General features: G+C 66.2%; 94 protein-coding genes and 1 tRNA gene. 42 read left to right on the forward strand and 53 right to left on the reverse strand.

The window, feature by feature from the left end; genetic code table 11:
* From A8V01_RS11475 to A8V01_RS11560, 19 genes are all read right to left on the reverse strand, one after another.
* Positions 1–632, reverse strand: a 632-nt coding sequence (locus A8V01_RS11475; RefSeq protein ID WP_146037239.1) for an outer membrane protein, incomplete at its 3' end; no start/stop codon positions are given.
* Between the two features lie 190 nt (positions 633–822).
* On the reverse strand, positions 823–1281 hold the full coding sequence (locus tag A8V01_RS11480; protein WP_103095994.1) for a DUF2793 domain-containing protein: 459 nt from the start codon (positions 1279–1281) through the stop codon (positions 823–825).
* 23 nt (positions 1282–1304) lie between these two features.
* Complete coding sequence (locus A8V01_RS11485) at positions 1305–3497, reverse strand: phage tail protein (RefSeq protein ID WP_103095995.1); 2193 nt, start codon at positions 3495–3497, stop codon at positions 1305–1307.
* Between the two features lies 1 nt (position 3498).
* Complete coding sequence (locus tag A8V01_RS11490; protein ID WP_245892441.1) at positions 3499–3912, reverse strand: hypothetical protein; 414 nt, start codon at positions 3910–3912, stop codon at positions 3499–3501.
* 8 nt (positions 3913–3920) lie between these two features.
* Positions 3921–4742, reverse strand: a complete 822-nt coding sequence (locus A8V01_RS11495) for a DUF2163 domain-containing protein (protein WP_103095997.1) — start codon at positions 4740–4742, stop codon at positions 3921–3923.
* Positions 4739–7099, reverse strand: coding sequence for a DUF2460 domain-containing protein (locus A8V01_RS11500; RefSeq protein ID WP_103095998.1), 2361 nt, complete (start codon positions 7097–7099; stop codon positions 4739–4741). Before A8V01_RS11500 ends, A8V01_RS11495 begins: the two co-directional genes overlap by 4 nt.
* A gap of 12 nt (positions 7100–7111) precedes the next feature.
* Positions 7112–7693, reverse strand: a complete 582-nt coding sequence (locus A8V01_RS11505; protein ID WP_103095999.1) for a tail tape measure protein — start codon at positions 7691–7693, stop codon at positions 7112–7114.
* The gene (locus A8V01_RS11510; RefSeq protein WP_103096000.1) at positions 7686–7886 is read right to left on the reverse strand and encodes a phage tail assembly chaperone; all 201 of its coding nucleotides are present in this window, start codon (positions 7884–7886) and stop codon (positions 7686–7688) included. The genes A8V01_RS11505 and A8V01_RS11510 overlap by 8 nt, the downstream gene beginning before the upstream one ends.
* Complete coding sequence (locus A8V01_RS11515; protein ID WP_103096001.1) at positions 7883–8221, reverse strand: GTA-gp10 family protein; 339 nt, start codon at positions 8219–8221, stop codon at positions 7883–7885. Before A8V01_RS11515 ends, A8V01_RS11510 begins: the two co-directional genes overlap by 4 nt.
* On the reverse strand, positions 8218–8625 hold the full coding sequence (locus A8V01_RS11520; protein WP_103096002.1) for a phage major tail protein, TP901-1 family: 408 nt from the start codon (positions 8623–8625) through the stop codon (positions 8218–8220). The genes A8V01_RS11515 and A8V01_RS11520 overlap by 4 nt, the downstream gene beginning before the upstream one ends.
* Positions 8626–8667: 42 nt before the next feature.
* Positions 8668–9057 carry a DUF3168 domain-containing protein gene (locus tag A8V01_RS11525; protein WP_103096003.1) on the reverse strand — a complete coding sequence of 130 codons (390 nt, stop codon included), beginning with the start codon at positions 9055–9057 and terminating at the stop codon, positions 8668–8670.
* 3 nt (positions 9058–9060) lie between these two features.
* Entirely contained in the window at positions 9061–9222 is a 162-nt protein-coding gene (locus A8V01_RS28575; RefSeq protein ID WP_170065901.1) for a hypothetical protein, read from the reverse strand.
* A complete protein-coding gene (locus tag A8V01_RS11530; protein ID WP_103096004.1) occupies positions 9219–9767 on the reverse strand; it encodes a head-tail connector protein in 549 nt (182 codons plus the stop codon). Before A8V01_RS11530 ends, A8V01_RS28575 begins: the two co-directional genes overlap by 4 nt.
* A 121-nt stretch (positions 9768–9888) precedes the next feature.
* The gene (locus A8V01_RS11535) at positions 9889–11028 is read right to left on the reverse strand and encodes a phage major capsid protein (protein ID WP_103096005.1); all 1140 of its coding nucleotides are present in this window, start codon (positions 11026–11028) and stop codon (positions 9889–9891) included.
* 52 nt (positions 11029–11080) lie between these two features.
* Entirely contained in the window at positions 11081–11503 is a 423-nt protein-coding gene (locus A8V01_RS11540) for an HK97 family phage prohead protease (protein WP_103096006.1), read from the reverse strand.
* Complete coding sequence (locus tag A8V01_RS11545; protein WP_103096007.1) at positions 11500–11808, reverse strand: DUF6127 family protein; 309 nt, start codon at positions 11806–11808, stop codon at positions 11500–11502. The genes A8V01_RS11540 and A8V01_RS11545 overlap by 4 nt, the downstream gene beginning before the upstream one ends.
* Entirely contained in the window at positions 11805–12968 is a 1164-nt protein-coding gene (locus tag A8V01_RS11550; RefSeq protein ID WP_103096008.1) for a phage portal protein, read from the reverse strand. Before A8V01_RS11550 ends, A8V01_RS11545 begins: the two co-directional genes overlap by 4 nt.
* A 55-nt stretch (positions 12969–13023) precedes the next feature.
* On the reverse strand, positions 13024–14343 hold the full coding sequence (locus A8V01_RS11555; protein ID WP_103096009.1) for a DNA-packaging protein: 1320 nt from the start codon (positions 14341–14343) through the stop codon (positions 13024–13026).
* Positions 14336–14845: a hypothetical protein gene (locus tag A8V01_RS11560; RefSeq protein WP_103096010.1), complete on the reverse strand. Its 510-nt coding sequence runs from the start codon at positions 14843–14845 to the stop codon at positions 14336–14338. Before A8V01_RS11560 ends, A8V01_RS11555 begins: the two co-directional genes overlap by 8 nt.
* A gap of 185 nt (positions 14846–15030) precedes the next feature.
* Between A8V01_RS11560 and A8V01_RS11565 the strand changes: the two genes are divergently transcribed.
* The 3 genes from A8V01_RS11565 to A8V01_RS11575 all read left to right on the forward strand — a co-directional run bounded on the left by A8V01_RS11565 (position 15031) and on the right by A8V01_RS11575 (position 17598).
* Entirely contained in the window at positions 15031–15669 is a 639-nt protein-coding gene (locus A8V01_RS11565) for a YqaA family protein (protein ID WP_103096011.1), read from the forward strand.
* 67 nt (positions 15670–15736) lie between these two features.
* Positions 15737–16696, forward strand: coding sequence for a TauD/TfdA dioxygenase family protein (locus tag A8V01_RS11570; protein WP_103096012.1), 960 nt, complete (start codon positions 15737–15739; stop codon positions 16694–16696).
* A gap of 35 nt (positions 16697–16731) precedes the next feature.
* The gene (locus A8V01_RS11575) at positions 16732–17598 is read left to right on the forward strand and encodes an alpha/beta fold hydrolase (protein WP_103096013.1); all 867 of its coding nucleotides are present in this window, start codon (positions 16732–16734) and stop codon (positions 17596–17598) included.
* A 72-nt stretch (positions 17599–17670) separates the two neighbouring features.
* Here A8V01_RS11575 and A8V01_RS11580 read toward each other — a convergent pair whose 3' ends face one another.
* Complete coding sequence (locus tag A8V01_RS11580; RefSeq protein WP_245892443.1) at positions 17671–18273, reverse strand: TlpA family protein disulfide reductase; 603 nt, start codon at positions 18271–18273, stop codon at positions 17671–17673.
* A gap of 19 nt (positions 18274–18292) precedes the next feature.
* Between A8V01_RS11580 and argH the strand changes: the two genes are divergently transcribed.
* The 4 genes from argH to A8V01_RS11600 are packed head-to-tail and all read left to right on the forward strand — an operon-like array spanning position 18293 to position 22029.
* Positions 18293–19666: an argininosuccinate lyase gene (argH, locus tag A8V01_RS11585; protein ID WP_103096015.1), complete on the forward strand. Its 1374-nt coding sequence runs from the start codon at positions 18293–18295 to the stop codon at positions 19664–19666.
* Positions 19667–19673: 7 nt separating this feature from the next.
* Positions 19674–19970 carry a hypothetical protein gene (locus A8V01_RS11590; RefSeq protein ID WP_103096016.1) on the forward strand — a complete coding sequence of 99 codons (297 nt, stop codon included), beginning with the start codon at positions 19674–19676 and terminating at the stop codon, positions 19968–19970.
* Positions 19971–19978: 8 nt separating this feature from the next.
* Positions 19979–21238 carry a diaminopimelate decarboxylase gene (gene lysA, locus A8V01_RS11595; protein ID WP_103096017.1) on the forward strand — a complete coding sequence of 420 codons (1260 nt, stop codon included), beginning with the start codon at positions 19979–19981 and terminating at the stop codon, positions 21236–21238.
* Between the two features lie 5 nt (positions 21239–21243).
* Entirely contained in the window at positions 21244–22029 is a 786-nt protein-coding gene (locus A8V01_RS11600) for a precorrin-2 dehydrogenase/sirohydrochlorin ferrochelatase family protein (protein WP_103096018.1), read from the forward strand.
* On the opposite strand, the gene ruvX is transcribed toward A8V01_RS11600, so the two are convergent.
* From ruvX to pyrE, 6 genes are read right to left on the reverse strand one after another with little or no spacing between them, the layout of a single operon-like run.
* Positions 22026–22517 carry a Holliday junction resolvase RuvX gene (gene ruvX, locus A8V01_RS11605; protein ID WP_425437314.1) on the reverse strand — a complete coding sequence of 164 codons (492 nt, stop codon included), beginning with the start codon at positions 22515–22517 and terminating at the stop codon, positions 22026–22028. The two genes, A8V01_RS11600 and ruvX, sit on opposite strands and share 4 nt — an antisense overlap.
* Positions 22493–23614, reverse strand: coding sequence for a DUF3089 domain-containing protein (locus A8V01_RS11610; protein ID WP_103096019.1), 1122 nt, complete (start codon positions 23612–23614; stop codon positions 22493–22495). Before A8V01_RS11610 ends, ruvX begins: the two co-directional genes overlap by 25 nt.
* 6 nt (positions 23615–23620) lie before the next feature.
* Positions 23621–24541, reverse strand: coding sequence for a signal peptidase I (gene lepB / locus A8V01_RS11615; RefSeq protein ID WP_103096020.1), 921 nt, complete (start codon positions 24539–24541; stop codon positions 23621–23623).
* 20 nt (positions 24542–24561) lie between these two features.
* Entirely contained in the window at positions 24562–24966 is a 405-nt protein-coding gene (gene acpS / locus A8V01_RS11620; protein ID WP_103096021.1) for a holo-ACP synthase, read from the reverse strand.
* A 25-nt stretch (positions 24967–24991) separates the two neighbouring features.
* On the reverse strand, positions 24992–25732 hold the full coding sequence (locus A8V01_RS11625) for a pyridoxine 5'-phosphate synthase (protein WP_103096022.1): 741 nt from the start codon (positions 25730–25732) through the stop codon (positions 24992–24994).
* Positions 25733–25781: 49 nt separating this feature from the next.
* Positions 25782–26363 carry an orotate phosphoribosyltransferase gene (gene pyrE, locus A8V01_RS11630; RefSeq protein WP_103096023.1) on the reverse strand — a complete coding sequence of 194 codons (582 nt, stop codon included), beginning with the start codon at positions 26361–26363 and terminating at the stop codon, positions 25782–25784.
* A 210-nt stretch (positions 26364–26573) separates the two neighbouring features.
* Here pyrE and coxB point away from each other — a divergent pair, with 210 nt between their 5' ends.
* The 15 genes from coxB to A8V01_RS11700 all read left to right on the forward strand — a co-directional run bounded on the left by coxB (position 26574) and on the right by A8V01_RS11700 (position 38237).
* Complete coding sequence (gene coxB / locus A8V01_RS11635; protein ID WP_103096080.1) at positions 26574–27611, forward strand: cytochrome c oxidase subunit II; 1038 nt, start codon at positions 26574–26576, stop codon at positions 27609–27611.
* Between the two features lie 29 nt (positions 27612–27640).
* Entirely contained in the window at positions 27641–29329 is a 1689-nt protein-coding gene (gene ctaD / locus A8V01_RS11640) for a cytochrome c oxidase subunit I (RefSeq protein WP_103096024.1), read from the forward strand.
* 112 nt (positions 29330–29441) lie between these two features.
* On the forward strand, positions 29442–30380 hold the full coding sequence (locus A8V01_RS11645) for a heme o synthase (RefSeq protein ID WP_103096025.1): 939 nt from the start codon (positions 29442–29444) through the stop codon (positions 30378–30380).
* Between the two features lie 10 nt (positions 30381–30390).
* Complete coding sequence (locus A8V01_RS28580; protein ID WP_170065902.1) at positions 30391–30531, forward strand: hypothetical protein; 141 nt, start codon at positions 30391–30393, stop codon at positions 30529–30531.
* Positions 30531–31109 (forward strand): cytochrome c oxidase assembly protein, encoded by a 579-nt coding sequence (locus A8V01_RS11650; protein ID WP_103096026.1) that lies wholly within the window; start codon positions 30531–30533, stop codon positions 31107–31109. The genes A8V01_RS28580 and A8V01_RS11650 overlap by 1 nt, the downstream gene beginning before the upstream one ends.
* Before the next feature lie 84 nt (positions 31110–31193).
* On the forward strand, positions 31194–32015 hold the full coding sequence (locus A8V01_RS11655) for a cytochrome c oxidase subunit 3 (RefSeq protein ID WP_103096081.1): 822 nt from the start codon (positions 31194–31196) through the stop codon (positions 32013–32015).
* Positions 32016–32103: 88 nt separating this feature from the next.
* Entirely contained in the window at positions 32104–32658 is a 555-nt protein-coding gene (locus A8V01_RS11660) for an SURF1 family cytochrome oxidase biogenesis protein (protein ID WP_103096027.1), read from the forward strand.
* Positions 32659–32907: 249 nt separating this feature from the next.
* Positions 32908–34311 carry a threonine synthase gene (gene thrC / locus A8V01_RS11665; RefSeq protein ID WP_103096028.1) on the forward strand — a complete coding sequence of 468 codons (1404 nt, stop codon included), beginning with the start codon at positions 32908–32910 and terminating at the stop codon, positions 34309–34311.
* On the forward strand, positions 34311–35198 hold the full coding sequence (locus A8V01_RS11670) for a class I SAM-dependent methyltransferase (RefSeq protein ID WP_103096029.1): 888 nt from the start codon (positions 34311–34313) through the stop codon (positions 35196–35198). The genes thrC and A8V01_RS11670 overlap by 1 nt, the downstream gene beginning before the upstream one ends.
* A gap of 72 nt (positions 35199–35270) precedes the next feature.
* Positions 35271–35642: a dihydroneopterin aldolase gene (locus tag A8V01_RS11675; RefSeq protein ID WP_103096030.1), complete on the forward strand. Its 372-nt coding sequence runs from the start codon at positions 35271–35273 to the stop codon at positions 35640–35642.
* Positions 35639–35983, forward strand: a complete 345-nt coding sequence (locus tag A8V01_RS11680) for a Rossmann fold domain-containing protein (protein ID WP_103096031.1) — start codon at positions 35639–35641, stop codon at positions 35981–35983. The genes A8V01_RS11675 and A8V01_RS11680 overlap by 4 nt, the downstream gene beginning before the upstream one ends.
* Positions 35983–37002: a GTP 3',8-cyclase MoaA gene (gene moaA, locus A8V01_RS11685; protein ID WP_103096032.1), complete on the forward strand. Its 1020-nt coding sequence runs from the start codon at positions 35983–35985 to the stop codon at positions 37000–37002. Before A8V01_RS11680 ends, moaA begins: the two co-directional genes overlap by 1 nt.
* Position 37003: 1 nt before the next feature.
* Positions 37004–37264, forward strand: a complete 261-nt coding sequence (locus tag A8V01_RS11690; protein WP_103096033.1) for a MoaD/ThiS family protein — start codon at positions 37004–37006, stop codon at positions 37262–37264.
* A 1-nt stretch (position 37265) separates the two neighbouring features.
* Entirely contained in the window at positions 37266–37721 is a 456-nt protein-coding gene (locus tag A8V01_RS11695) for a molybdenum cofactor biosynthesis protein MoaE (protein ID WP_103096034.1), read from the forward strand.
* Between the two features lie 96 nt (positions 37722–37817).
* Positions 37818–38237 carry a hypothetical protein gene (locus A8V01_RS11700; RefSeq protein WP_103096035.1) on the forward strand — a complete coding sequence of 140 codons (420 nt, stop codon included), beginning with the start codon at positions 37818–37820 and terminating at the stop codon, positions 38235–38237.
* A 95-nt stretch (positions 38238–38332) separates the two neighbouring features.
* On the opposite strand, the gene A8V01_RS11705 is transcribed toward A8V01_RS11700, so the two are convergent.
* The 4 genes from A8V01_RS11705 to A8V01_RS11720 all read right to left on the reverse strand — a co-directional run bounded on the left by A8V01_RS11705 (position 38333) and on the right by A8V01_RS11720 (position 40997).
* Positions 38333–38992 (reverse strand): HPP family protein, encoded by a 660-nt coding sequence (locus A8V01_RS11705; protein ID WP_103096036.1) that lies wholly within the window; start codon positions 38990–38992, stop codon positions 38333–38335.
* Positions 38993–39160: 168 nt separating this feature from the next.
* On the reverse strand, positions 39161–39493 hold the full coding sequence (locus A8V01_RS11710) for a hypothetical protein (RefSeq protein WP_103096037.1): 333 nt from the start codon (positions 39491–39493) through the stop codon (positions 39161–39163).
* Between the two features lie 130 nt (positions 39494–39623).
* Positions 39624–40202 carry a nitroreductase family protein gene (locus tag A8V01_RS11715; RefSeq protein WP_103096038.1) on the reverse strand — a complete coding sequence of 193 codons (579 nt, stop codon included), beginning with the start codon at positions 40200–40202 and terminating at the stop codon, positions 39624–39626.
* Between the two features lie 96 nt (positions 40203–40298).
* Positions 40299–40997, reverse strand: a complete 699-nt coding sequence (locus A8V01_RS11720) for a pirin family protein (RefSeq protein ID WP_103096039.1) — start codon at positions 40995–40997, stop codon at positions 40299–40301.
* 115 nt (positions 40998–41112) lie between these two features.
* Between A8V01_RS11720 and A8V01_RS11725 the strand changes: the two genes are divergently transcribed.
* Both A8V01_RS11725 and ygfZ read left to right on the forward strand, forming a co-directional pair.
* Positions 41113–42027 carry a LysR family transcriptional regulator gene (locus tag A8V01_RS11725; protein WP_103096040.1) on the forward strand — a complete coding sequence of 305 codons (915 nt, stop codon included), beginning with the start codon at positions 41113–41115 and terminating at the stop codon, positions 42025–42027.
* A 40-nt stretch (positions 42028–42067) separates the two neighbouring features.
* The gene (ygfZ, locus tag A8V01_RS11730) at positions 42068–42817 is read left to right on the forward strand and encodes a CAF17-like 4Fe-4S cluster assembly/insertion protein YgfZ (RefSeq protein ID WP_103096041.1); all 750 of its coding nucleotides are present in this window, start codon (positions 42068–42070) and stop codon (positions 42815–42817) included.
* A gap of 22 nt (positions 42818–42839) precedes the next feature.
* Here ygfZ and A8V01_RS11735 read toward each other — a convergent pair whose 3' ends face one another.
* The 4 genes from A8V01_RS11735 to rplU form a co-directional block, all read right to left on the reverse strand.
* Entirely contained in the window at positions 42840–43403 is a 564-nt protein-coding gene (locus tag A8V01_RS11735) for a GNAT family N-acetyltransferase (protein WP_103096042.1), read from the reverse strand.
* A 200-nt stretch (positions 43404–43603) separates the two neighbouring features.
* Positions 43604–44164: a GNAT family N-acetyltransferase gene (locus tag A8V01_RS11740; protein ID WP_103096082.1), complete on the reverse strand. Its 561-nt coding sequence runs from the start codon at positions 44162–44164 to the stop codon at positions 43604–43606.
* A gap of 282 nt (positions 44165–44446) precedes the next feature.
* Positions 44447–44716 carry a 50S ribosomal protein L27 gene (rpmA, locus tag A8V01_RS11745; protein WP_103096043.1) on the reverse strand — a complete coding sequence of 90 codons (270 nt, stop codon included), beginning with the start codon at positions 44714–44716 and terminating at the stop codon, positions 44447–44449.
* 24 nt (positions 44717–44740) lie between these two features.
* Entirely contained in the window at positions 44741–45037 is a 297-nt protein-coding gene (rplU, locus tag A8V01_RS11750; protein ID WP_103096044.1) for a 50S ribosomal protein L21, read from the reverse strand.
* 265 nt (positions 45038–45302) lie between these two features.
* Here rplU and A8V01_RS11755 point away from each other — a divergent pair, with 265 nt between their 5' ends.
* On the forward strand, positions 45303–45830 hold the full coding sequence (locus tag A8V01_RS11755; RefSeq protein WP_103096045.1) for a hypothetical protein: 528 nt from the start codon (positions 45303–45305) through the stop codon (positions 45828–45830).
* 134 nt (positions 45831–45964) lie between these two features.
* Complete coding sequence (locus A8V01_RS11760; RefSeq protein WP_103096046.1) at positions 45965–47290, forward strand: dihydroorotase; 1326 nt, start codon at positions 45965–45967, stop codon at positions 47288–47290.
* Between the two features lie 24 nt (positions 47291–47314).
* On the opposite strand, the gene rarD is transcribed toward A8V01_RS11760, so the two are convergent.
* Complete coding sequence (gene rarD, locus A8V01_RS11765) at positions 47315–48226, reverse strand: EamA family transporter RarD (RefSeq protein WP_103096047.1); 912 nt, start codon at positions 48224–48226, stop codon at positions 47315–47317.
* Positions 48227–48456: 230 nt separating this feature from the next.
* Between rarD and A8V01_RS11770 the strand changes: the two genes are divergently transcribed.
* Positions 48457–48897: a glycine zipper 2TM domain-containing protein gene (locus A8V01_RS11770; protein ID WP_103096048.1), complete on the forward strand. Its 441-nt coding sequence runs from the start codon at positions 48457–48459 to the stop codon at positions 48895–48897.
* 238 nt (positions 48898–49135) lie between these two features.
* On the forward strand, positions 49136–49849 hold the full coding sequence (locus tag A8V01_RS11775) for a hypothetical protein (RefSeq protein WP_103096083.1): 714 nt from the start codon (positions 49136–49138) through the stop codon (positions 49847–49849).
* A 10-nt stretch (positions 49850–49859) separates the two neighbouring features.
* On the opposite strand, the gene A8V01_RS11780 is transcribed toward A8V01_RS11775, so the two are convergent.
* Positions 49860–51290 (reverse strand): succinylglutamate-semialdehyde dehydrogenase, encoded by a 1431-nt coding sequence (locus tag A8V01_RS11780; protein WP_103096049.1) that lies wholly within the window; start codon positions 51288–51290, stop codon positions 49860–49862.
* A 119-nt stretch (positions 51291–51409) separates the two neighbouring features.
* Complete coding sequence (locus tag A8V01_RS11785) at positions 51410–52834, reverse strand: protein adenylyltransferase SelO family protein (protein ID WP_103096050.1); 1425 nt, start codon at positions 52832–52834, stop codon at positions 51410–51412.
* A gap of 76 nt (positions 52835–52910) precedes the next feature.
* Between A8V01_RS11785 and A8V01_RS11790 the strand changes: the two genes are divergently transcribed.
* The 5 genes from A8V01_RS11790 (at position 52911) to A8V01_RS11810 (ending at position 58653) form a co-directional block, all read left to right on the forward strand.
* A complete protein-coding gene (locus tag A8V01_RS11790) occupies positions 52911–53780 on the forward strand; it encodes an alpha/beta fold hydrolase (RefSeq protein WP_103096051.1) in 870 nt (289 codons plus the stop codon).
* Positions 53781–53794: 14 nt separating this feature from the next.
* A complete protein-coding gene (locus A8V01_RS11795) occupies positions 53795–54922 on the forward strand; it encodes a glycosyltransferase family 4 protein (RefSeq protein ID WP_103096052.1) in 1128 nt (375 codons plus the stop codon).
* A 144-nt stretch (positions 54923–55066) separates the two neighbouring features.
* Positions 55067–55855 (forward strand): tetratricopeptide repeat protein, encoded by a 789-nt coding sequence (locus tag A8V01_RS11800; RefSeq protein ID WP_103096053.1) that lies wholly within the window; start codon positions 55067–55069, stop codon positions 55853–55855.
* 25 nt (positions 55856–55880) lie between these two features.
* Positions 55881–57242, forward strand: coding sequence for an outer membrane protein assembly factor BamB family protein (locus A8V01_RS11805; RefSeq protein ID WP_103096054.1), 1362 nt, complete (start codon positions 55881–55883; stop codon positions 57240–57242).
* Between the two features lie 67 nt (positions 57243–57309).
* Complete coding sequence (locus tag A8V01_RS11810) at positions 57310–58653, forward strand: methyltransferase family protein (protein WP_103096055.1); 1344 nt, start codon at positions 57310–57312, stop codon at positions 58651–58653.
* On the opposite strand, the gene A8V01_RS11815 is transcribed toward A8V01_RS11810, so the two are convergent.
* The 3 genes from A8V01_RS11815 to A8V01_RS11825 form a co-directional block, all read right to left on the reverse strand.
* The gene (locus A8V01_RS11815; RefSeq protein WP_103096056.1) at positions 58654–58953 is read right to left on the reverse strand and encodes a putative quinol monooxygenase; all 300 of its coding nucleotides are present in this window, start codon (positions 58951–58953) and stop codon (positions 58654–58656) included.
* Between the two features lies 1 nt (position 58954).
* Complete coding sequence (locus A8V01_RS11820) at positions 58955–60340, reverse strand: glutamate--cysteine ligase (RefSeq protein WP_103096057.1); 1386 nt, start codon at positions 60338–60340, stop codon at positions 58955–58957.
* Positions 60341–60409: 69 nt separating this feature from the next.
* A complete protein-coding gene (locus A8V01_RS11825; protein WP_103096058.1) occupies positions 60410–61156 on the reverse strand; it encodes a 16S rRNA (uracil(1498)-N(3))-methyltransferase in 747 nt (248 codons plus the stop codon).
* 129 nt (positions 61157–61285) lie between these two features.
* Here A8V01_RS11825 and ubiA point away from each other — a divergent pair, with 129 nt between their 5' ends.
* Positions 61286–62200 carry a 4-hydroxybenzoate octaprenyltransferase gene (ubiA, locus tag A8V01_RS11830; protein WP_103096059.1) on the forward strand — a complete coding sequence of 305 codons (915 nt, stop codon included), beginning with the start codon at positions 61286–61288 and terminating at the stop codon, positions 62198–62200.
* 4 nt (positions 62201–62204) lie between these two features.
* Here the strand turns inward: ubiA and A8V01_RS11835 are convergent, their stop codons facing one another.
* Complete coding sequence (locus tag A8V01_RS11835; RefSeq protein WP_103096060.1) at positions 62205–62576, reverse strand: VOC family protein; 372 nt, start codon at positions 62574–62576, stop codon at positions 62205–62207.
* 96 nt (positions 62577–62672) lie between these two features.
* On the opposite strand from A8V01_RS11835, the gene soxR reads away from it, so the two are divergent.
* Complete coding sequence (gene soxR / locus A8V01_RS11840; protein ID WP_170065903.1) at positions 62673–63113, forward strand: redox-sensitive transcriptional activator SoxR; 441 nt, start codon at positions 62673–62675, stop codon at positions 63111–63113.
* A gap of 13 nt (positions 63114–63126) precedes the next feature.
* On the opposite strand, the gene smc is transcribed toward soxR, so the two are convergent.
* The 4 genes from smc to A8V01_RS11860 form a co-directional block, all read right to left on the reverse strand.
* Entirely contained in the window at positions 63127–66567 is a 3441-nt protein-coding gene (smc, locus tag A8V01_RS11845) for a chromosome segregation protein SMC (protein WP_103096061.1), read from the reverse strand.
* A 27-nt stretch (positions 66568–66594) separates the two neighbouring features.
* On the reverse strand, positions 66595–67356 hold the full coding sequence (locus A8V01_RS11850) for a thioredoxin domain-containing protein (protein WP_103096062.1): 762 nt from the start codon (positions 67354–67356) through the stop codon (positions 66595–66597).
* 110 nt (positions 67357–67466) lie between these two features.
* Positions 67467–68204 carry a thioredoxin domain-containing protein gene (locus A8V01_RS11855; protein WP_103096063.1) on the reverse strand — a complete coding sequence of 246 codons (738 nt, stop codon included), beginning with the start codon at positions 68202–68204 and terminating at the stop codon, positions 67467–67469.
* Positions 68204–68797, reverse strand: a complete 594-nt coding sequence (locus tag A8V01_RS11860; RefSeq protein ID WP_103096064.1) for a DUF721 domain-containing protein — start codon at positions 68795–68797, stop codon at positions 68204–68206. The genes A8V01_RS11855 and A8V01_RS11860 overlap by 1 nt, the downstream gene beginning before the upstream one ends.
* A gap of 29 nt (positions 68798–68826) precedes the next feature.
* Here A8V01_RS11860 and A8V01_RS11865 point away from each other — a divergent pair, with 29 nt between their 5' ends.
* From A8V01_RS11865 to nudC, 3 genes are read left to right on the forward strand one after another with little or no spacing between them, the layout of a single operon-like run.
* Positions 68827–69894: an A/G-specific adenine glycosylase gene (locus tag A8V01_RS11865; RefSeq protein ID WP_103096065.1), complete on the forward strand. Its 1068-nt coding sequence runs from the start codon at positions 68827–68829 to the stop codon at positions 69892–69894.
* A complete protein-coding gene (locus A8V01_RS11870; protein WP_103096066.1) occupies positions 69891–71192 on the forward strand; it encodes a serine hydrolase domain-containing protein in 1302 nt (433 codons plus the stop codon). Before A8V01_RS11865 ends, A8V01_RS11870 begins: the two co-directional genes overlap by 4 nt.
* A gap of 1 nt (position 71193) precedes the next feature.
* Complete coding sequence (nudC, locus tag A8V01_RS11875; protein WP_103096067.1) at positions 71194–72105, forward strand: NAD(+) diphosphatase; 912 nt, start codon at positions 71194–71196, stop codon at positions 72103–72105.
* A gap of 2 nt (positions 72106–72107) precedes the next feature.
* On the opposite strand, the gene A8V01_RS11880 is transcribed toward nudC, so the two are convergent.
* Genes A8V01_RS11880 through mgtE form a run of 3 tightly spaced genes read right to left on the reverse strand, consistent with a single transcriptional unit; the run spans position 72108 to position 74201 of the window.
* The gene (locus A8V01_RS11880; RefSeq protein ID WP_103096068.1) at positions 72108–72344 is read right to left on the reverse strand and encodes a hypothetical protein; all 237 of its coding nucleotides are present in this window, start codon (positions 72342–72344) and stop codon (positions 72108–72110) included.
* Positions 72344–72739 (reverse strand): DUF1489 family protein, encoded by a 396-nt coding sequence (locus tag A8V01_RS11885; RefSeq protein ID WP_103096069.1) that lies wholly within the window; start codon positions 72737–72739, stop codon positions 72344–72346. Before A8V01_RS11885 ends, A8V01_RS11880 begins: the two co-directional genes overlap by 1 nt.
* A gap of 28 nt (positions 72740–72767) precedes the next feature.
* Complete coding sequence (gene mgtE / locus A8V01_RS11890; RefSeq protein ID WP_103096070.1) at positions 72768–74201, reverse strand: magnesium transporter; 1434 nt, start codon at positions 74199–74201, stop codon at positions 72768–72770.
* Between the two features lie 174 nt (positions 74202–74375).
* Here mgtE and A8V01_RS11895 point away from each other — a divergent pair, with 174 nt between their 5' ends.
* The 3 genes from A8V01_RS11895 to A8V01_RS11905 all read left to right on the forward strand — a co-directional run bounded on the left by A8V01_RS11895 (position 74376) and on the right by A8V01_RS11905 (position 76739).
* Positions 74376–74846 (forward strand): peptidylprolyl isomerase, encoded by a 471-nt coding sequence (locus tag A8V01_RS11895; protein WP_103096071.1) that lies wholly within the window; start codon positions 74376–74378, stop codon positions 74844–74846.
* A gap of 243 nt (positions 74847–75089) precedes the next feature.
* Complete coding sequence (locus A8V01_RS11900; RefSeq protein WP_170065904.1) at positions 75090–76148, forward strand: L,D-transpeptidase family protein; 1059 nt, start codon at positions 75090–75092, stop codon at positions 76146–76148.
* 111 nt (positions 76149–76259) lie between these two features.
* Positions 76260–76739: a hypothetical protein gene (locus A8V01_RS11905; RefSeq protein WP_103096073.1), complete on the forward strand. Its 480-nt coding sequence runs from the start codon at positions 76260–76262 to the stop codon at positions 76737–76739.
* A 53-nt stretch (positions 76740–76792) separates the two neighbouring features.
* On the opposite strand, the gene A8V01_RS11910 is transcribed toward A8V01_RS11905, so the two are convergent.
* From A8V01_RS11910 to A8V01_RS11920, 3 genes are read right to left on the reverse strand one after another with little or no spacing between them, the layout of a single operon-like run.
* Complete coding sequence (locus tag A8V01_RS11910) at positions 76793–76996, reverse strand: hypothetical protein (RefSeq protein ID WP_103096074.1); 204 nt, start codon at positions 76994–76996, stop codon at positions 76793–76795.
* Complete coding sequence (locus A8V01_RS11915; RefSeq protein WP_103096075.1) at positions 76996–77172, reverse strand: DUF4169 family protein; 177 nt, start codon at positions 77170–77172, stop codon at positions 76996–76998. Before A8V01_RS11915 ends, A8V01_RS11910 begins: the two co-directional genes overlap by 1 nt.
* 11 nt (positions 77173–77183) lie before the next feature.
* A complete protein-coding gene (locus A8V01_RS11920) occupies positions 77184–78671 on the reverse strand; it encodes a helicase HerA domain-containing protein (protein WP_103096076.1) in 1488 nt (495 codons plus the stop codon).
* A 282-nt stretch (positions 78672–78953) separates the two neighbouring features.
* Between A8V01_RS11920 and A8V01_RS11925 the strand changes: the two genes are divergently transcribed.
* A tRNA-Leu gene (locus A8V01_RS11925) sits at positions 78954–79040 on the forward strand.
* A gap of 116 nt (positions 79041–79156) precedes the next feature.
* Here A8V01_RS11925 and A8V01_RS11930 read toward each other — a convergent pair.
* Together A8V01_RS11930 and A8V01_RS11935 are read right to left on the reverse strand one after the other, a co-directional pair.
* The gene (locus A8V01_RS11930) at positions 79157–80545 is read right to left on the reverse strand and encodes a sensor histidine kinase (RefSeq protein ID WP_170065905.1); all 1389 of its coding nucleotides are present in this window, start codon (positions 80543–80545) and stop codon (positions 79157–79159) included.
* 22 nt (positions 80546–80567) lie between these two features.
* Complete coding sequence (locus A8V01_RS11935; RefSeq protein ID WP_103096078.1) at positions 80568–81257, reverse strand: response regulator transcription factor; 690 nt, start codon at positions 81255–81257, stop codon at positions 80568–80570.
* Positions 81258–81365: the final 108 nt, after the last annotated feature.

Here is an 81365-nt window from a genome sequence, read left to right on the forward strand (position 1 = left end):
GGCGGCGGCGGCGGGGGCGGCGGCGGCGGGGGCGGCGGCGGAGCAGCCGGTTCGCCGAAGTTGTACGCCAGGGTGCCGAGCAGCGAGTGCGAACGCCAGCGGGTGCTGATGTTTTCGCCAGCCGGGCCGACGAGGTCGACGTTCGACACGTTCATGAAGCGATACTTCAGACCCACATCCCAGTGCGAGCTGATCGGAGCACGGATGCCCGCGATTGCCTGCCATGCGAAGCCGGTGTCCGAATCGTCGATCACGTCGGCGTGGACGCGAGCCACACCGGCACCACCGCCGACGAAGCCCTGAAGGCCGTCGTCCGGACCGAAGTCCAGAAGGCCGTTGACCATGAACGACAGGTTGCTGGCGTCAGCGCCGCCCGAGTTCTTGATCGAAGCCTGGCGGTAGCTGGCTTCGGTTTCGAGACGGAACGGGCCGAAGTCGTAACCGAGCGTCGCACCACCGTCGAAGCCCTTGTTGAAGTCGAAAGTGGTAGTTTCGCCGTCAACGACGGTGTCAGCGTCTTCGACGATCATGCCGCCGAAGTCGAGTTCAAGATACCACGACTTGTCGCGCGCCAGCGCGGGAGTGGCGAAGGCGGTCGAAGCCAGCGCCAGTCCAAGGACGAGTTTCCTCATACGTTTCCCCTACTAAGAGATTTGGAGCCACCGAGTGCGAGAGTGTCTAACCCCTTGGCTTTACGTGTGCAAGCGCACATTAAACGCGGCTGTTGCAAATATGTCGCGTTTGCGGGGGCTTGGGAGGCTGTTGCGCCATCGTTATCCAGATTTTGCCACACCCCTGAAGCCCCTGTTTCCATTGCACCCGTTATGCCAAGGGCAGAATACCCAAGGCTTGGAGAGCCGAGACCAGATCTTTGATCGCGGTCCGAGCCTCCCCATCAACAATCGTCCCTCCAAGTAGTTCCCCGGGGAGCGAAGCTTTTCTCCAGAAACCGAAAAATAGCATTTCCGATCCGCTTGAAGCGTCGAACACACGCATGCCGTCGCGGGGAGGAATGAAGATCCAGCCGCCAGCGCGGTATAGGGCGACGGCGCCATCGCGCCCGGCCCATGCGCCGGTGGCTTCCGGCGCGACTAGCCAAGCGTCGTTTTCTGCGTAGTTCTGCGGTGGTGCTATCGCTTCGCCGATGATCATGCAGTGCATCAATGCATCAGTCAGCAACACACCTTCGTTGACGAAAATCTCCTTCTGGGCTTGTCCGGCGTGAAGCAGAGGCAGGGCGAAACGGGGGCTGGTGTCAGCAAACGTCACGGGATCGGGCATGTCGAAAGCTCCATCGATTTCATTCAGGGAAGAACGGCAAGCAGCAGGGGAGCAGAAAGCGCGTGTGTGCCGAGCTGGCGCACCTGGAACCTTGCACCGGCATGGTGGGCGAGGGGCGCAAGCGCGGCAGCATCAATACCCAGTTGCGGTGTGTCGGTAGTCCAGGTCCCCAGCGGGGCGTCAATTTCACCAAGCGTGACGATGTAGCGTTCGGCCTGCTCCACCAGGGGTACGTCTATGCCGTCCTGCCAGGACCATCCACCGCGCGCCCTGCGCGTCCATGAAAGTATCCATGAGCCATCGGCGGCGAGGGTGCGGCGGGCATGGACTGGTGCCAAAGGGCGCAACGCGATTCCGCCAAGATGGACCGGCGAAAGCGCTGCCTCCGAATCGCCTCGCCCGAACGCCAGTACGCGCCGGTCGGAGCCGGATCCGAGCAAGCCCGTGTCGAGCGCTACAAGACTCGTCCCCAGCAGCACGAAAGCTTCGGCATTCGCATGGCCGGCGACGGCGCCTTCAGTGCCGCCGCGCCCGCGCAGGAGGCCGTCAAGACGCCACCGCCCCTGTCCGAGCGGGGTTGCGTGCAGGAATTGAACCAGTTCCTCTCCGACAAGGGCGAGGTTCATACCTGCGGCAAGGCGGCGCATATCGATACTGGGCAGTTGCATGGTCGGATCGACAAGCTGGACTTCCAGCTGAGAGCCGCGGTCGAGCAGCAGCGGGTTTGCGGGCGGTAGTATCGACAGCGCGGATCCCATCACTGCGCGCGCACGTCCGCTGGGGCCGAGCGGGGAGAGCGCGCCGTCTCCCCGGTCAGCGTAAAGCGCTGCACCGCCCCAGCCGGCGCTTGCCGATGAGACCGCCGCGACGGCGCGGGCCGCATCGGGAGAACCGTCCGCAGCATCGAACGGCAGTTCGAATGCAGTCAGCGCGGTCTGTCCGGGGGGGAGATCGGCGGGGAGATTGACCCGCCCAGGGGACGAGCCAAGCGCTGGCGGGGTGGTAGCCCCCACGGGAAGCGCCCGTTCAAGCGCGAGTTCGATACCGCCCTCACGCCATTCCCATTCACGGATACGCCACTGACCGTCGATGCCGGGGAGCGTGACGAGCGCTCCGGGGGCGATATGCGGGTGGAGTTCGCTGGTACGCCATGAAATCCGGTCGCGCGTCCAATCGATCCGGCGTGATGTGCGTTCGATCATGCTGCGCGCGGCGGAGGCGGTAAGCGCGGCTGGCAGATCAATGGCAGCGGGCTCTCCCGCGAGGCTGCGACCGGTGGCGCGCTGAAGGCTGGCCTGGTAGTCGCGCTCGACATCGTAGTAGCGCAGTATCGAGGGCGAATTGTCGAGCGGGGCCGCGCGGTGGCGGGTGAAGCCGGTCAAGGAGCCGAAGTCGTCGTCCGCCGTCGCCACGGCCGGCTCGGAAAGCGAAATCGCGGCAGTCTGGCGACGGTCGCGGGCAATGACGAGATCCTCTCCGGCGGCATCCACTTCCAGTGGCATGATCTGGGCGAAGGTTTGCAGGTCGGCGGCGGGTGCGCCTTCGCTGCTGTATCCGACGACCTCGGGAAGCTTTACAGCGCCATCCACGTCTTCGAGCGTCGCGCCGATGACGTCGTGCAGCGCGAAATCGTCGTCCGCGATGACTTCGAAAGTGAGTGAAGGGATGCGGTTGTAGAAGCCTGAAAGATCCAAGTCTTCGAAAACCACATAGGCGACGCCGCGATAGGCGGGGCAGCGTTCGACGCCCTCTGCCGAGGCAAGAAGCGGGTCAGCCGCCTGATCCCCTTCGCCGGTATGAATGCGCAACGTTCCGGCGGCCTTCAGGACACCGTCTGCGCCGCGCAGAAGTTGCCCGTCCGCCCAGATCCGGCCAAGCGCGCGGATCGGCCTGCTGGAAAGGGCAACCGCGAAGTTGGCCGAATAGCTGTAAGTGGTGACAGAAGGGCCGCCCTTGCCGCTTCCCTGCACTTCGCTGCGTTCTACAAGGTCGGAGGCCCAGATGACCGAGCCCGCCGTGCGCATCCGACCGAAATGGCGGGGTAGCAATTGTCCGTAGCTCGAGGTCGTAACCGCCAGTTCCTTGAGGCGTGGCCCTTCGCGGCTGGACGAGCCGAACAGGGCCGTGTCGAACTGGCTGCCGATCATCGAGCCTATCGTCCCGCCAAGCGGACCGCCGAGCATCGTGCCGATGCTTCCGAAAACAAGCGTCGCCATATCAGTTCCCTGGGTTGGAGATGATCCGCCAATGGCGCAGGCGCGGCCATTCGGGCGGCAAGGTCCCGCGAACTACGCGGCGCAGCCCGGCGTGGGCGTGGACGACTGAGGCCGGGCAGACGACGAGAGCCAGATGCAACTGGCATGGCGATGGGCGAACCATCAGCAGGTCGCCCGGGGCCAGGGCATCGTCTACGACTTCCATCCCCAGCCGCGCGGGATCGAGCCAGTCATCAGGCACAGCACGGTTGCGCAGTGGATAGCCGTTTGCGAGGTGTACTGCTCGCCCAGCACGCACAAAAGCCGCCTCGATCACACCCACGCAATCCAGCGCGATGCCCGGCTCGCGGCCGTGGAGGCGGAACGGGGTGCCGAGAAGGCCAAGCGCGGCGGCTGCGAGGTCTGCGCCTGTCATCGGCGCGGTCATTGTGAAGGCCCCGGATAGCGGGTGAGCATGTCGTTGCCCGGAAGGAAAGGCTCGCCACGGAAATTGACGGCGTTGCCGAACCTCTGGGCGCACGTGTCCAGCGTATGGTCGCACCCCTGACGCAGCAGGGCGCGGGTGCCGGGTTCAAGTGCTTCGGAGAGCGGGACGTCGAGGATAAGGCCGGTATTCGTGCCACCCATGACCCCCATCGCAATGCCCGCCTGCGGCCCGTCGAGCCAGCGCAGCGAGCCGCCTGCATGCTCTGTCGCATCGGGCGTGCCGTCGAAAAGTGCGGTATTGGCGAGAGTGTCAATGCTGCGAAGGCGCACTTCGCTGGAGAACTTCTGAGGGTTGAGATTACAGCCCGGAGCGCAGAAATCAGCGCGGCAGGCAGGGCTGGTGCGTGGGGTGGCATCGCGCCACAGTTCTGCCTTTCGCGAGACGAGTTCGGCGGAAAATGCGCCATCGTCCTCACTGACGGTGCCGATGATGCCTGCGTAGAGCATTTCGCGCTCCAGCGTTTCCCAGTCGATAAGGCCGATGCGAACTTGCGCGCCGTCGAATCGGCCAGTCGCAAGGTCGACGCTGCTGATCGCCTCATGAGTCAGCGAGCCGCGCACTTCGGCGCTGTCGGGCTCGAACCCCGCGCTCTTGCGGATGGCGCTGGGCACCATACCCGGTGATGCGCGGTGAAGCACGCCGTCGAACCACAAGTCGCGATCATGCGAGGTGAAACCCAGCGTCACCCCGTCCGTGCGCAGGATGCGCCAGAAGGTGGCGACGGCTTCCAGATCCTGTGCGAACCAGGTGCGGGTCATGATGCCTCCCGGATTTCGACGACGGGCACGCTGGGGGCCTCGCCCGCAGCAAAGGCGGCGCCGGATACCTGCAGGCTGTCTTCGGCGAAGCGGACGGGCACGTCGAACAGGAAGCCCGCGCACACTCGCGCGCCTGCGGCTGGTGCCTCGTCAAAGGCGATCACGCCGCCGGGCGCCAGCGCCCAGTTGCCGACTTGCAGGGCGCCATCGATGGATACCAGGATCGTTGCGAAGTCGGGCCGTGTTATGCGGCGGACCTGTGCGGAATCGCCATCTCCATAGCGTTTCAGCAGCGGGAAGTCGGCTTTCAACCCGTCACCAACGGCGATCTCCTGGTCGAAAGGGGCCGGCGCACCGATCATGCCGTTCGAGCTGAAATCGCTTGGGTCGCGCAGGCGAAATCCGCGTGCCGGGCCGCGACGGGCGCGGAAGAAGGCGATGAGGGTGCCCAGTTCCGCCTCCGACCGCACGCCGGGGCCGACATCGAAGCGCAGGCGCGCGTCGGACCATAGCGAATTGCGTCGTTCGAAACCGGATGCGGTGACCGATACGCTGGTTGAGAATTCGGGCACCACGGTCGCGTCGCGGCCAAGGGCGAGCGGATAGAGCACGTCGTCGAAGGCCTGCATGGGGTCGGTTCCTGGCGTGGGTGATGATGACGATGAGGGTGAAGGGGGCAGGCGGACGTATCCGTCGCGCACGACCTGCGGCAGCGCCCAGACGACGACTTCGTGTGGTGAGCGGGCCATGGCCTCGTCGATCCCGGCGTCGATGTGGCGCCATTGGTCGCGCTGGTCCGCCCGCAGCACGAAGCCGGCAAGGTAGTCCTGCTCGTGCGGGGGGTAGCCAAGGCGCGCGTCGACTTCGGCGTGAGCCTTCCGGCGGTTGCCGTCCGCCCCGGCGGTGAGCCAGTCGTAGTCTTCCACCTGCAGCCGGTCGAACGCCGGGGCGGCCCATCCCAGTGGCAGGTTGGCGCGCTTGAGTTCGGGCATGTCCGGCGCCAGCAGCGTCGGCGTGAAGACCAGGGCCAGCGCCTCTACCGGCGCGGGAGAGACTGCGGCGCGGACGGCGGCCACAAGGTCGGCGGTCGATTGCGCCAGCAACGCGCCCGCGTGATCGAGCAGGTCGGTCTGTTCAGCGGTCAACGGCGCGCGCATGTCCCGGATGGCGGTGGGCGCGCCGCCAAATGCGGCGCGTGATGCCGCATCGTAAAGGCAGATGCGTCCATCACCGAAAGTCCACCACCACGGTTCGCCGACCTGGAAGCGGACGGGCGCACCGGTATCGGCCAGCATGGTGGCAAAGGCGCAGGCGACGGCCTGCAGCCACTCCATCGCCTGCGGATGCGTGGGCGAGAGCAGCGTCGAAGGCGGATCCCAGCCGGTCAGCGCCGGATTGCCGTCGAAGTCGCGCTGCTTCCATGCTTCGGGACAATGCTGGTCGAGCAGTTCGTAGGACAGCGAGGCCATGGGGCTGAGGCCCGCCGCGATGCATTCGGAGAAGAACGCGCGGTGCCAGCTGCGGGTGGGGCCGTTGAGCGGATCGCCCGGCTGCCCGGCCAGAAATGCCTCTCCGACCCGCCCCAGTCGGAAGTAGTGGCTCATGCCCAGATAGTGGACCACCGAGCCCCGATAGCCGAGGCGTCGTGCGCAGCGGATCAGGCGGGCGGGGGTCTGCACGCCCTGATCGTCGTAGCCGGTGGCGATGGCAAGGCCGTTGGCCGGCATCGCGACATCGCCGATCCGCACCATCGCACCCGCGCCGTCAGTGACGATCCCGCTCATCTCGAACCAGCCTTCGGCCTCATGCGGAAGGGGCTCTACGCTGGCTTCGTCGTAACCGGGTGGGGCGAACGTGATGAACATGCGCTCGATGGCGCGGGGATCTACGCGGTCGGCGTCGGCGGGGAGCGAGAAGCCGCCGTCGAGCGCCGAGAAGTCCAGCGTGATCACGGCATCCTCCGCGGTACCCTGCGCATAGTTCCAGAGGCGCACGTACCAGGTACGCGGCGCGCCGGCATCATCCTGCCCTTCGATCGTCAGCGTCGGGCCGTTAATCGCATCAAGCGGGATCAGGCCGCCGGAACGCCACCGGAAACGCAGCGAGGTATGCGCGTAGTCCCGATTGGTGTCATAGGCGAGCAGCGGGTGGTCGAGCGTATCTACACTGTCCCAGATCAGGCCGCCAAGGTCGGCCCGGCGTAGGAAGGATGCTTCGACGCGCAGCGCATCGGGGGCGGTCGAAACCACCGTCGCCACCATCGGGCGAGGGAAGTTCACGGTCCAGAAGCGAGGATCGAAGCGTGTGATCCAGTCGCTTGCCTGACCGGTGCGCTTGCCGGCTAACCAGAAAGCCATGGCCGGTTCTCCTCAGTTCGAAAGGGCGCGGCGCACCGCGCTGGCGACCTGCCGGCTGGATCGCTGGAGCGACTGGGGCGCGGAAGAACCACGCGGGGCGTTGAGGTTGATCGCCACGCGCACGTCGCGGCCGCTTGCACCGCCTGCCGGGCTTCCGGTTTCTATTCGCCCGGCAGAGGTGGGCACGAACAGTTCCGGCCCGCGTTCTCCTACGATGTAGCCGCGGCCCGGCGAGACATTGCCCCCGGTCGCGCGTCCCGGCAGGCCGAGCGCGCCGGTCAGCAGACCCGCGATGTCCATCCCGCCTGAGGTTGCGCTGCCCGTTCCGCCGCCGATGAGCGCCGAGGCAAGCGTCTGCGCCGCTTGTCCGGCAATGGCGTCCAGGGCGGAGGCGGCGGTGCGCTTCAGGTCGTCGAAGCCCAGGCTGCCCTTGCGGATCGCGCCGGAAAGGCCCCGTTCCAGCGCGTCGCCCGCGCGGGTGAAGCCGGAGACGAGGTCTCCATCAACGGCGCCGCGCATCCGGGCAATGTCGCGGGTAAAGCCGTCGGTGCCGGCGCGGACTTCGATGAGAAGGCTGTCGATTTCATCATCCATGATCGTCTTCCCTCAGCTTGGCCATCAGGCTGGTCAGAGCGTCCCGGTCGAAGCCGGATGTGGCGCCGGGTGAAAGCAGGCCGAGCGCGGCGGCCAGTTCGGCCGGGGTAGCGGCCCAGAAATCGTGCGGCCGCCACCCCAGGGTACGCGCCGCCAGTCCGCACAGGGCGAGCGAGGCGGCGGCGAAAGTCATGCGGCGCCTTTCAGGATCTGGCCGAGCAGCACGCGCAGCGGGGCGGCGCAGGCGGCAAGCCCCTGCGCCACGATCGCCGCGCCCACTGTCTCGCGATCGGGGCGGTCGGCTTCGGGCAGGCAATGCCAGAACAGCGTGGCGATTTCGGCAAGACGCAGGTTTCCCGAACCGGCGCGCTCCACCAGCGCGAACAAGGGGCCAAGTTCCTCTTCGGCCGCGACCAGCGCGGTGAAGCTGGGGCGCATGATGTATGCGGCGGCGCCGATGACGATCGGCAGGGCGGTTTCGCCCCGAAGGGTATTGGGCCGCCTGGCTTGTGCGTGCTGAACGGTCATGCCGGGACGACCACACCCGAGCTTTCCAGCTGCAGCGTGTAGTTACGCTCGCCGTTGAAATCGCCCGCGTAATCCAGCCGTTGGACAAGGAATTGGCCGCGCAGCCGTTCGCCGTCTTCGAAGCTGAGCTCGTAGTCGTCGAGCGTGCCGGCCATGGCGTTGGCGCGCACTTTCGCTTCGGCACTGCTGCCCAGGAAAATGCCGGCCGCACTGACCGAGACCGATCGCACGCCGGCGCCAGAAAGAAGTTCGCGCCAGCCGCCGCTGTCCTTGGAGGTGACGACGACTGCGTCCCCGGTAACTGACATCTGCGTGGTGCGCAGGCCAGCTACGGTCTGGTAGGCGGCCGGGGTGCTGCCGTCGGAAATCTTGAGAAGGAAGGCGCTGCCTTTCTGGGCGGGCATGGTGAAACTCCTTGGTCGGGATCGGAGACAGAGGGCGGACGCCTAGTTGGTGAGCAGGCGGAACCGGTATTCGAGCAGGATCGCGCGGCGGCTTTCAGCGCGCTGTTCGGCGCGGGCGCGCAGGAACTGGATCGTGGCGATCTGGAAGCCGGGTTGCGTGCGGGGCAGGGTGTCCACCCGCGCTTCGAGGGCGGAGACAAGCCCGGCCGCGACATCGGGCGCATCGCCCCGGCAGTGCAGTTCCAGCGCGACGCGCACTTCGCGGCCGGGGGTGGTCTTGCAACTCCAGTCGGCACTGGCGCTGGAGGCGATCGCCAGCCAGGGCAGGCTGGTGCGCGACGGGGCTTCCTCGACCACCGCGTTGAGATGTGCGGCCAGTGTCGTATCGGCACCCAACCAGGCGATGAGGGCGGCGCGAAGGGCGATTTCCATGGCTTATCCTTTCGCGAAGAGCGGCCAGATCAGGCCCGCATGGCGCCAGCGACGGTCATCCTGCCGGGCAGCACGGCGGCGGCTGGCGGCCCAGGCGGTGGCAAGCGTGGCCGCACGGGTGGCGAGCCTGCCGACGAGGGCATCGAAGTCGGTCTCGGCCTTCATGCCAGCCGCATCCGGCGCCATGGACGCCACAGCGCGGCGACAGAGGCGGGCGGCAGCGGTGCTGCGGCATCGTCGTCACGGCCGCGGTGCTGGTGTGCGGCAAGGCGGATCAGTCCGTGGCGGAAGCCGTCAGGCAGGGCTTCCCATTTGGATGCAAGTCCCGCGATGAAGCGCACCGAGAGGAAGCTTTCCGTACCGAGCAGTGATGCGCGTACACGGCCGGTGCCATCGGCATCGAGGTCTGCTTCCCAGCTGGAGCAGGGCAGCGCAACGCAGGCCCCGTCCGCGTTGATGGCGTGGAGAGTGGTGATGGCCAACACCGGGCGCGTCGCCAGCTTCTGCCAGCCGGAGCAGGCGGGAAGCAGTTCGTCGCACACCGCCTCGATGGGCAGGATGCCGGTAAAGGCCTCGCAGGTTTCCAGTGCGGCGGTGAGCAGCGCGGTCAGCGGTGCATCATCGGCGCCGGTGGTGATGCCCAGCCACTGTTTCAACTCGGCAAGCGCCGGGGTCGGCAGGGCGGCCGGCGTGAGGATGGCCCGCTTCATGGGTGTCTCCGAATGGGGGGAAGGGCGTCATCCCTGTGGCCGTTGCCACGGGGATGACGAAGAAGTTGCCCGCGCCGCCGCGAGGGGGGAATAGCGGCGCGGGCGCTCGACCCGTGGGGCGTCAGGCCGAGATCTTGAGCAGCTTGATCGCGTCCGAATCGAGCACCTGGCCGCCGATACGCTTGGTCGCGTAGAAGTGGACGAAGGGCTTGTTGGTGAACGGATCGCGCAGGATCGAGGTGGCGGTGCGTTCCGCGATCAGGTAGCCGGCGCGGAAGTTGCCGAAGGCGATCGGCAGCGTGCCGGCGGCGATATCGGGCATGTCCTCAGCCTCGACCACCGGATAGCCGAGCAGGCGGTTGGGCTGCCCTTCCATCAGGCCCGGCTGCCAGAGGAACGAGCCGTCCGCGGCCTTGAGCTTGCGCACCTGCGCCAGCGTCTTCGAATTCATCACCCAGCTTGCGCCCTGGCGATGGCCCGCCTTGAGCGAGTGGACAAGGTCGATCAGCCTGAGTTCCGGCGCGGTATCGAATGCGGCCGCATTGCCCGAGACGATGTGCTGCAGGGTGCCGAACGGACGGGCGCCGTCAGCGGCGGTGCTGGTGGTCCCGGTCAGAAAGCCGCGCGGCTGGTTGGTGCCGGTGCCGGTGACGAAGGCGGCGCCTTCTGCACGGGCGAATTCCATCGCGATCTCGTCCGCCAACCAGGACTGGATGTCGAAGGCTGCATCGTCCAGCATGGCCTGACTTGCCGCCGGGTTGGCATAGAGTTCACCCGAGGGCGGGGCGATTTCTGCGAAGACCGGAGTGGCAGTTTCGGGACGCGTGGCGGTTTCGCTTACCCAGCCCGACGCGGTGCCGCCGGTGGTGATGAGCTTGCGATAGCCCGCCGTGCTGGTCTGCACGACCTGCGCGATCGAGCGGATCGGGCTGATGGCCTTCAGCCGGGCAGAGATCAGCGCGTCGATCTCACGCGGGACGGTATAGCCGCCGTCGGTCGCCACCGCGCCCGAGAGCGACTTCAGTTCCGTCTCGCGGCCGGAGCGCAGGTAGCCCTGCACGAAGCTTTTCACCTCGATGCTCGGCGCCGTGCCCGCGCCTTCGATCAGCGGCCGGGAGGCCGCGCGCGAGACGCGGTCGAGGCGGGCCTTCACGTCATCGACGTCGCTGCGCAGCGCGGTGACGGCGGCATCGGTGGCATCCTGACGCGCGACCAGGTCGAACGAGGCGTCGATTGCCTCGACAGGAGCAGTGGATTCCATGGGTATGCACCTTTCTGTGGTGGGAAACGGGGGGAGATGGATGCCGGATGGCTCAGGCGATCAGATGGACGCGGGCGCCGTGCTGCATCGGGTGCGTGACCAGGCTGACCTCGAACAGATCGACGTCGAGCAGCTCGCGCCCCGCGTCGGAGCGGCGGCTGGAACGGGCGCGGTAACCAAACGAGAGGCCGGTGACCGATCCGCGCCGAAGGGCAAGCCCGGCCGCGCCGTCCGGGTTGTCGATCACGGCGACGACGCGCAGGCCGCGCTCGTCCTCGGCCACGGTCTCGACCCAGCCGATGCGCAAATCCGCGCGGTGCTGCCACAGCAGCGGCAGGGGATCGCTGCGCTCTGCAAGGGTGCGGGTGAAGGCTCCGGCGCGGATGGTGTCGCGCCCGGCATCGGGCTTGTCGAACAGGGCGGCGTAGCCCGCGAACCTGACCGGTGCGGGGCCGAGAGGGGCAGGAGCGCTCATCGCAGCAACTCCGTGGCGCCGCAGCGGACCGTCAGGCCCAGCAGCAGCAGGGCGAGGGCACCGCGCATGATCCAGCCGACGACAGTGCGCCGCGCGCTCGATTTCGCATCGCGCCAGGCCTGCAGCAGTTCTCGCAGTTCACCCACATCCTGCGGGGCGGTGGCATCGTCCAGGCCGATGCGGGACAGCATACGCCGCGCGCCCACTTCGCTCGCTTCCTCGACCATGGCGCGCAGGGTGACGATGTCGCTCCCCTGTGACGCCGCCTGCGCGAGCAAGCCGGCCAGCATGTCGTTTGAGTTCATGATTTGTTCCCTTCATCAAGGCCCAGAAGCGCGCGCTTTTCGGCCGCATCGAGGAAGTCTGCGGAACTGACCTGCGCCCAGAGCCGTTCGCGGTCCTCTGCCAGCGCGGGTACGCGGTCGAGATCGATGGCCAGCGTCGCCTCGGGGAACCACGGGGCAAGGCCCTCTCCCAGCGCAGCGAAGATCTTGGCAGCCAGCGGCAGCAGCGTCAGCCGCCAGAGCGCGCGGTTGGCTTCGCGATAGTTGTTGTAGGTCGCATCGCCGGGCAGGCCGAGCAGCATTGGCGGGACGCCGAAAGCCAGCGCGATATCGCGCGCGGCGGCGGCCTTCAGGGTGGCGAAGTCCATGTCCGCAGGGGTCATCGCCATTGCCTGCCAGCTGAGCCCGCCTTCCAGCAGCATCGGCCGGCCGGCATTCGCCATCCCCGTATAGGCGGCGGTGAGTTCGGCCTTGAGCCGGTCGAACTGGTCGCCCGTCAGCGAGGAGCCGTCCGGGCCTTCGTAGACCAGCGCCCCGGAAGGCCGCGCGGCGTTTTCCAGCAGCTGCCGGTTCCACGCCGAAGCGGCATTGTGCGTGGCGATCGCCTCGTCGGCGGCGCACAGGCATCCGGCGCCGTAGTGATCGTCCGCCGGATGGAAGTGGCGGATGTGGATGACGTTGGGCGATGCGTCCTCATCCAGCAGCGCGATCGACAGGCGCCGTCCGGCCACGTCATAGGCATAGGCAGATGGCCAGCCGTCCTCACCCGCGATGATGGAGACGCGCTCGGGCCGCAGCGCGAACAGCTCCACCGGACGGCCGCGCGCATCCTTCATGACTTGCACATAGGCATTGCCGTGAAGCAGCAGCTGCGATGCCAGCGTTTCCAGCAGCGACTGCCCGGCGCTGGTGTCAGTGACGAGCGCGCTTAGCGCGGCGTCGGTTGGCCTGAGCGGCGCTCCGCCGATACCTTCGGCCACCAGCCGGACGGCGCGCTGGGCAACCGGGTTTTCCAGATAGGCGCGGCGGGCCGCCTGGGTATATTCAAAGGGGCTGCGGCCCCCAAAGTTGCCGGCGTCGCCGCACTGGCTGAAGAACCATGGCGATGCTGCGCCGCGTGCCAGCGGAACGCGGGGACTCTCGCCCTTGAAGGCGGCGACGAGCGATTCGAGGAAGGACACTTCGGGTTCCTTTCAAGAGGGGAAACTGGGGAACAGGGAAGCCTTGGGGCGCTCTTCAGGCGACGCGAACCTTCGGCTCCGAACCCTTGGCAAGCATCAGCTCGCTCAAGGCCCATACCAGAGCATCGGCGCGATCGGGGGAGCGGCCCGGTCCCTGATATCCGCCGCCCGCCAGTAGTCCGCACAACTGGTCTTCCAGTGCCGCGAACGTTCCGGCGTGGCGGACCCGGCCGGCTTCGTAGAGCGCTGCGACGGGCTCGGCCCGCGCGGCCTTGCCGCGGCTGGCATGGACCAGCCGTAGCGGCAGCGATACTTGCGCTGCTCGCAGGACCGATCCGACCATTGCGCCGCCCTGGTTCGCCTCTGCCACGACGCGGTCGGCATTCCAGGCTTCGGCAGTGGCGGCGACCGCGCGTGCCCAGCGCTCCGGCCCGGCCTTCTCGACCGAGGCGTCGGCAAGGACATGGGCGGTTCCGTCTGCCGCCAGCGCGGCAACGACGATGCCGCAGGCATCTCCATCGGCCGAGGCGGGAGGATCGACGGCGACAACCACGCGGGTCGGTTCCGGCGCGGCATCCTCGCGGCAGGATTCCAGCAGGGTGCGGGTCCACAGAGCGCCTTCGATGTCGACGATGAGGTCTCCGTCCAGTTCCTGACGGCCAAGCAGGCTGCCGCCGTAAGTCTCGCGCATGGTTTCGAGGAAGCGCGGGGGCAGGTTGGCGGCATTGTCGTAAGTGCTGCCCTGGGTGACGACGACGCCCGCTGCATGGCCATCGGCGATAAGGCGCATCACCAGCGGCATGGCGCGTGGAGTGGTGGTGGCGACTACACGCGGGTCGGTGCCAAGGCGCAGGCCCATCATCAGGTTGTCCCATGCCATTACGGCGCGGCCCGAGGCGTTGTCCCACTTGGCCACTTCATCGCACCAGGCGTGGCTGTGCTGAGGGCCGCGCAGCGATTCGGCCTCGGCGGCGGAATAGAGCGTCGCCTGTGCCCCGTTGGGCCATGTCAGGCGGCGCAGCGAAGGTTCGAAGACCGGCCGCCGCCAGGGCGCACCGATGCTGAGCAGGCCGCTTTCGCCCTCAACCATGACGGCGCGCGCTTCGGAAAGGTTGGCGGCGACAAGGGCGATGCGGGCGGTGGGTTCGGCTTCGGCCACGGCGGCGGTCCATTCCGCGCCGCAGCGGGTCTTGCCGAAGCCGCGCCCGGCCATGACCAGCCACACGCGCCAGTCTCCGGCGGGCGGCAGCTGTTCGGGCCGCGCCCAGAGCCGCCAGTGCCAAGCCCATTCGCGGCGCTCTTCTGGATCGAGGATGGCCAGATGGCTTTCTATCTCGGCAGCGGTTGCGTCGCGCAGCCAGTCGTAGTCAGCCATCCGCCTGGCTCCCTGCTTCGCTTGCACGGCGGGCGATCACCTGGCGGCGCAGCTGTTCCAGCTTGGCGTCGATCGCGGCGCGCACGACAGAAAGGTCTTCGTTGTCGCGCATGGCTCTTTCGCGTGCCACGGTTTCCCGGTGCAGGCCCAGCAGGCGCAGGGCGTTGGCGTTGTCGAACTTGACCGCGCCGTCCTTCGGCTCGCCGAAACGCAGGCGGTGAAGCACTTCGAGTTCAAGGTTCTGGTAGCCTTCGAGCAGCGCGGTCTGCCACTTGCGGGCGAAGTCGGGCTCAACCCGGCGGGCCTTGTAGGCGCGGCTGGGATGGGCGCGGGCAATGGCGGCAGCGGCGGTGACATTCGATGTCTCGGCCAGCGCTTCAAGGAAGTATCGGCGCCAGTGACTGTGGAGGTCACCCTCTTCCTCTTCCATCAAGGCGGCGCTGATCCTGGTTCGCGGACGGCGCGGCTCGGCGCCGGGCGAAGCCTGTTTAGGCTCGACCATCGGGGGTTCCTGTCACTGGAGGGGCGGGCGAATCGGCGGCGCGGTCACTAACCGGCGCCGTTCCCTGTATGTACCTATTCGACACGCTGGTGTCAAGATAAAATAACCAAATCGGTTCTTAGCTTCATGCTTGCCGCAGTGCAGCGCGGCCAGTAATCAGGGCGCGATCGAAGAAGGGAACGGGAATGCTGCGCAGCCTTTACGAATGGACCATGGCAAAGGCGGCGCACCGCCATGCAGGCTGGTGGCTGGCCGCATTCGCCTTCATGGAGGCAAGCTTCTTTCCCGTTCCGCCGCATCCGCTGCTGGGCCTGATGTGTCTGGCCGAACCGAAGAAGGCGATTCGCTACGCCGCGATCGCCACGCTGGCGTCGGTTGCGGGCGGCCTGCTGGGCTATGCCATCGGCCACTTCGCCTATGCCGCTTTCGGGGAAGCGCTGCTGCGGGCGCTGCACTTGTCGGAAAGCTTCCCGAAAGCCGCCTGCTACCTGCGCGATTACGGCGCAGAGATCATCATCGTGAAGGGCGCCACGCCGATCCCGTTCAAGCTGCTGACGATTACTGCGGGGTTCATCGGCATGAACCTGCTGGTTTTCGTGGGCGCCTCGATCATCTCGCGCTCCATCAGCTTCATGATCGTGGGTGTGTTGTTCCGCCTGTTCGGCGCGCCGATCAAGGCGGTGATCGACAAGCATCTGGGCAAAGTGACGGTGGCGTTCGTCGTCGCCATCCTTGCCGGTTTCCTGGCCGTCAGCATGCTCGGCGGCGGGTCGAAGCAGACCAGCGAGAAGTGCGCATCGGCTGTGGCGGCAAAAACCGTCTGAGCGCTTGGCCCCGGCGGGGCACGCGGCTTAGCCTCTTTCCCGATAACAGATCGGGAGACTTGAGGCCGTGCCGTCATTCACCACCAGCCCTCTGCAAGAGGGCCTGCCGTTCGGCATCCGCATCGGCGGGCTGACCCTGGATGCGCTGCAGGACAAGGCCCTGCGCGACGAGATCGACGCCCTGTTCGTGCAGCACGGCATGATCGTGTTCGAGGATGTCGAGCAGACCGATGCCATGCAACTGGCTATCTCCAGCTGCTTCGGCCCGCTGAAGGAGCACCCGGTCAAGGGCGTCAGCCGCGTCGATTCCAATCGGCTTCCCGGCGTCATCGAGATCCGCAGCCGCCGCGGCATGGGTGTGGTTGAAGTGGACGGGCGCACGGTATCCCACTGGCTGCCCTGGCACTTCGACCATTGCTACAACGATGAACTGAACCGCGCCGGGGTGCTGCGTTCAGTGGAGCGGGTGGAAGAGGGCGGCATTACCGGCTTTCTGGACGGCGTGGCGCTTTACGCCGCCTTCCCCGAAGCGCTGCGCCGGCGGATCGAGGATGCCGAAATCGCCTATCGACTGGAAACCCAGTACGATGACCTGAGGTTCGGCCGCCCCCGGCACTACCGCATGGTAGAGGCCAAGCCGATGCCGGCAGGTTTCGCGGATCAGGTCGCCGCCATGCCGCGCGCCATCCACCCCGCCGTCTGGACCCGGCCGACGGGCGAGAAGGTGCTCCACGTATCGGCCTACATGGCGCAAGGCATCGTCGGGGACGAGACGCCTCACGGCGACACGCTGCTGGAAGAGGTCTGTCAGGAGATCAACCGGCTGGGTGCAAGCTGTTCCTATCAGCACAAGTGGCGGCCCAGCGACATGGCCATCTGGGACAACCTGCGCATGCTCCACTGCGTTTCGGGCAATAGCCCCGAGGAAGAGCGCCTGATGTATCGCACCACCATCGCCGGGGACTACGGCCTTGGCCGCTGGGAAACCGAGCCGACGGCGGCAGTCGGTGCGGACGCGATGGCGTAAGCGGCGCCCTCGGGCGCATTCCAACGGGAGGGACTATGGCAAGGATCGACGTGAACGGGCTGATGCTCGACTACGAGCTGATCGGCGATGAAGGTGCGCCGCCGCTGGTGCTGACGCCGGGCGGCCGCTACGCGCGGGACACTGCCGGGGTGCCCGAACTGGGCGCGAAGCTGACCCAGGGCGGCTACCGCGTGCTGCTGTGGGATCGGCCCGGTTGCGGGGCCTCTGACATCGCCTTCACGGCTCCCAGCGAATCGGTGATGAATGCCGAGGCGCTGGTCGGGCTGGTCGATGCGCTGGGGCTGCGGGACGTGACGCTGGCGGGCGGCTCGGCCGGATCGCGCATCACCCTGATGGCGGCGGCGCGCATGGCGGCCAACGTGCGCCGAATCGCGATCTGGTGGATCAGTGGCGGCCCGGTGGGGCTGGCGGGCCTTGCCTGGTACTACTGCGGAGACCAGATCGCGGCCGCCAGCAAGGGCGGCATGGAAGCGGTTGCGGAATTGCCCAGCTGGGCGGATCAGATGGCCCGTAATCCAGGTCTGCGCGATATCCTGCTGGCACAGGACCCGGAAACCTACATCGCCACGATGCAGTGCTGGGGCAAGGCTTTCGCCTATTCCGATGCCTCGCCGGTGCCGGGTATGGCCGAGGCCGATTTTGCCCGGCTGACGATGCCTGTGCTTACCTTCCGTTCGGGGAAGAGCGACATGGCGCACACCCGCGAGACGTCGGAATGGGTCCACCGCCTGCTGCCCAATTCGACCATGGTGGAGCCGCCATGGGACGATCAGGAATGGAACTACGTGTCCACGTTCCCGGAAGATGTCGCCGCCCGCCGGGGCCGGTTCGAACGCTGGCCGCTGCTGGCCCCGATGCTGCTCGACTGGTTCGACGGCTGACGGCGGTGCAGCTTGCAGACCCGGTCGGCCGTCAACCGATCCATCGGGCGCTGCCCCGCCTTGCGCGCGGGGTTACTTGGCCTCGGCGATCAGCTTGAGGGCGGCGGGGCTGGTCCAGTCGTTGCCGCCGGTGTAGCGCCACACTTCCTTGCCCCGGCTGTCGAACAGCACCGTCACGGGCAGGTTGCCGCCGTACTGGAAGCCGAGGTCGCCCTGTTCGTCGACCCAGGGCTGGATCTGCTCCAGTTCGCGGCGGCGCAGGATTTCGACGACCTTGTCGGTCTGGCCCATGTCTTGCGAGATCGGCAGCACGGTGACGCCCAGTTCCGCCTCGCGGTCAATCAGCGTGTTGAGCGTGGGCATCTCGGCGATGCACGGCGCGCACCAGGTAGCCCACAGGTTGACCAGAAGCGGCTTGCCCTTGAAAGACGAAAGATCAAGGCTTTCGCCGGTATTGTCGACCAGGCTGACGGTGGGCATCGGTTCGCCCTTGTGCGAACGGTCAAGCTTGCCGCCGGGTTCCGGGGCCTGCGCGGGGCCGGCCTGTTTCGCTTCTTCGGAAGGCGCCGGTTGCGCGTCCTTGTTCCCTTTACTATCGCAGCCCGCGATCATCAGGGCCGAGGCCCCGGCCAGCGAACACAGGACGAGCGACTTGAGCGAACGGGAAGACAGCAAGACGGCAGGCTCCAACCAGATGTGGGGCGGACGTTTCGCCGAAGGGCCGTCCGCGATCATGCGCGAGATAAACGCCTCGATTCCCTTCGACAAGGCTCTGTGGCGTCAGGATATCGCGGCCAGCAAGGCCCACGTCGCCATGCTGGGCGCCTGCGGCATCGTTTCCGACGCTGACGCGGTGACCATCCGCGACGGTCTGGACGCGGTTGCGGCGGAGTACGAAGTCAGCGGTGTGCCCGAGGACTGGGACCTTGAAGACATCCACATGACCACCGAGTCGCGCCTGGCGCAGCTTATCGGTCCGGCCGCCGGGCGGCTGCACACGGCACGTTCGCGCAACGATCAGGTCGCCACCGATTTCCGCCTCTGGGTGCGCGATGCGATGGATCAGGCCGATGCGGGCCTGCAGGCGCTGCAGGTCGCGCTCGTCACCCGCGCCGGGGAACATGCCGGTTCGATCATGCCCGGCTTCACCCATCTGCAAACCGCGCAGCCGGTGACGCTGGGTCACCACCTGATGGCCTATTACGAAATGATCGGCCGCGACCGTTCGCGCTTCGCCGATGCCCGCAAGCGCATGAACCGCAGCCCGCTGGGCTCCGCCGCGCTGGCCGGGACCGGCTTCCCGATCGATCGGCTGATGACCGCACAGGCGCTGGGCTTCGACGGGCCGACTGACAACAGCCTCGATTCGGTGTCGGATCGCGACTTTGCGCTCGATTACCTGATGGCCGCGAGCCAGTGCGCGCTGCACCTTTCGCGTCTGGCCGAAGAGTTCATCATCTGGGCCAGCCAGCCGTTCGGTTTCGTGGCGCTGCCTGATGCGCTGTCCACCGGCAGCTCGATCATGCCGCAGAAGAAGAACCCGGACGCTGCCGAACTGGTGCGCGGCCACTCGGGCCGCATCTCGGGCTGCCTGATGAGCCTGATGATGACGATGAAGGGCCTGCCGCTCGCTTATTCGAAGGATATGCAGGACGACAAGCCGCCGGTGTTCGAGGCGGCCGGCCTTCTGGCGCTGTCGATCGCGGCGATGGCCGGGATGGTTGCCGACACGCGCTTCAAGACCGATCGGATGCTGGCCGCGGCCGAACTGGGCTTCGCCACCGCGACCGACCTTGCCGATTGGCTGGTGCGTCAGGCCGACATTCCCTTCCGCGAGGCGCACCACATCACCGGCGCCGCCGTGAAGCTGGCCGAACAGCGCGGGTTGCCGCTTGACCAGCTGCCGCTGGAAGACCTGAAAGCCATCGACAGCCGCATCGACGAGCGCGTATTCAAGGCGCTCTCGGTCGAGGCTTCGGTTGCCGCGCGCAATTCGCACGGTGGCACTGCCCCCGATCAGGTGCGCCTGCGCGTGGCCGATGCCCGCGTCTCGCTGGGTCTGGAGTAATAGGTTGATGAAGAAGGCTGCTGTCGTTCTGGTGCTTCTCAGCCTTGCCGCGTGCGGGCAGCAGTCGGCGCTCGGCCTGAAACCGGGGCAGACGCTGCCGCCCGCGCCTTATGGCCGGGCGGACAAACCGGCGGCGTCGGAGCTTCTCACCACGCCGACCATCGCCATTCCGGAGCGTAGCGTAGAGCTGCGGACCCGTTCGGAGGAACGTCAGGACGATCCGTTCGACCTGCCGCCGCCCGAAGCGCCCCAGCCCGACCCCGCCTCCAGCCCCACTACGGCCGCGTCCGGCCAGTCCGAGTAAGAAGTCACATGGATCATTTCGCAGTCGTCGCCGGCGAACTCCACGCCGAGCAAGTGCCCCTGTCCGCCATCGCGCAGGAGGTCGGCACCCCGGTATACGTCTATTCGCGCGCTACCCTTTCGCGCCATGCGCAGGTCTTCCGAGACGCGCTTTCGGCGCTGCCCAGCGTGCACATTGCCTTTGCGGTTAAGTCCAACCCGAACCTTGCCGTCCTGCGCCTGCTGGCAAAGGAAGGCTACGGGGCCGACGTCGTTTCCGAAGGTGAGATGAACCGAGCACTGGCAGCGGGCATGAAGGCCGAGGACGTGGTGTTCTCGGGCGTCGGCAAGACCCGCGCGGAACTGACCGCCGCCGTTCGCGCCGGGATCGGCCAGTTCAACCTCGAAAGCGAGGAAGAGGGCGTCGAACTTTCCGAGATCGCGGTGGAACTGGGCGCGAAGGCGACCTGCACCCTGCGCGTCAACCCGGACGTCGATGCGCGCACCCACGCCAAGATCTCGACCGGCAAGGCCGAGAACAAGTTCGGTGTCGCCTATGACCGCGCGGCCGGGATCTATGCTCGCCTTGCGGCGCTGCCGGGGCTGGAAATGCGCGGCCTTGCGGTCCACATCGGCAGCCAGATCAGCGACCTCGAACCCTCGCGGCAGGCGTTCATCAAGATGGGCGCGCTGATGGAAACGCTGCGCGCGCAGGGGCTTACGGTTACGCACATGGACCTCGGCGGCGGGCTTGGCGTGCCGTACAAGGCGACCGACGACCTGCCGACGCCCGCCGACTATGGCCGCATGGTGGCCGAGGTCGCGGGGGACTGGGGCGTGACCCTGATGTTCGAGCCAGGCCGCGTCATCACCGGCAATTCCGGCGTTCTCGTCACCGAAGTGGTGCGCGTGAAGCAGGGCACGACCAACCCGTGGATCGTCGTCGATGCGGCGATGAACGACCTTGCCCGCCCGGCGATGTACGACGCGTGGCATGACTTCGCGGCAGTAAAGCCTTCGGGCGAGACGATGACCGCCAACATCGTCGGCCCCATCTGCGAAAGCTCCGACACGTTCGCCATGGCGCGCGAGATTGACGTGGTGACGGCGGGCGACCTTGCCATATTCCGCACGGCGGGTGCTTATGGCGCCACGATGGCGAACACCTACAACAGCCGCGCGCTGGTGCCCGAGGTGATGGTCGACGGTGAGAAGTGGGCGCTGGTCGCCAACCGCATCGAACCGGCCACGATCCTTGCAGCGGAGCAGGTTCCGGACTGGCTGGACTGACCTTCGTGATCGAAACGCTTCCCCTTTTCCATCGCATTTCCGGCCGCCCGGTCGTGGTGCTGGGAGAAGGGGATGCGGCCGAGGCAAAGCGGCGGCTGGTCGAACGGGCAGGGGGCGTGGTCCATGCCGATCTGGGCACGGGTGCAGCGGCCGGGGCGCGGCTGGCGTTCATCGCGCACGAAGACGATGCCCGCGCCCAGGCTGATGTGGCTGCGGCGAAGGCGGCCGGAATGCTGGTCAACGCCACCGACCGTCCCGCACTATGCGATTTCACGGTGCCTTCGATCCTTGATCGCTCGCCCGTGCTGGTGGCGGTGGGGACGGGCGGGGCCTCTGCCGGGCTGGCCAAACAGCTGCGGCTGCGGCTGGAGGCGCTGTTGCCGCAGTCGCTGGGATCGCTGGCAAGCGCCCTGCAGTCCGCACGCGGACGGCTGCGCGAAAGGTTCCCCGATGCGGGCGAACGCCGCCGCGCGCTGGATGCGGCGCTGACGGCGGGCGGCGTGCTCGATCCGCTGGTGACGGGCAGCGCAGAGCGGGTGGACGGCTGGCTAGACGGCGCGGGCGCTCAGGCGGGCGAATGCGTCGAGATCACCCTGCGCAGCGATGATCCCGATGACCTTACCTTGCGCGAGGCTCGCCTGCTTGGCGCGGCGGATGTGGTTATTCACGATTCGCGCGTTGTCCCGGCGATCCTGAACCGCGCGCGCGCCGATGCAGAGCGGCGGATCGACGGTGCGCAGCGCCGGCCGGATAGGCTGACCGTTGTTCTGAGGCTGCCCGCGGGGGCCTAGAACATCCTGCGGGCAAGCGCATCGATGGCGCCTTGCAGGATCACCGCCGCAGCTGCCGAATCGATGCGGGTAGCGCGCTTGGCTCGGCTCATGTCCTGTTCGATGAGGCCGCGCTCGGCACTGGAAGTGGACCAGCGTTCGTCCCACAGCAGGATCGGCAGGCCCAGCACCGCAAGGTTGCGGGCATAGGCGCGGCTGGACTGCGCGCGCGGGCCTTCGGAGCCGTCCATGTTGAGCGGGAGGCCGATGACGATCCCGGTGATCGAACGCTCGCGGATCAGGTCTTCCATCAGGGCCTTGTCGGCGCCGAACTTGCCGCGCTTGATGGTCTTGCCGGGCGAGGCGATACGCCAGCCGGCGTCGCAGAATGCCGTGCCGATGGTCTGCGTACCAAGGTCCAGCCCCAGCAGCGCGCCTGCGTTCGGCAGGGCATCGCGAAATTCCAGCGAACTGGTGGTGGGGGTCACTTTTTCTGCGTCGCCAGCCACGCTTGAGTGCGCCTTTCGAAATCGGCCCTGAGGTTCGCCCAGAACAGGGTCACGTCATAGAGGTGATAGTTGTTGCCCGGAAGCACGTATGCGCCAAGGTCAAGCTTGGGTGGCGGGCCGATGTGAAGGAAATGGTCCGGGCCACAGGCGGCCGGCACGACCCCGGCGGCCATCGTCCCGGTGCGCGCCTTGAAGTCAGGGACCAGGGTGCCAAGGTTCGCGTCGGCTTGGGCGGCACTGTTCGGCACGCCGGTCAGCGGGTTGGAGCACAGGAACGCGCTTCCTGCCACTGACTGTGCATCCAGTCCGGTACGGCGGGCATAGGCCTTGAGCAGCATTGCGGTATCCGCGGGATCGGCTACCGAAAGCCAGCTGACGACGCAGCCGGACTGGTCTGCCCGTACGCAGGCAGGGACACCCATCTTCGGCAGGTCATGTGCCAGCGAGACGGGCCAGCCGATCACCCAGGCGCCGACAAGCCGCTCTGCCAGCGGCGTTCCGGCAATGCGGTCGCGCATCAGGCGGCGCAGCAGGAACGCGCCCTGGCTGTGCCCGGCCAGCGCAATCGGCTGGCCCGGCCGCAGGTTGCGGGTGAAGATTTCGAAAGAGGCAAGCACGTCGGCATAGGCAAGGTCGATCGCCTGCGCCGCCTCGGGCCTTGCGGTCAGGAAGGTGCCGACGGCGGCCTGACGGTAGCGCGGCGCCCAGACTTCGCCCTGGTTGAAGGGGCTGGCCATGCCCTGTACGAACAGGTTCGCACGATCGCGGCTGACCTTGTCGTCCAGCGCGGCGTTCCACGCATCGCGTGCGATGTAGCTGGTGGGATGGACGAAGAAGACCGCCACCGGCAGCTTCGTATCGGGCGCTTTCACCCCCGGCGGGAGCCACGACGAGGGATCGTCCTTCAGGCCGGGCCGAGCGACCCACATTGCCGGGTTGTTCCACGATTCGGGCGGCAGCGCCTGTTGCTGAGCGAACGAAACGCTGGGCACGAAGGCCATCTCGGTCAGGTCTTCCGACCAGTACCACAAGGCCAGGATCAGCGCGAGCACCGCCACCGTCAGCCCCGCGATGAGGTAGAGGAACTTTCGCGCCATGCCCGGTCAGTAGGCTTTTGCGGGATCGACGCGCGGACGCAGGCTGGAGAACGTGCGTCCGTCCCGCAGGGCGCTCCACCAGGTCAGCGGGTTCCAGCTTTGCGAGCCGTCGAGCGAGAAGGTGATGAACTCTGCCCGGCCGCCTATGTCGGAGAGCGGGACGGGCCCGCCGAGGCCGCCGTCGGGTTGCCCCTGCCAGTTGGTGGTGAAGGGCGCGCGGCTGTCCGCCGAACGGTCGCGATCGTCACCCATCAGGAAAACGTGGCCTTCGGGCACCTTGACCTCGGGATAGTTGTCGAGGCTCTGGTCGATATAGTCGATGACCTGATAGCTGGCGCCGTTGGGCAGCGTCTCGCGGTAGGTCGGCAGTTCGTAGACATCGCGACCCGAAGGCAGGCGGGTGCGGTACTGCTCGAAACCGTCATAGCAGTGGCCGGTTTCCTGCCCTTCGCAGGTCAGTTGGTCGTCCGCGGCGATCTGCACGGGCGGTTCGATTTCACGCGGGATGAACTTGCCGTTGAGGCGGATGCGGCCGTCGATCACGGCAATGCGATCGCCGGGAAGGGCGACGACGCGCTTGATCAGATCGGCCTTGCGATTGCCGGGAACGACGATGACGATATCGCCATATGCGGGCGTGGAACCGAGGATTCGCGTGGTCGAGCGCGGCAGCAGGTGGAAGCTGAGCGACGACCAGTTCCAGCCGTAGGGATACTTCGACACGATCAGCCGGTCGCCCACCAGCAGCCCCGGCATCATCGAGATTGACGGGATGTAGAACGGCTTGGCCACCAGCGAATGGAACGCCAGCACCCCCAGCAGCATGACGACCAGCCCGCGCAGTTCGTGCCACCAGTTGGTGGCTGGGCGCTGGGGTTCCGGCTTGGCCTGTGTGAGAGAGTCGGGCCGGGCGGTATGATCGGTCATGCGGGGGGAAACTCGGGGCTTTAGGAGAGGGGACGCGCTTCGATGATCACGAAGGCCTGCGCCCATGGGTGGTCATCCGTGAGGGTCAGGTGAACCACGGCTTCATGGCCTGCGGGGATCATGGAATCCAGCCGCTCCTTCGCGCCGCCGGTCAATGCCAGCGTGGGGGCGCCGGAGGGGGCGTTGATGACGCCAATGTCCTTCATGAACACGCCCGCCTTGAACCCGGTTCCGACCGCCTTGGAAAACGCCTCCTTGGCGGCGAAGCGCTTTGCCAGCGTGCCTGCTATCGTGTGCGGACGGCGGGCAGCCTTGGTGCGCTCCACCTCGGTGAAGACACGGTTGAGGAAGCGGTCGCCGTAGCGCTCAAGCGAATTGGCGATGCGCTCGATGTTGCACAGATCGGAGCCGAGGCCGATGATCATCTGCTTGCTCCGAAATGATTTATCATCACCGCACCTCGTCCATCAGCGCGCGCATCTTCTTCACGCTGGCTTCCAGCCCGATGAAGATCGCCTCGCCGATGAGGTAGTGGCCGATATTGAGTTCCGCCAGTTGCGGAATCGCGGCGATGGGCTGGACGTTCTCGTAAGTCAGGCCATGCCCTGCGTGGGGCTCGATGCCGTTCTTGGCCGCAAGCGCTGCCATATCGACGATACGGCGCAATTCGTGCGCGACCTGTTCGCCCTCGGCATGGGCATATTCGCCGGTGTGGAATTCCACCACCGGGGCGCCCAGCTTCATCGCCGCTTCGATCTGGCGAGGCTCGGGCGCGATGAACAGGCTGACGCGGATTCCCGCGTCGGAGAGCCGCGCCACGATCGGGGCCAGGCGATTGTGCTGGCCCGCCGCGTCCAGCCCGCCCTCGGTCGTGCGCTCCTCGCGCCGTTCGGGGACGATGCAGGCAGCGTGGGGGCGATGCCTGAGTGCGATTTCCAGCATCTCGTCCGTCGCTGCCATCTCCAGGTTGATCGGCAGGCCGGTAGCTTCGGCGACCCGGAACAGATCCTCGTCGCGGATGTGGCGGCGATCCTCGCGCAAGTGGACGGTGATGCCGTCGCCCCCCGCTTGCGCCACTATCTGCGCTGCGCGGGCAGGGTCCGGATGCTGGCCCCCACGCGCGTTGCGGATCGTCGCGACATGGTCGATGTTGACGCCGAGACGAAGGCGGGCGGGCTTGAGCACGTTCATGGGATCATCCGATGGCAAGAATTGCTGGGCGCGAATTACTGGGCGCGAATTACTGGGCGCGGCTGCCGGGCTTGACCGCCTGCGAGGAGGCCAGTTCGGGCGGCAGTTCGTTAGGCGCGTAAGTCGGGAAGTTGAGCGCCACCAGCGGGAAGAACGGCACGCCGAGGTCTACCGATCCGGCCGAACGGTCCACCAGCGAAGCCGCCGCGATCACGGTGCCGCCCGCTTCCTCGATGGCCTTGATCGCTTCGCGGCTGGACAGGCCGGTGGTGACCACGTCCTCGACCATCAGCACCTTGTCGCCCGGCTCCAGCGTGAAGCCGCGGCGCAGTTCGAAAGTGCCGGTGGGGCGTTCCACGAACATGGCATCGACCTGCAGCGCGCGGCCCATTTCCTGGCCGATGATGACGCCGCCCATCGCGGGGGAGACGACCTTGGTGATCTGCTTGCGGATGTCGTGCGGCAGGTTGGCGGCGATGGCGACGGCAAGACGCGCGGCGCGGTCAGGGTTCATCAGCACGCGTGCGCACTGCAGATAGTACGCACTGTGGCGGCCGGACGACAGCAGGAAGTGTCCTTCCAGCAGCGCCTTGCTGGCGCGGAATTCGGCGAGGACCTCTTCTTCGAGCATTTGCAACTATACCTCTGGAGCGTTTTTCGAATGATCGCGCGCAGTTCGCCTGCGCGTTACGGCAAAAATTCCCCTAGAGGCGCTTGAGACGGGCGGCAAGGCCGCGTATAGCCCGGCCCAAAGGGGGCGAAAAACGCCGCCATTACAGGGGTGCGCTTGAAGTCGGCAAGCCGACGCAGGCGTTCGAAGGAAGTGGAAGCGCAAAAAACCATGACATTGGGCAAGATTTCCATTGGTGCAGGAAGGGCTTACAAGGCCCTTGGACTATCCCTCTGTGGGGCCCTCGCCAGCGTGTTGACTTTCGCCGCACCCGGCTTTGCGCAGGAAGCTGCCGCTCCTTCCGCCGGAAGTTATACCCCGATGAAGCCGACGCCGGGCGTCGGCATGCCGGTGGACGGCGGCATCAACATCCAGCAGCAGTTCTCGCCCACGGGTGAATATGGCGAATGGCTGCACCACGGCCTGCTGTGGATCTGCCTTGTCATCTCGCTGTTCGTGCTGGCCCTGCTCGCGATCGTCATCGTGCGCTTCAACCGCCGCGCCAATCCGGTGCCGTCGAAGACCAGCCACAATACGATCCTCGAAGTGGTGTGGACGCTGGCGCCGGTGCTTATCCTGATCGGCATCGCGGTCCCCTCGATCGACCTCATCGCCAAGCAGTACAAGCCCGCACCCAAGACCGCGCTGACCATCAAGGTCACCGGCAACCAGTGGTTCTGGACGTATGGCTACCCGGACAACGGCGACTTCGAGGTGATCTCGAACATGCTGAATATCCCCGGCCAGCCGACGATCAACAATGGCGTGCGCGAAGTCGGATCGAAGCCCTGGGACGGTCCTTCGCACCTTGAGGTGGACAACCGCATGGTCGTTCCCGCCGGTGAGCCGATCCGCCTGCAGATCACCGCCGCCGACGTGATCCACTCGTTTGCGGTGCCCTCGCTGTGGTTCAAGCTGGATGCCGTGCCCGGCCGTATCAACGAGAAGGTTCTCTTCATCGAAAAGCCGGGTGTCTATTACGGGCAGTGCTCCGAACTGTGCGGCGCCAAGCATGGTTACATGCCGATCGCGGTCGAAGCCCTGCCGCGTGACAAGTACAACGCCTGGGTCCTGACCCATGCCGGTGGCGCGATCGACGGGCAAAAGCCCGCGGCCGAAGCTGCCCCCGCCGCTGCGGCTACTGCCGCCGCTCCCGCCGCAGACGCTTCCGAAGCGCCTGCAGGCGAAGCGACCGCCGAAGCCGAATAATAGCGACACGAGAGGACAGGGTCCCCACCATGGCAACCACCGCTGACCACTTCCAGGCTCACCCAGAAGACCACGGCCACCACCACGACGCCGAACACAAGCCCGCGTTCTTCGCGCGCTGGTTCATGTCCACCAACCACAAGGACATCGGCACGATGTACCTGATCTTCGCGATCATCGCGGGGATCGTGGGTGGTGCCTTCTCGGGCATGATGCGTGTCGAGTTGAACGAGCCCGGCATCCAGTATCTCGATACGTTCGCCCGCTGGTTCGGTGCGGTGAACCCGGATTTCAACACCACGCTGCACACCTGGAACGTGCTCATCACCGCGCACGGCCTGATCATGGTGTTCTTCATGGTGATGCCCGCGATCATCGGCGGCTTCGGCAACTGGTTCGTGCCGATCATGATCGGCGCGCCGGACATGGCGTTCCCGCGCATGAACAACATTTCGTTCTGGCTGACGGTTGCGGGCTTCTGCTCGCTGCTGTGCTCCGCCTTCGTACCGGGCGGCACGGGTAACGGCGCGGGCACCGGCTGGACGGTCTATGCCCCGCTGTCGACCAGCGGTTCGCCCGGACCTGCGGTGGACTTCGGCATCTTCGCGCTGCACCTTGCCGGTGCGGGCTCGATCATGGGCGCGATCAACTTCATCACCACCATCTTCAACATGCGCGCGCCGGGGATGACCATCCACAAGATGCCGCTGTTCGTGTGGTCGGTGCTGGTGACCGCGTTCCTGCTGCTGCTGTCGCTGCCGGTCCTTGCTGCCGCGATCACCATGCTGCTGACCGACCGCAATTTCGGCACGACCTTCTTCGACGCTTCGGGCGGCGGGGACCCGGTGCTTTACCAGCACCTGTTCTGGTTCTTCGGCCACCCCGAAGTCTACATCATGATCCTGCCGGGCTTCGGCATCATCTCGCAGATCATTTCGACCTTCTCGAAGAAGCCGGTGTTCGGCTACCTCGGCATGGCTTACGCTATGGTCGCGATCGGTGTGGTGGGCTTCATCGTGTGGGCGCACCACATGTATGCCACCGGGCTTTCGGTAAACACGAAGATGTACTTCACCGCCGCCACCATGGTCATCGCGGTGCCGACCGGCGTGAAGATCTTCTCGTGGATCGCAACGATGTGGGGCGGGTCGGTTGAATTCAAGTCGCCGATGGTCTGGGCGATGGGCTTCATCTTCCTGTTCACCGTTGGCGGTGTCACCGGCGTCTACCTTGCCAACGGCGGCATCGACGACGTGGTGCACGACACTTACTTCGTCGTCGCACACTTCCACTACGTCCTCTCGCTGGGTGCGGTGACGGCGCTCTTCGCCGGGTTCTATTACTGGTTCCCGAAGATGAGCGGCCGGATGCATTCGGAATTCCTGTCGCACGTCCACTTCTGGATCTTCTTCGTGGGCGTGAACATGATCTTCTTCCCGATGCACTTCCTGGGTCTGCAGGGCATGCCGCGTCGCTATCCGGACTATGCGGAAGCCTATACGCACTGGAACCACATCGCGACCGTGGGCTACATGGTGATGGCCGCCAGCCTCGTGGTCTGGTTCATCAACATCGCCTACGCTTACATCGCGGGCAAGAAGGCCGAAGACAACTATTGGGGCGAAGGCGCAACCACGCTGGAGTGGACGCTGACCAGCCCGCCGCCGTTCCACCAGTTCGAAACCCTTCCCGTGATCGGCGAGACGGTGCACCACTGATCCCCTGCGACCGTTCCGGAACTGTCCGGGGCGGTCGCTAACTTTACCCGCATGGGGCTGTGACGTTCTGGCACTCGCCTGAATCATTCCCCAGGTGTATGGGCGGCCCATCATGACCCCCACGAATTCGATTCCCCCTTCGCGGGCAGCGGCCGCTCCGGCCCCCGCAGACTGGCGCGATCTTTTCGCGCTGACCAAGCCGCGCGTGATGAGCCTGGTGATCTTTACCGGCCTGTGCGGCATGCTTGCCGCGCCGGTCGGCATCCATCCCGTGCTGGGCTTCACCGCCATCCTGTGCATCGCCATGGGGGCAGGGGGCGCTGCCGCGCTCAACCAGTGGTGGGAGGCCGACCTTGACGCCGGGATGAAGCGAACCGCCAATCGCCCGTTGCCGCAAGGCCGCCTCGATCGTACCACGGCGCGTGACTTCGCAGGCGTGCTTTGCGCCGCGTCGGTTTTCCTGATGGGCTTTGCGATCAGCTGGCTGGCTGCGGCGATCCTTGCGATATCGATCGTCTACTACGCGGTCGTCTATACCATCTGGCTCAAGCCGCGGACCCCGCAGAACATCGTGATCGGCGGCGGCGCGGGCGCGTTTCCGCCGCTGATCGGCTGGATCGCGGCGACTGGACATATCACGCCCATGCCGGTCGTGCTCTTCGCGATCATCTTCTTCTGGACGCCGCCACACTTCTGGGCGCTGGCCCTGTTCGTGAAGACCGATTACGCCAAGGTCGGCATTCCGATGATGCCGGTCGTCGCCGGAGAGCGCGCCACCCGCCGCCAGATCCTGATCTATGCGATCCTGCTCCTGCCGCTGAGCGCATTGCCCTGGTGGCTGCCGGGCGACGAGCATGCCGGTGCGATCTACGGTGTCTGCGCGTTGCTGCTGTCGGGCGTGTTCCTTGCGCTTTCGATTCGTGTCGGCCTGCGGACCCGCACTGGCGATGACGATGCCATGAAGCCGGAAAAGCAGCTTTTCGCCTATTCCGTGCTTTATCTGTTCGCGCTGTTTGCCGCGCTGGTCGTCGACCGCTACATTCCGCTTTAAGGAGAGCAGGATGACCAAGTCGCCAAAGAATGCGCTGAAAGAACCCAGAACTTTCGAAGAGATCCGCCGCAGCCGCAATCGCGTGTTGGCCCTGAGCCTTGCCGGGTTCGTAATCCTGGTATTCTTCATCTCCATCGCGAAGATGGGGTGATGGCGGCACCGCGCTCCAACCGGAAGGTCGCGCTGACGGCCGCTTCGGCGGCGCTGGCAATGCTGGGGCTGGGTTTTGCGTCGGTGCCGCTCTACCGCATCTTTTGTCAGGTGACCGGCTACGGCGGCACCACGCAGCGCGCGGACGAAGCCAAGGCGGCGACCGTGCAGGATAGCGGCCACACGATATCGATCCGCTTCGACGCCAATGTCGAACGCGACATGCCCTGGCAGTTCAAGCCGCTTCAGCGCACCGATACCGTATCGATAGGTGCGCGCGACATGGCGCTGTTCTGGGCGAAGAACGACAGCGACAAGACCGTCACCGGAACTGCCAGCTTCAACGTGGAGCCGGAACAGGCTGCGCGCTACTTCAACAAGATCCAGTGCTTCTGCTTCACCGAGCAGACGCTGAAGCCGGGTGAAGAAGTGCGCATGCCGGTCCTCTATTACGTCGATCCGGCGATCCTGACCGACCCGGACAACAAGGACGTGCAGCAGATCACGCTGAGCTACACCTTCCACGTGACGCGGGTGGAGGATGCAAAGGCACTGGACCATCCGCGAGCGGGCAGTTAAGCGAAGTACCAAGAACCGTCGGCCATGAATAATAATCGGGCGGCAGACGGCATGTGAGATTGGATGAACGGGGAAGAAGGCACCATGGCAGGTACGAAGAACCACGATTACCACATTCTTCCGCCCGACATCGCGCCGCTGGCGACGACGATCGGGGCCTTCGTGTTCACTTCCGGCATGGTGCTGTTCATGCATGACATGCCCGGCGGCGCGTTCGTGCCCTGGGCCGGCCTTGCCATCCTGCTCGCCTCGATGTTCATGTGGTTCTCCAAGATCGTCAAGGAAGCGCACGCCGGCGATCACACGCCGGTCGTCCAGCTTCACCAGCGCTACGGCATGATCCTGTTCATCGCTTCTGAAGTGATGTTCTTCGTCGGCTGGTTCTGGGCATTCTTCGACTTTTCGCTGTTCCCTTCCGAACTGGCGGACGTCATCGGCGGGCAATGGCCGCCCAAGGCGATCGAGGCGGTGATGGACCCCTTCGCGCTGCCGCTGCTCAACACGCTGATCCTGCTGTGTTCCGGCACTACCGTCACCTGGGCGCACCATTCGTTGATCCACGGCGATCGCGAAGGGCTCAAGAAGGGGCTGTGGGCGACGATCCTGCTGGGCGCGCTGTTCTCGTGCATTCAGGCCTACGAATACATGCATGCTCCGTTCGGCTTCGGCGGCAACACCTATAGCTCGGCGTTCTACATGGCGACCGGGTTCCACGGCTTCCACGTGATCGTCGGCACGATCATGCTGATCGTCTGCCTCAAGCGCACCTACAACGGCGACTTCACCCCGCGCCAGCACTTCGGCTTCGAAGCGGCGGCATGGTACTGGCACTTCGTCGACGTGGTTTGGCTGTTCCTCTTCGTTGCGGTCTACATCTGGGGCGGCTGGGGTTACCCAACTCACTGATCGAACAGATCGTTCATTCCGAAAAGGCAGCCGAAGACCGCTTCGGCTGCCTTTTTCGTATCCGGCCATTTTCGCATCGGGACCTGACATGCGCCGCATCCCCGTCTTCGCGACCCTGATCGTCCTCGCCGCCGTGGCGGTGATGATCGCGATGGGCTTCTGGCAACTGCGCCGTCTTCACGAGAAGGAAGCGCTGCTGGCCCACTATGCCGCCGCGCAGAAGAACCCGGCGTTCGTCGAGTGGACATCCCGAGGTGTCGGCGCCGATCTCCTCTATCGCCGTGCTCACCTGATGTGTTCGACGATCGGGGAGCGCAGCAGCATTGCCGGAAACAACGCCAACGGCGAGCCCGGAGTCGCTCAGACGGCGCAATGCACGCTGCCGGGCGGAGGCCGTGCGCTGGTTGTGATGGGCTGGTCGCTCCAGCCCAACGCCGGAGCATGGCAGGGCGGAGAGATCACGGGCATGATCGCTCCCGGCCCGCGTCTCGTAGCGATGCCCGCTGTCGGGGGGCTGGAGGAGAACGCGATTCCCGATCCGGCAGACTTGCCGAACAACCACTTGTCCTATGCAGGGCAGTGGTTCTTCTTCGCGGCAACGGCTTTGGTGATCTACTTTCTGGCGCTCAGGAGGAGGAAGTAGGAAGTGCTGGGGCCCCTATACCTTTGGCGCCCCAGACCCCTTAACCGTCGAGATCACGCGCGCAGCCTCCTCCCGCGCCGACGGAGAGCCGGGAGACTAATAGCCTGCGGCGCAATGTGGGACTGAGGCTGCTGCACGCCCGACGACGACAGTATGGGGGTCTGGGGCAATGGCCCCAGATTCATTTCTTTCCCTCTTCGACCCCTTCACGCTCTTTTCATTTCCCGCCTTCACGGCTAACCGCGCCCGATGGACTATATCAGCACCCGCGGCAGCGCTCCGGCGCTTGATTTCGAAGGCGCGACGCTTGCCGGCCTCGCATCGGATGGTGGCCTTTACGTTCCGCGTGAGTGGCCGCGCTTTTCGGCCGAGGAAATCGCGAGCTGGGCAGGACTTCCCTATGCGCAGCTGGCCGCCAAGGTCATGGCGCCGTTCGTTGCGGGCAGCCTGACGGAAGAGCGCCTGCTGGAGCTGACCACGGCAGCTTACGGCCGCTTCGCGCATGACGCGGTGACGCCGCTCAAGCAGCTTGATTCGCAGCAGTGGTTGCTGGAACTGTTCCACGGGCCCACCCTGGCGTTCAAGGACGTGGCGCTGCAACTGCTGGGCCTGCTGTTCGAGGAGTTCCTTGGTCGTTCGGATCGCAACCTGACGATCGTGGGCGCGACTTCGGGCGATACCGGGTCGGCCGCGATCGACGCGGTGGCGGGGCGCGCGAAGGTGGACATCTTCATGCTCCACCCCAAGGGCCGCGTTTCGGACGTGCAGCGTCGCCAGATGACCACGGTGCTGGCGCCCAACGTGCACAATCTTGCGCTGGAAAACGCCAACTTCGACGATGCGCAGGCGATCGTGAAGCGTGTGTTCAACGATCATAGCATGACTGACCGCTTCGCCATCGGCGCGGTGAACTCGATCAACTGGGCGCGCCTGATGGCGCAGGTGGTCTACTATTTCGCGGCCGGGCTGCAACTGGGTGCGCCGCATCGCAAGGTCGCGTTCTCGGTCCCGACCGGCAACTTCGGCGACGTCTTTGCCGGCTATGTCGCAGCACAGATGGGCCTCCCGGTCGAGAAGCTGATCGTCGCCACCAACGTGAACGACATTCTGCACCGCGCGCTGGCCGATGGCGATTACTCGCAAGGCACGGTCACGCCCACCGCTGCGCCGTCGATGGACATTCAGGTGTCGTCGAACTTCGAGCGCCTGCTGTTCGATCTTGGCGGGCGTGACGGCAAGGCTCTGGCCGAGCAGATGGCCGGCTTCGAAGCCACGAAGGCAATGCAGCTGACCAACGCGCAGCGTGAAGGCGCGTCGGCGCTGTTTGCGTCGGCGCGCGCCGATGCGGACGAGATGGCATCGACTATCCGCTGGGCCTATGAGGCGACCGGCGAGCTGATTGATCCGCACACCGCTTGCGGCCTGTTCGCGGCGCGCACCGCCGGCATCGATGCGGGCGTCCCCGTGGTTACGCTGGCGACCGCGCACCCCGCCAAGTTCCCCGAAGCGGTCGAGCGCGCCACCGGCCAGCGCCCAAGCCTGCCCGCGCGCGTCGGCGACCTGTTCGAGCGTGAGGAAAAGTACGAAACGCTGCCCGGCACTTTCGAGGCCGTGACCGGGTTCGTGGCGGCGCACGCTGCGCCGAAGGTCTGATGGCTCAGCTTGTCACCCAGCCGCTGATCCTCGCCGGAGAGGGTTGGGCGGATTACGGACTTGTCGATTCGGGACACGGCCGCAAGCTGGAGCGCTATGGCGACTACCGCTTCGTGCGCCCCGAACCGCAGGCGATGTGGACCCCGCGTAGCGAGCATTGGGACGCGCATGGCGAATTCGTGCCCGGTTCGGACGAGGACGGCGGCGGCAGGTGGCAGTTCGACAAGGCGGTGCCGCGCGACGGCTGGCCGCTGGCATGGAACGAGGTTTCGTTCACAGCGCAGTGCACGCCTTTCCGCCACCTCGGGTTCTTCCCGGACATGGCGCCGGTGTGGGACTGGATGCGTGAAATGCTGGCCGGTCGTACGGACGCCAGCACTATGAACCTGTTCGGCTATACCGGCGTCGGCACGCTGGCGCTTTCCGCGCATGGTCCGGTGACGCACGTGGATGCGTCCAAGAAGTCGGTCGCTCAGGCGCGCGAGAATGCCGCGCTGGCGGGGTTGCAGGACCGTCCGGTGCGCTGGATGATCGACGATGCCGCGAAGTTCGCCGCGCGCGAGGTTCGCCGTGGCAAGCGCTATGACGGCATCATCCTTGATCCGCCCAAGTTCGGACGCGGGCCGACCGGCGAGACATGGCGGCTGGAAGAGCATCTTCCCGGCCTGCTTGCCGATTGCCGCAAGCTGCTCGATGCCGACAGCCGGTTCCTGTTTCTGACGGTCTATGCCGTGCGCATGTCCTCGCTGGCGCTGGCCGGGCTGATGGAGGAACTCTTCGCCGGGCTGCCCGGCAAGATCGAGCACGGCGACTTGTCGGTGCGTGAGGACGAAGAGGGCAGACTGCTGCCGACCGCGATCTTTGCGCGCTGGTCGAATCCCGAGTAGTCGCATTTCGCATTTTTTCGAGTCCGGAGCGACGTTCCACTTCCTCGAAAATGCTTTAAAGCCGCCCCCATCATGGCCGATTCGCTGATCCTTGAAGTTGCCGATTTCGAGCAGGATGTCCTTACCGGCATCTACTCGGAAGAAACCGGCAAACCGCAGCCCCTGCGTTTCACCATCACGGTGAAGCTTAAGCCTGCGGACCACTACGCCCCCGACACGCCGCTGACGGCGAGCAAGAACTACATGGACCTCAAGTTCGCGGCGTCCGAAGCGCTGCCGCAGGGGGTCCATTTCAAGTTGATCGAGGCAGTTGCCGATCACGTGTGCGAAACCCTGTTCCTGCAGGACGATCGGGTAGAGGCGGTGACGGTCAAGATCGTCAAGCTGGCGCTGACCGAGGCCAACGAACTGATCGGCATGACCCTGACGCGCGAACGCCGTTGAACGAATTGCTCCATCTCGGGCCGCTGTCGGACGATGCGCTTGAGGCTGCGGCCGATTTCCACGCCCGCCTGCTGCCGGGGATCGAGGCGACGCTTTCGGGCGGGGCCGATCCGCTGACGCTGGTGTTCCTGCCCGCCGCTTACGAGCATCGCGCCTGGCGCCTTGCCGCCGTGCAGGGGCTTGCCCGCCGCTTCGCGCCTTCGCGCGTCAATGCGGTGGAGAGCGACGAGCGTGACGCGGTGGCCGCCGCACAGCGCTGGCTCGATGGTGCGGGCGGTGTGACGGGACAATTACTACCGCTCAATGGAACTGGTGCGGGCGGAGTGCTATATCCGTCGTAATGAGCACGCCGCAGCCCCTTGTCGACCAGTTCCAGCGCAGGATCACGTACCTGCGGCTGTCGGTGACCGACCGCTGCGATCTGCGCTGTTCGTACTGCATGCCCGAACGCATGACCTTCCTGCCGCGCAAGGACGTGCTGACGCTGGACGAGATGCACGACCTTGCCCTTGGCTTCATCGCGCGGGGCATTACCAAGCTGCGGCTGACCGGCGGCGAACCGCTGGTGCGGCGCGACATGATGGATCTGGTCCGCGCGCTTGGCCGTCGCATCGGGGCCGATGACGGGCAGGGTGGGCTGGAGGAGCTGACCCTCACCACCAACGGCACGCACCTTGCCGAATTTGCGGACGATCTGCGCGCAGCGGGGATGAGGCGGATCAACGTTTCGCTCGATACGCTGGACCGTGATGCCTTTGCTCGGCTGACCCGGCGCGATTCGTTGTCGCAGGTGCTTGAAGGGCTGGCGGCTGCGAAAGCGGCGGGGCTGAGGGTCAAGCTCAACACCGTTGCGCTCAAGGGGATCAACGAGCACGAAATCGCGGACATCGTCGGCTGGGCGCATGGGCAGGGCTTCGAGGCGACGCTGATCGAGGTCATGCCGCTGGGCGAGGTGGAGGAAGACCGCTTCGACCATTACCTGCCGCTCAGCGCGGTGCAGGACGATCTGGCCCGGCGCTGGACCCTGATGCCCAGCGGGCACCGCACCGGCGGCCCGGCGCGCTACTGGGATGTGGCGCAAACCGGCGGGCGGCTGGGGCTGATCACGCCGCTGACCAACAATTTCTGCGAGGGCTGCAACCGCATTCGCGTTACCGCGACGGGGCAGCTCTATGCGTGCCTTGGCGGGAATGAGCGGGTGGACCTGCGCGCGGCGCTGCGTTCTGACGATCCGCAAGGCGCCTTGTCCGCTGCGCTGGACACGGCGATGCGGATCAAGCCCGCGCGCCACCACTTCGCGATCGATGCGCATGGGCAAGCGCCCGCGCTGGCGCGGCACATGTCGATGACGGGTGGGTGAGATGGCGGTAAAACTGGTGTTTCTTGGCCGGCTGGAAGAGCTGGCGGGGACCGACAGCGCCAGCCTTGATGCCGCAGACGGGCTGGGCTGGGCGGCGCTTCTGGCCCATCTGACCGAGCATTACGCCCCCGAACTGGCGCAGACCGTTGCCGGGGTCCGGGTGAAAGTGGCGCTCAACGGCGTGCTGATCGCGGACAAGGGCGGTATTGTGCTGGCCAACGGCGACGAACTGGCCTTCCTGCCGCCGGTATCGGGGGGCTGACATGGCCGATGTCCGGCTGCTGACTGCGGCCTTCGATCCGGCCGCGGAACTGAGCGCCTTTACCGCCGCCCACCCAGAAGCGGGAGGAATCGTCAGTTTTCTTGGCCAGGTGCGCGAGGGCGGGGGCGCGGGCGGCAGCTGCGAGGCGTTGGAACTGCGCCATTACGATCCGCTTACCCTGCCCGCGATGCGCGATCTGGCCGGGCAGGTATGCGCGCGCTGGACGCTCGACGGGCTGATGGTGATCCACCGCAGCGGCGTGATGCTGCCGACAGAGCCGATCGTGCTTGTCGCCGCTGCCGCCCGCCATCGGCGCGATGCCTTCGCGGCGGCAGACTTCGCGATGGACCACCTCAAGAGCGAATCGTGGTTCTGGAAACGCGAGAAGAGCGGCGGCGAATGGCGCTGGATCGAACCGCGCGCGCAGGATTTCGAGGATATCGCGCGCTGGGGCTGAAGCCCCTGCCTCCACAATCTTCGCCGCATTTGACCCGCATCAACGAATCGTGACACGCACGGGCGCATATGCCGATCACCCAAGGAGATCAGCATCATGTCCCAGCGTCTTACCCGGCAGCAGCTTCAGGGTCTGGCTACGGTCACGGCCGTTCCCGCCCGCCACAAGGTCGATCGCAGCTTCGGGCTGCCGGCCGGCTTCTACATCGCCACCGTGGCGCTTTATCTGGCGTTCATCGCGGTTATGGCCGCGACGTTCATGAACCCGGAACTGGCGATCCCGATGGCCATCTTCGCAGGCTTCGTGGTGCTGGCCTTCGGGCTGGCCGGGTACTGGGTGAAGATGCAGCCCCATAACGATGCCGCCGCCCCCAGCTGGAGCGAGCTTGCCTCACGCGGTATCGACACTCTGAACGGAAGGCTCACGGCCAATCAGGCGGCCGTCCAGGTTCTCACGCTACCCGTGCTGATCCTGTGCTGGGGACTGGCGATCGCGGTCATCGTCGCCTTCACCTGACGCCGGCTTGCCTGGGCCGGGGGGCTTTTCAGGCAGGTCACGTCGGAACGTTCGGGGAGTCCCACCCTTCTGGCCGGGGGGTGGGACTTTTCGCGTCAGGATGCCCGGCGCCGCAGCACCGCCTGCACGAAGGCGTCAAGGTCATCGACGTCCACGTCGAGCACTTCGTCCCACTCTTCCAGCACCGCGATGACATGGTCACGCGTGGACTGGGGAACCGGAGCCGGAGGCGGAGGGGCGACATGCGGCCATGCGTGCCCGGTCAGGTTGTTGTAGATCCAGCCGAAGCTGCTCAGCACCAGCACGTTGGCGGCGATCGGGATCATCAGTGTGGCATCCCACGGCACTTGCCCGCCCGCGCCCAGCGCGCAGAGCAGGGCGCAGGCACCGCCTGGCGGATGCAGGCAGCGCGCAGCCGACATCGCGGCGATGGCAAGGCCCACCGCGATACTGCCCCCCAGCCATGGATTGCCGATCAGGTGCCCGATGGAAATCCCGATCGCGGCCGAAAGCAGGTCTCCGCCGATCACCGACCACGGCTGCGCCAACGGGCTTGCCGGCACGCAGAACACCAGCACCGCCGAAGCCCCGAGCGGCGCGACGAGGAACGGCAGCGCATGGGCTTGATGTCCGCTCAGCAGCGTCCATGTCGCAAAGCCGGAAAGCGCGATGCCCAATGCCGCGCCGATCGCGCCGCGCGCCCAGCCAAGACGGCCAAGGGCGTGAAGGCGCAGCGAATGAATGTGCCTGACCATGGCGGCGCTATGGCGCAGCCGACCGCGTGTGACGAGCCCGGATTTGCCTTGGGCTGCGATAGCCGCGCTATCCCGGCTTCTCTCGAAAATGCCCATCCGGGGATTTTCGGAGCGGCACCGGCCCCCGCCCCCACCATATTAGCCTGCGGCGAATTTGCAGTCGCTCGATCAGAACTTCAGTTTGTAGCGCACCATTGCCCGGTTGCTGACCTGGCCGCCGCCAAGCGTCGCTGCCTCCAGATCGACCCCGATGGTTTCGTTTTCGCTTAGCCCCAGTTGCGCGCGAGGCAGGCCCTCTGCCGTTTCATACGTATCGGGAAGCGGGCGCATCCGCTCTTTTTCCGGATTGGTCGCGCAGACGACGATCTCTCCGGGGCGGCCCACCGGACAGCGTGGTTTGATGGCGCGCAGGTCCACGCCTTCATCCTGCGGCATCTGCGCCAGATCGAACAGCGGCGCTGCCATGGCGGGCGGTTCGGGAGGCAGGTCGGCGATCGGCATGAACGGCAGGAGGCCACGGGATCAAGGCGATTTCAGGGCAGGTCGCGCAGCAGAAAGCCCGGACCTCCATTGGGAGGACCGGGCCGATGGGCGCCCGCGCTTGAAGGGGGGCGTGCGGGCGCCGAAACGATCAGGCGAACTTGCCGGCCTTGGCGATTTCAGCCAGCGGCTTGCGATCGCTGGCGACTTCGCGCGATTGCAGGAAGTCGGGCAGGACCGACTTGTCGCCCTGCTTGCCGATGGCGAAGGCGGCTTCAAGGCGGTGGTCGGCGGGGATGCCCAGCGCGGCTTCGGCTTCACCGAACTTCAGGCCGGTCATGCCGTGGGTGTGGTAGCCCAGCGCCTGCGCCTGAATGGCGGCGAGCACCCAGGCCGCGCCGGCATCGAAGCTGTGGCTGTGGTTGTCGGAGTTGCCCTTTTCCGAACGCATGTACTTATCGGAAACGACGTAGACGATCGCCGAGGCTTCCTTGGCCCAGCCCGCGTTGAAGTCGATCAGGCCCGACAGGAACAGATCCCAGTTCGCATCGCCCTTCTTCGCGTAGAGGAAGGTCCAGGGCTGCACGTTGTAGGCCGAAGGCGCCCAGCCACCGGCTTCGAGGATCGCGTCGAGGTCTTCCTGCGGCATCTCGCTGCCGTCGAAGGCGCGCGGGCTCCAGCGGTCGACGATGAGCTTCTCGATCTTGGGATTGGCGATACGTCCGGTCATCGAAATCTATCCTTGTCTGCTTTGAGTATGGGAGAATGCGCAAGCAGGAGGGCGATCCGCCGAACGAATCGGGACGAACCGCCCTCCCGCGCTATGTCAGGCTGCGTCCACCAGCACCAGTTCCGCGTCTTCAAGTGCGGTCACGGTGATGGTGTCGATCCCGGTGATGGCCACGCCGTCACGAGCCTTTGCCTCCACGTCACCGACGCGGATGCGGCCGGTGGCGGCGACGAGGTAGCTGTGGCGCGCGGCGTCGGTGGCATAAGTCACCGTGTCACCCGCCTTCACCGTTGCCCCCAGCACGCGGGCCTCGGCGTTGATGTGCAGCGCATCGTCGTCTCCGGCGATGCCGCTTGCCAGCGTCACGAACTGGCCCGCGCGGTCCTCCTTCGGGAAGGGACGCGCGCCCCAGCTCGGCTGCTCGCCGCGACGGTCGGGGATGATCCAGATCTGGAACAGCGTCGTTTCCTCGTCTTCCAGATTATATTCCGAATGCTGGATGCCGGTGCCCGCGCTCATCACCTGAACGTCGCCGGCGCCAGTCTTGCCGGTGTTGCCCAGACTGTCCTTGTGCGTGATCGCGCCGGTGCGGACGTAAGTGATGATCTCCATGTCGCGGTGGGGGTGCGGGGGGAAGCCGGTCCTGGCGGCGATGGTGTCATCGTTCCAGACCCGCAGGCGCCCCCAGTTGGTGCGCGCCGGATCGTGATAGTCGGCGAAGGAGAAGTGGTGGTGGGCGTCGAGCCATCCGTGATTGGCGGCGCCGATGCTCTCGAAGGGACGCAGTTCGATCATGGGACACTCCTTTGTATGCGTTAGGTGCCGTTGAGGCCCTGTTGAGTGCCGTATAAGGCTTGCGTGCCTATCGCGAAATTGTGATAAACTCGGCTGAGTTATTCAGGAAAGTTGAATGGTCGACGTTGTCCCACCCAGTCTCGATCACTTGCGCTGCTTTCTGGCGGTGGTGGAAGAGGGCAGTTTCAATGCAGCCGCCAGGCGACTTGGCCGTGCGATTTCAGTGGTCAGCTATGCGATCGCGCAGCTTGAAAGCCAGCTCGACGTGCGCCTTTTCGACCGCGAAGGCTCTCGCCGCCCGCAACTGACCGAGGCCGGGCGGGCCCTGCTGTCCGAAGCGCACGCGATATCGGACGACGTCGATGCCCTGCTCGCCAAAGTGCGCAGCCTGCGGCAGGGGCTTGAGGCGGAACTGTCGCTGGCGGTGGACGTGATGGTTCCCGGCCACGTGCTTGCCCGCCTTCTGCGCGATTTTCAGGCGCGTTTTCCGACGGTTCCGCTACGTCTGCATATAGAGGCGCTGGGCGCTGTGGCGGCGCTGGTGCTGGATGGCCGCGCTACGCTGGGCATCGCAGGCCCTGATATCATGGACCTTGCCGAGATCGAGCGCGAGACGATCGGCTCTGTCGAGATGGTCCCCGTGGCCGCCCCGGACCACGCGCTGGCGAAGCTGGACCGGATCGCACCGGGAGAAACGCGCAAGCACTTGCAACTGGTCCTGACCGATCGCTCGCCACTGACCGAGGGGCGCGATTTCTCGGTGTTCAGCCCGCGTTCCTGGCGGCTGGCAGACCTTGGCGCCAAGCATGCGCTGTTGAAGGAGGGTATCGGCTGGGGCTCCATGCCGCGCCATGCGGTGAAGGCAGACCTTGAGGCGGGCGCGCTGGTGGAACTGCAACTGCCTGAACGATCGGCGCTGGATTATGCGCTTGTAGCCCTGTGGCGCAAGGATAGTCGCCCCGGTCCGGCAGCAGTCTGGGTGCTTGACGAGATGCGCGAACGCCTTGCGAAGTGCCCTTCGACGAAGTGAGGGTCTTGCCGCGCCGTTCGGCGTGCTCCACTTAAAGCGCATGACCGCTACCCGCCTGTTCGATCGCGCCGTGATCCGGCTGTCGCCCCGCCCCGATTCGGGGGAGAATGTCGTCGATTTCCTTCAGGGATTGGTGACGTCCGATGTCGCCGGAACCCTGCCGGTCTGGGCCGGATTGCTGACGCCCCAAGGCAAGGCCCTGTTCGATTTCATCGTCTGGCCGGGCGGGGAAGGGCTTCTGCTCGATTGCGAGGCTGAGGCTGCCGATGCGCTGGTGAAGCGCCTGTCGATGTACCGGCTGCGCAAGGCGATCGATATCGTGCGCGATGACCGGCTTGCCGTGCACTGGCGGCCGCATGTCGGAGATGGCGCGGCGCCGGACCCGCGCCTTCACGCGCTTGGCGAACGCTGGGTTGCTGTTGTCGATGACACCGATCCGGCCGAGGCGGAGACGGGCGCGGACGCGGCATGGCGCGCGCATCGGCTGGCGCTGCGGGTGCCAGAAGGCCGTGCGGAACTGGGCGACGGGGAGACGCTATGGCTGGAATGCAATGCCGCGGATCTCAACGGCGTCAGCTTTACCAAGGGCTGCTACGTGGGGCAGGAAAATACTGCCCGCATGAACTGGCGGCAGAAGGTCAACCGCCGGCTTGTGGTGGTGCCGCTGGACCGATCGGACGAGAAGCGTCGCCGCGCCGCCTACCCCGAACTGGGGCTGGCGATCGACCACCTGCGGGTGGACGATATTCCGGCAGACGTGATGCCAAGCTGGATCGCTGCCGAAGCCTGAGGCTGCAGCCGGAGAGCCCCTTTCAGGCGGCTCCGGCCATTTCCATGCTTGGGTTGATGCGCCGGCCAAGGTCCGCCACATAGATATGCGCCGGATGCTCCATGGCCCGTGATGCACTGTAGCGCGACCGCACTTGGCCGGTATCGTGGAAGCCGGCGCTTTCCAGCACCTGATGCGTACCACGGCTGTCGGCAAAATGGCTGGCGATGACGCGCAAGTGGCCAAGCGATCGGGCCTGGTTCACCACGGCGCGCAATGCCTCACCGGCAAAGCCGTTCCCTCGGAACCGGGGTACGATCCAGTAGCCGACCTCGATCTCTCCAGATCCCCTTGCGTTGTCGCTCAGCCCCAGCCCTATGCTTCCGACCAGTTGCGGCCCGCCGGGCGCGCGCAGATACATGAAGAAATGGGGCAGGCGCGGATCACGCGGCCGTTCCAGATAGATGCGCAGTTCTTCCGTCGTGCGAGGCAGCGGTGCCACCCCAACGGTGCGCTGGACGTCATGATCGGACAAGGCTTCGACAAGATCGTCGAAGTCCTCCGGCCATGCCGGTCTTAGAAATAACCTCTCCGTGCGGACGAACATTCCACGGTTCTCCGTCGTGCTAGTGCCCTGCGAATCGGATCATGCACGTAACCGACACCAGATGCACGAAGTTTGGTGCGAATCCCTTGCAATTGACGACGAAATTGTCGCAGCCGCCGGTTAAGCGGATATGAGTAGGGCACCAAGGGATTGCCCCTAGCGCCGTACTCAAAGGTTAATGTGGCAGGGCGGCTGGTGCTTCAGGCCGCGCGTCGGCGGTTCATTGAATCGTCGCCGCCGCAATCAGCCGGGCTTTCGAACACGATTTCATGTTCGCGCGAGGGGCTGGCATAGCCACGCGCCTGGCTGAAACGTTCCGCAACGCGGCCGGTACGACGGAAGCCGACCTTGTCGAGCACGCGACCCGATGCGGCGTTGTCGACGAAGTGGTGCGCCACGACACGATCATGGCCCAGTGCGCGGGTCAGCGACAGCAATGCGCGCGTGGCTTCGGTGGCATAGCCACGGCCCTGCTCGCCGGGGGTAATCCAGTAGCCAAGGTTCACTTCGCCACCGAGCATGGACAGCCCGCAGCCGCCGACGATCTGTGAACCCTGCGCACCCGGCGCGGTGACGAGGAAGCTGGGCAGGCGATGATCCTGCGTCTTTTCGATGAAGGCCCGCGCGTCTTCGGCGGTGTAAGGCCAGGGCACGCGGGCAAGGTTGCGCACGACCGCTTCATGGCCGATCCGGACCAGCAGTTCGTCGCGGTCCTCCGGCCAGGCAGGGCGCAGGAACAGCCTTTCGCTGCGAATGAACATATTCGTTACTCCAACCCCCGGCGCGCGCATAGCGCACCGGCGTGACACTGCAATTACGTGCCCGGTTACAAGGCTGTAATCGCAACAGATCCGAGAGGGACGCGCGCCATCGCCGTCGCACCGCTGCGGTGCAACCCAAGGTCGTCGTGTCGGTTCCCGGACACGCTGGAGGGAGATACGAAAAGAGGGAGACGGGCGGGGCCCTCTCCCTCATTCTGCCGATTCTAGCTGGAGAATCGGCGGGGCCATCCCGTCAGGATGGCCCTTACAGAGACCATCCGATTACTCGGCGGCTTCCGCCATTACGTCTACCGAGACGTACTTGCGGCCCTGCTTGCCATCGTGGAAGCGCACGCGGCCTTCCGTGAGAGCGAAGAGGGTGTGGTCCTTGCCAAGGCCGACGTTCACGCCCGGGTACACGCGGGTGCCGCGCTGGCGAACGATGATGTTGCCGCCGATCACTTCCTGACCGCCGAACTTCTTCACGCCGAGGCGGCGGCCTGCTGAGTCGCGACCGTTACGCGACGAACCGCCTGCTTTCTTATGTGCCATTGCTGGTTACTCCGAATTCTGGGGTTAGCCGACGGACACGATGCGCAGCAGGGTCATCTGCTGGCGGTGGCCGTTCTTGCGACGGTAGTTGTGGCGGCGGCGCTTCTTGAACACCACGACCTTCTCGCTCTTGGCCTGGGCGATGATCTCGGCCGCGACGGTCACGTTAGCGACGTCAGCGACTTCGCCGTCCTTGCCTGCAAGAAGGATATCACCCAGGGTGATCTTGTCACCGGCTTCACCAGCCAGCTTCTCGACCGCGATCTTGTCTCCGGCGGCAACCCGGTACTGCTTGCCGCCCGTGCGCACAACTGCGAACATGGTGCCCTTACCTAATCTCAAAAATGCCCGAAACGAGCCGAAACAAACTTGCCCCGGCCGCTCAGGTCCCGAGGGACCATGGAACTTTTCGGGCGACGTGCCGACCGCCCCGCCTGACGCGAGGTGCCGGAAAGATGGGTGCCGTTAGGGGATGGGCCGATTCGTGTCAACCAAGGACTTGGCCGGAGCCGGGGCGCAGGGTGGCCCGCAGGCCGGTGGACAGAAAGCCCCTCCCGCTAGCCGCGCGCCATGCTATGGCAGCGCAATGATCCGCGCGAAAGCCCGTTTGCTCGTCCTTTTCCTTCCTCTTGGCATGGCCGCCTGCGCCGCCTCGGGCAGTTATCCTTCGCTCGCGGTGCGCGATGTGGAGCGTGCCCGCGGCTCTGCCGCGCCGGCTGCGGGAGAGGCGCAGGGCACTGCTCCTGCCCTGCCGCCCGCCAGCGCCGATCTCCAGACGCGGCTTGCCGGGCTGGTGAAGGTCGCCGAAGAGGCTGACCGCCGGTTCCAGTCCAACCGCCCCGCCGCGCAGCGCGCCGCAGCTGCGGCGGGGTCTACGTCGAGCGATTCGTGGAGCACTGCCAGCGTTGCCCTGGCGAGGCTGGAGTCCAGCCGTTCGTCCGGCATGACGGCCCTGGCCGAACTCGACGTTCTTTATGCGGATGCGCGTAACAGGGCGCCGTTGGACGAATCGCCCGAAGTGAAGGCGATCGCTGATGCCCGCACCCAGGTCGCCGGTCTGCTGGACGCCCAGGACAAGGTGATCGCCAGTCTCGCCAGTCGTCTGAAGACCTGACGGGAAGCGCGCGGCCGGGGATCGGGCTCGGGGATCGGGGGCGGGGTCGGAACCGCAGGGATTGCCTTGAAAGCGGCGGGAGAGGAGCCTAGGTCGGCCTTCTTCGTGAAATTGCCGCAGAAAGGCCGTCCCAGATGACTGCAACCGCACCCGAACTCGTCCTTTCCGGCGGCACCGTCCATACGCCGAGCGGCCCCGTGGTTGCCGACGTCGCCGTACGCGACGGCAAGATCCTGGGCCTCGGCTCTTATCCCGATGCTGCGCGGCGGATCGACTGCACCGGCCTGGACGTGCTGCCCGGCGTGATCGACAGCCAGGTCCACTTTCGCGAGCCGGGGCTTGAGCACAAGGAAGACCTTGAAACCGGCAGCCGCGCGGCGGTGATGGGCGGGATCACGGCAGTGTTCGAGATGCCGAACACGAACCCCAACACCGACACCGAAGATCGCGTGCTCGACAAGCTGCGGCGCGCGCATCACCGCATGTACTGCGATCATGCGTTCTACGTGGGCGCCACCGCCGACAATGCGGTCGCGCTCGCGGATCTTGAGCGCATTCCCGGCACGGCGGGCGTGAAGATCTTCATGGGCGCATCGACCGGCAGCCTGCTGGTGGCAGAGGACGAGCAACTGGCCCGCGTGCTGGCGCATGGCCGCCGCCGCGTGGCCATCCATGCCGAGGACGAGGCGCGGATGAACGCGCGCAAGGACCTGCGGGTCGAAGGCGATCCTTCCAGCCACCCGGTCTGGCGCGACGATGAAAGCGCGATGCTGGCGACGAACCGCATCCTGCGCCTTGCCCGCGAGGCCCGTCGTCCGATCCACATCCTGCACATCACCACCCCGGCCGAGCTGGAAGTGATCGCGCAGCACCGCGACGTGGCAACCTGCGAAGTGACGCCCCAGCACCTGACGCTGGCGGCCGAGGAAGCCTATCCCACGATCGGCACGTTCGCGCAGATGAACCCGCCGATCCGGTCCGCCGCGCACCGTGACGGCTTGTGGCACTGGCTGCGCGCGGGCGTGCCGGACGTCATCGGTTCCGACCACGCACCCCACACGCGCGAGGAAAAGGCCAAGACGTATCCCAACAGCCCCTCCGGCATGCCGGGCGTGCAGACGCTGTTGCCGCTGATGCTCGATCACGTCGCCAAGGGGCGGCTGACGCTGGAGCGGCTGATCGACATGACCTCCTCGGGCGTCCAGCGCGTCTTCGGGCTGGTCGGCAAGGGGCGCATCGCGGTGGGCTATGACGCGGACTTCACCGTGGTCGACCGCAAGGGCACTTTCACCGTGACCGAGGAATGGGGCGAGAGCCGCTGCGGCTGGACCCCCTTCGCCGGGATGGAACTGGAAGGCCGCGTCGTCGGCACCATCGTGCGCGGCCATGCGGCGATGTGGGAAGGCGAACTTGCCAACCAGGCGCAGGGCGAGGCGCTGCGGTTCGCCGGGGCGCTCTGACCCCGGCTCCATCGTGCCGGAGGGCTACCCTGCCTTCCGGCGCGACAGGATATCCCAGCAGAACACGCCCACCGCCGCCCAGATGAAGGCGAAGCAGACCAGCTGGATCGGCTTGAGCGGTTCATCGAAGACGAACACGCTCATCAGGAACAGCCCGGTCGGCGTCACGAACTGGATAAAGCCCAGCACCGAGAAGGGCAGGGCGCGCGCGGCGGTGGCGAAAAGCATCAGCGGGATCGCGGTCAGCGGCCCGGCGCAAAGCAGCAACAGGCTGATCCGGGTGGACGAGCCCATCGCCAGGCCGCCCGGCTGCTGGATCTGCCACCACATCAGCCCAAGCGCAGGCAGGAACAGCACCAGCGTCTCCACCGTCAGGCCGGGCAGGGCTGCCACCGGGGCCAGCTTTCGCGCAAGGCCGTAGCAGGCGAAGCTCAGCGCCAGCATCAGGCTGATCCACAAGGTATCGAGCGCGCCCCGAGCCAGCAGCGCGACGCCGATCGTGGCAAGGGCCACGGCGATCCATTGTCGCCGCGTCAGCCTTTCCTTGAGGAAGACCGTCGCCGCCAGCACGTTCATCAGCGGGTTGATATAATATCCAAGACTGGCCGCGAGCACGTGGCCTTCCATGATGGCGACCACATATATCAGCCAGTTCGCGCCGATCAGGAACCCGCTGAGCGCCAAGGTGGCAAGGGTGCGCGGACTGGTCAGCGCGGCGCGAAGCGCGCTCCCCTGCCGCAGCACGACGACCGCGACGAGGCAGAACGGCAAAGTGCACATCAGCCGCCAGACCACCACTTCGAACGGGGCGACGTCTTTCAGCAAGGCGAAATAGAGGGGGAACAGGCACCAGATGCCATAGGCGCCGAATGCCGGAAGCAGCCCGGATACCGAGGGCGATTGGCGAGGTATTCGGCTGGGTGTGGTCTCGGGCATCGGCTGACATCTCTCCCGGCGGGTTGGGTATCCGCCCTGCCATGCCCCTTAGAAGGGCGTCGGAATGGGGGCAACCACTCGCTCTGTCGGCGCTGTGCGAACGGTTCGTCGCAAAATCGAATCCTGACAGGCGCGTTGCGGTTTGTTCAGGATAGGTGGCCTAAAGATGAATGCGTAACGCGGATCGACTCGGATGGCCGGTTCGCTTCCTTGAGAAGAGGAGAGTTGAGATGAACGCATTCTTCAAGGCCTCGGCCATCGCCGCAGCCGCTGCCAGCCTGACCGTCGCGCTGCCTGCTTCGGCTGCCATTGCGCCTTATGGCAACGGCTTCACCGCTCCCGGCGAACAGACTTACGAGCATGGCCGTGACCGTTATCGCTATTCGCGTGAGGATTATCGCCGGGGCTACGGCAGCCGCGACCGCTACCGTTATCGCGATGACCGTTACCGCAACGACTACCGCCGCAGTTCGTGGCGCGGCAACGATGGCCGTTACTACTGCCGTCGCAGCAACGGCACCACCGGGCTTCTGATCGGTGGCGCAGGCGGTGCGCTGCTTGGCCGCGAACTTGACGGCGGCCGCGACCGGACCGTCGGCACCGTGCTCGGCGCGGCCGCAGGCGCCCTGCTTGGTCGCGAAGTCGACCGCGGCGGATCGCGCTGCCGCTAAGGCTTACTACCGACAGTTTTCCCCGCATGTACGGCGACTTGCGGGGGATCCGTCCGGGCTTTCAACCCTCGGGCGGGAGGGCGTCTGCATTCGTGCGGGCGCCCTCAAATACGTCTGCCGTCCTATCCCGAAATGGGACGGGCGGATTCCACCGCTGGCACCTTTGCGACTTTTCGCGTTTTCCAAAGCTATTGCCCCTAGCAGGGCCTTGCTGCCGCACCCTGAAGGAACCGCGACGATGAAGACTCTGGCCCGAATGACTGCTCTTGGCCTGATGGGCACGCTGATGCTGGCGGGGTGCGGTTCAGGCGACAAGCAGCCAGATCCGGCCGATACCGACCCGGCGCTGAACGGCGCGCTGGGCGATCAGATCATGGTCGACCCCGAGATGGCGGGTGATCAGGGCGCGGCGGTATCGGCCGAGGGGCGCAGCATCACCATTCCCGCGCAGGATCGCACGCCCGAAGCCATCGCTGCTGCCAAGAAGCAGGCGGCGCAACTGGTCGGCGGTGCGCTCAAGCCCGTACCGAGCCCGACGCAGGGCGGGGCGGCCTCGCTTGCCGCCGGGGCAGCCACGGCCGCGCAGGTTGCCGCGGAAGCCAAGGTCGCCAAGGCGGACTGTTCGGCCAAGGTGCAGTATTCCAACACCTGGGCGGCCAGACTGCCTGCCGAACTGCCGGTCTATCCGCGCGGCGCAGTGCAGGAAGCCGCCGGGATCGACGGGCAGGGCTGTGCGCTGCGCGTGGTCAACTTCGCCACGCCGGTCAGCGTAAGCGACGTGGTAAGCTTCTATTACACCCGTGCGCTTGGGGCAGGGTACGGCGCCGAATACAAGATCGATGGCGGCGACAGTGTGCTGGGCGGCCGCAAGGATGGCAGGGCCTATGTCGTCTATGCGCGCAAGCTGGACAGCGGGCTGACCGAAGTGGACCTTGTCACCAGCGGAAAGTGACGGGGCCGGGCTACCTCAACCCCACGCCGATCACCGCGCGCGGCTGTTCCATCTCGCCCGAAGCGACCGGATAGGCACAGTAGTCTGCCGCGTAGAAGCCCGTCGGCCGATGATTGCCCGAAAGTCCCACCCCGCCCATCGGCGCGGCATGGCTGGGGCCGATCGTCGGCCGGTTCCAGTTGACGATTCCGGCGCGCACATTGGCCCAGAAGCGGTTGTATTCCTGCGGGGTTCCACCCACCAGCGAGGCGGCAAGACCATAGCGCGACGCATTGGCCTGAGCGATCGCCTGGTCGAAGTCCGACACCTTGATCACCTGCAGGATCGGCCCGAACAGCTCTACGTCGGGTCGATCGGCCATCGCGGTTACGTCGATGATCGCGGGGCTGAGGAAGGGGGCGGTTTCATGCGTGCGGACAAGGTGCTTGATCGCGCGGCCACCGTGGCTGAGCAGGTAGAGGAAGCTTTCGGTCAGCCCGTCCGCCGCGGCATTGTCGATCACGGGGCCCATGAAGGGGGCAGGCTCATCGAAGGGCGCCCCCACGATCAGGCGATCGGCCAGCGATTTCACTTCCGCCATCAGCGCATCGTACATCGTGTCCTTCACGATCAGGCGGCGCGTGGCGGTGCAGCGCTGGCCGCTGGTGGCAAAGGCGGACTGGGCGACGATTGCGGCGGCGTCGGTCAGCTTGGGCGTGTCCCACACGACCATCGCGTTGTTGCCACCCATCTCCAGCGCCACCATGCGGTCGGGCCGTCCGGCAAGGCGGCGGTTGATGGCGATGCCGTTGGCGGCCGACCCGGTGAAAAGAACGCCGTCGATCCCTTCATGCGCCACGTAAGCCGCGCCCTCGGCCGGGCCGCCGGGGGCGAACTGGATCGCAGCGGCGGGAACACCGGCGCGGTGGAAGCAGCGGGTCAGCATCTCCCCTGTGGCGGGCGCGCGTTCGCTTGGCTTGAAGATCACCGCGTTGCCCGCGATCAGTGCAGGCACGATATGCGCGTTGGCAAGGTGGGCGGGATAGTTGAACGGGCTGAGCACCACGAGTACGCCATGCGGCTTGTGGCGCACAGCCATCGCGCCCTGCAACGCTGAATCAAGCCGACGCTGGGCTGTCCGCTCGGCATAGGAGCGGATCGAGACTTCGACCTTGGCGATCACCGAATCGACCTCGGCGCGCGCTTCCCACATGGGCTTGCCCACTTCGCGGGCGATGCAGGTGGCCAGCGCTTCTGCATCCTTGCGCACTTCGTTGGCGAAGCGGCGCAGCAGTTCCATGCGGGTGGAAAGGGGCTGGGCCGCCCAAGATGGCCATGCGCGCCGCGCGCGTCCCACCGTTTCGTCCACGTCGGCGATCTGGCCGCGCCAGATTTCCGCCCCGCTGGCCGGTTCGTAGGAGACAATCTCCGCCTTGGTGTCGGGGGCGCCTTGTGCCCTCATGAGTTGTGCGGTCACGTAATCACTTGGTCCCAGGGCATCGCCGTTTCCGGCAGTGTGTTACGGCTAATGCCCGGTTAGCTGATAGGCTTCGATATTTCATCCCAGTGGCATAGGGATTCCTACTGTGGCGTAAACGACGCGGGTCTGAACGACCCGGGCAGCGGGGCCGGCCCCAGCTTCCTGCCAAGGGCGCGGATGTCGGCGACCTTGGCGTGGAGCGGGCTCCAGTCGTCATGCGTGTCGATCGCGGCCCAGATGCGTTCGACTTCGTCGATGAGTACGCCGGGAGGGGCGCTTTCCTGCCAGAACGGGTCTTCGACGGCGGCGGCGGGGGCATAGCCGGCCAGCAGCGTGCCGAAATCGTCATCTCCTGCATTGCGGCCGCCGCGATGCACGAAGAAGAACTGTTCGGGCGCAAGGCCGCTCTCCACCATGCTGCGCTCTGCCGCCTGCACGAGCGCGGTGTCGGCCTCCACCCCGCGCGATTCGATGCCCAGACGCCATGTGAAGCGGCGGCACAGCGCCTGCTGATAAAGCGGTCCGAAGCGCTCGAGCGCGGCGACCAGCGGCGCGGTTTCCGTCAGCGGGCGCAGCGCAATGGCCAGCTGCTGGCAGTTCCACAACAGCGCCTCTGCCTGGCGGCCGAAGGCGTAGAGGCCGGTACGGTCGAAATAGGCGGCGGTGAAGCGCGGATCCCAGCGCGGTGCCCAGCGCCACGGCCCATAGTCGAAGCTTTCGCCCGAAATGTTCATATTGTCGGTGTTGAGCACGCCATGGACGAAGCCCGCCACCATCCACGCGGCAGCCAGATCGGCCAGCCGTTCGACGACCTGATGGAGCAGGATCACGGCCGGCTCGTCGCGCCCCGGCGCATCCTCGGGCGGCAGGCTGCCAGGGTAGGTTTCAAGGCTGTAGTCGACCAGCGCGGCCAGATGCGCGGTCTCTTCCAGCACGTAAAGGCGCTGGAAGCTGCCGATCCGGATGTGTCCGTGCGACAGACGCACCAGTACGGCCGAGCGGGTGGGGGAAGGCTCGTCGCCGCGCCACAGTTCCTCGCCCGTTTCGATCACGGAGAAGGTCTTGCTGGTATCGACGCCCAGCGCTTCCAGCATTTCGGTGGCAAGGATTTCGCGCACCGCGCCCTTCAGGGTCAGCCGCCCGTCGCCGTCGCGGCTCCACGGCGTCTGGCCCGAACCCTTGGTGCCAAGGTCCAGCAGGCGCCCGGCTGCATCGCGCATCTGTGCGAAAAGGAAGCCGCGCCCGTCGCCAAGGTCGGGGTTGTAGGTGCGGAACTGGTGCCCGTGATAGCGCAGCGCCAGCGGCTGCGGCAGGTTGCCGGGGAGCGGTTGGAACTGCCCGAAATGTGCTGTCCAGAGGGCCTCGTCGAAGCCATCGAGGCCCACGGCGGCGGCCCAGCGGTCGTTGCGCCAGCGCAGTTGGCGGCGCGGGAACGCAGCGGCGTGGACCGGGTCGCCGATCCATTGTGCGATCGTTTCGATTCGCGGATCGGGAAGATAGGGCGCGGGTTGCGGATCGCTTGGCATCGGGCGATAGTGGGGACCGCCCGGCCCGCTATCAAGCCGGGCATTTCGTTAAGTCTGATGAGGTTGCCGTTCGCGCATGAAGGTTTTCGAAGATCGCTTCTGGTCCAGCCGCGACGGTCTCAAGCTCCATTTCCGCGATTATGCCGGTCCCGAAGGGGGCGAAACCGGGTTGCCCGTGCTGTGCCTTCACGGCCTGACCCGCAACGGGCGGGACTTCGACGTGCTGGCTCCGCGTCTTGCGGCCGCCGGGCGGCGGGTGATCTGCCCGGACCTGCGCGGGCGGGGGGACAGCGAATATGCCAAGGATTCCGCCACGTACACGCCGATCCAGTACGGAGAGGACGTCCTTGCCCTGATCGAGCAGGAAGGGCTTGAACGCTTCGTGGTGATCGGCACCTCGCTGGGCGGGCTGATGGCGATGGGGCTGGCGACGATCATTCCGGACAGGATCGCCGCCGCCGTGGTGAACGATGTCGGTCCCTGGCTCAAGCCGACCGGCCTTGCGCGTATCAAGGAGTATGTCGGGCAGGGCCGCACATGGCCCACCTGGGTCCATGCCGCGCGCGGGCTGGAGGAAATGCAGGCAGGCTCCCATCCGGGGCAGCCGCTCGATTTCTGGATCGGCATGGCCAAGCGGCTGATGACGGTCGGCGGCAACGGACGCATCGTGTTCGACTATGACATGAAGATCGCGGAGCCGTTCCTGGCGCTTGACGTCAATGCCCAGCCGGACTTGTGGGCCGCTTGGGAAGCGCTGGCGCGGGTGCCGGTACTGGTTCTGCGCGGCGGCCTGTCGGACCTGCTTTCGGCGCAGACGCTGGACGACATGCTGCGCCGCTCCGAAATGGCAGAAGGGCTGACGTTGCCCAATGTCGGCCACGCTCCGACGCTGGACGAGCCCGAATCGGTGGCCGCGATCGAGCGGCTGCTGGCCAGAGCGGCCTGAGGCAGAGAACACTTTTGCGTATTCTTCACCTCCATTCCAGCTTCGCTGCGGGCGGCAAGGAACTGCGCGCGGCGCGGCTGATGAACGTCTTCGGCACCGGCATCGCGCATACCGTGGTGTCCGGCCAGCGGGGCGTCCATGGCGCGAAAGTGGCGCTTGATCCGGCGCTGACGGTCGATTTCCCGGACGATTTTCCCAGCCTTCAGGGGCGCCCCACGCCGCTGCGGCTGCTGCGCATCGCGCGCGCCATGAAGGGCTTCGACCTTGTCCTCACCTACAACTGGGGGGCGATGGATGCGGTGATGGCGCATCGCCTTTTGGGGCGCGTTCTGGCGCTGCCGCCGCTGGTCCATCACGAGGACGGTTTCAATGAGGATGAGGCGGGCGGCCTCAAGCCTTCGCGCAACTGGTTTCGCCGCGTGGCGCTGGCGCGCGCCTTTGCACTGGTGGTGCCATCACAGCGGCTGGAGGCGATCGCGCTGCGCGACTGGGCGCAGCCGCGCGGCCGCGTGCGCCTGATCATCAACGGTATCCGCACCCAGGCCTACCTTTCCCCGCCCCCGACCGACGCGATTGCAGGGCTGCCCAAGCCGGCGGGCGCGAAGTGGGTCGGCACGCTGGCGGGGTTGCGGGCGGTGAAGAACCTGCCCCGGCTGGTTCGCGCTTTCGCCACGCTGCCGCCCGAATGGCAGCTGGTGATCCTTGGCGAAGGGCCGGAACGCGGGGCGATCGAGCAGCAGGCGCGGGACTGCGACGTGGCCGGGCGGGTCCACCTGCCGGGCTTCGTCCCCGATCCGTCGCGGGCGGTGGGGCTGTTTGATCTGTTCGCCCTCTCCTCCGACAGCGAGCAGTTTCCGATCTCCGTTCTGGAAGCGATGGCGGCCGGCCTTGCCGTGGCCTCCCCCGCCGTGGGAGACGTGGCGGCGATGGTGGCGGGGGAAAACCGCCGCTTCATCACCCCCGCCGGAGACGACGCGGCGCTGGGCCGGGCTCTGGCCGAACTGGCTGGCGACCAAGGGCTGCGGGCGCGGGTCGGGGAGGCCAATCGCGCGCTGGCACAGGCCCAATACGATGAAAAAGCAATGATTCGCAGCTATGCAGCAACGTATGGGGCGGCGATGGGCCAGGCCCACTTTCCCTGACCGCCGGGCAAGCGCGCGCCCATTCAGCGGCGCTTCACGCTGGCCCAAGCAGGGACGTGTGCACAGACATCCCCGTTGAAAAGCCCCGCCCATCCGCTAAACAGCCCCGCAACCGTCCCGTTTTTCGCTAGAAAGCGTTCTATCTTGGCTCTGCCCCCCGACACCAATTCCGCCGCCGCAGCCCGCAACGCCGCTCAGCAGGACGTCTTCCTGCGCGAAGTCGACGATGCCGTGCGGCAGGACCAGCTCGAAGGCTTCATGAGCCGTTATGGCAAGCCGCTGCTTGCCGCCATCGTCATCGCCCTGATCGCCTTCGCGGGCTGGATCTACTGGCAGCACCGCCAGACCCAGGAGCGCGAAGCCCGGTCCGAAGCTTACGTGCAGGCGCTTGATGCGCTGCAGTCCGAGAATCTCGATGGCGCCAAGGCCAAGCTGGCCCCGCTGGCCGCCACCGATTCGTCGGACGCTACCGTTGTTTCCGCCCGGCTGATGCTGGCCGGCATTGCGCTGCGCCAGGAAAAGAAGGCCGACGCGCTCAAGATCTATCGCGAGATTTCGGCCGACGGCAAGGCACCGCAGGCCCTGCGCGATCTGGCTTCGGTGCGGGAAATCGGCGCGGATTTCGATGCGATGAAGCCCGAAGACGTCATCAGCCGCCTCAAGCCGATGGCCGCGCCGGGCAACCCGTGGTTCGGCCCCGCCGGCGAACTCGTCGGCATGGCCTACCTCAAGCAGAACAAGCAGGATCAGGCGGGTCCTCTGTTCGCCGCGATCGCCAAGGATGAAGGCGTCGAGGACGGCCTGCGCAGCCGCGCCCGCCAGCTTGCCGCCGTGCTTGGCGTCGATGCGGTGGACGATGTCGTCGACGAAAAGGGCGAACCGCTGAACCAGCCGACGGCAAAGATCGTCAAGCCCGCCGAAGTGGCGAACTGAGACAATGACACGTGAGGACATTCGCATGAACGCAGCTCGCAATACGACCTCTTCGCGTGCGAAGAAGGTCGTGCCGCTGATCGCCCTCGCGCTGGTCGCGGGCCTTTCCGGCTGCAAGGTGTTCGGCGGCGGCAAGGGCCCCGCCAAGACCCCGACGGTGGGCAACCGCGTGCCGATCCTTTCGCGCATCGAAAGCGGGGCCAAGGTAGACGCCACGCTGGGCGCGGTTTCGGTGATCCTGCCCCCGGCGGAAGTGAACGCCACCTGGGCGCAGGGCGGCAACACCCCGAACAAGGCTTACGGCCACCTTGCACTGGCCGATAACCCCACCAAGGCCTGGACCGCGCAGATCGCCGGATCGAGCAACCGTGCGCGCCTTGCCGCGTCTCCGGTCGTGGGTGACGGCAAGCTCTTCGTGATCGACACCGAAGGCACCGTCCACGCATTCGACGCGCAGAGCGGGGCGAAGCTGTGGACCAAGAGCTTCTCGGTCGATGGCAACAACGCCAACTCGGTGTTCGGCGGCGGCGTCAGCTTCGATGGCGACAAGCTGTACATCACCACCGGCCTTGGCGAAGTGGCGGCGCTCAACGCCGCTGACGGCAGCCAGCTGTGGACCAAGAAGCCCGCCGGGCCGCTGCGTGGTGCGCCGACGATCGGTTTCAACCAGATCTTCGTGATGACGCAGGACAACCAGATCGTCGTGCTCAACGCGGCGGATGGTGCAACCATGTGGCAGGAATCGGCCTCGCTGACCCAGTCGGGCGTGTTCGGCGTCGCCTCTCCGGCGCTGGGCCAGGGCACGGTGATCGCGGGCTATTCGTCGGGCGAACTGGTCGCCTACCGTTACGAGAACGGCCGTCAGGTCTGGTCGGACGCGCTTTCGCGCACCTCGATCTCCACCGAGGTGGGCAGCCTGACCGACGTTGACGCCGATCCGATCATCGATCGCGGCCGCGTCTACGCGCTGGGTCAGGGCGGACGCATGGCCGCTTACGAACTGGTCACTGGCCAGCGCATCTGGGAACTCAACCTTGCGGGTATCTCAACCCCGTCGGTCGCGGGTGACTGGGTCTTCACGCTGGACGATCACGCAGAGATCCTCGCCATCGCACGGGCGACCGGCAAGGTCCGCTGGCTGACCGAACTGCAGCGCTACAAGAACGCCAAGAAGCGCAAGAACCCGATCTTCTGGGTCGGCCCTGTGCTGGCGGGCAACAAGCTGTGGGTCGGCAATTCGCGCGGGCTGGTCGCCACCATCGATCCGGCCACCGGCACGATGACGCCGTTCACCGAACTGAGCGATCCGATCTCGCTGGCGCCGGTCGTGGCGAACCAGACGCTTTACGTGCTCGACGATTCGGGCCGCATCAGCGCCTTCCGTTGAACGAAGCGGGGCGCAGGCCGCATCAGGTTTGCGCCCCCTTAACCAATTGGCTCTAGGCCCTGCGCCCATGAGCACCGCATCCACCCACCGCCCTGCCAGCGACGTTTCCGCCGGCGTCGGCCTGTCCGGCCTCATCGCGCTGGTGGTGTGGATCCTGTTCTGCCGCAACTGGGCCTCGGTCGTTGACCTGCTTGGCCTGCAGGCTCCGCGCGAACCGATGAGCGGGGCCTATGCCTCGCTGGCCACGCTGGCCTTCACCGGCGCGGCGATGACGGCATGGTCGGTGCTGGTCGACAAGGTTCACCTGCGTCCCTCCACCGGCATTGACTGGTCACGCCGCGCCCGCATTTCCGAGACGATCGACGTTTCGATCACCAAGCTGGTCGGGCTCTGGATCACCTGGGCGGGGATCGCCTGCTTCTACTTTCTGTGCCGGTGGTACTGGGAGGGGCAGTATCTGTTCGCGATGGACGTGTTGAGCGCCGTTGCAGCACCCCTGTTCATCCTCTCGGTGCCCTACGTCCTGTGGCTTGACTGCGTCATGGTGGAGCCGCGCGACGCTTCCTGGCATTTCGGCGCGATGCTGATCGGGCGGGAGCCGTGGTCTGCCGAGGAGGTGAAGAAGCACTGGCGCGCTTGGGCGATCAAGGGCTTTTTCGGCGCCTTCATGATATCGATCCTGCCCGGCGGGTTCGCCCGCGTGGTAGAGGCGGATTTCAGTGCGGTCGCGCACAGGCCCGTCGAACTGTGCTCGCTTCTGATCGAGGCGCTGTTTCTTGTCGATGTGCAGATCGGCACGGTGGGCTACCTGTTCACGTTCCGCCCGCTCGACGCGCATATCCGCAGCGGCAACCCGTTGCTGGCTGGCTGGGTGGCGGCGCTGATATGTTATCCGCCCTTCGTGTGGGGCACGATGGGCAATGCCAATGTGCTGGGCTACGAGGTCAACACTGGCGGCTGGGCGCACTGGATGGCGGCCTATGACGTGCTGCTGTGGGGCTGGGCGGCGATGATGGTGGTGCTGACCGCGATCTACGCCTGGGCGACCTTTGCATTCGGCCTGCGCTTTTCCAACCTCACCTATCGCGGTGTGCTGACCAACGGGCCGTATCGCTTCACCCGGCATCCGGCGTACTTGTCGAAGAACCTGTTCTGGTGGACTTCGACCCTCCCGTTCCTCGTCACCAATGGGTCATGGACGGACGCGATCCGCAACACCGTGCTGCTGGGCGTGGTAAGCGGCATCTACTACTGGCGCGCGCGGACGGAAGAAGCCCACCTGCTGGCCGAGGATGCGAAGTATCGGGAATATCACAAGTGGATGGCCGAGAACGCGCTGATCACGCGCACGCTGTCCGGCATGGCCAGAATGTTCAGGCCGGGGCAGCCGTTGCCGCAGCCGACCGAATGATCACAGCGCTTCGCTGACCGTGACCGCGTGGGCGGTCACCTGCCTGCCGGTGAGGCCCATTGCCGCGCGCTCTTCCAGCCAGCGCTTCATGTGCGGCATCTCGAAGTGCCGGGAAAGCGCGGCGCGGTCTGTCCAGCGTTCGATGACGCGGAACAGGCCGGGCTCAAGAATGTCTTCGGCATAGATGTAGTCAAGGCAGCCCGGTTCGGCCCGCGACGCTGCGATGACCCGCCCCATTGCCGCGCGTGCGGCGTCCAGAGCTTCCGGCGGCATGCGGAATTCGCCGGTGACGACGATCATGTCAGAACGTCTTCAGTGCATAGACCCTGGAAAGATCGCCGCCCCATTCACCATTGTAGAGGTCGAGCAGGCGCTGCGCCGGGACTTTGCCCGACTTCACGATCTCTGCCAGCGGTTCGAGGTAGCCCGTCTCGTTTTCGCCCGCCGAGTTCAGGCGCCCGCGCGCGGCAAGGCCCGAGCGGGCGATTTCGACCACTTCGCCGGCGATGTCGCGCAGGGTGCCGCCACGCCCATTTGAGGAAGGGATGGGTGCATCCAGGCCCAGCTTCGGTGCGGCCGAGCGCAGCGCCTCGCGGCCTTCCATGTCCCAGTCCTTGACCAGATCCCACGCCGCATCGAGCGCGCTTTGATCGTAGAGAAGGCCGACCCAGAGTGCAGGCAGGGCGCAGATGCGGCCCCACGGCCCGCCATCGGCGCCGCGCATTTCGAGGAACGACTTGAGGCGCACTTCGGGGAAGGCGGTGGAAAGGTGATCCTGCCAGTCCGACATGCGCGGGCGCTCGCCGGGCAGCACCGAAAGCTCGCCCTTGAGGAAGTCGCGGAAGGAAAGTCCGGCGGCATCGATGTACTTGCCGTCGCGGAACACGAAATACATCGGCACGTCGAGCATGTATTCGACGTAGCGGTCATAGCCGAAGCCGTCTTCGAACACGAAAGGCAGCATCCCGGTGCGCGCGGGATCGGTGTCGGACCAGATGTGGCTGCGGTACGAAAGGTAGCCGTTTGGCTTGCCTTCGGTGAAAGGCGAATTGGCGAAGAGCGCAGTCGCCAGCGGCTGCAGCGCCAGCGATGTGCGGAACTTCTGCGCCATGTCGGCTTCGCTCGAATAATCGAGGTTCACCTGGATCGTGCAGGTGCGCAGCATCATGTCCAGGCCCATGCTGCCCACGCGCGGCATGTGGTTCAGCATGATGCCGTAGCGCCCCTTGGGCATGATCGGCAGTTCTTCGCGGGTCTTGTCCGGCCACATGCCAAGGCCAAGGTAAGCCTTGCCCAGCTTTTCGCCGACCTGCTTCACTTCCTTCAGGTGGCGGCCGGTTTCGGCGCAGGTCTGGTGCAGGTTTTCGAGCGGCGCGCCCGACAGTTCAAGCTGGCCCGCAGGTTCAAGACTGACGTTGCCGTCCGCGCCCTTGAGCGCGATGACATGACCGCCTTCCTCGATGGGCTTCCACCCGAACTGGGTCAGTTCGTCCAGCAGGTCGCGGATGCCGCCTTTTTCGTCATAGGACGGGGCGTGATGGTCGGCGGTGTCGTAGACGAACTTTTCGTGCTCGGTGCCGATCCGCCACGCTTCGCGCGGCTTTTCGCCCGCGGCCATCGGCTCGGCGAGTTGGGACAGGCTTTCGATGACCGGATCTTCGCGATCCGAAACCTCACGGGTGCTCATGGCCGCGGAATTAGTGTGCCACGCGAAGCCGCGCCAGAACTTTTTGTACCGGTCAGTCTAACATTCCTGTCATGACCAGTCTCCGGACACTGCCATCCACAGGCCGATGGCGGAAATGCAGGCGGTTTCGGCCCGCAGGATGCGCGGCCCCAGCGTGATCGCGCGGGCCTGCGGATGGGCGCGGACAAGGGCGCGCTCTTCCTCGTCGAAGCCGCCTTCGGGGCCGACCAGCAGCGCGGCAGGCCCCTGATGCGCGGCGAAGGCGGCGGCGGCGGGCTCTCCCCCCTGTTCGTCGGCGAAGAACAGGGGGCGGTCCTGCGGCCAGTCGCGCAGCAGGGCTTCCAGCTTCGCCGGAGCGTCCACGCGGGGCAGAGCGGTGCGGGCGCATTGTTCGGCCGCTTCGGTCACGATGGTCAGCGCCCGTTCGGGGTTGAGCTTGTCCGCTACACAGCGCCGGGTGACGATCGGCTGCACCGCCGCAACCCCCAGTTCCGTCGCCTTTTCCAGCACGAGGTCGAAGTTGGGCTTCTTGAGCAGAGCGGCGCAAAGTACGAAATCAGGCACCGCTTCGCGTTCGCGCAGGCGGGTGCGGACGGCCAGCACCACGTCACGCTTGCCCGCCGAGACGACTTCGCAAGCCCATTCCCCGGTCACATCATCGCACGCGATCACCGCATCGCCGGGTTCGACTCGCATGACCTTGGCAAGATAGTGCGCCTGCTGCCCGTCCAGCGGCAGGCTGGCACCTTCGGCAAGCGGGCCGGTGACGAACAGGCGCGGCGCGGAGCGCGGCGGCCAGGCGGGAGTAGCGGGCATCTTCAACGGCTTCCTTGGGCTGGAACGCTCTTTTCGCCTCTCAGCCCGAGACATGCAACCAAGGGCAGGATGTGTTCACCAGTCACGTTGGACATGACAGGACGCGCACAATGCACTACTCATCGCGCGATGATCGAAAGAGCGCTTGTCCCCGACAGCCAGCATGGCGGCCTTGTGTCCATGCTGCCGCAGCCGTTTCGCGATTTCGCGGTGCTGGCGCGCTTGGATCGCCCGATCGGCTGGTGGCTGCTGTTCTGGCCCTGTGTCTGGGGCGTGCTGCTGGCGGGCGGGGAAAGCCGGTGGAGCCTGATCGGCTGGCTGCTGCTGGGATCGATCGCCATGCGCGGTGCGGGCTGCGTGCTCAACGATATCGTCGATGCAGACCTTGACCGCCGCGTGGCGCGCACGGCGCAACGCCCTGTCGCCAGCGGGCGGGTCAGCAAGAGCGCGGCCTGGGCATGGCTGATGCTGCTGTGCGGGATCGGCCTTGTCGTGCTGTTCCAGCTGCGTCCGCCCGCGCAAATGGTGGCGCTGGGCAGTGTTGGTCTGGTGGCGGCCTATCCCTTCATGAAGCGCATAACCTGGTGGCCGCAGGCGTGGCTGGGCATGGTCTTTACCTGGGGGGCGCTGGTCGGCTGGATCGAGATACGGACCGACCATCTTGAGGCACTGGCCGCACTCTACCTCGGTTCGATCGTGTGGTGCATCGGCTACGACACGATCTACGCGATCCAGGACATCGAGGATGACGCGATCGTCGGCATCCGCTCCTCCGCCCGACGCCTGGGCGCACGGGTGAAGGGCGGGGTTGGAGGCTTCTACGCCCTTGCGCTTACGCTGTGGGCGCTGGCCTTCTGGTCGATGCGTCCGGACTGGGTGGCCCTTGTCGCGCTGTTGCCGATGGCCTTGCATCTGGGCTTCCAGGTCATGACGCTGGACCCCAGTGACGGGGAAAATGCGCTGGCCCGGTTCCGCTCCAACCGTGATGCCGGGCTGGTCATGGCGCTGGCATGCTGGGTCGTCGGCAATGCTGGCGTGATCTGATCGGTCACTCGTAGCTGACCAGTTCGAATTCTATCCCGTCCCAGTCGAAGAAGTAGAACCGGCGGCCCGGATCGTAATCGGCGTGGGCGAATGGCTCCAGCCCGGCGGCGATCACCTTGCGTTCTGCCGCGTCGAGGTCTTCCACCACCAGTCCCACGTGATTGAGCGGCGCGCCCTTGGCGAAGCGTTCGCGTTCGCGGCGGTCGGTATAGACCGCGATATAGCTGAAATCCCCGCCGACGTGGATCGTCTCGCCGCCGTTGATCGCGGGACCACGCCAGCGTTCGTGCCAGTCCAGCAGATCCTGCAGCAGCGCGGACGAACGCTCGATGTCGCTGACGGTGATATTGGCATGTTCGAGGCGGCCCTGGGCCATTCTTGTCTCTCCTGCGTCACCGGCGAATCAGCCGGCTTGGCAAAAGTGCAACCTCAACCTAACTTGAGATCAAGCGCTTTTGAATAGAGGACGAACTTGGTCGCGGACCGCTTCATCACCATCGGCGAACTGGCGCGGCGCACCGGCGTCGCGGTATCGGCCTTGAGGTTCTATGAAGAGAAGGGACTGCTGCAGGCATTGCGGACTGCAGGTAACCAGCGGCGGTTCCTGCGTTCGGATATTCGCCGTGTCAGCTTCATCCTGATCGCGCAGAAACTGGGCCTTGCACTGGCGGAGATCGAGCGGGAACTGGCCGATCTGCCGCAGGGCCGCACGCCGACTCTGGCGGACTGGGAGCGGATCAGCCGGTCCATGCGCAATTCCATCGACAAGAAGATCGCGCTGCTGGAACTGACGCGCCGCAAGCTGGATGAATGCATCGGTTGCGGCTGCCTGAGCCTGACGAAATGCCGGCTCTATAACGCCCAGGACGCTGCCGGGGCGCAGGGACCGGGACCGCGCTTCGTGCTGGGGTGATCGCGCGGCAGCGCTACTGCGCCGCTGCCAGCAGTTCTTCCGCCGCGCCCAGATCTACGCTGACGAGGCGCGAGATGCCCTTTTCAACCATGGTCACGCCGAACAGCCGGTGCATGCGGCTCATCGTCACCGCATTGTGCGTGACGACAAGATAGCGCGTGTCGGTTTCCTTCGTCATCGCTTCGAGCAGGTCGCAGAACCGTTCGATGTTCGCGTCGTCGAGCGGGGCATCCACTTCGTCCAGCACGCAGATTGGTGCCGGGTTGGTCAGGAACAGCCCGAAGATCAGCGCCACTGCTGTCAGCGCCTGTTCGCCGCCCGAAAGCAGGGTGAGCGATTGCAGGCGCTTGCCGGGCGGCTGGGCATAAATTTCCAGGCCCGCCTCCAGCGGATCGTCCGAATCGACGAGGGCAAGGTGGGCCTGGCCGCCCTGAAACAGCCGCGTGAACAGGCGGCGGAAGTGGCCATCGACCGCCTCGAAGGCGGCGCGCAGCCGTTCGCGTCCCTCGCGGTTGAGATTGCCGATCGAACCGCGCAGCCGGTTCACCGCCTCGGTCAGTTCGGCCTTTTCAGTCACTGAAAGCCCCAGTTGCGCCTCGGCTTCGGCAAGTTCATCGGCGGCGACAAGGTTGACCGGGCCGATCCGCTCGCGGTCTGCGGTCAGGCGGTCCATGCCGCTGCCTTCGGTTTCTGCACCGGCGACTTCGGCGGGAACGAAGCCGAAGCGTTCGGGCAGGACCGGCGGCGGGCACTGGAAACGCTCGCCCGACAGGCGGTTCGTCTCAACCCGGCGCTGGTCTTCGTGTTCGGCGCGGGCGGTTGCCCCGGCGCGCGCTTCGCGGGCGGCCGCCAGCGTTTCCTGCGCGGCGGAGAGGGCCGTGTCTGCGCGCCGGGCGGCTTCGGTGGCGGTAGTAACAGCGGCCTCGGCCTTCGCCAGCTCCTCGCCCAGACGCACCCGGATCGTTTCGCCCTGTTCGATCTGCGCCATCAGCGATGGAGGCTTCGCGGCGACGATCGTCCGTTCGGATTCGATCTCTTCCAGCCGTCCGGCCATCTGGGCAAGGCGGTTGGCGGCATCGCCCGAACGGGCTTGCCAGCTGCGAATGTCGGCGCGCTGGGCGGTGGTGCGTTCGCGCGCCACGGCCAGCGCCTGATCGTGCCCCGCCAGTGCTGCCATCGCGTGCTGCAGGGCGGAGCGGGCATCGACGTTGCGGCCCTGCGCGGCCTGCAGTTCGGCGCGGCCCGTGGCGGGATCGGGCAGGGCGGCGCGCTTGCCCTCGGCGGCGGAAACTTCAGCATCCGCCCCTGCGCGCAGATCGGCGGTTTCGGCAAGCGTTGCGTCGAGTTCGGCGCGGCGAGCCTGCTGGCGGGAGCGCGCGTCCTCTGCCTGATCGACGGCGCGCAGCGCGCTGCGTTCTGCCTCGGCAGCCGCGGCGATGGCGCGTTCGGCGCCGATCACGCGGGAAGACAGGTCGGCCAGTTCCTGCTGAACGGCGGCCTGCCCGGCTTCGGCGGCGCTGACCGCTTCGCGCAAGGGGGGCAGCTTTGCGTCCAGTTCGGCAAAGCGGTTTTCCGCTTCCAGCCGGGCTGCCTCAGCCGCGCCTTCGCCGCGCGCCACGAAACCGTCCCAGCGCCGCAGCACGCCCGCGCGGGTGACCAGCCATTCGCCGGGCTTCAGCGCACGGGCATCATCTTCATCGACGACATGGACCAGCGCAAGGCGGGCCGCCAGTTCCGGCGGGCATTGCGCAACGTGGGCGGCAAGGCTGTCGGCCACGGGCGCGGGCGCATCGGCGCCGCTCCAGAAGCGGCCGTCGGCGTTGGGCACGCTCCCCAGCGGTGCCTTGGCGTCGCGGCCGAGCACGGCGGCGACGGCGCGTTCGTAGCCGGGCGCGGCGCGCACCGCATCGATCGCTACGGGCAGGCCATGCGCAGCCTTCGCGCCCTTGGCCCGAGCTTCCCGGTCGCGGACGAGGGCGGCGTGTTCGCGTTCGATGCCGGTCAGGTCGGCGCGCGCGCCTGCAAGGGCCGATGCGGCAGCGTCGCGATCTGCCTGCAGGGTGGTCTTGCGGGCCTGCATGTCCTCCAGCCCATCGCGGGTACGGGCAAGGGCGGCGGTGGCTTCCTCTGCTTTCCAGCGCGCGGCGGCGATGGCGGCTTCAAGGTCTGCCAGATCGGGCAGAGCGGCGACTTGCGCCTCGATCCGCGCGGTATCCTGCAGCGTGCGGGTCTGCCGCGCCTTGGCCTGCGCCAGTTCGGCGTCGGCGATGCGCCATTCGGCCTCCACGCCCGCCTGCCTGGCGGTTGCCTGCGCAAGATCGAGTTCGGCGGCGCGGCTGGCCTGTTCGGCGCCGTCGACGGTGTTGGCAAAGCGCGGGCGCTGTGCCTCGTCAGCGGCAAGCTGCCTTTCGCCTTCTGCCAGTTCGCGTTCGAGCCGGGCCAGCGCTTCGGCAGCGTCGCGGGTCAGGCGATCGGCATCGCGGCGATCATCTTCCAGCCGGGTGCGCTGGCGGTCAAGGTCGGTCAGGCGCTGTTCGGCGGCTTCAAGCTGGCTGGTCAGCGTTGCCATGCGATGCCCCTGGGCATTGGCATCATCGCGGCGATCCGCCAGTTCGTCACGCGTTTCGGCCAGCGCTTCGGCGGCGGCGGCCTGCTGGCTTTGTGCCTCGACTGCGAGCGCCTGCGCCATGGTGACGCGCTCTTCCGCGGCCTGCGCTTCCTTGCGGGCGGCGTCCGCAGCGGCGGCAGCTTCGCGCCAGCGGGCGAAAACCACGCGGGCTTCGGCAAGGCGGATCTGGTCGGTCAGGGCCTTGTAGCGTTCTGCCGCCTTCGCCTGCCGCCTGAGCGTGCCGACCTGCTTGTCGAGGCCGGCCATGATGTCGTCAAGACGGGCAAGATTGGCTTCGGTGGCGCGCAGGCGCTGTTCGGCGTCCTTGCGGCGCACGTGCAGGCCCGCGATGCCCGCCGCTTCTTCCAGCATGGCGCGGCGTTCGGCGGGTTTGGCGGCGATGACGGCGGCGATGCGGCCTTGCGATACCAGCGCCGGGCTGTGCGCGCCGGTGGCGGCATCGGCGAAGATCAGCGCCACGTCCTTGGCGCGCACGTCGCGTCCGTTGATGCGGTAGGCGCTGCCCGCGCCGCGTTCGATACGGCGCACGACTTCGAGTTCGTCGCGCACGCCGTTGGCATCCGGCGCCGTGTCGGCCTTGAGCACGACTTCGGCGAAGGAGCGGGGCGGGCGCTTGTCCGTTCCCGCGAAGATCACGTCTTCCATCCCGCCGCCGCGCATCGACTTGGGAGAGCTTTCGCCCATGACCCAGCGGATCGCTTCGAGCAGGTTGGACTTGCCGCAACCGTTGGGGCCGACCACGCCGGTCAGCCCCGGATCGATGCGCAGTTCCGCAGGCTCGACGAAGCTTTTGAAGCCGCTGAGCTTTAGACGGTGGATGCGCATCGAGGACAGGTCAGGCGTTCACGCCGATCAGCGTGCGCCCGCTTCCTTCAGCTTGGGCTCAAGGTCGGCCCAGCTCATCGAGCCAACGTTGTTGCCGTTGATGATGAAGGTGGGCGTGCCGGTGACGTTGAATTCCTCCGAAGCCTTCTGCGTCTGGTCGGCCAGCGCCTTGGCCTTGGCGGTATCGGCCAGGCAGGCGTTGGCCTGATCACGCGCGATGCCGCGCGACGAGAAGAATTCGGTCATGCCGGCAACCTCGGCGATGGCGCCAAGCTGCTTTTCCTTGGGCAGCGCGTCGATCGCGGCAAGGCGATCCTTGCCGGCGGCCTGCATGTTCTCGAACAGCTTGGGCTGCCATGCCCAGAACTGCTCGCTCAGCGGGATCACCGCTTCGGTCTGGCCGCATTCGGCCAGCAGCGATGCCGGAATGTCGAGCGCGTTGAGCATGAAATAGCGCAGTTCGTAGCTGACGCGACCGCTGGCGACGTAGTCGTCGCGCATCTTCTCGAAGCTTTCCTTGGCGAATTCGGCGCAGTGCGAACAGCTGAGCGCGCCGTATTCAACCAGCTTGATCGGGGCGTTGGGGTTGCCCATGCGATAGCCGCCTTCGGACGTCTTTTCGATCACGTCGGCCCAGGACTTGCCCGCAGGGGCGGCGATGTTGGCGATCGGCGCGCCCGCGGTCGGAGCGGCGGTAGTTTCGTCTTTCTTGCCGCAGGCGGCAAGGCCCAGGGCAAGCGGGGCGACCATCAGGCCAAGCGTGATCGTGCGGAAACGGGTGCGGTTCATCGGGAGGCGAATCCTTCGTATGGATTTGACACAGGGGCTAGCCCATGGACGGGATGAAACGAAGCGGGGAAGCACGGATTCGCGCCCGTTCTTCCACAGTCCGGGAAAAGTCAGATGTTGCCCGCGCGCTGCTGGGCCTGCTTGTCGGTGATCGCCTTGGACACTGTGGCCCAGTCATGCCCGTCAAGCAGTTCGCCGTTGAGGGTGAAGCTGGGCGTGCCCTGCAGGCCAAGCGCCTGCACTTCGCCCTGCTGACCCTTGAGCTTGTCGAGCATCGCGGTGTTGGCGAAGCACTGGTCGGTCTGCGCGCGGCTGAGGCCCCAGGCGGCGGTCTGGTCGTAGAAGCCCAGGTCGCCGGCCATGGCGCGCATGCGGGTGGGGAAATCGCCCTGATACCAGCGCTGCTGCTGTTCGCGCGAGGTCGCCTCGGCCTTGGCGAGCCACTTTTCCTGAGAGGCGAAAAAGGTGTTGTGGCGCACGAAGAAGCGCTTGGGGTCGCCGCAGTTGGTCAGCATGGCGACGGTAAGATCGATCGGGTTGCGCAGGAAATTGGTGACGGTGACCGAGATCTGCCCCTTGGGCACCATGGTCAGGCGCAGGACCGGGTCCGCCTCCTTGTGGAAGTGGGCGCAGTGCGGGCAGGTATAGCTGACGTATTCGACCAGCTTGAGCGGGGCTTCCGGATTGCCGAGGCGGTGGCTGCCGTCTGCGGTAACGGCGGTTACACCGTTCCAGTTGGTGGAGGCGGCGGGAGCAGGCTTCTTCGCGGCGCCACCCTTGGGGGCAGCCGCGACGCTGAGAACGGCACATGCGGCAAGCGCCGCGATGCGCAGGGCGGTCTTGGTCATCACTTGTCTTCCTGACTGTCGGTCCGGCTTTGGGCGGCGCCCATGCTGCGGGCCAGAGATTCGAGCACGGCGCGAAGTTCGGGATCGCCGATGTCGCGCAGCGATTCCCCCAGTTCGAACGGCACAGGTTTCAGCGAAGGCGGCGCGGACGGGCGAGCTTGGGAGCCCGATCCCATGCCGGCGGGCGCCTTAACCTCGCCTTGCCGGATTTTCACCTTGGCGACCGCGTTGTAGCCGAAGAAGCGGTTCACCCGGTCCAGGATCTCGGGGATCACGTGCTGGATCATCGGGGCATGAGCGGGAACGACGACAAGCTGGAGAATGCCGTCGCTCTTTTCTCCGGGCGGGAAACGGATCGATTCCGGCGAGCATATCCGCGCATGGCGGGCGCCGACGATCTCGGGCCAGCGCGATACCACGCTGGACTGCACGAAGCCGAAGCGGCGAAAGGCGGTACGCCCGACTTCAGGCATCAGGTCCGATATCTGGCGCGCCTGACCGCCGCGCGGGCGCTCATACTGGCGCAGACCCGGCGCCTTGCCTTTTCCGCGTGGTTTCGTTTCACCCGATTGCTTGCCGCTATTCCGTTCCATTGCCAGCGATCCAATGCCATAGCGGCGACATGGATGCCAGTTCGGATACTGCAATCGCGGCGCTGCTGCTCGACTGGTACGATGTCCATGCCCGCGACCTGCCCTGGCGCGCGCTTCCGGGCAGCTCGTCGCCCGATCCCTACCGGGTCTGGCTATCGGAAGTGATGCTGCAGCAGACCACGGTGGCGGCGGTGAAGGATTACTTCGCGGCATTCACCACGCGCTGGTCGACCGTGGAGGCGCTGGCAGCAGCCGCTGACGAGGAGGTCATGGCGGCATGGGCAGGGCTTGGCTACTATGCCCGAGCCCGCAATCTCATGGCCTGCGCGCGCGAAGTGGCGCGCCTTGGGCGCTTTCCCGATACCGAAGAGGGCTTGCGCGCGCTGCCGGGATTGGGGGCCTATACGGCGGCGGCGGTTGCCGCGATCGCTTTCGGGCGGCGCGCGGTCGTGGTGGACGCCAACGTGGAGCGGGTCGTTTCGCGCCTCTTCGCGATCGAGGAACCCCTGCCAGGTTCGCGCCCAGCCATCCGGGCGAAGGCCGATGCGATAACCCCGGATGCACGGGCGGGCGATTTTGCGCAGGCGATGATGGACCTTGGCGCCACCGTATGCACTTCGCGCAATCCGCGCTGCCTGCTGTGCCCGATCGCAGCGCCGTGCAAGGCCCGCCGCATGGGCGATCCCGCAAGGTTGCCGGTCAAGGCGCCGAAGAAGGCCAAGGCTGTTCGTCAGGGCCGCGCCTTCTGGATCGAGCGGGAGGAAACGTCCGAAGTCTGGCTGGTGCGCCGCCCCGGCAGCGGGATGCTTGGCGGCATGCGCGCATTGCCGGATGACGGCTGGGCCGCCCGCGCCGACGGTTCGGGCAACGGACCGCTTGCCGGTCCGTGGGAAAGCGCGGGCAAGGTGGGCCACGTGTTCACGCACTTCGCGCTGGAACTGAACCTGTCGGTCTATCTCGGCGATCGCTTCGACGGGCTGGGCGAGGGGGAGTGGTGGCCGATCGACCGGATCGACGAAGCGGGCCTGCCCACGCTGTTCGCCAAGGCGGCGCGGCTGGCGCTGGCCATGGCGGTTGATGAAAAGGAAGACGCATGATCGATCGCCTCCAAGCCGCACTGGACCGTCGCATGCTGCTGGGCATGGGGGCGGCGGCGGGGCTGGGGGCGATGTTGCCGCAACTGGTGCGCGCGGCGCAGCAGCAGCCCGAACTGATCCCCAAGGTCCGCGCGGTGGTCGAACGGTGGGTAGGGCCGGGCAGGTTTCCCGGCATGGTCGCCTCCCTCGGCCTGCCGGGGCGCGAGCCGGAATATGTTGCGCGGGGCTCCGAAGGGTTCACCGACGCGGATGCCATGACTGCCGACAGCCTGTTCCGCATCTATTCGATGACCAAGCCGATCACCGGCATGGCCGCGATGGAACTGGTGGCGCAGGGCAGGATCGCGCTTGATCAGCCGCTGTCCGAAGTGCTGCCCGAATATGCGCACATGATGGTGCAGGACGAATACGACGGTTCGATCGCCGCGCTCCACGCGGCGCCGCGCCCGGTGACGATGCGGCATCTGGTCACGCACACGTCGGGCATCGGCTACACGATCATCCAGCAGGGCCCGATCAAGACGCTGATGGAGGACAAGGGCCTTGTGGCGGGTCAGATCAGTCGGATGAAGCTTCCCGGCCTGTTTCGCGGAGAGCCGGTCAAGGGACTGGACCAGTTTGCGCAGGGGCTGGCGCAAGTGCCGCTGGTGGCCGATCCGGGCACGCGCTGGAGCTATTCCATGGGGCTCGACCTGATGGGCCGGGTGATCGAGGTGGTCGCGGGCAAGCCGTTCGACGCCTACCTGCAGGATACCATCTTCGGCCCTGCGGGGATGAGCAGCACGGGCTTCAGGGTGCGTGCAGCCGATGCGCATCGCCTGACTACCAATTACGCGGCCGTGGGCGGCGTGCTGGCGCCGATCGACGAGGGCGATACGTCCATCTATCTGGACAAGCCCGCCTTTCCCTTCGGCGGCGCGGGGCTGGTCAGCACGCCGCGCGATTATGACCGGTTCCTGCGCATGCTGGCGCAGATGGGCACGATCGACGGAGTGCGGGTTCTGTCCGAAAGCGCGGTGCGGATGGGCACGTCCAACCTCCTGCCGCCCGGCGTCCTTGTGCCCGAGATGTTCGGCGGTCCTTGCGGCTTCGGTGCCGGCGGGCGCGTGGGGCAGGGGGCGGAGAGCGGGCTTTACGGCTGGTCGGGCGCGGCGGGTACGGTGGGCATGGTCGATATGGTCCACGGCCTGCGATCTCAGATTTTCGTGCAGTTCATGCCGCCCAATGCCTTTGACCTGTTGCCTGAATTCCAGAAGGCCCTGAAGGCCGACGTGCTTGCGATCCTGGAGAAACACTGACGTGCTGCTGACAAATCCCGCCCCTGCTCCCATCGCTTTCGGCGGATCGCCGATCGACCGCGCCGACCATGTGCGCGGCGATCCGGACGCCATCGCCGCCTTGATGGGACCGACCGCGCGGCTGCTGCGGCTGGATGGCCTTGATCCGGTGATGACGGCCGAGGGTGCTCTGGTGTGGGACAGTCTGGCCCAAGCCGCGCCGGATGCGGAATTGCTGTTCCTTGGTATTGAGGGCGGGGGTCTTGAAGGCGGGCGCGGCTGTTTTGCGCAAGTGCTGCCGGGCATTCCCGCCGCCGGGGCACCCAGCTGGAACGCGATGAACGCCCTGGAGCCGGGCGAACTTGCGGCATACGGCGGCGCGCGCGCGCTGGTAAGCTGGCATTCGCGGCACCGCTTCTGCGCGGTTTGCGGCGCGGGTACGGTGATCGCCAAGGGCGGCTGGCAGCGGTCCTGCACGGGCTGCGGCGCGGACCATTTCCCGCGCGTCGACCCGGTCACGATCATGACCGTGGAGCATGACGGCAAGCTGCTGCTGGGCCGCCAGCCACGCTTTCCGGCGCACCGCTATTCGGCGCTGGCAGGCTTCGTGGAGCCGGGTGAGACGATCGAGGAGGCGGTCGCGCGCGAAGTCTTCGAGGAAGCGGGCGTGCGGGTGCGCGATGTGGAATATGTCGCCAGCCAGCCCTGGCCGTTCCCGTCATCGCTGATGATCGGCTGCCATGCCTTTGCCGACGACCCGGCGATCGTGATCGACGAGACCGAGCTGGAAGACGTGCGCTGGTTCACGCGTGAGGAATGCGTCGATGCACTTGAAGCGGTGGCCGTGGGCGAGGTCGGCCGCGCCTTCGGGGCGCCGCCCAGCCATGCGGTGGCGCACGTGCTGCTCAAGTGGTGGGTGGAACGCGGGGCCTGACCTTACGGCTCTCGCGCCCGCTCGATCGCCGCGGCCACGGCGCGGCGGGCCTGCGGGCTGTTGCGCCAGCAGGTTGCGCCAAGGCTGACGGAGACTTTCGCGCAGATATCATCCGCATCGGCGGCGGCCAGTTGCGCAAAGCCGGCGATACCCAGCTCCTCCAGCCGCGACAGTACCGTGGGGCCGACGCCCTTGACGGCAAGCAGCGCGGCGCGTTCGGTTTCGTCGAAGCGGTCCATCACACCAGCCCCAGCTTCGCCAGTTCGCGCGCCAGCCTGGGCGGCATCGCATCGCCCGCCGTCTCCCCGTCTGCCAGATCGCGCGGGGCGTCCTCTTCCGACAGGTAGCGCCAGCCCTGATGCGCGCGCTTGGGCTGGGTGACGACCGGGATCAGGCGCGGCTCGAGGTGGATGTGCCAGCGCCCGTCATCTCGCTGGGAGAACCGGACGATCGGGGAGCGGCCGATCAGCGCATGTTCGAAGATCCAGTAGAGCGAGCCGCCGATCATCTCTTCATGCCGCTTGGGCAGGTAACGGGTGGTCATCAGCGCTTCATCCGAGTGGCTTTCCAGCCATGCGCGCAGGGATGCGGGGCTTGTCGCGGAGAAGGCGATCTTGGTCATGTTGAGCGGCATGGCCGTCAAGATAGGGCGCGCGAACCCGTCAGGCCAGCCCCACCACCACCGCAAGGCCAAGGAACGAGAAGAAGCCCATCGTGTCCGTGGCGGTCGTCACGAACACGGCCGAGGACACCGCCGGATCGACGTTGAACTTGTCCAGCGTCAGCGGGACGAGGATGCCCATCAGGCCCGCGACAAGGTTGTTGATCACCATGGCCGATGCGATCACCGCGCCCAGCAGCGGGTTGTCGAAGATCAGCCACGTTCCCACGCCGATCAGCAGGCCCAGCGCGAAGCCGTTGGCCAGCGCGATGCGGAATTCGCGCAGGATCATCCTGACCGTGTTGGAATCGGTCAGCTGGTTGGTGGCGATGGCGCGCACGGCCACGGCAAGGGTCTGCGTGCCCGCATTGCCGCCCATGCCCGACACGATCGGCATCAGCACCGCCAGCAGCGCGAACTTCGCGATCGCGCCCTGAAACAGCCCGACGACCGAGGCTGCCAGCATCGCCGTGGCCAGGTTCACCACCAGCCAGGTCAGGCGCGCGCGTACCGTCAGCAGGATCGGTTCGTTGATGTCGCCATCACCTGCACCGGACAGCAGCAGGGCGTCCTCGCCCGCTTCTTCCTGAATGATGTGGACGATGTCGTCGACGGTGATCTGGCCGATCAGGCGGCCCGAAGGGTCCACCACCGCAGCCGAGATCAGCGCGTACTTCTGGAAGCGCAGCGCGACTTCTTCCTGGTCCATATCGGCCGGGATCAGCGTCTGGTCGCGGGCCATCACGTCGTAGAGCGGGATGTTGCGCGGGGTGCGCAGGATCCACGAGAGCGAGCAGGTGCCGATCGGGCGGTGCATCGGATCGACGATGAACACTTCCCAGAACTCTGTCGGCAGTTCGCGATGTTCGCGCAGGAAATCGATGAGATCGCCCACCGTCATCGATTCGTGAACCGCCACGAAGTCGCGGCTCATCAATCGGCCGGCGGATTCTTCCGGGTACGACAGCGCCGATTCGATGGCGGCGCGGTCTTCCGGCTCCATCTCGGCAAGGACGGCCTGCTGGTCCTTCTCGTCGAGATCTTCCAGCATGGCGACGGCGTCGTCGGTGTCGAGCTGTTCGGCGATCTCGGCGACGACGTCAGCGGGCAGGGCCTCGACCAGCGCCTCGCGGACCCAGTCGTTGAGTTCGGCGATGACTTCCACGCCCATCAGGTCGCGGATGGAGCTGGCCAGCGTCAGGCGCTCACGCTCGTCGACAAGCTCGAACAGGTCGGCGATGTCGGCGGGGTGCAGTCCTTCGACAAGGTCGTAGACCCGGTCGGTGTCTTCCTCGTCTAGCGCTTCCTTTACGCTGCGGACGAATTCGGGCTTGAGGCGGTTGTCCTCGTCCAGCGAATCGGATTCGGGCGCATCCTGACGCGCGGTGTCTTCCGCGTGGTCCATCGGGTCGTGCTTGAGGTCCGCTTCGCTCATCCGGGTCGGTCTACGCAGCTATCTCGCAATTGCAACCGGGCTTTCCACCGTCGGCGGAGACGGCGGTGCACGGCGCCTTGTCAAAGCCCCCCGTGACATTGCCGCACCATCGCCTATATCGGGCGCCAAAGTTTCACCGGACGCCCACAGGCGCCGGCATCATGGAGACAGGCAATGGCTGACGAATTCCTTACCCTCACGCTTGATACCGGCAACGGTGAAGGCGGCGACGTCAAGATCAAGCTGCGCCCCGACCTTGCCCCCGGCCATGTCGAGCGCATCAAGGAACTGACCGGCGAAGGCTTCTACGACGGCATCAAGTTCCACCGCGTAATCCCCGGCTTCATGGCGCAGGGCGGCTGCCCCAACGGCACCGGTATGGGCGGTTCGGACAAGCCCGACCTGCAGGCCGAATTCAACGCTGAACCGCACGTGCGCGGCGTGTGCTCGATGGCGCGCACCAGCTATCCGCACTCGGCCAACAGCCAGTTCTTCATCTGCTTCGACAACGCCACGTTCCTCGACAAGCAGTACACCGTCTGGGGCCAGGTCGTCGAAGGCATGGACCACGTCGACGCGCTGCCCAAGGGTGAGCCGCCGCGTGAACCGGGCAAGATCGTCAAGGCGACCATCAGCGAAGGCTGAGCGTCGATCGGGGGCCTTGCGCTCCGCTCATGCTGAGCTTGTCGAAGCATGGGAGGCTCGCGCCACGTTTCAGGGGGGCTTCGACAAGCTCAGCCTGAGCGGGCGGCGGGGGTAAGGCGAACGGCTTACCGGCTGACGTGAAAAAAAAGGGCGGTCCTGCGGGGCCGCCTTTTTTCGTTTGCGGAGCCTTCCCGGTTTTCGGGCGTTTTCAATGGCAACAAGAACCATAACGATGGGTGCCGCTTGAATCGTCTTGTCCCTCTCAGCTTGTCCTGTTTCGTGCTGCTGGCCTCTTGCGGGCAGCAGGCGGAGCAGGCGAAGGCTCCAACAAACAGTTCCAGTCCGCTGGCTTTCGCCGATGCCCCCGGCGGCGGCGAGACGGAGGCGGCGGACAGTCTGCCGATGCGCGCGCAAGTGGCGCTGGATCGCGCGGGATTCTCGCCCGGCGTGATCGACGGGAAAGAGGGGCAGTCCTACAAGCTGGCGCTTGGTGGCTATCAGGAAGCGCGGGGACTGCCGCGCACCGGCAAGCTTGACCCGGCCACGCAGCAGGCGCTGTTCGACGGGCAGCCGATGGCGGCGACGCGGCTGGTGGTGATCCCCGAGGCTTTCGCGCGCGGGCCCTTCGTTCGCAACCTGCCGACGAAGACCTCGCAGCAGGCGGGGTTCGACCGCCTCGGCTACCGTTCGCTCACCGAAGCGCTGGCGGAACGTTTCCACACCACGCCCGATACGCTGGTGGCGCTCAACGGTCATGGCACGAAGATCGGTGCGGGAACGACGGTGCGGGTTCCCGCGATCGCCAACGTCCCCGTCGCGAAGATCGAGGGCGATGAGCGCGGCTGGTCGGAGACGCTGCAAACCCTGGGCGTGGCGGGCGATCAGCCGACGGCCGAGAAGATCGTCGTCGACAAGTCGGAAGGCACGCTTCAGGCTTTCGACAAAGATGGAAAGCTGATCGCCCAGTTCCCGGTGACCACCGGCAGCGGGCACGATCCGCTGCCGCTTGGCCGGTGGGAGATCAAGGGAACTTCGCGAAATCCCGATTACCGCTACGATCCCGACCTGTTCTGGGATGCCAACAAGAACGATACCGCAAAGCGCCTTGCCCCCGGTCCCAACGGCCCGGTCGGTGTGGTCTGGATCGACTTGTCCAAGGAGCACTACGGCATCCACGGCACGCCCGAGCCTGCGAAGATCGGCCGCACCGAAAGCCACGGCTGCGTGCGCCTGACCAACTGGGACGCGGCGCGGCTGGCGCAGATGATCCATGCGGGCACCGAAGTGCTGTTCGAGGCGTAAGCGACGGGGCGAGTCCTTAACGGGGCAGGGCGAATCCGCCCCTCTTGTCCGCAGGAAGCGCGGAATCTAGCCGATTGTGATCGTTTCCAAGGTTACAGGGATCCCCCGCCCATGAAGATCCGCCTGATCGCCCTTGCCGGCATCTGCGCTTTCGCCGCCTCTTCCGCCAATGCGGCCACCGTTACCGCCGAGGCCAATGTCGCCCGTTCCGAAGGCAGCTGGGGCGGCGAACTTGCCGTCGGCGTGCCGGTGATCCAGGACGGCGGCTTCTCGATCACTCCTGCCGTCGGCGCGTTCTTCCACAAGCGCGATCATGACGGTTACTACGAGGACAGCTCGCAGTGTTTCCGCCGTTCCAATGACGAACAGGTGGGCGACAGCCACTGCGACGATTCGGGCACGAAGATCTTCGGCAAGGTCGAGGCAACTTACACGCTGCCGATGTCCTTCACTTTCGGTCTTGGTGCACGCCTGATCGGCAACGACCTGCGCGCTTACGGCACGGCCGCGATGCCGCTGGCGCCGTTCCTCGATGGCAAGGTCAATGTCGGCGACCACTACGTCGCGGCGGGCGTGCAGGCGAAGTTCTGACGCGCGGATGGGGCTTCGACAAGCTTGGCCGATCGAAGCCCCATCGGTGAAATTCAGTAGTCGATCAGGTCCACGTAAGCCACCACGTCGTTGTCGGTGGCGATGAACAGGCCGTCCTGCACGTCCTCGCTCTGTAGCGAGGCAAGGCGCATGGCTTCGGACAGCGGACCATAGAACAGCGTGTTTGCCGCGCCGCCTTCGGCTCCGCCGTCCAGGTGGTAGAGGCGCACGCTGGCGTCTTCGTAAGTGGTGCGCATCAGTCTTCTCGTCTGGCGCCGTCAAGCGTGCGCTCGATCCGGGCGATTTCGGCTTGCGTTGCGGATTTCTCCGCTTTCGTGCGCCCGTGCTGCGCGCGATTGGTAGCCGCTTCGGCCTTGTCGGCGGCGCGGGCCCTGGCCTTGCGGGCCATACGCAGGTTGATGATCTCGGCCATGATGGCCGACTTTACGCCTCGACCGGCGCGGTTGTCACGCCAAGATCCGGGAGCCCGACCGAGCGTTTGCCCGAGAAATCGGTGCGGACCACGATCAGCCCGTCCTTTTCCAGATAATCGAGCAGGCGCTGCACGCGGCGCGGGCTGCTGGTGCCGTAGATCCGCGCAAGGTCCATATCGTCCGGGCAGGGCTTGCCGTCGATCGCGGCGCGGGCAATCACGTAGAAGGTGGCCAGTGCATCGTCGGGGACGTGCTTGGACAAGTTGATAAGGTCTTCCCAGCGCGCATCGTCGGGGTCGGTGATCCCGGCCAGCGCGGCGGCGAAGCCGCGGCGGAACATCGTTGCGTCCAGTCCGCGCACCGAAATGCCCTTCATCCGGCAGCGGATGGTGAAGTCCTGGAACAGCGTGGTCGATGACTGGAACGTGCAGTCCGGTTCCTCGGCCATGACGTTCATGATTTCGATCATCGCCGCGCGGCTTTCCTCGGCGCCGGGCTCGTTGCGTTCCCGCTCGCGCTCCCGTTCGCGGGCTTGCGCGGTGGTGGGTTCAAGCAGTTCGTTGGCGGCGATGCGGCGCGCCAGCGTCTCGGCATCGTCCACGCGGGGCGCGGGGCGGTGGAATTCGGGGCGTTCCGGCTCGACGTGGAGGTTGTCGTGCAGCAGTTCGCGCAGTTCTTCGGTCGTCGCGGTGGGCAGCGGGGCAAGGCCGGGCGTCACCGACTTCGCGCCGGTCTGGACCGAGCCGACGCTGACCGACACCGGCCGCCGCGCGATGGCGGGGCCAAGGCCCAGGAACTGCCCGCGCGCAAGGTCGCGGATCGTTTCGGCCTGCCGCCGCTCCATGCCGAGCAGGTCGGCGGCGCGGATCATGTCGATGTCCAGGAAGGTGCGCCCCATCAGGAAGTTGCTGGCTTCCGCCGCGACGTTCTTGGCCAGCTTCGCCAGGCGCTGGGTGGCGATCACGCCCGCAAGACCGCGCTTGCGGCCACGGCACATGAGGTTGGTCATTGCCGCAAGGCTGACGCGGCGGGCCTCTTCGGAGACTTCGCCGGCGGCGGCAGGGGCGAACATCTGCGCCTCGTCCACCACGACAAGGGCGGGATACCACTGATCGCGCGGGGCATCGAACAGGGCGTTGAGGAACTGCGCCGCACACTTCATCTGCTGGTCGATTTCCAGCTCGTCGAGGGCCAGCACAACCGAGGCGCGGTGCTGGCGGATACGCGCGCCAAGGCGGGCGATCTCGGCCTCTCCATAAGCGGAACCGTCGATGACGACGTGGCCGAACTGTTCGGCAAGGCTGACGAAGTCGCCCTCAGGGTCGATCACCACCTGCTGGACGATGCCCGCGCTCTCTTCAAGGATACGGCGCAGCAGGTGCGACTTTCCGGACCCGGAATTGCCCTGCACCAGCAGGCGGGTCGCCAGAAGTTCCTTGATGTCGATCTCTACCGGTTCGCCGCGCTGGGCGGTGCCGATGACGATGTTCGCGCTCACGGGATGGCTCCTGCCAAAGCGGGCGGCGGGGTGCAAGCCGGGCGCGGCGTTATCCAGAGGTTGGGCGAATCAGGGGGGAGTGCGCGGGTTTGCCTCATTCCTGCAGCTATTTGCGGGCGTGCATGGAGAGATCCTTCCGGGCAAGCACGGGATTCCAGCCCCGGACGCAGGAAAATGACGTTTGTTGAAAATAATCTGCATGACCGGCTTGCCGGGTCCGAATTCCTGCGCTAATGGCGCGCTCCTGCCCCGGAGCGGATGCAAATCCTGCTCCAAGATTTAGCGGTCGTGGCGGAATTGGTAGACGCGCAACGTTGAGGTCGTTGTGGGCGAAAGCCCGTGGAAGTTCGAGTCTTCTCGACCGCACCAGGCAGTTTTGCAGACAGCACTGATCATAGCCTTCGGGCCCCCCTCGCAAGAGGGGGATCAGCTGCTGTGGCGTCCTTTTTCTGTCATTACAGGCACGGGCATCACGGATACGGGCATCACGGATACGGGGACGCCTGCCCCAGCCGATGCTCCGGAATCGCCAGAGTTACGCGCAGGCCCGGCCGTGCATCGCTGAATTGCAGCGACGCGCCGTGGGCATGGGCGATCGCGGCGACCATGCTGAGGCCCAGCCCATCGCCGGGCACGCCGTCCGAACCCTTGCCGCGATAGAACTGTTCGGTCACCTGCGCCGTTTCGTCCGATGCAATGCCGGGGCCGTCGTCACGCACGCTGAGATCCAGCCCCGCGGCGCGGCGCGTTGCCGAAATCTCGATCCGATGCCCCGCTCCGGCATGCTTGAGGGCATTGTCGAGCAGGTTGGACAGGGCCTGGAACACCAGATCGAGGTCAAGGTCGGCCACCAGCGGCCGCCGGGCCGATATCACCAGTTCGATGCCAAGACGTTCGGCTTCGGGCTGATAGAACTCGGCAAGATCCTCAAGCAGTTGCACCACGTCGGTGCGTTGCAGTTCAAGCGGGTGGCGCCCGTTTTCCAGTCTGGATATCCGCATCAGCGCCGAGAGGATCTGCTGCAGCCGGTTGGCCTCGACGATCGCGTCGGAAGCGGCCAGCCGCATCGTCATGTCGGTGCCGGCGGCCTGCTCCAGCGTTTCCAGCCGCCCGATCAGCCGGGCCAGCGGCGTGCGCAATTCGTGCGCGGCATTGTCCGACACGCGCTGCACCGCCTGGAACAGCGTTTCGATGCGCGAGAGCATGAGGTTCAGCGCTTCGCCCAGCCGGTCGAAGTCGTCGTTGGTGCCCAGCACCCGCACGCGCCGGGTGAGATCGCCAGCCATCACCCGCCGCGCCGTCAGTGTCACCGCTTCGATGCGGCTGCCGATGGCAAGGCTCATCAGCCAGCCGCCGACGAGGCCCAGCAGCAGCGTCACCCCAAGGATCCAGACTGCGGCGGTGCGCAGCACCTGCGCCTCGCTGGTCACGTCCTCCACGTCGCGGCCGACCATCAGGCGCACGCCGCCGGGCAGGATCTGGTCCTTCACCAGCGCATTGTGATCGATTTCCGCACCTTCGACGAAGGTATCGGCTTCGATCAGCGACAGGTGGCCGGAAGGCCGTGCGGGCCAGCTTGGCAGATTGGTGGTCAGCACCTTGCCATCGGCCGAGAGCAGGGCGTGGAAAGCCTTCGGCCCGTCAGAGTGCTGCGCGCGCCGGTCCAGCGCGATGGTCAGGGCCTCCACGCCGCGGGCTGCGTAGAGTTTGCGCAACTGATCGCTGTCGCTTTCGACCATGCGATGGGTGGCGTCCATCGGCACCACCACGCGCAGCCAGTAGCCGACCCCCATGATGAGGCCGACCGACAGGCAGAACAGCCCGGCGTAAGTAAGCGCCAGCCGGAACGAGAAGCTGCGCAGCAGGCGCGTCATCGCCATTCTCATGCTGGCACCGTCATTCGGCCCTCAGGGTGTAGCCGACGCCGCGTATCGTGTGGATGAGGTTGGCTTCACCATCGGCGGTGATCTTCTGGCGCAGCTTGCTGATGTGCTGGTCGATGATGTTGGTCTGCGGGTCGAAGTTGTAGTCCCACACGTTCTCCAGCAGCATGGTGCGTGTCACCACCCGCCCGGCATTGCGCGCAAGATAGGCGATGATGCGCAGTTCGCGCAGGGTCAGGGGGATGCGGCGGCCGGCCCGCATTACCGTGTGGGCGGAAAGGTCGATCTCCAGATCGTCGACGCGCAGCACGCTGGCGGTTTCCGGAGCTGTGCCGGCAGCGGGCGCATTGCGGCGCGCCAGCGTTTCCAGCCGGGCAAGCAGTTCGGACATCGCGAAGGGCTTGGCCATGTAATCGTCCCCGCCCGCCCGCAGGCCGCGCACGCGTTCGTCCACATCGCCAAGCGCCGACAGGATCAGCACCGGCGTGGCATCGTCGGTGGCGCGCAGCGCGGCCAGCACCTTCAGCCCGTCTAGCGTGGGCAGCATGCGGTCGAGGATGATCGCGTCGTAACGTTCGCAAGTCGCCCGCACGAGCGCGTCGCGCCCATCGGCACAATGCTCGACGACGTGCCCGGCCTCGCGCACGCCGGCCATGATGTGCGCCGCCAGAGCGGCATCGTCCTCGATCAGAAGTATCTGCATGCATCGCAAGCCTTATCCCGGACATGCACCGCCGTCGAGTTCGGGGGAACTGCACGCCTCCATGGCGGGGGGGGGGGGGGGGGGGGGGGGGGGGCCCCGGGGGGGGGG

This window comes from Novosphingobium guangzhouense, assembly GCF_002896965.1.
GTDB lineage: Bacteria > Pseudomonadota > Alphaproteobacteria > Sphingomonadales > Sphingomonadaceae > Novosphingobium > Novosphingobium guangzhouense.

Bases quoted from the DNA above. Each gene is read 5' to 3' on its own strand.
- A8V01_RS28575 (WP_170065901.1), bottom strand. From the start codon at position 9,222: ATGAAGGCCGAGACCGACTTCGATGCCCTCGTCGGCAGGCTCGCCACC.
- A8V01_RS11510 (WP_103096000.1), bottom strand. From the start codon at position 7,886: ATGACTTTCGCCGCCGCCTCGCTCGCCCTGTGCGGACTGGCGGCGCGT.
- A8V01_RS11760 (WP_103096046.1), top strand. From the start codon at position 45,965: ATGACTGCAACCGCACCCGAACTCGTCCTTTCCGGCGGCACCGTCCAT.
- A8V01_RS11825 (WP_103096058.1), bottom strand. From the start codon at position 61,156: ATGCCCGCTACTCCCGCCTGGCCGCCGCGCTCCGCGCCGCGCCTGTTC.
- A8V01_RS11755 (WP_103096045.1), top strand. From the start codon at position 45,303: ATGATCCGCGCGAAAGCCCGTTTGCTCGTCCTTTTCCTTCCTCTTGGC.
- ygfZ (WP_103096041.1), top strand. From the start codon at position 42,068: ATGACCGCTACCCGCCTGTTCGATCGCGCCGTGATCCGGCTGTCGCCC.
- A8V01_RS11865 (WP_103096065.1), top strand. From the start codon at position 68,827: ATGGATGCCAGTTCGGATACTGCAATCGCGGCGCTGCTGCTCGACTGG.
- A8V01_RS11610 (WP_103096019.1), bottom strand. From the start codon at position 23,614: ATGGCGCGAAAGTTCCTCTACCTCATCGCGGGGCTGACGGTGGCGGTG.
- A8V01_RS11655 (WP_103096081.1), top strand. From the start codon at position 31,194: ATGGCAGGTACGAAGAACCACGATTACCACATTCTTCCGCCCGACATC.
- smc (WP_103096061.1), bottom strand. From the start codon at position 66,567: ATGCGCATCCACCGTCTAAAGCTCAGCGGCTTCAAAAGCTTCGTCGAG.
- A8V01_RS11905 (WP_103096073.1), top strand. From the start codon at position 76,260: ATGAAGATCCGCCTGATCGCCCTTGCCGGCATCTGCGCTTTCGCCGCC.
- ubiA (WP_103096059.1), top strand. From the start codon at position 61,286: ATGATCGAAAGAGCGCTTGTCCCCGACAGCCAGCATGGCGGCCTTGTG.
- A8V01_RS11525 (WP_103096003.1), bottom strand. From the start codon at position 9,057: ATGGAAATCGCCCTTCGCGCCGCCCTCATCGCCTGGTTGGGTGCCGAT.
- A8V01_RS11725 (WP_103096040.1), top strand. From the start codon at position 41,113: ATGGTCGACGTTGTCCCACCCAGTCTCGATCACTTGCGCTGCTTTCTG.
- A8V01_RS11565 (WP_103096011.1), top strand. From the start codon at position 15,031: ATGCTGCGCAGCCTTTACGAATGGACCATGGCAAAGGCGGCGCACCGC.
- A8V01_RS11535 (WP_103096005.1), bottom strand. From the start codon at position 11,028: ATGGAATCCACTGCTCCTGTCGAGGCAATCGACGCCTCGTTCGACCTG.
- A8V01_RS11790 (WP_103096051.1), top strand. From the start codon at position 52,911: ATGAAGGTTTTCGAAGATCGCTTCTGGTCCAGCCGCGACGGTCTCAAG.
- rarD (WP_103096047.1), bottom strand. From the start codon at position 48,226: ATGCCCGAGACCACACCCAGCCGAATACCTCGCCAATCGCCCTCGGTA.
- A8V01_RS11910 (WP_103096074.1), bottom strand. From the start codon at position 76,996: ATGCGCACCACTTACGAAGACGCCAGCGTGCGCCTCTACCACCTGGAC.
- A8V01_RS11780 (WP_103096049.1), bottom strand. From the start codon at position 51,290: ATGAGGGCACAAGGCGCCCCCGACACCAAGGCGGAGATTGTCTCCTAC.
- A8V01_RS11690 (WP_103096033.1), top strand. From the start codon at position 37,004: ATGGCGGTAAAACTGGTGTTTCTTGGCCGGCTGGAAGAGCTGGCGGGG.
- A8V01_RS11820 (WP_103096057.1), bottom strand. From the start codon at position 60,340: ATGAGCACCCGTGAGGTTTCGGATCGCGAAGATCCGGTCATCGAAAGC.
- pyrE (WP_103096023.1), bottom strand. From the start codon at position 26,363: ATGCTCGAAGAAGAGGTCCTCGCCGAATTCCGCGCCAGCAAGGCGCTG.
- A8V01_RS11715 (WP_103096038.1), bottom strand. From the start codon at position 40,202: ATGACCGGACGTATCGCCAATCCCAAGATCGAGAAGCTCATCGTCGAC.
- A8V01_RS11710 (WP_103096037.1), bottom strand. From the start codon at position 39,493: ATGCCGATCGCCGACCTGCCTCCCGAACCGCCCGCCATGGCAGCGCCG.
- A8V01_RS11515 (WP_103096001.1), bottom strand. From the start codon at position 8,221: ATGACCGTTCAGCACGCACAAGCCAGGCGGCCCAATACCCTTCGGGGC.
- A8V01_RS11895 (WP_103096071.1), top strand. From the start codon at position 74,376: ATGGCTGACGAATTCCTTACCCTCACGCTTGATACCGGCAACGGTGAA.
- A8V01_RS11660 (WP_103096027.1), top strand. From the start codon at position 32,104: ATGCGCCGCATCCCCGTCTTCGCGACCCTGATCGTCCTCGCCGCCGTG.
- A8V01_RS11935 (WP_103096078.1), bottom strand. From the start codon at position 81,257: ATGCAGATACTTCTGATCGAGGACGATGCCGCTCTGGCGGCGCACATC.
- A8V01_RS11805 (WP_103096054.1), top strand. From the start codon at position 55,881: ATGAACGCAGCTCGCAATACGACCTCTTCGCGTGCGAAGAAGGTCGTG.
- A8V01_RS11530 (WP_103096004.1), bottom strand. From the start codon at position 9,767: ATGAAGCGGGCCATCCTCACGCCGGCCGCCCTGCCGACCCCGGCGCTT.
- A8V01_RS11670 (WP_103096029.1), top strand. From the start codon at position 34,311: ATGGCTCAGCTTGTCACCCAGCCGCTGATCCTCGCCGGAGAGGGTTGG.
- A8V01_RS11930 (WP_170065905.1), bottom strand. From the start codon at position 80,545: ATGACGCGCCTGCTGCGCAGCTTCTCGTTCCGGCTGGCGCTTACTTAC.
- A8V01_RS11490 (WP_245892441.1), bottom strand. From the start codon at position 3,912: ATGACAGGCGCAGACCTCGCAGCCGCCGCGCTTGGCCTTCTCGGCACC.
- A8V01_RS28580 (WP_170065902.1), top strand. From the start codon at position 30,391: ATGACCAAGTCGCCAAAGAATGCGCTGAAAGAACCCAGAACTTTCGAA.
- lepB (WP_103096020.1), bottom strand. From the start codon at position 24,541: ATGACCGATCATACCGCCCGGCCCGACTCTCTCACACAGGCCAAGCCG.
- thrC (WP_103096028.1), top strand. From the start codon at position 32,908: ATGGACTATATCAGCACCCGCGGCAGCGCTCCGGCGCTTGATTTCGAA.
- A8V01_RS11545 (WP_103096007.1), bottom strand. From the start codon at position 11,808: ATGAACTCAAACGACATGCTGGCCGGCTTGCTCGCGCAGGCGGCGTCA.
- A8V01_RS11815 (WP_103096056.1), bottom strand. From the start codon at position 58,953: ATGATCGTCGTCACCGGCGAATTCCGCATGCCGCCGGAAGCTCTGGAC.
- acpS (WP_103096021.1), bottom strand. From the start codon at position 24,966: ATGATCATCGGCCTCGGCTCCGATCTGTGCAACATCGAGCGCATCGCC.
- A8V01_RS11740 (WP_103096082.1), bottom strand. From the start codon at position 44,164: ATGTTCATTCGCAGCGAAAGGCTGTTCCTGCGCCCTGCCTGGCCGGAG.
- rpmA (WP_103096043.1), bottom strand. From the start codon at position 44,716: ATGGCACATAAGAAAGCAGGCGGTTCGTCGCGTAACGGTCGCGACTCA.
- A8V01_RS11810 (WP_103096055.1), top strand. From the start codon at position 57,310: ATGAGCACCGCATCCACCCACCGCCCTGCCAGCGACGTTTCCGCCGGC.
- A8V01_RS11855 (WP_103096063.1), bottom strand. From the start codon at position 68,204: ATGACCAAGACCGCCCTGCGCATCGCGGCGCTTGCCGCATGTGCCGTT.
- mgtE (WP_103096070.1), bottom strand. From the start codon at position 74,201: ATGAGCGAAGCGGACCTCAAGCACGACCCGATGGACCACGCGGAAGAC.
- A8V01_RS11555 (WP_103096009.1), bottom strand. From the start codon at position 14,343: ATGGCTGACTACGACTGGCTGCGCGACGCAACCGCTGCCGAGATAGAA.
- A8V01_RS11650 (WP_103096026.1), top strand. From the start codon at position 30,531: ATGGCGGCACCGCGCTCCAACCGGAAGGTCGCGCTGACGGCCGCTTCG.
- A8V01_RS11505 (WP_103095999.1), bottom strand. From the start codon at position 7,693: ATGGATGATGAAATCGACAGCCTTCTCATCGAAGTCCGCGCCGGCACC.
- A8V01_RS11495 (WP_103095997.1), bottom strand. From the start codon at position 4,742: ATGACCCGCACCTGGTTCGCACAGGATCTGGAAGCCGTCGCCACCTTC.
- lysA (WP_103096017.1), top strand. From the start codon at position 19,979: ATGGATCATTTCGCAGTCGTCGCCGGCGAACTCCACGCCGAGCAAGTG.
- A8V01_RS11705 (WP_103096036.1), bottom strand. From the start codon at position 38,992: ATGGTCAGGCACATTCATTCGCTGCGCCTTCACGCCCTTGGCCGTCTT.
- ctaD (WP_103096024.1), top strand. From the start codon at position 27,641: ATGGCAACCACCGCTGACCACTTCCAGGCTCACCCAGAAGACCACGGC.
- A8V01_RS11860 (WP_103096064.1), bottom strand. From the start codon at position 68,797: ATGGAACGGAATAGCGGCAAGCAATCGGGTGAAACGAAACCACGCGGA.
- rplU (WP_103096044.1), bottom strand. From the start codon at position 45,037: ATGTTCGCAGTTGTGCGCACGGGCGGCAAGCAGTACCGGGTTGCCGCC.
- A8V01_RS11540 (WP_103096006.1), bottom strand. From the start codon at position 11,503: ATGAGCGCTCCTGCCCCTCTCGGCCCCGCACCGGTCAGGTTCGCGGGC.
- coxB (WP_103096080.1), top strand. From the start codon at position 26,574: ATGACATTGGGCAAGATTTCCATTGGTGCAGGAAGGGCTTACAAGGCC.
- A8V01_RS11485 (WP_103095995.1), bottom strand. From the start codon at position 3,497: ATGGCGACGCTTGTTTTCGGAAGCATCGGCACGATGCTCGGCGGTCCG.
- A8V01_RS11560 (WP_103096010.1), bottom strand. From the start codon at position 14,845: ATGGTCGAGCCTAAACAGGCTTCGCCCGGCGCCGAGCCGCGCCGTCCG.
- A8V01_RS11590 (WP_103096016.1), top strand. From the start codon at position 19,674: ATGAAGAAGGCTGCTGTCGTTCTGGTGCTTCTCAGCCTTGCCGCGTGC.
- A8V01_RS11880 (WP_103096068.1), bottom strand. From the start codon at position 72,344: ATGGACCGCTTCGACGAAACCGAACGCGCCGCGCTGCTTGCCGTCAAG.
- A8V01_RS11735 (WP_103096042.1), bottom strand. From the start codon at position 43,403: ATGTTCGTCCGCACGGAGAGGTTATTTCTAAGACCGGCATGGCCGGAG.
- A8V01_RS11645 (WP_103096025.1), top strand. From the start codon at position 29,442: ATGACCCCCACGAATTCGATTCCCCCTTCGCGGGCAGCGGCCGCTCCG.
- A8V01_RS11695 (WP_103096034.1), top strand. From the start codon at position 37,266: ATGGCCGATGTCCGGCTGCTGACTGCGGCCTTCGATCCGGCCGCGGAA.
- A8V01_RS11520 (WP_103096002.1), bottom strand. From the start codon at position 8,625: ATGCCCGCCCAGAAAGGCAGCGCCTTCCTTCTCAAGATTTCCGACGGC.
- A8V01_RS11480 (WP_103095994.1), bottom strand. From the start codon at position 1,281: ATGCCCGATCCCGTGACGTTTGCTGACACCAGCCCCCGTTTCGCCCTG.
- A8V01_RS11500 (WP_103095998.1), bottom strand. From the start codon at position 7,099: ATGGCTTTCTGGTTAGCCGGCAAGCGCACCGGTCAGGCAAGCGACTGG.
- A8V01_RS11675 (WP_103096030.1), top strand. From the start codon at position 35,271: ATGGCCGATTCGCTGATCCTTGAAGTTGCCGATTTCGAGCAGGATGTC.
- argH (WP_103096015.1), top strand. From the start codon at position 18,293: ATGTGGGGCGGACGTTTCGCCGAAGGGCCGTCCGCGATCATGCGCGAG.
- A8V01_RS11850 (WP_103096062.1), bottom strand. From the start codon at position 67,356: ATGAACCGCACCCGTTTCCGCACGATCACGCTTGGCCTGATGGTCGCC.
- A8V01_RS11775 (WP_103096083.1), top strand. From the start codon at position 49,136: ATGAAGACTCTGGCCCGAATGACTGCTCTTGGCCTGATGGGCACGCTG.
- A8V01_RS11625 (WP_103096022.1), bottom strand. From the start codon at position 25,732: ATGAACGTGCTCAAGCCCGCCCGCCTTCGTCTCGGCGTCAACATCGAC.
- A8V01_RS11785 (WP_103096050.1), bottom strand. From the start codon at position 52,834: ATGCCAAGCGATCCGCAACCCGCGCCCTATCTTCCCGATCCGCGAATC.
- A8V01_RS11575 (WP_103096013.1), top strand. From the start codon at position 16,732: ATGGCAAGGATCGACGTGAACGGGCTGATGCTCGACTACGAGCTGATC.
- moaA (WP_103096032.1), top strand. From the start codon at position 35,983: ATGAGCACGCCGCAGCCCCTTGTCGACCAGTTCCAGCGCAGGATCACG.
- A8V01_RS11870 (WP_103096066.1), top strand. From the start codon at position 69,891: ATGATCGATCGCCTCCAAGCCGCACTGGACCGTCGCATGCTGCTGGGC.
- A8V01_RS11835 (WP_103096060.1), bottom strand. From the start codon at position 62,576: ATGGCCCAGGGCCGCCTCGAACATGCCAATATCACCGTCAGCGACATC.
- A8V01_RS11915 (WP_103096075.1), bottom strand. From the start codon at position 77,172: ATGGCCGAGATCATCAACCTGCGTATGGCCCGCAAGGCCAGGGCCCGC.
- A8V01_RS11770 (WP_103096048.1), top strand. From the start codon at position 48,457: ATGAACGCATTCTTCAAGGCCTCGGCCATCGCCGCAGCCGCTGCCAGC.
- A8V01_RS11720 (WP_103096039.1), bottom strand. From the start codon at position 40,997: ATGATCGAACTGCGTCCCTTCGAGAGCATCGGCGCCGCCAATCACGGA.
- A8V01_RS11700 (WP_103096035.1), top strand. From the start codon at position 37,818: ATGTCCCAGCGTCTTACCCGGCAGCAGCTTCAGGGTCTGGCTACGGTC.
- A8V01_RS11885 (WP_103096069.1), bottom strand. From the start codon at position 72,739: ATGCCGCTCAACATGACCAAGATCGCCTTCTCCGCGACAAGCCCCGCA.